The following is a 115,343-nucleotide window of genomic DNA, read 5'->3' on the forward strand; positions in this document are numbered from 1 at the left end:
CGCTCCAGGAGGGGATTCCGCGTTACGGCTGTGTGAACGGATCTGCTGTTTCTGGTACTGGGTGATTGCGGCAGACAGTTTACGTTGGATTATGGCGTCGAGATCCAGAGTCCGGCAGCGCAGCACCAGATCTCGACGATCCAGTACCTGCAGTCGCAATGGAATAGGGTTGTTGCGATGGCCGATGTACAGGATGCCATGCAGCTCAAGGCTGTCTTTCAAGGGAGATTTCGGATCGGCAAGCTCGAAGGCAATACCGCTGACGGAGAGGTTCATGATTCGAACCTGTTCGCCCTCGATCAGCAGTGACAAGGCACCGTTATCCTCGGGGGTAACCCGATAGTTTGAGCGCTTGTTGTCGATCTCGCAGCGGACATATAACTGTTCGTCGGTTTTATTGCTCTTCCAAAACATGAGCTTGTGTAACCAGTTCATTGACGCTCCTGATACCCGGCGATAGAACTTTTATCGACGAGTGCGGCACAATCTGAAGGATTTAACCGCTATACGCTTGGGAAAAATGATCAGTACCGGTTAATCGTCTAAGCGTGAAGGCCGGCCCTCAGACAAGAATTATGCCCTTTTGAGCCAATCTCGGCTCGATTCTAGGCGGCTAACTTGACGGCCATCAAGCGCTGTTATTGCCAAGCCGCTGGTGTCGAATTAACATGTTCGAATATTTGTGATGGAATCACACCTATGCCATTGACCCTTCGCCGACAAGCAGGACGCAGCCCGTTGATCTACGGGCTGGTGGCGCTGTTGTTGCTGTCGCAGCTTGGTGGTCCGCTGGTCGCAGCAGCGATTCAGCATGAAGGTGGTGAAGGCCGTTGGGTTCAGGTCTGTTCCCTGCAGGGGATCCAGCTGATCCAGGTCGGTGAAGACGGTGAGATTCCCAGTTCCGAACAGCGCGCTCAGGGCTCGATGCAGTGTCCTCTGTGTTCGCTCTATCAGCTGTTCAGTTGTGCGGTTCCTTCAAGCGGCGGCTTTGAGTCATTTGATTCGGCACCGATTGGCCCACAGCTAACGCACCTCTCGGGCGATGGCCCCGATCCTTTTTTAAGTCCGCTCCATCCAAGGGCTCCGCCGCTGGCTTGATGCCGCGACGGGCCTGTGGATCGGTCCCCTTTGTCCAAGTTTGATGTTGTTGTGGGCGGATAACCTGGACTTTCAGATCAATTGTTGTGGGTTGATACTGAGCTTTTCCGATCTACCGGCCTGTTCCTAACCGTACTCCTTTTTTGACGACCAACATGATGCTTAGCATTGCCGGGTTGCAACGATTCCGATGAATTGCGCACCGCTGCCGTTTGGTCTATCGAGCCTGGGTTGCCGGGCTTTTCTATTGAGCGACTAAAATACGATGAAAAAAATTCTTGTACTGATGGCCAGCCTGCTGGCTCTGCCGGTCATGGCCGGTGAAGTAAGTAACCCCTATCTGCGCGCCAGTGCCCCCGGTGCTCCAAACAGTGCCGGTTTTATGGTGATCAGCAATCCGACCGATCAAGAGCTGGCGCTGGTAAGGGCTGAAGCTGATCTGGCTAAAAAAGTCGAACTGCACAACCATGTCAATGACAACGGTGTGATGCGGATGCGTCAGGTCGAGAAGATCGTGATTCCGGCCAATGGCCAGGTCGAGCTGAAGCCGGGCGGCTTTCACGTCATGATAATGGGCTTGAACAAGCAGCTGAAGCCGGGTGAGCAGGAGAGCCTGACGCTGCACTTCTCAGACGGTAGCAGCCAGACCCTGAATGTGCCGGTCAAGAAGGTCCAGCCGATGATGCATGCTGGTGGTAACAAGATGCAGCACGATATGGCTGGTGGCATGAAGAAAGAGATGCACAAGCACTAATCGCTCGGTGTGGGTGGGGCAGCGTCAGACGCTGCCGTATTGTTCACCCTGCGCCAACCAGCGACGGATAATCCCGTCGCAATTTTGCGGCAGCAACTCGACTTGGGCGGCTGCCGCTTTGACTCCCTCCAACAGATCTCCGTCCCGATCCAGATCCGCGATTCGAAACTGCATCATTCCGGTCTGCCGGGTTCCCAAGACCTCCCCAGGTCCCCGCAACTCAAGATCCTTCTCCGCAATTCGGAAGCCGTCGTTGGTTTCGCGCATCACCTGCAGACGCTCACGACCTTGCTGCGACAACGGCTTGTGGTACATCAATACGCAGTGGCTGGCGACCGAGCCGCGCCCGACCCGACCACGCAACTGGTGTAGCTGGGCCAGCCCCAGCCGTTCTGGATTTTCGATGATCATCAGGCTGGCATTGGGGACATCGACTCCCACCTCGATCACGGTGGTGGCGACCAACAGATCAAGCTCACGCCCTTTGAACGCGTCCATCACCGCCGCTTTTTCGGTGGCTTTCATGCGGCCGTGGACCAGGCCAATCCGTAACTCCGGCAGGGCTTCGGTCAGCTCCTGGGCGGTAACCTCGGCGGCCTGGCACTCGAGCACCTCGGACTCTTCGATCAGGGTGCAGACCCAATAGGCTTGGCGACCCTCGCGACAGGCGGCGCGGACCCGCTCGACCACCTCGGCACGGCGTTCATCGGCGATCAGTACCGTGTTGACCGGCGTTCGGCCCGGCGGCAGTTCGTCGATCACCGAACAGTCCAGATCGGCGTAGGCGCTCATGGTCAGGGTTCGGGGAATCGGGGTGGCGGTCATGATCAGCTGATGCGGAACCAGCCCGCTGGCCCGGCCTTTCTCCCGCAGCGCCAGCCGTTGGTGGACGCCGAAACGATGTTGCTCGTCCACCACCACGGCACCGAGATTGTGGAACTGAACCTCGTCCTGGAACAGCGCATGGGTGCCGACCACCACCCGGGCCGTACCGTCGGCGATCCGCGCCAGGGCTTCGGTGCGTTTCTTCCCCTTCAATCGGCCGGTGAGCCAGTCGAGCTGGATCCCCAGCGGTTCGAGCCAGTTGCTGAAGTTGAGCATATGCTGCTCGGCCAGGATCTCGGTTGGAGCCATCACCGCGGCCTGATAACCGGCCTCGATCGCTTGCAGCGCTGCCAGCGCGGCAACCACGGTCTTACCGGAGCCGACATCGCCCTGGACCAGTCGCAGCATCGGCAGCGGTTGGCTCAAGTCTGAGGCGACCTCTTGCCAGACCCGGTGTTGGGCGCCGGTAAGCTGAAACGGCAGCTGGGCCAGAAATTGCTGAGTCAGCGTGCCGCCCGGTGGCAGCCCCGGTGCTGCATGTTGCTGCTGTTGGCGACGCAACCGCACCAGGCTGAGCTGGTGGGCCAGCAGCTCCTCAAATGCCAACCGACGTTGGGCCGGATGCCGTGACTCGCTCAGCTGCAGCAGGTCGGTGCCGACCGGTGGGTGGTGCAGGTAGCGTACCGCGCTAGTCAGGTCACTGAGGTCGAACTGCTGGTGGAGGCTTTCGGGTAGCCACTCGGGTAAGCCCCCCTGTTGCTCCATGATCGCCAGGGCCTGTTCGCAGAGGCCGCGGATTCGCGGTTGGGTCAGACCCTCGGTCGCCGGATAGATCGGAGTCAGCTGCTGTTCGGTGGGCTCGAAGGCGTCATCTTCAACGGCTCGATATTCGGGATGATAAAGCTCCAGGCCGCTACTGCCGACCCGGGCTTCGCCGAAGCAACGCAGGGTCATCCCCGGTTTGAGATTGTTCTTCTGGGCCGCGCTGAAGTGGAAGAAGCGCAGCGCCACGCCTCCGCTGGCATCACGCAGCTTACAGCGCAGGCTCCGTCGCCGCCCCAACTGCACATCGCAACTGATCAGTTGGCCCTGGATCACCGCCTCGTCGCCGGGGCGCAACTGGCCGATGGGCACCACCCGGGTGCGATCCTGATAGCGGATCGGCAGGTGGAACAACAGGTCCTGCAGACTCTCCAGGCCGAGCTTTTCGAGCTTCTGCTGCATCGCGGCGCCGACCCCTTTCAGGCGGGAAACCGAGATCTGGTCCAGCGTGCGTACTTGAGTTGAGGCCATGGTTTAGCGCCCAGCCGGGCAGAGCCGGATCGAATCGCACAGCAGATCGATCGCTTTAGGCCGGGGGAAACTGGTACGCCAAGCCAGCGCCAAAGTCCGCTTGGGTACCGGGGGGTTGAACGGTACCACCTTGGCCAGCTTGGGCGGATGGTCCGGGTCGATGGCGGAACGGGGCAGTACGGTGGAACCCAGCCCGGTAGCGACCATATGGCGGATGGTTTCCAGCGAGCCGCCTTCGGTGATCAGGTTGTTTTCCGACCCCAGCCCGGAGCAGGCTTCGAGCACCTGATCACGGAAGCAGTGGCCCTCACCGAGCATCAGCATCGGGATCTGTTCCAGCTCCTCCGGATCGAGCCGCTCCCGTTCACTCCAGGGGTGGTCCTCGGGTAGCAGGGCCACGAAGGTTTCGTCGTAAAGCTCGCGGACCAACACGTCGGGGGCTTCGAACGGCAGCGCGATAACGATCGCATCCAGCTCGCCTGCCAGCAGCTTTTCACGCAGCTTGTGGGTGAAATTCTCTTCCAGATAGAGCGGCAGGTTTGGGGCCTGCTGCCGGATTCGAGGTACCAGATGGGGGAACAGGTAGGGCGCGATGGTATAGATGGCGCCGAGTCGTAACGGGGTGGTCAACGGATCGCGGCCCAGTTGGGCCAGTTCTTCGACCCGTTTGGCTTCGTTGAGCACCTTGCGGGCCTGCTCGATGATCTGTTCGCCGCTGGGCGTCAGTTGTACCCGGTTCTTGTGGCGCTCAAACAGGGCTACACCCAGCTCGGATTCCAGCTTCTTGACTGCAATACTCAGCGTGGGTTGGCTGACAAAGCAGCGCTCGGCGGCACGCCCGAAGTGGCATTCGGTGGCCAGTGCGACGATGTAGCGCAGTTCGGTCAGGGTCATAAGGAATCTCCGCAAGCCGGGACTGGTTCGCCGCGGGAGGGTGACATCCCGGAACGGAGAGTCCAAACTGTCGAACTGATCAAATTCAATTGCTTGGCGCCATACTTATCGTACGAGTCAGCGCAGAGCTTGGGGTAGAACGCAGCGCAATAGGAGTAAGGCATCGTGGCGACAGTGCTACTGGTCGGTTGTGGCAAAATTGGTACCGGGCTCGGACTGCAATTAAGCCGGGCGGGGCACCGTTGTTTTGGGTTGAAACGTCATCTTAATCAACTGCCTGAGGCAATCCAAGGGATCGCTGCCGATGTCACCGACCCGGTCTCTCTCGAAGGGTTGCCGCAGCACCACTATCTGGTGTTCTCGTTGGTTCCCGCTGCTTATAGCGCCGAAGGATACCAACAGGCCTATGTCGAGGGGCTGCGTAACCTGTTACAGGCCTTACGCGAGCAACAGTTGTGTCCCAAGCGTATTTTCTTCGTTTCCAGCGCGGCGGTTTATCACCAGCGTGACGGCAGTTGGGTCGATGAGTCGAGCCCGACCGAGCCGACCGGCTTCAACGGCCAGGCGATGCTTGATGCCGAGCAGCTTCTGGCCGACTCCGAGTTTATCGGCACCAGTGTTCGCTTCAGCGGTATCTACGGTGCCGGCCGTGAGCGGATTCTCAATTGGGTCCGTCAGGGGGTGACGGCGTTGCCCGAGCCTTGCCAGTACGGCAACCGAATCCACCAGCAAGACTGCATCGGCGTGCTGCGTTTTCTGATCGAACAGGATCAGGCAGGACAGTCGCTGGCACCGATCTACCTGGCATCGGACCCCAATCCCGCGCCCTACCATGAGGTGCTGGATTGGTTGCGACAGCGCTTGGCTGTCGAGGTGGCGCCACAACCGGAAGATTTCAGCCAGAAATTGCGAAGCGGCAGCAAACGTTGCAGCTCGAAGCAGTTGCAGGCATTGGGCTACCAGTTCCAGTATCCGGACTATCGGGCTGGGTTTGAAGCCATGATCGCGGCCGCCGACTGAGTGTTGGGTCGCTCAACTTGAGCGGTGAAAGTCGTTCCACAAACTAACTAGCAGGTTAGATCCAGGTCTTACACAGGGAGAAGCACAATGAAGCAGATTGCAGTCATTCTGTCCGGTTCGGGTGTATTCGACGGTTCGGAAATCTATGAGTCGGTTTTGACGTTGTTGAACATCGAGCAGCAAGGCGCCAAGTATCACTGTCTGGCGCCGAATGTGGATCAGATGCATGTGGTCAATCATTTGACCGGTGAGGTGGCTGAAGGTGAGCAGCGTAATGTGTTGGTCGAGGCTGCCCGCTTGGCCCGGGGTGAGATCAAGGCGCTAAGCGATGCCAACCCGGCCGATTACGATGCGCTGATCATCCCGGGGGGCTTCGGCGCGGCTAAAAACCTGTCCAACTTTGCCGTGGCGAGTAGCGACTGCGAGGTCAACCCGGAGGTGGCCAGCTTCACTCAGGCGATCCACTCAGAGGGCAAGCCGGTGGGCCTGATCTGTATCGCCCCTGCCATGGCTCCGAAGCTGTTCGGTGCCGATGTGCTCTGCACTATCGGTAAGGATCCGGATACCGCCTCGGCCATCGAGGCGATGGGAGGTCGACATCAGGCCTGCGAAGTCAGCGAAACAGTGATCGACCGAGACAACAAGGTGATCACCACCCCGGCTTATATGCTGGCAGGGTCAATCTCCGAGGCGGCATCGGGAATCGGTAAGCTGGTTGAGGAAGTCATTTCGATGGCCTAGCCCGTCGTTGTTCGATGTGAAGGGGGGGAGCCGAGGGGCCCCCCATTGACTGTCGAACCAATTTGATAGGGCTTTTAGTCGAATCTGGACTCACGAAGGCCGTTTCTTTTTTGCTATCCTACGGTCGCAATTTTGACGGACAGAGCTGTTGTGAATACCACCAACCTGTTAAAAACCATCGCCGAGGCCCGCCCGGAACTGCGTAAGTCCGAGCAGAAAGTGGCCGACTACGTGCTGGCTCACCCCAAAGAGGTGATCCATATGCGGATCGTGGATCTGGCTTCAGAAGCCCAGGTCAGCGAGCCAACGGTGGTGCGTTTTTGTCGGGCGCTGAACTACGATGGCTTTCAGGACTTTAAGCTGACTTTGGCTCAGGTGCTGGCCACCAGCTCCAACTTTGAGCAGTTCTCGCTCAACAAGAAGGACAGCGTCAGCGATTTCAAATCGAAAATCTTCGATTCCACCATCGGTAACCTGCTCAATATCAAAGAGGAGCTGGATGCCGATACGCTGGAGCAGGCGATCGATTCGCTGGCACTGGCAAAGCGGATCGAGTTCTATGGCTTTGGTGCCTCGGCGGCGGTCTGTACCGATGCGCAGCACAAATTCCACCGACTCAAGGTCAACGCGGTGGCCTATTCGGATCCGCACCTGCAGTCGATCGCGGCGGTCACCTTGTCCGAGGGGGATGTGGTGGTGGCGGTTTCCCAGACCGGCCGCACCAAGGATCTGCTTCACTCGTCCCGGCTGGCATTGGCCCAGGGGGCTCAGGTGATCGCGCTTTGCCCCAGTAATACGCCGTTGTCGGAGCTGGCGACGGTGCCGATCCATATCGATCTGGAAGAGGATAAAGACCTCAGTGCCTTGATGTCCTCACGGGTTGTTCAGTTGGTGGTGATCGACGTGCTGGCCGTCGGCTTGGCGATGAAGCTGGGGCCGGGGGTGATCGATCACCTTAAGACCATCCGTCGTAGCCTGCGTTCGTTGCGCCAGAACGAAAAGCGACCGGCTACTCGGGTCGAAAAGTAACCTTCCTCGGGCCGCACCGGCCCGTCTGCCCCGGCCTTCGAGCGCCTGTTCAGGTCTGGTTTTCTCCTGGTAGAGATCAATTACGCGGCTGAAATGCTGCACAGCAGCTTGTATTTCCACCGAAGCTGTGAGAAAAAATTGCTTGTGGGTTGGGCCCTGTGTCGTTCCTGCAGTCTCTAGCGACGGTTCGATCAAGAGTCCGCTTCCGGGGTTGTCACCGAAAGGTCACATTACAGCCCTAGAATTCTGCCCTGCTTGATTATCTTGATATGGAGTCGCTGCCATGATGAGACATGATCACCAGCTGGAAGAAATTCACAACCGTGTGTTCGACGCTGCGATGGAGGTTGAATCCGAAACGCAGCAGGCAACCAAGAAAGCTGCCAGCCTTCGCAATCTTCGCGCCCGCCGGGCGATAGAATCCCACTTCGAAGAGAAAGAACTTAAACGTAATCTGTGCGAATACGATTTCGACTGATCGTTGGTGCTACTTCGCACCGGGATTTAATCGAATCGTTCCCTAGATGACTGGCCCCGTCTGGGGCCGTCAGCGGAAGGCTATCGTCGATGGCGATTGTGGCTATTGGGGAACCGCGTCATCGAGATAGAGTTTGATGCTGTCGCTCGGCTTGCTGAGTGATTTCAGCGCGGTGTGCCTGAATTCGGCTTTAAACTGCTCTCCCTGACGGATCGCTTGTTTGACATGGGCCACCATCACAATCGGGGCCTTGTCCTTGCCCTGTGATAGCTGGCCACCGACCGTAACCCCCTGCAGCGGTATCTGGCCGTCGTAGCGAAAGCGCAGTTGCCAGCGGTCGGCGGACGGGCGCGTTTCTCCCACTAGTTTCATCTGAGACTGCACGTAGCGGACAAATCGAATCTGTTGCTGCTGTTGGCGTTCACCGGCTTTGGCCTGCTGGTGGTCGACGTAGGCGCCAAGCAGGGTACCAGCCAGGGCCGAGAAGCCTCCTCCCTGACCGACATTGTCGGAACCTTGCTGTTGTTTGCTCCACAGACTGTTGTTCTGCAGCAGTTGGGCGTGGTTCGGGTTGATCCGACCGGGGGTATAGTACGGCTGGACTTTCTCGCCATTGACCCGATTGAAGCGTTCGCGGTCGCTGTTGACCGGGTGGGATTGGAAGAACAAGCCACGACGGTTGCCCTCAGTCTGATATTGGCGCTTCCAGATTCGGCTGGAAGCCAGCGGATCATAGCCGGCAAGTGAACTGTAGAGCACACCGATCCGGTCAGCTTCATACTCGTTCTTCTGGGTGAAGGCGGCACGATAGCCATCGCGCCCGGCGGAGCCTGAGTTGGCCAGCGCGGTGACCTGGGCCAGAGATTGGGCTTCAAACACATGGTTGGCCACGGTGTGGGCGATTTCGTGGGCCATGACTGCTGCGACCTCGTCATCGCTCGTGAGCTGCTCCATCAAGCCCCGGTGAACCACGATGTAGGTGCCGCCGGTGGTGAAGGCGTTAAAGCTGTCACGGTCGATCAGAATCGGTTGCCAGCGTTCATCGCTGAGGTGGCTGATACGGTGGACCCGGTCAAAGATCTGCACCATTCGCCAGTACTGGTCTTTATCGAGCTGCTGGTTGAGTTTGCGTCCGTCCTTCTTCTCCTTGGCGATCAGTTGCTCGACCACGCTGTTGCCCTGTTGGATCTGCTGGGCGCGGGATTGGAGGCTCAGGCTGCGCTGGCCGGTGACCCGGTCTTGTTCCGATACCGATTCCGCGATGTTGTAGAGGCCGCGATCCACCGATTGCAGGGTTTGACAGCCCGATAGCACTAGTGCAGCTATAAATATTAGCAGGGGCTGATAAGTTCGGTTTTCAGTGCTGAACATCGATAAAAATCCCTGATTGTGCATAGATGTGGGTTTATCCATATAACGTAATCTAATTGTACCGCTGCGCCAATTCCGTTAACATTCGCGCGATTCTTCGTATGCTCTGGGAGCAATACCATGAATATTATTGTCTACCCGGGTACCTTTGATCCGATTACCCATGGCCATTCGGATCTGGTGGAGCGGGCCGCCAAGCTGTTCGACAAGGTGATTGTAGCGGTTGCTGCCAGTCCGAAGAAGCAGCCGTTGCTGCCGTTGGAGCAGCGTACCGAACTGGCCAAGGAAGTGCTCGGGCACCTGGATAAAGTCGAGGTGATCGGCTTTAGTGGGCTGTTGACCGAGTTTATGCAGCAGTACGATGCCTGTGCGGTACTGCGTGGACTACGGGCGGTTTCGGACTTTGAATACGAATTTCAGCTGGCCAACATGAACCGGGCGATCTACACCGATTTTGAGACCCTGTTCCTGACCCCGGCTGAAAAATACAGTTTTGTCTCTTCGACCCTGATTCGGGAAGTGGCATGTCTGGGAGGCGATGTCTCCAAGTTTGTCCATCCGCTGGTGGAAGAGGCACTTCGGCAGCGTTTTGCTGTCGACAGATAATAAATAGATAAATTTACGACTCGATAGTAATAGGATTTTAGAGGTAGCCGACATGGCACTGATCATTACCGACGAATGCATCAACTGTGACGTTTGTGAACCGGAGTGCCCCAACGAGGCAATCACTCCGGGGGATGAAATTTACGAGATTGACCCGGCCAAGTGTACCGAGTGTGTCGGTCACTACGACGAGCCTCAGTGTGTTGAGGTCTGTCCGGTAGACTGTATCCCGAAAGACCCGGATCACGAAGAGACCGAAGAGCAGCTGATGGACAAGTACCACCGTCTGCAGGGCTAAGTGATTTGATGGCTTCTGGACCAAACCGGTGTCAGAAGCGAAATAAAAAGGGCAGCGATAGGCTGCCCTTTTTTGTGTCTGCCTGAACGCCCGTTAGAGTTTTAGCTGCAGCTTTGACAGCTCGAACTCCTGCTCCATCCGTTGCCCGATCACGTTGCAGCCCTCACCGGGTTGTGCCAGGTAATGGGCGTACTGCATATGCAGACAGCGCACCTTATCCCACTGGGCGATACCGCCGATACCGTAGCGCTGAAACAGCTCGGAAAAGCCAAGCTCTTCGATCCGCCGCTGCTCATCCTCGCTCAGATATCCCTGGCGCAGCGCTACGTAATCACGGTGGTTCTGCTGATAAGCCTGTCGCAGTTCCGAATCATGCTCCAGTTGCTGTTCGATCTGCTTGACCCAGCCGCCGGTCTCGATCTGGCTGATCGCCTTATAGAGGTCTTTGGAGCAGAGCCAGTAGAGGGTCGGAAACGGTTTGTCATCGACCAGTGAATGCATCCGCAACACCACCGGAATGCCATCGGCGGTCTGGTGACTCACCTCGGCAATCCCGCGGGGTTTACGGCCGAGCTGTTGCTCGATCAGTTGCAGCTGATGATCAGATATCATGAATCAAATTTAAATTTTGATGATTAGTTTTTGGATTTCAATTCGTCGTCGATCAACGACTTCAGCTCTGCCAGCAGGTCGCCGTGGCTATGGGGCAGCGGACGACCGTTGACGAAGAAGGTTGGCGTGCTGGTGATGCCCAGCTCCCGTGCTTCGGCCTGGGAACCGGCGACAATCTGTTGCGGCTCGCCGCTCTTCAGGCAGCTATTGAAGGCATCCATATCCAGTTCCGCTTCCTCGGCCAGCATCTCGATGCTGATATTTTTGAGATAGTTCTGGCGTTCGAAGGCGAGCTCGTGGAATGGCCAGTACTGACCCTGGCGGTCGGCGCAGACCGCCGCTTCGGCGACCTTGCGGGAGATACCGGAGCGGTTGATCGGAAAGTCGCGATAAACCAGCCGGACCTTGTCGCCATACTCTTTCAACAGCTGCTTGGTGACCGGACCGGCGTTCTTACAGTGAGGGCATTGGTAATCGGCGAATTCGACCAGGGTGATCGGGGCGTCCGGATTACCCTTACTCGGGTAGCCTTCCAGTGCGATCGGCAGGCGAAGCTGCGGCAACGCCGCTAATTCGACCTGATAACCCTTGTCCTCGACGATCATCTCCAGCAGTTGGCGCTGTTTTTCCACCAACAGTGCTTGCTTGAGGTAGTTCTTGATCTGCTCGCGAACCTGCTCCAGCGGTCCCGGAATTCGGGCCTTGTTGGCATTGTAGAAGGCTTCGACATCGGCATCGGTGGGAAGCGGCGCGCTCAGCAGTTCCTGCTGTAGCTGGGCAAAGCTCTTGCCTTCAGCCTGGGCTCGCTCCCGCACATAACGATTGACGATGTAACCGTCGATCACTTCGCGGCGTTGATCATTGAATTTCTGCTCCAGCTGGTACAGTTCCGCCTTGATTGCGGCAGGCAGGTTGTCGCCACGGTATTGCTGGCCATCGTAGTGGAAACCGGGTCCGGCAGCTTGCGCCAGGGCAGTGACGCCCAGCAACATGCCTGCGACGAGGCCGTGCCGTTTCAGATGGCGGAACGTTAGGGGGCTTAGGGACAGCTTTTTGAGCATGGTGACTCCTCAGGTCAGGATGCGGCAGCAGCGGCTGGGTGTTGGGGGACGATACCCAAGGGGGCAACCGGCAGCAAGTCGAAATGGATCTCTGTCGGTGTGATTGTCGGAGGAGGATTGGGTTCCCCAAAAGCGGTCACTTTGGTGCGGGCCTGTGCCGGTTCAGCATCAGTTGCAACTGCATGGACCGATCTTGGCTTTGCTACGCTTTGATTATGGATTCTATTGAGCTGCTAAGGGCTCAAGCTGCGGTAGCCGGGCAAGATGGCAATGCGGAGCCCGATCGTTTCAGGTGCACCAGTCTGGGCCTTAGGTTGCTGTGCCTGTGCGGCCTGTTGGTACTGGGCGGTCAGGCCTGGGGGCAGAGCACGGTTCGGGTCGGCCAAGCTCTCGGCGACCCTACCCTGATGATGGGGGCTGGCGGTGAGCCGACCGGGTTGTCTATCGAGGTCTTGGAAGCTGTCGCCCGGCAACAACAATGGCAATTGAACATTCATCGGGCAGCTGAGGCAGAGCTGTTGGAACAACTGGATCGTGGTGAGCTGGATCTGCTGGCCGGTATTACCCGAACTCCTGCGTTGGAAAGCCGCTACGACTTTACTCGACAATCTGTGTATTACAGTTGGGCGCAGCTGTTGACGGCCGCGCAGCTACTGGCCGCGCGTGATGAATTGGCAGGCCGGCGGGTCGCTGCGGTTAAGGCGGACCCGATTTCCCGGCAGTGGCAACGCTACCTGCAGCAGTTGGGGATGCAGCCTCAACTACTACAGGCCGAGAACTATCAGCAGGCCATCTCCTGGGTCGTCGATACCAAAGCCGATGCGGTGCTGCTACCTCGTCGCCTTGTTCAGCCGATGCTGGAGCAGTACCCGCTGCATCTGACCCCGCTGACCTGTTGTACCCGTGAGATCGGTTATCTGGCTCGGCAAGGCGCATCTCCGTCGAAGCTCGACGCCATAGATGCGTACCTGGAACAGCATAGATCAGACCCAGACTCGGACTATCAGCGAGGATTGCAACGGCTGTTGGGACGGGCTCCTAGCGATAATGCTCTGGGTTGGCTACTGCCGATGCTGCTGGTGATACTGCTGTTGGCTGCCGGAGTGACGCTGCGTAGCCAGGATCGTCGTCGCAGGGCACAGCTGCAGCATGATTTCGATGAGATGGAGCAGCGGGTACAGCAGCGAACGCTGGAGCTTTCCAACACCCATACGTCGCTGGAGCAGGAGGTCATGCACCACCGCGCGACCCAGCAACAGTTGCGCCACCTTTCCCGGCATGACCCGTTGACCGGGTTGCCGAACCGACGCTACTTCAGTGAGTTGATGGAGCAGGAGCTGAAGCGGGCTCATCGAACTGGCCGTCCACTGGTGGTGATGTTGCTGGATTTGGACGGTTTCAAGCGGATCAACGCCAGCTTGGGTTACGAGACCGGCGATCAGATCCTGGTGGAGATAGCCGCGCGTCTGGGTCGAACGTTGCGCGAGGTCGATATGCTCGCACGCCAGGGGGGCGATGAGTTCGTGGTGATGCTCAGCGAGATCAGCAGTGCCCAGGATGCCCCGCTGGTAGCGCAGAAGATGATCGACGAGATCGGCCAGCCGTTACCTCAGTTGGTCGAAGTGTTAGGCGTCCATATCGGCATCAGTTATTTCCCCGATCATGGCTATGAAGTGGAACAGCTGCTGTCGAAGGCCGACCGGGCGATGGACTGTGCCAAGCAGAGGGAGAATAGCTGCTACGTTGATTTCGACGACCTCTAGCTGCCGAGATACTAAGAAATTAGTCTTGCTTATATCCGCCTAGCGGGCTCAGAAGTTTGACCATCCGGTGTCCAGTCTTAAGGGCTCTACAAGTTAGAGCCGGTTTCTAACCAAAAGTAACAGCGGCCGTTTTTGGCTTTTCCCCGTCACAATAATCGCTACACTCAATGGCCGCGATAGCACCGCTTTCTGCCGCGTAATCTGTCCACAAGGAATGTCGATGTCTAACTCAAGCCCCACCAATCAGTCCGTAGCCTGGCAGGCCCATGCGCTATTGGCGGTGATTGCCGGTCTGCTGATTTTGTTGTTGAACATGGGGGTTCGTCAGTCGATGGGCCTGCTGTTGCCGGATATGCAGATCAGTTTTGGCTGGCCGATGGCGGAGCTGTCCTTCGCCTTCGCGGTTCAGAACCTCGTCTGGGGCGCGGTATCGCCGCTGGCCGGGGTGGCCGCCGAGCGTTACGGAACCGTACGGGTGCTGTTGGTGGGGACCTTGCTGTATGCGGTGGGGTTGGCGCTGTTGGCACTGAGCGAGAGTGCCTGGCTGTATCAGTTCAGCAATGGCTTTTTGATCGGTGTCGGTGTCGGGGCGACGACCTTTCCTGTGGTTCTGGCGGCGGTGGGGCGCCATGTCGGCGAACCACAGCGCTCATTTGCGTTGGGGATCGTCAGTGCCGGCGGGTCGCTGGGGCAGTTTCTGTTTGCACTGTTGACCCAGTGGGCCAACAGCCGTTTCGGTTGGATCGAAGCCGTCTGGATTCTGGCCGCCTGTGTCTTGCTGATGGCATTGTTCAGCCCCTGGCTGAAAACCGCCGTGCTGCCCCCGAAGCCTCGTTCCGAGACTCGGGAGCGGGTGCATTTCGATCGTCGCTTCGTGTTGCTGGCGATGGGCTTTTTCGTATGTGGATATCACGTCGCCTTCATCTCGGTGCATCTGCCGAATCTGGTGGCGGTTTGCGGCCTGACGCCGGATGTTGCAGCAAACTCGCTGGCATTGATTGGACTGATCAACGTAGCCGGTACGGTCTTTGCCGGTTGGCTTGGTGGGCGCTATCACAAGCCCTATCTGCTGTCATGGATCTATGGATTGCGGGGGGCGATAGTACTGGCCTTTATCTGGCTACCGAAAACCGCCGAAAGCTTCTATTTCTTTTCGGTGGTGATGGGAGTGTTATGGCTGTCGACAGTCCCCTTGACCAGCGGCACCCTGGCACAGTTCTTTGGTACCGCTAGATTGGCCAGTCTGTTTGGTTTGGTGATGTTCAGCCATCAGATCGGCGCCTTCTTCGGCGCCTGGGTGTCGGGCTGGCTGTTTGACCAGACCGGTAACTACGATGCGGTCTGGTTGATCAGCGCAATGCTGGGCTTTCTGGCGGCAGCGGTTCATCTGCCGATAAAGCCCGAACGTCCGGCTCAAGCGGCGTTGGCTTGACGGCCTGGCTGGGCTCGTCGGATGCCGGTTGGCAGAGCACCGACCAGGCCTCGAACTGACTCAGGAAGACCTGGCCGTTGAGCTGTTGCAGGAAATGGGAGCGTTTGAGCTGGTCCATCACCGGCCCCTTAACCTCCGACAGGTGGAAATAGACCCCGCTATCGCAAAGCCGGTCGTTGATCGCTTCCAGGCTTTCCAACGCCGAAGCGTCGATCAGGTTCACCGCCGGGCACATCAGCACCAGGTGTTCGACCTCCGGGTTGTCGGCCACCAGCTCGTAGATCCGATCTTCCAGATAGCGGGCATTGGCGAAGTAGAGGCTCTCGTCGATCCGTAGGGTCAGGATGTGCTGATCGGTCTGCACCTCGTGACGTTCAATATTGCGGAAGTGTTCGGTCCCTGGCACCCGTCCCACCACGGCGCTGTGGGGTTTGCTGGTGCGATACAGGTGCAGCAGGATCGACAGGGTCACCCCGGCGATAATACCCAGCTCGACTCCCTGTAGCAGGGTCAGCGCGATGGTGGCCAGCATCGCGGCGAAGTCGCTGCGAGAGTAGTCCCAGGTCCGCTTCAGTGCGCCCAGGTCGACCAGCGACAGCACCGCGACGATGATGGTAGCCGCCAGTGTCGCCTTGGGCAGGAAGTAGATCAGCGGGGTCAGTAGCAATGCCGCCAAGGCGATGCCGATGGCGGTGAAGGCTCCGGCAGCGGGGGTTTCGGCCCCGGCATCGAAGTTGACTACCGAGCGGGCAAAGCCGCCGGTCACCGGGTAGCCCCCGGACAGCGAGGAGGCGATATTGGCACTGCCGAGGCCGATCAACTCCTGGTTGGGTTCGATCCGTTGGCGCCGTTTGGCCGCCAGGGTCTGGGCCACCGACACCGATTCGACAAAGCCGACCACGCTGATCAACAGGGCCGAGATAAACAGCTGCTGCCACAGGTCCATATCGAAACTGGGAAGGGTCAGGCTGGGTAGGCCCTGGGGCACGGCGCCGACGACGGCAACCTGCTGCTCAACCAGGCCGAACATCCAGACCGCCAGAGTGGTGCCGGCTACCGCCAGGACCGGCCCGGCCTTGGCGCAAAGGTCGGCCAGTCGAGGCGGCAGACCGAACCCGATCAACAGCGGCTTGAGCCCCTGACGAACCCAGAACAGAAAACCGGTGGCCAGCACGCCGATCACCAGGGTGGTCGGGTTGATCTGGTCGAGCCGGGCCAGCAGTGACTGGACGATCTCCAGCAGGTTGTGGCCCGACGCATCGACGCCAAGCAGGTGCTTGAGCTGACTGGCGGCGATAATGATCCCTGAAGCGGTGATAAATCCCGAGATCACCGGGTGGCTGAGAAAGTTGGCCAGCAGGCCGAGCCGGAAGATTCCCATCAACACCAGCATCAGGCCGGATATAAACGCTAACGCTACTGCCGCCACCAGGTACTCCTGGGTGCCCTGCAATGCCAGGTTGCCGACCGCGGCGGCGGTCATCAGTGAGACCACCGCCACCGGCCCGACTGCCAGGGTTCGACTGCTACCGAACAGGGCGTAGGCCACCAGTGGCAGGATGCTGGCGTAGAGACCGACCTCCGGCGGAAGGCCAGCCAACAACGCATAAGCCAGCGACTGCGGGATCAGCATGATGGTCACGATCAGGGCTGCAACCAGATCGGAGGTCAGGGTTTGGCGATTATAGGTGCCGAGCCAATCAACGATCGGCAGGTAGCGTTTTAACTTCACAGCGTCTCCCATTCACCGGTATTGCGTGCGGTACTTCTTTTGGTGGTGCGCGGTCGAATCAAGGTTTGTTGTTCCAATCACAGGCATCGCTGGTGTCCTGAACCGCCGGGTTGTGGGCCAGGATTTCCGGCTTGGCCAACCACTCGCGCCCCTTGAGCATGCCTTCCCAGTACAGCCAGGGCAGCATCTTCTCCTTCAGCAACCAGGACAGTTTACTGGGGCGGGTGCCCTGTACCAGCCAGTTGGGGAAGGTGGGGAGAAGTTTGCCGCCGTAGCCGAATTCGGCCAGTACGATCTTGCCCCGTTCCACGGTCAGCGGGCAGGAGCCGTAGCCGTCGTAGATCGCCCGTGGCGCTTCGCCCTCCAACGCCCGTAAGACGTTTTCGGCCACCACCGGTGCCTGCTTACGCACCGCCGCTGCAGTTTTGGCGTTGGGGGTGTTGCCGCCATCGCCCAATCCGAAAATGTCGCCGAACTGCTTGTGCTGCATGGTTTCCGGGCTCAGATCGAGCCAGCCATCGGCGTCAGCCAGCGGGCTGTCAGCGATAAATTTCGGCGACTTCTGCGGCGGGCAGACGTGGATCATATCGAACGGCTTCTCGATTTCGCTGACCTGGCCTTCGCCGTCGGTCACCTTGAACAGGGCGGTCTTAGCCTGGCCATCAACAGCGGCCAGGTTGTGCATGAAGTTGAGCTCGATGCCGTATTTTTCGATGTACTCCATCAGGGCCGGGACATAGTCGGCCACCCCGAACAGCGCACCGCCGGCATTGCAGAACTGGATATCCAGCTCGCCCAGTCGATTGTTGCGATGCCAATAGTCGCAAGCCAGGTACATCGCCTTCTGTGGTGCGCCGGCGCACTTGATCGGCATCGGTGGCTGGGTAAACAGCGACTTGCCCTTTCGAGTGCTCTGTACCAGATCCCAGGTGTAGGGCGCCAGGTCGAACAGGTAGTTAGAGGTGACGCCGTTGCTGCCCAGTGTCTCTCGCAGCCCCGGAATCGCATCCCAGTCCAGTCGCAGCCCCGGTGACACCACCAGCATGCGATAGCCGATCCGCTCACCATCTTCCAGCACCACCTGCTGTTGCTTGGGTTCGAAAGTGGAGGCGGCAGCGTGATACCACTTCACCTGATCGGGCATCACCTGCTCCATCGGCCGTACGGTGTCCTTGCGCTCGAACACACCGCCGCCGACCAGAGTCCAGCCGGGCTGGTAGAAGTGTTCAGTGCGCGGCTCAATAATGGCGATATTCAGATCCGGTTTGCGCTTCAGCAGGCTGGCTGCGACCGATTGGCCTCCGGCACCACCGCCGACAATCAGAACGTCGTGGCGACGGCCACTGCCCGAGGTGATCGCCTGGGCAGGCAGCCCTTCGTTGGCCAGGGCATTGATCCGCTCACGCTGGGCACTGAGGTCGTAGCCGGCGGCTTCGGTCGCCTTCAGGATCGCTTCCACATCCAGGCGGGGTGCTTCGGCCAGCGCCCACAGAGTACAGCAGCGGGTTCCGGTTCGGCAGAAGGCCAGTACCGGGCCGCGGATAGCGGCCATCATTTCACGGAAGTCGGCGGCATTTTCATCGGTGATCTGCCCGGAGATGACCGGCAGGTAGTACCAAGCCACGCCGTGTCGTTCGCAGGCTTCGCGGATCTCATCGTTGGCGGGCTGATCCTCGCTCTCGTTGTCAGGGCGATTGCTCATGATCGCCTTGAACCCCATCGAGGCGGCAAGGCCGACGTCGGCGGCGGTGATCTGTGAGCAGACACTGATAAAAGGGCTTAACTGATGAACATCCATACCGGGCTCCCTGTTGTCATAAATATTGTTGTTATCGATTGTTATAGGGTTGGGCTGGAGCGCGTGTGAGCGCCCGCTAACGACAGCCGGTTAAAACAGGTTGAGGGGGACTTTCAGGTAGACCTGGCCGTTGTCCTCGGCTGGCGGCATCTGGCCGGCACGCATGTTGACCTGTACCGAAGGAAGGATCAGGCGTGGCATGCCCAGCGTCTTGTCCCGTTCAGAACGCATCTGTTCGAAATCCTGCTGGCTGATGCCGTGGCCGACATGGATGTTGTTCTGGCGCTCTTCGGCTACGGTGGTCTCCCAGGCGTACTGCTCCCGACCGGGGGCCTTGTAGTCGTGGCACATGAATAGACGGGTCTCTCCCGGCAGCGCAAAGATTTTCTGGATCGACTGAAACAGAATACCGGCATCGCCGCCGGGGAAGTCGCAGCGGGCGGTGCCGAAGTCGGGCATGAACAGGGTATCACCGACGAAGGCGCAGTCGCCGATCTGGTAGGTCATGCAGGCTGGGGTATGGCCGGGGGTATGGATCGCCTTGGCGGTCAGGCTGCCGATCTGGAACTGATCACCGTCCTTGAACAGTTGGTCGAACTGGCTGCCGTCACGGGCGAACTCGGTGCCGGCGTTGAAGACTTTGCCGAAGGTGCTTTGCACCGTTTGAATATGTTCACCGATACCGGTTTTTCCTCCGACCTGCTGCTTCAGGTAGGGTGCGGCGGACAGGTGATCGGCATGGACGTGAGTCTCGAGAATCCACTCCAGTTGCAGGTTGTTTTGTTGGATATGAGCCAACATCTGATCGGCCGAGCGGGTGTTGGTTGTTCCTGAGTCGTAATCGAAGTCCAGCACGGAGTCGATGATTGCGCAGCTGTTGGAATCCGGATCCTGCACGATGTAGCTGAAGGTAAAGGTCGGTTCGTCGAAGAAGGGGGTCACGAGCGCGGTCATGGGGCTACCTCGGTCTGCAGTTGATTATATATTTATAGTTATAACGTTAGATTAAATTAGAATAACATAATAATCAGGCGTGCCGTCAACACAGAGGCCTAACGACTTTGGTCGAAAATTGACCAGTTGTGCTAATGAAGCATAGGTGAGGAGGCAGAAATCCGGATAGCCGCCGCCCTGATAGGATTCAGACGCCGGCTTTGGATCTTTGCACGTGCTGGAATCAGCGGTTCAGGACTGTTTTCAGATAGTCAGCGACACGGCCCGCCTGTTGACGATCCAACTGACTGATAACCGGCATCTTTTTATGCTCCGAGCTACCTTCGGTAATCAGCTCGATCAGCTGCTCGCGATCCAGCCTTGTCCCAGCATTGGCGGGAATCCCCTCAAGAAAACTGCCTTTACCACTCTGTCGGTGACAATCGGCGCAGATCTGATTAAACAGCTGCTCGCCACTGAGCGCATCATAGTCATGTTGGTCAGCACAGCCTGCCAGTAGCAGACACAATGACCAAGGCATCAGAGACTTGGGGAAGGACAGGACCATGGGTTTGTTCCAAGCGTGAGTCGTTCGTTGTTACGACCGTTGATGAAGTTTCCTGAGTCTGGCATCAGGGTTGGATGACTGCAATATTTGTGCAATGCACAAATATTAGCCTAGAGTTTCATAGAGTATAAAAGGGAGCCTCCGTTGAGTCGTCGCTATGAGGCAAAGAAGCCTGCAGGGAGGGGGGAAATGGCTGCTTGTGGATTGAATTTGGCGTTGCAGGGCGGAGGGGCTCATGGTGCCTTTACCTGGGGAGTTCTGGACCGGCTACTGCAGCAACCCGATCTGGAGCTTGAGGCGATCAGCGGCACCAGTGCCGGAGCAATGAACGCGGTGATGCTGGCCCAGGGGTGGCTGGAAGGAGGGCCTCAAGGGGCTCGGGATTGCCTGCAGCGATTTTGGCATGCGGTGGCGGCCCAGTCGCCGGCTCGTTGGTTGCCTGATACCGAAGGGATGGAGCCGTCGCTGAATTTGGCGCTGAATCAGTGGTTGCTACGGCTATCGAGCCAGCTCTCGCCCTACGATCTGAATCCGCTTGATATCAACCCGTTAGAGTCATTGCTGAGGGAGGAGGTCGCCTTTGAACGGCTTCGGCGGGAGTGTCCGTTCAAACTGTACCTTGCTGCCACACGGGTTAGTAACGGTAAGCTGAGGTTGTTTCGCGAAGCCGAACTGGATGTCAAACAGGTGTTGGCGTCGGCCTGTCTGCCGACCATCCACCGAGCGATCGAGATCGATGGCGACTACTACTGGGATGGCGGCTTTGCCGGTAATCCCGCCCTCTATCCATTGATCTACGAGAGTCGAAGTCGAGATATTCTGCTGGTTTTATTGACCCCGGCGGAGCGTCCGGATCTACCCACGGATATCGATTCTATCGGGGCACGGGTGGCTGAATTTGGCTTTAACAGTGCGTTCTTGCGTGAGATGCGAGCGATTGCCCAGGCTCGACAGCAGAGTCGGTCCCGTTTCTGGATGCTGGGCGCGCTTGAACGTCGATTACGGCGACTCAGATTCCATCTGATTGAGCCGGACGCGACCATGGCCAAGTTGTCGCGGGCCAGCCGCTACGATACCCGGCTGGCTTTTTTGCTGCGTTTGAAACAATTGGGCCAGCAGCAGGCACAGCAGTGGCTGGAGCAGGGTGGGGCCTGCTCTCAGCGCGATTCAGGAGTTGATCTGGTGGCCCGATTTGGGTGAGCTGGATTTATTTCAGACCCAGCACGTCCTGCATGTCGTATAGACCCGGTTGCTTGCCGTCCAACCAGCAGGCAGCGCGAACGGCGCCTCGGGCAAAGGCCATTCGGCTAGAGGCTTTGTGGGTGATCTCGACCCGCTCGCCGTCAGCCATGTACATCACCGTATGATCGCCGACCACGTCGCCGCCGCGGACGGTGGCAAAACCGATGGTTTCGCGCTTGCGGGCACCGGTCTGGCCTTCACGGCCGTAGACCGCCACCTCTTTCAGATTTCGGTCTAACCCTTCAGCAACGGCTTCACCCAGGCTCAGGGCGGTGCCTGAAGGGGCATCGACCTTGTGGCGGTGGTGGGCTTCGTAGATCTCAACATCGTAGTCGTCCCCGAGAATCTCGGCGGCGGCTTTGGCCAGCTTGAAGCAGAGGTTGACGCCGGTACTAAAGTTTGAAGCGATGCACAGAGAAATATCACTCTGGGCGCTGTGTACGCCGGCTTTCTGGTCTTCGTCGAAGCCGGTGGTTCCGATAACAATCTGCTTGCCGGCGGCACGGCAGGCTTGGACATTGGCAACCGTGGCAACCGGGGCGCTGAAGTCGATCAACACATCAAAATCATCGATAACCTGGTTAATGTCACCACTGATTGCAATACCGAGTTTGCCCAGACCGGCCAGCTCACCGGCATCGGCGCCGATCAACGAACTCTCGGGGCGCTCGATGGCGGCGCTCAAGGTGGCACCTTCAGCCAGCTGTACGGCCTCGATCAGGGTTTTACCCATGCGCCCGGCGGCGCCAGTAATTGCGATGCGTGTCATGTCGGTCTCCGGAACGAACTCGGTGGGGCGCTGGGCTTGGTCAGCGCTGATCGCCGCATACTAGTAGATTCGTTGATCGAAGGCCATCCTCAGTCGGTGCAGAGGCCATTAGCATCAAGACTTCGAGGCTCTTGCGGCAAGAACGGGGTTGTAATTTCGTCGTGGATTCCCCGGTTAGATTCTGGGCTAAAAAGGTTTGGTCAAAATTCGCTGGAGTTCCAGGTGGCTGCTACAGTTTCTTTTGAGTGAGGGTTAGTCTGTCTTACGAATCAACGTACAGTGATTGTTGCCCACTGCTGTCTCTCCGACAGGTATTACGGTTCCTGCTGTCGCGTCGCCCCATGTTTTGATCAGGTTCGATGCGGATTCGTTGCCATGCCTGTTTATCGAACAAATCAACGGTGAAGGATGCACCGTGGGTTAGTTGTCCGGTATCCGAGGTCGGACATCTCCGTGTATAGGGAGTTTCGGTTGGCCAAGTGATCGGCAAGCCGATGGGCATTAGGGACACATAATGGAAAGGAGAGCGGTTCTTTGTCTGCGGATCGCTGAGGGCTACAAAATTCCGCGACAGGCTATCGAGGGTGCCGGTTGGTACCCCTATCCGGCGCTGAGTACCGATGACGCGTTACGGATTATTGAGGCTGAAAATCCAAGAGTCGGGCTGGTTTTCTTCGACCGTTACTACCTCAATGGCGGTAGTAAAGAGTTGGAGTTTCTGCTGCAACAATCGGCGACGATGGAATGGGTCGGATTGATCGAGCCCGAGAACCTGTCGCTGAATAAAACCCGCCAATTGATCGCCCATTATCTGAGCGATTACCACACCCTGCCGATAGACGACGAGCGGCTGATGAATTCACTGGGTCACGCCTATGGCATGGCCCGTATTCGCCATACCCTGGACGAGCGCACCGACCGGTATGACTCGGGCTGTCATATGGTGGCCGTCAGTCCATTGATGCATAAGGTGTTCAACAAGATCGACCGGATCGCCAGCGTTGATGCGTCGGTGATGATCAGCGGTGAGAGCGGTACCGGAAAAGAGCTGGCGGCACGGGCGATCCACGAGAAATCAACTCGAGCTGATGGCCCTTTCGTGGCCTTGAACTGTGGCTCGATTCACGCCTCCCTGATACAGACCGAGCTGTTTGGCCACGAGAAGGGCTCCTTCAGCGGTGCCCATAAGCGCAGCATTGGCCGGATTGAATCGGCCCACGGCGGTACCCTGTTCCTGGATGAGATCGGTGACCTGCCGCTGGAATTGCAGGTCAATTTCCTGCGCTTTCTTCAGGAACGCACCATCAATCGTGTGGGGGGGAATGAGCCGATACCGGTCGATGTTCGTGTCATCACGGCGACCCATCGGGATCTGCAGCAAGCGGTCGAGCAGCAGAGCTTTCGCGATGATCTCTACTACCGTCTGCATGTATTGGCTTTAAGGCTGCCTAGCCTGCGCGACCGGCCCGAGGATATCCAGCCGCTGGCGCGCTATTTCCTGACCAAATTCCAAGGCGAGTCGCGCCAACGTATTCGTGGCTTCAGCCGCTCGGCCATGCGCAGCCTGCAAAGTTATTCCTGGCCCGGCAATGTGCGTGAGCTGATCAATCGGGTCGAGCGGGCCGTGGTGATGTGCGAAGGATCCCTGATCAAGCCGGAGGATCTGGAGTTCAGCCAGGAGCCCGAAAACCGGCCGGTCCAAAGCCTGGCGGACAGTCGTGCCGAGGCGGATCGTGCGGCGATCAGCCAAGCGCTTCGCAGCTGCGGCAACAACATCACCGAAGCGGCGCGTCAGCTTGAGGTTTCCCGTGTCACCCTGTACCGGCTGATGGATAAGTTTGGTATGGACCTGAAAGGTGACCAAAAGAATCCAGATTAATCGGAGTGCAGTACCAAAATAGCAGGCCGCGCATAAGCGACGGTATTTTAGTTCTAAGGAGGGGTATCTATGGTCAGGGTCATCCGAGTGCGTCGTTTTGCACCTGTACTGTTGTCTTTGGCAATTGCTGAGACCACGGTCGCACAGACACTGGAGGAAAAAATTGAGCTACTGGAGCAGGCGCTGGCGCAACAGCAGCAGCGACTTGAGCAGCAGCAGCAACAGTTGCGTGAGCAGCAGGATAGAATCCAGCTGCAGAAGCGCAAGTTGGAAGATCAGCAGCTGGGGCTGGAATTGTTGCGCAGCGATGTGTTGATGCAGAGCCGCGGTGCCGGTCCGGCGCAGCCCGCTCAGCAATCTGGCCAGATTCAGCTGGCAGAAAACCAACAGCAACCTAAACCGGTGGGGCAGGCGCCTAAGCAGTCCCAGCAGCAGCGCCGACCGGTGGTGGCCGAGCTGGCTGAGGTTGGTGGTGTCCTGACTCCCAAGGGCGTGCTGGTGCTGGAGCCATCGCTTCAATATGCCCACTCCGACGTCAACCGCGTCACCTTCCGCGGGATCGAGATACTCAGCTCGTTGGGGATCGGGATTCTGGAAGCGGTCGATGCTGACCGTGATACGCTGACGGCATCACTAACCGGGCGTCTCGGGGTAACTCAACGGTTGGAACTGGAGCTGAAAGTTCCCTTTGTCAGCCGTAGCGATAAAGAGAGTGCACTGATTCCTCAGTTGGATGATGATCCGGTCGATTCAAGCAGTCTCGATGGTAGCGGTATCGGGGATATCGAGGCCGCCTTCCACTATCAGCTCAACAATGGCGAAGATGGCTGGCCTTACTTTATCCTCAATGGGCGATTGAAACTGGCTAACGGTCGGGGACCGTTCGATGTTGATCGTGACGATGAGGGGATCGGTCGGGAATTGGCCACCGGTAGTGGCTTCTACTCGTTTGAACCCAGTATCACGGCTCTTTACCCCTCAGCGCCGGCGGTGTTCTTCGCCAATCTTGGGTATCTGTTCAATATCTCCGATGACGTCGATAAGATAATCGGAGCCGGCTCTGATGCCGGAGCTCAGGAGATCGGTAAGGTCGACCCGGGTGATGCGGTGCGGATGAGCTTCGGGATGGGCTATTCGATCAACGAGCGGGCGGCTTTCACGCTGGGATTTAAAAACGACTGGATTCAGGCTACCAAGACCACCATTAATGGGGTGGAATTGAGCAGTTCGCAGCTGAATATCGGTTCGATCCTGATGGGTTACTCCTACCAGTTAAAGCCCAATGTGGGTATCAACCTGAATCTGGAGTTTGGAATTACCGACGATGCACCTGATATGTTGATGACCTTCCGGATGCCGTTCAGTAATAAGGTTTTCTAGGCGGGTGAAATAAACTCAAGCCTTAGGTCCCTAACTGTGGACCTAAGGCTTTTTAATTGAAACTCAGACCAGTTGAGTGCGCCCTTTACTATACAGTTCATCTCGGAAGCGTTAGCAATATCGTGTGCTGATCATTTTTGAAGCGAAGCTCCTAACGGAACATTCCTCCGGCCAAACGTCCCATCGCAGCACGCATCGCTGCCTGTCTTGCGCTCTTGGTATTAGCCACTTCGATCCTAATATCCAGTTTCTGTTGGACTTTGAGGTTATTGGCGTTGCTGATGACTGCGCTAATCGCCGCCTCACGAGTCAGCTTGTGAACTGCTGCGGTAAAGCCTTTCTGATTATTGATGACCAGCCCGCCAAAGTTGCCCGAGGTTGTCAGACCATCGAGCTTGATATCTACCGGCGCTAAGTCAGCGATTGAGGTAGAACTGTCTGGACTAATCACCACTGCTGTCGATGGTTGTGATTGAACAGTTGTAGTCGCAGGTGCAGTTGCAACAGTCGTGGGTGTGTCAATAGGCGTTGAGGTAGGCGGCGCCGTTGAAGAGGGCGCTGCGACCACTTGCTCCACCGGAACAGCGGGCAGGGCCGAGGGAGTTCCTGTTACAGGTGTCACACTGGCCGCAGGCCCTGAAATCGTGGAGTGGATGGGCGCTGTGTTGCTGATAGTCGAATCCGTGGCCGCTTCGATAGCGGACTGGGCCGATGCAGCAGTAGCGATAGTTTGTTGAACCGTTTCAACACTGGCCGGATTAACCTGGGCCAAGTGGGACAGTGCTTGTGACACGATTTCAGCACCCTGTTTGGTTATGTTAAACACGGTATCGAGCCGGACTTTGTCAATCAGAGTACTGAGGGTGGCACCGAAGCGCATTTCAAGGTGGCCAAATGAAAAACCCCCTCGCATTTGATCCATCGCGCCGAGATCGAGTCGCTCAACTCCGGCGTAAGCGCCGACTTGATCGGAATTGTGGGTGGTGCTTGTCAGTTGTACGGATTCAGTGGCTGCCTCAACGGATGCTGTAGCCATTAGGAGCAGGCCAAGCAGCCCTGTCTTCAACCGGCGGTTGAAACTCTTGGGGGTGAAAAGAATACTGTTCATGATCATTTTCCCAGCTCATTACGGCCCGGCAGATTCATCAGGTAGGTGGACAGGCTGGTTCGATTGACACCACGATCGATCGGCGAGCGGGGACGAATGCGCCAGTCGTTATCATGATTGAAGTTTGATTTTGCGATTTCGGTATAGGAGCGGGCCCCGAGAATGGCCCCGTTCCAGATCGTTTCGAAGTGGCTGCGCGGTACCACGACCGAGCCTACGGCTGGGTCGGCAATCAATACATGGTTATTGTCTAGCCCTTTGACAACGACGAAGTGACGATAGCCTTGGGTATTTAATAAGGTAATACCTGGCATTCCAATTCGTATCAGTTTGTCGAGCGACATTTTGAAACCATCAGAGCGGAAGCCACGGCTGTCGAGGTAGCGCTTCATATCCAGCATCGAGAAGCCATGTTGCTGGATTTTTGCCCGATCGCCGACCTTGATCATGGCCTGGAATACAGTCTCCTCATCGGTCGGCAGGTTGTAGTGGTAGGTCAGCAGAGTTGCAACTGCAGCCGAGCCGCAACTGAAATCGTATTTCTGCTTGATCACCCGATCCCAACGCATCTCATGCAGACTCTTGGCCTTAACATTGATATTGCCAAAGGGGCCTGAGAGATTGATCGTGCCGGCGACAGCGGTCTGGAATACTGGATGTAGCAGTGCGCCGAGCAGCATGAACGTGCAGGTAAAGCGTTTCATTGCCGCCTCCTGAATGACAGTTTTTGTCGCTTACTCGGATAGGTAAATACTGATACCTACCGCCGAGTTCACCGCATTGTTATTGCCTGTAAAAATATTGAACATGCCGACACCCTCAAAATTGTCGAGGGCATGCTGTTCGATCGTAATTGCACCTGACATGATGGTTTCGGCGGTGAACGAGCTATTGCTGACCGTGGCGTCCAGTTCTTGAATGCTCTGAACATTGGTTAGATTGTCGCGGCCGTTTAGGCTCGCTAACTCGCTATCGTCTATGCGGGCGCTATCTTCGAACCCGACACTCTGGTCCAGGTTCTCGGCGTAAACCGGCTGGATTACCACGGCAATCATTAGTAACAACGCGCTACCCAGTCGATTGGGGGTCTGAAAGAGCTGTTTGTCCATGACTCGTACTCCCTCACTTTGTGCATTAAATCTCTGGTGGCGATTTTTCCCTGCTGGAGTCCTTTCTCCGGTGGGAGATTGAACCGACTGTCGGCGAGCCCAAAGGCTCGCCGACGACTGCATCAGCTATTAATTGCCGATATTGACATTGCTGTGGGCTGCCACGTTGGTGGCAGACAACTGGGCGTTGTAGATACCGGTAGACAGGTTGATGTTGGCGATACCGCCGAAGGTGCCGCTACCAACCGTCAAGGTCGCCATGCCGGTCGACAGCACACCGCCGTCGCCGTTACCACCGGCACCACCGGCACCGCCAGCGCCACCAGCACCGCCAGCACCGCCAGCACCACCGTTAGCGTTGACAGCTCCGCCAGAACCGGAGCCGGTTCCTACGCCACCGTTACCTGCGATAGCATCGGCGTTACCGCCATTGCCTGCAGTACCGGTACCGTCACCGCCGTCACCAGCGTCACCGCCAGCGCCACCGGTGCTAGTACCTCCCGCCGCGCTGGAATCGCCGCCGGTTGAGTTACCACCGCCAGCGTTACCGCCAGTGCCTGCGAGGGCATCAGCGTTACCACCGGTACCGCCGTTTCCATCTGCAGCCCCGGAGGTACCATTGCCGCCGTTAGCGTCTCCACCGGTGCCAGCCATAGCATCAGCGTTACCACCGCCACTTGTGCCACCGTCAGCTGTTCCGCTGGTGCTAGTACCACCATCGGCCATGCCGCCAGTAGCAGTACCACCGTCAGCCATGCCGCCGGTTCCACCGGTTGCATCGGCTGCTCCGCTGGTTCCTGTGCCACCGCCAGCGTTGCCGGCTGTACCGGCTAAGCCATCAGCTGTACCAGACGTGCTGGTACCACCATCGGCCATGCCGCCAGTGCCACCAGAGCCATCAGCCATACCACCGGTTCCACCGGTTCCATCGGCCATGCCGCCAGTACCACCAGTACCATCGGCCATGCCGCCGGTACCACCCATACCGTCAGCCATGCCACCGGTTCCACCGGTGCCGTCAGCCATGCCGGCAGTACCACCAGTACCAGCACCACCGGTACCACCAGAACCACCAGCGCCACCGTCAGAATTGCCGGCTAAGCCACCAGTACCGCCACCGGAGAAGGTATCGGCACCAGCGCCACCATTGCCGTTAGTGGTATTGGCATTACCACCTGTGGAGGTGCCACCGGCTCCGCCATTAGCAGCAACACCAGCAGGGCCGCCGTTGCCGTTGCTGTTACCGCCAGTACCACCGTTGCCGTCGGCATAACCACCGGATCCGCCATTACCGTCGGCTAAGCCGCCAGTACCACCGTTACCGTCGGCCATGCCACCAGCACCGCCATTACCGTTACTGTTACCACCGGTACCGCCGTTACCGTCGGCATAACCGCCGGATCCGCCATTAGCATCGGCAGTGCCACTACCGCCACCGTTGCCGTTAGCGTTGCCACCAGTTCCGGCGTTTGCATTGGCATTACCCGTGGTGCCGCCGTTGGTATTGGCGTTGCCACCAGTACCGCCGTTAGCATCGGCTAAGCCACCAGTTCCACCATTGGCATTACTGTTGCCGCTGGTGCCACCGTTGGAGTTGGAGTTGCCTCCCGTACCGCCATTGGCGTCCGCATAGCCACCGGAACCGCCGTTGCCGTTGACATTACCGCTGCTTCCGCCGTTGCCGTTGGCATTACCGCCGTTACCGCCGTTGGCGTTGGCATTACCACCGGTGCCGCCGTTAGCATTGCCTGCATTGGCATTACCGCCATTGGCATTGGCATTACCGCCATCACCGCCGTTACCACCGTTGTTGCCATTACCGCCATCGTTGTTGTTGGCGTTGGAGTCGCCACCGGTACCGCCGTTGGCGTCACCGCCATCACCGAATCCGACTCCGATGCCGCCGATTGAGGCGCCAACTGAAGTGCCACCGTTACCACCGGCTGCACCATTACCGCCCATGGCGCCGTTACCACCAGCTGCACCCATACCACCGTGGATAGTGATGCTGTTACCGGTAACATTGGCGTCCAGGGTTTGATAAGCGATAACTTCGGTGACCGTGTTGAAGGATTCACTCCAGGCGCTGGCGTCACCGCCACCACCGGCTGAACCACCCCAGGCTGGTCCACCGTTACCACCGGTACCACCGGCTGAGCCGTTACCGGCAGTCGAGCTGGCGGTATTGTCGCCGGTGTGGGCGGTATCGCCAGACTGAGTTGATGCGGTGGAGTCGCCGTTGTTGGTACCGGCACCACCGTTGCCGCTCATGGCAGCGCCACCGTCGTTGGCATTACCACCATTCCCGGCGGTGTTGACACCACCAGCCGCACCATCCGAAGAGCCTTGGGCGGAGGCTTGGTCGTTGGAGCGGTTGTCGTTTGAGCCGCCACCAGGGACGGCGGTTTGGGTTACGGTGCCGTTATCGCTGGCATCGGCCGTATGGCCGCCACCGTTACCGCCGTTGGCGTCACCGCTGGATCCACCATAGCCGGCATTGGTATCGCCGCCGGTAGCATCACCGCTGCTGTCGCCACCGTAGGTTTCGTTATAGGCGTCGGCAGCGCCGCTGTTGCTGCTACCTGTTTGATTATTGGCAGCATCGGCACTGGAGCTGTCGCCCCCGTAGCCGCCGTCACCACCATAACCGCCGTAGGAAGTGCCGCCGTTGGCATCACCGCCTTGTCCAGCGGTAGCCGTGGCCGTGGCATTGACTTCATTCCTCTGGTTTTCGCCAAAGTTGAATTTATTGATTGGGTTCGCATAAGCGTTGGAGACAGCTAGCGCGAGCGCTAACACCGACGTCCCTGCGATGATATTAGGTCTCTTCATCATTCTTCTCCCTCGATGAACCTGTCAGATAAGGATTTTTACAACTCCCCCATTGATCGACCGGGTGCCTGAATTCGGGCACACGACAAGCCGATGAAAGCCCGTTCCTCCTTACTGTCGAGTTCCAGCCCCTTATGGGTGGATTCTGATGTCCGGGGGGGGTATGGCGCTGCGTTCAGACGCAAGCGATAACTCACCCATACCAGCAATCAACCCAGAGCAAGTTTCAGTCCATGCTGGTTTATTGGTATTAACTGTTTGAAATGAAATTGGATTTTTTTTGCTGCTTTGGCGTTGAAGTGCGATGGCGGAGTTATTCCTTGCGAAAATTCCGCGAGTTGTAACGGCCTTGAGATGTGGCGGGACTTGTAGGTCTATGGCAAGGCTGTATTTATCTTTATAAATCAGTCTATTGCGTGTTTGTCTTGAGAATTACACTACAAGTGCCCTGAAGCGGGTGATGAAAAAGACTGTTACAGCGTTGAAACAAAAAACCATTTTTATATTGTGGGTATAAAAGGCTAACTAGCTGTTATGGCTTGGCTTTGGAGAGCAGTAGGCCATTTTCTGGAACTGTTACAGCTGTGAAGCACTTGCGGCAGGTTCGCCAGTGAGGAGATCGCAGACCGATTGGTATCGGTCGAAGCAGGTAAAGGGGCCGGAACCGGCCCCTTGCGGAATCTGTCTAGGTCCGATAATCCTGGGTCAGGGTCTCAAGTCGACCGGCGGTTACAGCCACCTCCTGGCTGGCCTCGGTGGTCTGTATCGAGGAGCCGGCGGTCTGCTCGGACATATCCCGAATTGCAACGATATTACGGCTCATCTCTTCGGAGACGCTCGACTGCTCTTCGGCGGCGGTGGCGATCTGGGTGCTCATGTCGCGGATCATCATCACCGACTGACTGATCCGCTCCAGCGCCTCTTCGGCATGCTGGGCTTCCTGCACGCAGCGATCCGCACTCTCTCTGCCCTTACTCATCACCGACACCGCCCGTTCAGCCCCTTGCTGTAGCTTCTCGATCATCTGGTGGATCTCTTCGGTTGAGCTTTGAACCCGTTGCGCCAGCGAACGAACCTCGTCGGCGACCACCGCAAAGCCCCGGCCCTGCTCGCCTGCCCGGGCCGCTTCGATGGCGGCATTCAACGCCAGCAAATTGGTCTGCTCAGCAACCCCACGGATCACATCCAGGATGGTGCCGATATCGTTGCTGTCCTGATGCAGGCCGTTGATCACCTGTTCGACTTCGTTGACCTCGTTGGCCAGGGTCACAATGGTCTGTTGGGTCTGGGCGACGATTTGGCGGCCGCTTTCAGCGTCACGATCAGCCTGGTTGGCGGCATCGGCTGCCTGGGTGGTATTGCCGGCCACATCTTGAACCGTGGCGCTCATCTCGTTCATGGCGGTGGCGATCTGCTCGGTCTCCATCATCTGGGCCTGCATACCGTCATTGGTCTGTACGCTCATACTGCTCAGTTGGGAGGAAGCGGCGGCCAGGCCGTTGGTGGATTCCTGAATCCGGCCGATGACCGTTTTGAGGCGCGCGCGCACCATGTTCAGCGATAACTGCATATCTCCAATACCGCCGACTTTATCGGCCACGATGGGAACCTGCAGGTCGCCGTTCGCCAGCGCCTTGGTGGCTTTCACCATCGCACGGAGTGGTTGAGTAACCTGACGGTTGACCCAAAACAGGCCCAACCCATAGAGCCCCAGAGCGAGCGCAGCAAAACTGTAGAGCGCGAGATTGTGGCCGCTACCGGCAAGCCAGAGGCCGCCCAGCATCAGCACCAACCAGACACTTTGCAGCCACTTGAACTGACTGGAGATACCCATGCGCAGATCGCGCTGTTTCGGCAGTTCGGTGAGTTTCTGGTTGTTGACCTTGGTGTAGAGCGCTTCGGCACCGTTGATCTGGTCTTGGGTAGGTTTGCTGCGGACCGATTGGTAACCGACAACCTGACCGTCCTTGATCACCGGGGTCACAAAGGCGTCGACCCAGTAGTGGTCGCCGTTTTTACAGCGGTTTTTGACCATGCCGCGCCAGGGGCTACCCGCTTTTACCGTGTCCCAAAGGTTCTTGAAGGCAGCGGGCGGCATGTCCGGGTGACGAATGATGTTGTGATTCTTGCCGATCAGCTCCTCCTCGGTATAGCCGCTGATCTCGATAAAGTCTTGATTGATGTAGGTGATGGCGCCCTTGAGATCGGTCATCGAGATGATCGACTGTTCCTGGCGCACCGGAATCTCACGATTGCTAACCGGTAGATTTACTTTCATCGGGAAACACCCTCCTTCCCACTGGATGGTAATGCTTTGGTGTCATTTTCCGCTGGAGTGGAATCGGCGTACCCGGCAGGCATCTCCTAAAGCCCCAACCTGACGGCGGCTTTTGATGATCTGTTAAAGCCGAGGTGTCGCCATCGCTGTCTGGGGTACTTCAAGATCCCCCCCACTCGGAGTTAGCTTGTATTAGCTGTCGCCAAGTTAACCATAGATTTGACAACTTTGGGGCGGGTTGTGGTGGTTAAATCCATGTTTTTTATGGATTTGTTGTACCAAATATCAATTATTGATAGGTCGAAATAAAAAAGGGCGCCCGTAGGCGCCCAAGTCGAGTTCAGTGGTTTGAGGTCGAGAATCAGCTCTTGTGTGCTTATCCCTTGGTAAATTCCGGGTAGGCTTCCATACCGCATTCGGCGATATCAACACCTTCGTACTCTTCCTCTTCGCTGACACGGATACCCATGACGGCTTTCAGAACACTCCAGACGATCAGGCTGAAGGCGAAGACCCAGACAAAGATGGTCAGTGCGCCGATAAGCTGGCCGGAGAAGGTCACACCGCTGTTGGTGAAGGGGACCAGCATTAGACCCAGCAGACCGCAGGTGCCGTGTACCGAGATAGCACCGACCGGGTCGTCGATCTTCAGCTTATCCAGGGTGATGATGGAGAACACCACCAGGGTGCCACCGATCGCACCGAACAGGGTTGCTTGCAGGGCAGTCGGGGTAGAGGGTTCCGCCGTGATAGCTACCAGACCGGCCAGAGCACCGTTGAGCAGCATGGTCAGGTCAGCTTTGCCGAACAGGATGCGGGCGGTGAGCAGGGCAGCGATCGCACCACCGGCAGCGGCGGCATTGGTGTTCAGGAATACCATCGCGACAGAGTGAGCGCTGTTGACGTCACCCAGCTTCAGTACTGAACCGCCGTTGAAACCGAACCAGCCCATCCACAGGATAAAAGTACCCAGGGTTGCCAGCGGCAGGTTGGCACCCGGAATTGCATTGACCGAGCCGTTGGCGCCGTATTTACCCTTACGAGCACCCAGCAGTAGTACGCCAGCCAGAGCGGCAGCGGCGCCAGCCATGTGAACGATGCCGGAACCGGCGAAGTCGGAGAAGCCCAGGTCACCCAGGTTGTACATGCCGAAAACGTCATCGCCGTTCCAGGTCCAGGCACCTTCCATCGGGTAGATCACGCCAGTCATGACCACGGCGAAAGCCAGGAAAGCCCAAAGCTTCATGCGCTCGGCCACGGCACCGGAGACGATCGACATCGCGGTGGCGACAAACACAACCTGGAAGAAGAAGTCGGAGGCGCCGGAGTAGACCGAGTCACCGTCGAAACCGGCTTCCTTGGAGTCGGCCAGTACCTGGTCGACGTCGACCGATTCGATGCCGCTCAGGAAGATCCCGCCGCCGTACATGATGTCGTAACCGACCACCAGGTACATAATGCAGGAGATCGCGAATAGGGCAACGTTCTTGGTCAGGATTTCGGTGGTGTTCTTGGACCGGACCAGGCCGGCCTCAAGCATTGCGAAGCCGGCGGCCATCCACATGACGAGCGCGCCGCACACCAGGAAGTAGAAGGTGTCCATCGCATACTGTAATTCAAAAATCTGGTTTTCCATGATGATTCCTCTTGGTTACCTAGGTCCGAATAGCGCGCTTAAAGGGCGCTGTCGCCGGTTTCGCCGGTACGGATTCGGATAACTTGTTCCAGGTCGCTGACAAAGATCTTGCCGTCGCCGATCTTGCCAGTGTTGGCGGTCTTGGAAACGGTCTCGATCACCTGGTCGACGATCTCATCGCTGACCGCAGCTTCGAGTTTGACCTTGGGAAGGAAGTCGACCACGTACTCCGCGCCCCGGTAGAGCTCGGTATGGCCTTTCTGACGGCCGAAGCCTTTGACTTCGGTAACGGTGATGCCCTGGACACCGATTTCGGACAGTGCTTCACGCACATCGTCCAGTTTGAAGGGCTTGATCACAGCCGAAATAAGTTTCATGGCTAAATCTCCTGAGGGTTAAGTACTTGGGCATCGACCTAAGCGTGTCGGATGCCGTTGCAGGAGGTTCTGCATTAGCTGTGCCAGATTTGCTTATCTGTTAAATAACATGGTTTTAGGACGTTTTTGTGCTGTTAGGGTGTACCGTTTCGGACGCTATGCCCCGGGCTGGAGCACGATAATCAGGCACTGTTTCGGTGCATGCACTGCGGTGGTGCATTGCCGGTGTCGGATCAGGAATTGACCCGCTGGCGGGTTCAGCGACGATGAGTGGTTCGGGGCGGTCGCGGCTTCCGCGACAGGGGTGCTAGAATGCGGCGAACGACATATTGAACCGTTGGAGCCCCCATGATTCCTCCTCAGTTACTGGAAAACCTCAACGAGCAGTTCAGCAAATTGCTGGGCCAGGCGCCGCAACAGACCCAGCATGAGCTGCGCCATAGCATCAATCTGATTCTGCAAAGTGCTTTCTCAAGGCTTGATCTGGTTACCCGGGACGAGTTTGACAGCCAGGCTGAGGTATTAAACCGGACTCGTCAGCTGGTGGATGAGCTGGAGAAGCGTTTGAACGAGCTGGAACGCAGCTGAGTTTGACGCTCTGGAACGGCCTCGTAGCGCGACTTGTTAGCCGCTTCCTGAGTATTTCTTGCGCCAGCTCAGTGCAACACCAGAATTGGGTTTGCACGACTTGCTATGGGCGCGTCTGGTCCTTATAAAGCAGGATCACAATCTATACCCGCGATCGGACTATAGTATTGGTCAAATAATAAAAAACCGATGACGGAGAGGAATTATGTGGAGCATGCAAAAAGGGCTTCGCTTGCTGTTGTTGTCTATTCTGATCGGCCCCCTTGCTGCGGTTGGGAGTCAGGCTACCCCGTTGGAACAACCCACCGGTGATGTGCTGCTGACGGTGACCGGAGCAATCGAGAACACCAATGCGCCGGGCCAAGCCCGATTCGACCGCGCGATGCTTGAAGCCCTGCCGCAACATTCGTTTGATACCATCACTCCCTGGACCGACGGCAAGCACCAATATGAAGGGGTGCTTCTGAAGGAGCTCCTGCAGCAACTGGGGGCTAAGGGCAGCAAGGTCGTTGCCCATGCGCTCAATGATTACCATTCGGTGATCGATCTTGATCCCATTCGTAACTACCCCGTGATGATTGCAATCCGGGCCGACGGCAAACCGATGCGAATTCGCGACAAGGGGCCGTTGTGGATCCTCTACCCAATGTCCGACTACCCGGAACTGAACCACCAGCGTCATCATCCGGCAATGGTGTGGCAATTGAATCGCCTCGAGGTCCAGCCCTGACCTGATTAATTGTCTAGCTTGCCTCCGCATCCCCGATGAAGATTCAGCAACTGCTGCGCTACGGCATTATTTTAGTGGTCGTGACCCTGTTCGCGACCAGTGCGGTACTGAGCTACCAGCGCCATGCCGAAACGGTGACCCAATTAGCGCTGGCGGAAAAAACCGGCGCCTGGGCATCTTCCGAGTTGGATGGGGAGCTGCGGCGTTTTCTGCATGCCCTCGAGATGGCTGGTGCCGGGCGCATCACCCGTGAGCAGTTGATGCTGCGTTTCGATCTGCTGTGGTCGAGAATGGAGGTGCTCAGTATCGGGACTGAGGCCGAAGAGGTCCGTAACCTGCCGGGTGCCGCCGAGCTGTTCAGCTCGCTGTGGCAACAGATGCGCTTCAGCGAGCAGGCGCTGTTGGCGTTGGAACCGGGCAACTGGGACTATGCGCAGCAGGTTGCCCAACCGTTCCGGCGCCTGCAGACCGAAGTCCGGGCTTTTAATGTCCGCAGTTTTCAAGGATCGCCGAATCTGAGCGCCGCCGAGCCGATCGGCTTCGGATTGTCGATGTTCGGGTTGCTGATCAGTGGTGCAATCTTGGTGGTGCTGGTGGTCCGTGAGAGTGCTCGTAACCGGCTACAGGCCCTGCTGGATGAGCTGACCCAACTGCCCAACCGTAAGTACCTCAATCAGCATCTGGCCGAGGTTGAGGGGCGGGCCAAGCTGGGAGGGCATCGGGTTGGGCTGCTGATGCTGGACCTGAATAACTTCAAGGAGATCAACGACAGCCTCGGTCACGCCGCCGGTGATGAGATGTTGATCCAGGTATCCAAGCTGCTGCGTGCCGCGGTCCCGAAAGGTCAGATGGTGGCGCGGATGGGGGGCGATGAGTTCGCCATCGTGCTGGAGCAGGGGGTGGATCAGAAATACTGTGAGACCTTGGCGACCTGTCTTAGCAACGAGATCGGGGTACAGATCGAAGTTGGCGATAATCGCGTGCTGGCGTCGGTCAGTATCGGTGTCAGTGTCTACCCCGATGACGGTGCCACTCTGTCTCAGGTCTTGATCAACGCGGACATGGCCATGTACATGGCCAAGCGGGATCCGGCCCAGGCTTATCGGCTGTTTGAGCTGCAGATGAACCTGGGATTGCAGCGGCGTCGTGAGCTGGCCGAAGACTTACGCCAAGCTATTTTGACTAACCATCTGGATCTGCATTATCAGCCGCTGGTTCGGCTCGATACAGGGCGGATCGAATCGGTGGAGGCGCTGCTGCGCTGGGACCATCCCAAGCACGGCATGGTGTCGCCGCTGGAAGTGGTCGCCGTGGCCGAACAGTACGATCTGGCGTTGGAGCTCAACGAATGGGTTATCGCCACCGCCTGTCAGCAGAGCCTGGTTTGGGAGGCTGCCAAACTGCCGCCGGTTAAGATGGCGGTCAATATCTCACCGGCAATGTACACCAAGCATGACCTGGTCGGTTCGGTGAGCCGTATCATCGACTATTACGGGATCAAGCCCGGGCGGTTGATGATCGAGGTGACCGAAGACACCACCATGCAGGATATTGAAAGCTCACCGGATATCCTGCACGGGTTGCACCGGCTGGGAGTCGAGCTGGCGTTGGACGACTTCGGAACCGGCTACTCGTCGCTGAGTCACCTGAAAAAACTACCGGTGGACCGGCTCAAGATCGATAAGTCGTTCGTGCATGACCTCAATAACGAACCCAAGGATCTGCGCTTTATCCGTACCATCCTCAGCCTGGCCAAAAGCCTGGAGCTGGAGGTGGTCGCCGAGGGGGTCGAGCTGCCGCAGAACCTGACCGATCTGACTCAAGAGGGTTGTACGCTCGGTCAGGGTTACCTGTTCTCGAAGCCGGTGGATGCGGATGCGTTAGAAAAAATCCTGCGTGATCAGCAGCAGGGTATCCGCTTACCGCCTTGGTCGGATGGCTACCTGAACCGCGCCATCTGAGCCGCTTTTGCGTTACTATCAATCGGCAATGAGCGAGATCGGACCGATCTGTTTCATTATCGTCCGCACCAGGATGGCGCGGTATCTTTTTGCCTGACAGCAACAGGGATGGTTTATGTCATTGGCTATCGTCCACAGTCGAGCCCTGCTGGGTATCGATGCCCCACCGGTGACGGTGGAAGTTCATCTCAGTAACGGCCTACCGGGGTTTTCGATCGTGGGGCTGCCCGAAGCGGCGGTGAAGGAATCGAAGGAGCGGGTCCGCAGTGCATTGCTCAACAGCCGTTTTGACTATCCGATGCGCCGAATCACCGTCAATATGGCTCCGGCAGACCTGCCAAAGGAGGGCGGGCGGTATGATCTGGCTATCGCGCTGGGCATTCTCTGCGCCTCCGGCCAACTCGAACAGCAGCAGCTTGATGGACTCGAAGTGATCGGTGAACTGGCGCTGTCGGGAGCGTTGCGGGCGGTGCCAGGGGCGTTGCCCTGTGCGATGCAGGCGCGCCGTGACGGGCGAGCGCTACTGCTGCCCAAAGCCTGTGCCGACGAAGCCGCGCTGCTGCCGGATATCGAGGTGCTGGGGGCAGAGCACCTGCTGCAAGCCTGTGCCCACCTGCTGGGACAGCAGCGCCTTGCGGCAACCCCGAGACCACCATTGAACCTGGCACCGGCCGGTCCCGATCTTGCCGATGTACGAGGACAGTACCAGGCCAAGCGGGCACTGGAGGTCGCTGCCGCCGGCGGACACAGTCTGTTGATGTCGGGGCCGCCGGGGACCGGTAAGACAATGCTGGCCAGTCGACTGCCGGGGTTGCTGCCGCCGTTGACGCCGCAGGAGCAATTGGAGGTGGTTTCGATCCGCTCGGTGGCACGGCAGACGTCAGCATCGCTGGACGCGCAACGTCCTTTCCGTCAACCGCACCATACCGTGTCCGGGGTGGCGCTGGTGGGTGGTGGCAGCACCCCGAGACCGGGGGAGATCTCGTTGGCTAACCACGGGGTACTGTTTCTGGATGAGCTGCCGGAGTTCGATCGGCGGGTGCTGGAGGTGCTGCGTGAGCCGATGGAGTCCGGCCAGATCTGTATCTCCCGTGCCAGTGCTCAGGTCACCTTCCCGGCACAGTTCCAACTTATCGCGGCGATGAATCCCTGCCCCTGCGGCTACCACGGCGATGCGTCGGGGCGCTGTCGCTGCACGCCGGATCAGATCAAACGCTATCAGGGGAGGATATCCGGTCCGCTGCTGGATCGGCTCGACCTGCAGATCGAGGTGACCCCGTTGAGCGAACAGGAACTGGTGGCGGCGTCCAGCACGGCCGAAAATTCCGCCAGTGTACGTCGGCGTGTCGAACAGGCCCGCCAACGACAGCTGCAACGACGGGGCAAGCTGAATCACCGGTTATCGGGGCAGGAGCTGGAGCAGGATTGCGCTCTAGACCAGGACAATCAGCAACTGATGCAGCAGGCGTTAAGCCGTCTGGGACTGTCGGCGCGGGCTTATCATCGGGTATTGCGGGTGGCTCGGACGTTGGCTGACCTTGAAGGAGTCACGGATATCGACCGTACCCATCTGCTACAGTCGTTGAGCTACCGGCGCCAGGATCGGCGGGAGGGCTAGGGCTGAAAGGCAGGCTGACCGGATCAGGCGTTGCTGATGTTGTCCTTTTCGGTCTCGGCCTCGGTTTCGGCGCCAGCCAATTTCTGGCGCTGCTGTTTGAGCTGTTTGAACAGCAGTGGCAAGGCGACCGGTTTGCTGTAGAAGTACCCCTGTACCTGATCGCACTCGTTGCGTTTAAGGAAGTTGATCTGCTCGGCGGTCTCGGCACCTTCGGCGACCACGTCCTTACGCAGGTTGTGGGCTAGGTTGATGATCGCCCTGACGATCTCGGCGTCATCAGGATTATCGGTAACCCCTTGCACGAAGGCTTTGTCTATCTTCAGGGTATTGATCGGCAGCTTCTGCAGATGAGCGAAGGAGGAGTAGCCGGTACCGAAGTCATCCAGCGAGAAGGTGACCCCGAGGGTGCTCAGGTCGGCGATGCACTGGCTGACATGTTGCTCGTTCAGCGCCACCGCGGTTTCGGTCAGCTCGAATTCGACCCGGCCGGCATGGATTCCGCTGCGCGACAGCAGGCGGGCGATGGTCGGAACCAGGGTGTCGTCCTGGAACTGGCGGAATGACAGGTTGATGCCGATCCGATTGAGCTCGCAGCCCTGGGCGTCGAGCAGCTTCATATCCTCGAGCGCCTTGTTGAACACCCAGTAACCCATCGGCACGATCAGGCCGGACTTTTCCGCCATCGGGATAAAGGTGTCCGGGAACAGCAGTCCCTTTTCCGGGTGCTGCCAGCGGATCAGGGCTTCGACGCCGACGATCCGTTGGGTATGGATATCGATACGTGGCTGGTAGTGCAGCACAAACTGTTCTTGGCGTAGCGCGTTGAGCAGCTCGGGTTCCAACGTGATTTGGTTGACCGCATCCTCGAAGTTGCGCTCTTCGTAGAACCGGAAGGTACAGCCTCGCTCCTTCTTGGCCAGGTGCAGCGCCGAGCCGGCATGGCGCACCAAGCTGGCCATATCCTTGGAGCTGTCCGGGTAGATGGCGCAGCCGATACTGATGCCCAGTGCCAGATTGTGGCCCTGTACCCGGTAGGGGCGTTGTTGCAGGTAACAGATTCGATCGATCAGTTTATTCAGCTGGGCTTGCAGATCCTGCTCGCCTGCCAGTAACAGCGCGAACTGATTATCGCCGACTCGGGCCAGCTCCTGACCGCTTTCCAGGCCCGCCTGCAGTCGTGAGGCGACCTTGCTGATGGTCTCATCGCCGATCTCCGGCCCCAGGGCGTTATGGACCCGTTTGAAGCCGTCGATATTGAGCATCATCAAGCCCAGCTTGGTGGCGCTGCGATTAGCGTGTTCGAACGCGTGACCGAGTTGTTCGGTGAAGCTCAGTCTCGAAGGTGCACCGGTCAGGTCGTCGTAGAGGCGCAGGGTCTGGATCTGGTGCTGCTGCTGTTGCAGGCGTGCGATATAGCGGAACGCCCGGCGTAGCACATTGAGGTTGATGTTGGTCAGTTCCAGCACATCGATGGCGCCGTCTTCGATAAAACGCTCTTCGTGGCTGCTCTTGATCGACTGACCAAACACGATCACCGGAATTTTGAGTTGGTGGCGGCGTGCCAGGTGCAGGTAGTTGTGGTTGGGATCGGTGGCAAAACAGTCTGCCAGCAGGATCATCTGGAACTCGGCTCGACGCCCCTGACTCATCGCTTCGCGGACGGAAGTACTCCAGGTTAATCGATAACCTGGTACCGGGGCCTGCAGCAATGGCCATACCACAGCTTGGTAGTCGGGCTCATTCGGCGCGACGATCAGCAAATGCGGCGGCGTACCGTGATCCGGATTAAGCTCGGGCGGCATGACTTCCCAACATGTCCAACTAGTATGATTCCCGTAGTCTGAACGGTAAGATTCGTAATCTAACTAATATCGGCCACGCTGGCCATCGCTTTAGGTTTCCTGTTCGTGACAAATTTGAATCCCCGCCAAAAAGAGGCGGTGTTATACGTGGATGGTCCGCTGCTCGTTCTGGCCGGTGCCGGCAGTGGCAAGACCAGCGTAATTACCCGAAAGATCGCCTATCTGATCGAAACCTGCGGTATCAAGGCGCACCATATTGCCGCGGTGACCTTTACCAATAAGGCCGCCCGTGAGATGAAGGAGCGGGTCGGCAAGCTGGTTAAAGGGCCGGCGTCGCGGGGACTGACGGTGTCGACCTTCCATAACCTGGGGCTCAATATCATCCGCCGCGAACATAAGCTGTTGGGCTTCAAACCGGGCTTTTCGATCTTTGATGCCCAGGATGCCCAGGCGTTGATCCGTGAACTGATGCAAAAAGATCAGCTTGAAGAGACCGACCTGGTCGACTTTATTCAGCACACCATCTCCAACTGGAAGAATGACCTGCTGGGACCGGAACGGGCGCTGCAGCAGGCCCGAAACGGCAACGAAGAGCTGGCGGCACGGGTCTATGCTCACTACAACCGCCACCTGCGGGCCTACAATGCGGTCGACTTCGATGACCTGATCCTGATTCCGACGCTGCTATTCCAGCAACGCCCGGACGTGCTGGAGCGTTGGCAGCGCAAGATCCGCTACCTGCTGGTGGACGAGTACCAGGACACCAATACCAGTCAGTACCTGATGGTGAAGCTGCTGGTGGGCATTCGCGGCGGTCTGACCGTGGTGGGCGACGATGATCAGTCGATCTACGCCTGGCGCGGCGCCAAGCCGGAAAACCTGGGATTGCTGAAGAAGGACTTCCCGTCGTTGAAGGTGGTGATGCTGGAGCAGAACTACCGCTCCACCAGCCGGATTCTGAAGGCCGCCAACCAACTGATCGCCAACAACCCCCACGAGTTCGAGAAGACGCTGTGGAGCGAGATGGGGTTCGGCGATCCGCTCAAGGTGGTGTTCACCCGCAACGAGGAGGCCGAGGCGGACCGGATTGCGGCCGATATCATCGAGCGACGCTTGAACCTGCGCAACCATTATCGCGATTACGCGGTGCTGTACCGGGGTAATCACCAGGCCCGGCTGATCGAGATGAAGCTGCAGACCTACCAGATCCCCTACAAGCTCAGCGGCGGGACCTCGTTTTTCTCCCGCGCCGAGGTCAAGGACATCATGGCCTACCTGAAGGTGCTGATTAATCCCGACGACGACAACGCCTTCCTGCGGATCATCAATCTGCCGCGCCGCGAGATCGGTCCGGGCACGCTGGAGAAGCTGGCGGTTTACGCCAACGAACGGGAAGTCAGCCTGTTCGAGGCCAGCGGTCAGCTGGAGCTGGCCCAGGCGATGCCGGCCCGGGCGCAGACCAAGCTGTACGAATTCAGCACCTGGCTTAAGCAGGTGCACGAGCATTGCCACCGTGGCGATCCGATCGACGCGGTCAAGCAGATGATCCGCGATATCGACTACGAGACCTGGACTTACCAGAACTGTAATTCCGAGATCCAGGGTGAGCGGCGGATGGCCAACGTCTGGTTCCTGGTCGAGTCGCTGCAGCGGACCCTGGAGCGGTTGCAGGAGGATGATCCGGATGCCGAGATCGAGGATGCGGTGGCGCGATTGCTGTTGATCGACATGCTCGAGCAGCAGGAGGAGGACGAGGATGACGATCGGGTTCAGTTGATGACCCTGCACGCCTCCAAAGGGCTGGAGTTCCCCCATGTCTACCTGATGGGGATGGAGGAGGAGCTGCTGCCGCACCGTAATAGCATCGAGGACGACTTCGTCGAGGAGGAGCGTCGACTGGCTTACGTGGGGATCACCCGAGCCCGCAAGACCCTGACCATGACCCTGACCCGTCAGCGGAAGCAGTTCGGTGAGGTGATCGACACGGTGCCGAGCCGTTTCCTCGACGAACTGCCCGAAGAGGATCTGGAGTGGGAAGGCCGAGATCCGGGTTGTGAACAGGCCAACAAAGCCCGGGGGCGGGCGACCCTGAGCAGCTTGAAGAGCCTGTTGAAGTAACTCTGCTCGAGGCTTAGCTTACGTGGCTACTGGATAACGGCTGAGCCAGCCAGGATGAGGGCGGGTGCCACTGGCTGATCCAGCCCGGAACCTGATCAGCGGGCATCGGGCGGGCGATGGCGTAGCCCTGCGCCTGTTGGCAATCCAGGGATAGCAGCAGCTGTCCCTGTTCGGTCGTTTCGACTCCCTCGGCGATCACCTCGCGCTGGAATGCCTTGGCCAGCCCCATGATGCCTTCGACGATGGCCAGGTTGTCCGAGTCGGCACGCAGCTCCTTCACAAAACTCTGATCGATCTTCAAGGTATCTGCGGGCAGCCGTTTCAGGTAGGTCAGCGAGGAGTAGCCGGTACCGAAGTCATCGATCGCGACCTTGACACCCAGGGCGCGGCACTGACGAATCACGCGGGAGGTCTGAGAGATGTCGTTGAGGGTGCTGGTTTCGAGAATCTCCAGCTCCAATCGATGCGCCGGCAGGGTCGGATAAGCCTGCAGCAGGGTCGCCAGTTTCTCCACGAAATCGCTCTGCTGGATCTGCAGGGCGCTGACATTGATGCTGACAACCAGTGACAGTCCTTGAGCATGCCAGTGCGCGCACTGGGCCATCGCCTGCTGAAGTACCCAGTCGCCGACCTCGATGTTCAGCGGGTCGTCTTCGATCAGTGGCAGGAACCTGGCCGGTGACAGCAGTCCCTCCAAGGGGTGTTGCCAGCGAATCAGCGCCTCCATGCCGATCACCTCGCCGCTCTTCATGTTGACCTTGGGCTGGTAGTGGAGGCATAGCTCCTCGGCGGTTAAGGCGACGCGAATCCGCTCGATGGTTTCCAGCTGGCCCCGAATGGCCTGGTCTTGCTCCATGTCGAACAGGTGGTACTGACTCTTGCCGGCGAGTTTGGCCTGGTACATCGCCTGGTCCGCCTGCCGCAGTAACTGGTCGGCATCGATCTCCGCCTGTTGCGGATAGAAGGTGACCCCCATACTGGCGGAGACTGATAGGGCGGCGCCGTTATGATCAACCTCTCGAGCCGCCGCTTCCAATAGTCGATGCAGTACCGGTTCACAGGTCGATCGGTCGGGCAGGTCGATTAATACCGCCACAAACTCGTCGCCGCCGAGCCGTGCCAGGGTATCCTCATCGCGCAAGGCTTCACTCATCCGACCCGACACGACGCTGAGCAGATGGTCGCCCACATGATGGCCGTACTTGTCGTTGACCGCCTTAAAGCCGTCGAGGTCGATATACACCACCGCCAACTTCATCCCCCGGCGCAGACACTGAGTCATGGATTGGTGCAACCGGTCGGCCAGCAGTACCCGGTTCGGTAGACCGGTCAATACGTCGAAGTGGGCGATCTGCTCCAACCGCTGCTGATGCTGTTTCAGCTGGGTGATATCCCTGGCCACGGTCAAGACGGATCTGACCTGGTGGCCCTCATCAAAGTCCGGGGTCAGCTTCATATTGAAGATGGTCGTGCCGGATGGGCCGTCAAGGGAGAACTCCAGCTCCCGGGCACGGGCGCTCTCGAAGGTCTGCTCGATGGCTGACTCCCACTGTTGGCACAGATGTTCCGGAAAGCCCAGCTGATGGTGGGTCTTACCGATAAACTCTTCTGCCTTGAAGGGGGTGACATTACGGACATTCTCGGACACGAACAGGTGGGAGCCGTCGCGTGCGAAGCGCATGATGATATCCGGCAGGGCGTTAATCAGCGAACGCTGCTCCCCTTCGCTGCGCTTGAGCTCTCGCTCGGCCACCTTGCGGGCGGTGATATCGCTGTGGGTTCCAACCAGTCGACGGGGTGAGCACTCGTTGCCGTCACTATCCACCGCGATCTGGGCCCGGGATAGAATATCGACCCAGTGACCCTGTTTGTGGCGCATCCGGAATTCAACCGCGAAGACCGGGCTGTCGCCGTTGATATATTGGGTTGCATGTTGCAGGACCCGGTGTTTCTGGGTGGGATCGACGAGTTCGGCCCAGGTATCCAGGGACGCCTCCAGTTCATCCGGGCCGTAGCCCAGCATCGATTTCCAGCGCGGCGAATAGTGCACCTGGTCGGTTTCCAGATTCCAATCCCAGAGGCCGTCGTTGGCCCCTGCCATGGCCATCTCCAGTCGATCACGGGCCTGCATCACCTCGGCCTGGGATTGCTTGAGATCTTGCGCCATCACGGTGAGCGAGGTCTGAATCTGGCCCCACTCGTCTTCGCGCTCGGGTGGTGTATCTGGGGTATCGTTCTGCTTGATCGCCTTGATCAGGCGCAGCGTCTCGGCCATCGGTTGTCTGATGTTGTGACGGTTGATCCGGTTGATCAGTAATAGAGAAAGCAGCGCAATCGCGACCCCGAGGGCAAGAACCTGGGCATTGGCGGTGCGCAGAATCCGGCTCAGGTCGGCTTTGATCGTCTCGGCCTCGGAGTGGGCGGTCTGATCCAGTTGCTGCAAGTGACCGAGTACCGTTCTCTTGGCCGTCAGCGATGATTCAAGGGCGCCTTCCAAGCCGATAATCGCTTTGCGATAGCGCAACACCGCACTGCGGTAATTGGCCAGCTCCAGATCCAGAAGTCTGCTGGCTTCGGCTATCTCCGAGGAAGCGGCAACCAAAGTCTGGAGCCGCAGTGACATATCATCGACCCGGCCAACGGCACCGAGGGTCGAGCTGTCGTTATATTTGGCAAAGGCGAGTTGTTCGGCAGACTCCCGACCAATCAATAACAGGGTCTCGCGTAGCCCCGCCACCAGGGTCATCTGTTGATCAAGGTGGTTGGTGGACTTGCCTGCCAGGGTCTGGTCGACCAGATTCTGACCAATCGCCTGCTCCAGGGCATCGAGCCGGTACTCGGTGGTGTTGCCCAGGCGGCGAAGCTGCCCCACCCGTTGATTCAGCTGCAGGCACTGCTGGAACAGGTTGCGGGTTTGGCGTTCAAACGTCGCGATGGTCTGATTCAGCGCCGGATTGGGCACCCGCTGCAGGGTCGCTTGCAGCTCTTGGGTTAGTCGCTGTGCTTGGCTGGGCTGGTAGGCTTGCTGGCTGCACTGGCGGCTCAGAGTATCGATCTCGGAAAACAGCAACGAGATCTGCCTTCCGAGCAGGGCGTTATTGATGACGCGTTCCGTACCACCGCCGACAATGCGGGTCGACAGATCTTCCACCCGCATAAACGCCAGGCTGACGATCAGCACAATGACCACAAAGGCGGTAGCATTCAGACCGGCCAGCCAGACCAGCTTCCTGGCAATACTTGCGAACAGCTTGGTCATCAGCGGATCAGGATCAAGGCTGCTCGCGAACCAAGGTGGCGCCACGCAGCACCAGCGGTTTGAGGGGAACGTCGTTGGCCTTCAAGGCGCTGACGTTGACGATCCGCTCGCCCTTGTTGTTGATGGTCACAGGGATCTGCTCCACCGGGGTACCCTGCATCGCCTGCAACAGCATCTCGGCGGCGGTTTCCCCCTGCTCCTGTCCTGTTTTCACTACGGCGGCCCAGGCGCCTTGCTCGACGGTGTAACGGTTGCCACCCAAAATCGGGCCGGGGTAGAGGGTTTTGAGGTAGCTCAGTACCTGTTGATTAGTCATCGACTGTTGATAGGCATCTTTGATCCCCTCCAGGCTGTCAACGAACAGAGCGTCGCAGGATTGGCGGAAGGACTCACCGAACTTGTCCAGCTCAGCGGTGTTGCTGGCCAGGAAAAACTGGCGGGCAGGGACCGGATATTTGGCGCGATCCGCTTCAACCTGCTTTTGCAGCGCTCGACCGGAAGGCACGTCGTTGGTGACCAGGCAGGCTCGATCGATGGATGGGAATAGCTGCTTGGCGAAGGCCAGCGATTCCCGCACGTGTGCTCGTTCGAGGATGCCGGAGATATGCGAGTTGGGGTAGCCGTACTTGCTTGCCGCGGCGTTTACCCCGGCAAACATGATCGGAGTAGAAACTTTGTCCTTCAGCGATGGAACGACCAGCATCGATTGGGCATTGTCATCGACGGTGATCACCCCGTCCGGCTGCAGCGCTTGATACGCGGCAAGCGCCTGTTCGGCCTTAGCTGGACCGCCTGCAGGATCCACCTTGGTATCCATGTAGAAATAACTGATCTCGGAGGAGGGAGCGAGTACAGAATCGATCCCCTGCTTGATCTCCTCGCACCAGGGATTTTGCTCTTCGTAGCTCATCACCACCAGAACCTTAAAAGGTTCCGCAGCGGCTACTTGGCTGAGCAGGAAGAAACCGGCACCAAACAGCGTTGCACGGAAAAAGCGTCCCATATCGTCCCCCTTCACATCAGAGTCAGGTAAATCTTTGCGGCTACAGGATTGTGGCCATGAAACCACGAAAATTCCCCTAAGGATAGAACGCCTAAGTCTTAAAACACCGATTAGATCAGGGAAGAAGTCGATAGTGGGGGTTGGGGATGGATAGCAATCATCGGGGTTGGGTTGATGTGTTGCTATCCAGTTGTTCGGAGAGGAGGGAACTAGTTACTCGATATTCTGGATCTGCTCACGCATCTGCTCGATTAACACCTTCAGCTCCACCGCGCATTGGGTGGTTTCGGCGACGATCGATTTGGAGGACAGGGTGTTGGCTTCGCGGTTGAGCTCCTGCATCAGGAAGTCGAGGCGGCGGCCGATCGCTTCTTTTTGCTTCAGCACCCGACGAACCTCACCGGTGTGGGTGTCGAGGCGATCCAGCTCTTCATCGACATCGGCCTTTTGGGCCAACATCACGATCTCCTGCTCGACCCGGTTAGGATCCAGTTCGACCCGGGCATCTTCGAGTCGGGTCAGGATGTTCTGGCGCTGCTTCTCAAGGATTTCCGGCAGCTTCTCGCGAACCTGGCTGACCACGTTGTCGATGCCGTCCAGGCGCTGATTGATCAGTTGGGCCAGTTCTGCGCCTTCGCGCAGGCGGTTGTCGATCAATTCTTTGATCGCGTCATCAAACTGATTCAGGGCCTGTTTCTGGATCGCTTTCATGTCCAGCTCGTTCTGCTTCAATACGCCGGGCCAGCGCAGTAGTTCGAGCGGGTTGATCGGTGACGGATTGGCCAGCAGGTCGCTGAGCTGCTGGGCGGCATCGCGAACTTGATGGGCGACCTCGGTATTGAGGTTGAGTTGCTGCTCACCCGCTTCAGCCGCTTGGAAGCGCAGGGTGCATTCGACCTTACCGCGCTGCAGGCGCTTGCGCAGGCGTTCGCGCAATGGACCTTCGATTTCGCGGAAGCTTTCCGGCAGGCGCAGGTGGGGCTCCAGGTAGCGATGGTTGACGGAACGGATCTCCCAGATCAGGGTGCCCCATTCCTGTTCGCTCTGGCGGCGCGCAAAAGCGGTCATACTGCGTGTCATAGTGATGGTTCTCGATTAAACTTGGCAATCCATATTTGGTTGCCATTCTAGCAACCCGCCTGCGGCGGGGACTAGCCCGGATCTGGTCGATCCGGGGTCGAAGATTGGTCGCTGTTGTTTTTGACGTCTGTTTAAGGTTTTCCGATGAGTACATCCCTCTCCGATCAACTGAAGAATCTTGGTGTGGACGCGATGCGTCCCAGTGGTCGTGACAATGACCAGCTGCGCGAGGTCCGTATTACCCGCAACTACACCAAACACGCCGAGGGTTCGGTGCTGGTGGAGTTTGGAGATACCAAGGTACTCTGTACTGCGTCTGTCGAGCGTGGTGTGCCGCGTTTTCTGCGTGGTAGTGGTTCGGGCTGGGTAACCGCCGAATACGGCATGCTGCCGCGCTCTACCGGCTCTCGCATGGGGCGTGAAGCCGCGCGCGGCAAGCAGGGCGGCCGTACCGTCGAGATTCAGCGTCTGATCGGTCGTTCGCTGCGGGCGGTGATGGATCTGGATAAGCTGGGCGAGAACACCATCACCATCGACTGCGATGTGATCCAGGCCGATGGCGGAACCCGTACCGCGTCGATTACCGGCGCCTGTGTGGCACTTAAAGACGCGATCGATTTCCTCAAGAAAGACAAGAACGGTGCGATGAAAGGCAACCCGTTCAAGGGCATGCTGGGTGCCGTATCGGTGGGCATCTATAAAGGCCAGCCGGTGCTGGATCTGGATTATGCCGAGGATTCCAAGGCCGAGACCGACATGAACGTGATCATGACCGAGGCCGGCGGTTTCGTTGAAGTGCAAGGCACCGCCGAGGGTGAGACCTTCACCCAGGACGAACTCAATGCGATGCTGGCGCTGGCCTCCAAGGGCATCAAAGAGATCGTCGAGATTCAGAAGGCGGCGCTGCAGAGCTGATCTGCTAGCCTTCCCCTGATACGAAAAAGCCCCGCTAATGCGGGGCTTTTTTATGGCAGAGTCACCACTTACTGGTGGTACTTGGCGCTGAGCTCGTGAACCGCTTCGACAAAGTAGCCTGCGTGGGCCGGGTCGACGAACTGGTGGATGCCATGACCCAGGTTGAACACGTGGCCCGGGTTGTTGCCAAAGCGGGACAGAATGTCTTCGACCTCAGCACGGATTCGATCCTTGCCGGCATAGAGTACGCTGGGATCCATGTTGCCCTGGATCGCTACTTGCGAGCCGACACGGCTGCGGGCGACGTCGATATCGGTGGTCCAGTCCAGGCCAACGGCATCGGTACCGGTATTGGCGATGCTTTCCAGCCACTGGCCGCCATTCTTGGTGAACAGGATCACCGGCACTTTGCGGCCATCGTGATCACGGATCAGGCCATCAACGATCTGCTTCATGTACTGAAGCGAGAACTCGTTGTAGCAGCTGGTGCTGAGTACGCCACCCCAGGTATCGAAGATCTGTACCGCTTGGGCACCGGAGCGGATCTGCTCGTTGAGGTAGGCGGTCACGGTAACGGCCAGCTTGCGCAGCAGTTCGTGCATCACTTCCGGGGTTTCGAACATCATCCGCTTAACGTGGCGGAAGTCTTTCGATGAGCCGCCTTCGACCATGTAGGTGGCCAGCGTCCAAGGACTGCCTGAGAAGCCGATCAGCGGTACCCGGCCGTTGAGTTCACGGCGGATGGTGGAGACCGCGTTCATGACGTAGTCCAGATCGGTGGATACATCCGGGATCGGCAGTGCAGCCACATCCTCTTCGGTGCGGGTGATCTTCTTGAATTTCGGACCTTCGCCGGTTTCGAAGTACAGACCCAGACCCATCGCATCGGGGATGGTTAGAATGTCGGAGAACAGAATGGCCGCATCCAACGGGTAACGCTCCAGCGGTTGAATCGTCACTTCACAAGCGAACTCGGCATTTTTGCACAGGCTCATGAAGTCACCGGCAGTGGAACGAGTGGCACGGTATTCCGGCAGATAACGGCCAGCCTGGCGCATCATCCAGACCGGGGTTACATCAACGGGCTGGCGCAGCAGCGCGCGCAGAAAGCGATCATTCTTCAGTTCTGACATGGGGTTCTCAACTCGGTATTACAGAATGCCGCCTAGTATAAGGCGTTGGGCAAAAAAAAGGCACGGATGACCGTGCCTTTAATCTGATTTATCTCAAACCGCCCCCTCAATGGAGCCGTTTGATCGCAGGATCAGACCTCGAGATAGTCCAGAATGCCATCGGCGGCCTTGCGGCCTTCGTCGATGGCGGTGACTACCAGATCGGAGCCGCGCACCATGTCGCCACCGGCGAATACTTTCGGGTTGCTGGTCTGGAAGGCGAAATCGCCGGATTCCGGAGCCAGCACGCGACCACCGTCATCAAGACGGATATCGAACTGCTCGAACCAAGGTGCCGGGCTGGGACGGAAACCAAACGCCACTAGGACTGCATCGGCCGGGATCACCTCTTCGCTGCCTTCGACCACTTCGGGACGACGACGGCCGTTGGCATCGGGCTCACCCAACGCGGTGGTGACCAGCTTAACGCCGGTGACCTTGCCGTTCTCGCCGACCACTTCGACCGGCTGGCGGTTGAACAGGAACTGCACCCCTTCTTCTTTGGAGTTGACCACCTCTTTGCGCGAACCGGGCATGTTGGCCTCGTCACGGCGGTAGGCACAGTAGACCGCTTTGGCGCCCTGACGGATCGAGGTACGGTTACAGTCCATCGCGGTGTCACCACCACCCAGGACCACAACACGCTTGCCGCGCATGTCGACGAAGCCGTTTTCGTCCTGCTCGTAGCCGAGACAGTTGTTGACGTTGGAGATCAGGAACGGCAGCGCATCGTGGACGCCGTCGAGATCTTCACCGGGGAAACCGCCCTTCATGTAGGTGTAGGTGCCCATGCCGAGGAAGACCGAGTCGTACTCTTCCAGCAGGCTGTCGAACGCGATGTCCTTGCCGATCTCGGTGTTGAGGCGGAACTCGATACCCATGCCTTCGAGGATCTCACGACGGCGGGTGATGACGCTCTTCTCGAGCTTGAACTCGGGAATACCGAAGGTCAGTAGGCCGCCGATCTCCGGGTGACGGTCGTAGACCACCGCGCTGACGCCATTACGGGCCAGCACATCGGCGCAGGCCAGACCGGCCGGTCCGGCACCGATGATGGCGACCTTCTTGTCGGTCGGTACCACCTGGGACATGTCCGGCTTCCAGCCCATCGACAGGGCGGTGTCGGTGATGTACTTCTCCACCGCACCGATGGTGACGGCGCCGAAATCGCCCTGCTGCAGGGTACAGGCGCCTTCACAGAGGCGATCCTGGGGGCAGACTCGGCCGCAGACTTCCGGCAGCGAGTTGGTCTGGTGGGACAGCTCGGCGGCTTCGATGATGTTGCCTTCGGAAACCAGCTTGAGCCAGTTCGGAATGTAGTTGTGAACCGGGCACTTCCACTCACAGTAGGGGTTGCCACAGGCCAGGCAGCGGTGGGCCTGATTCGAAGCCTGCTCGGGTTCAAAGCTGTGATAGATCTCGTTGAACTCTACCTTACGGGTTGCCGCGGCAACCTTCTGCGGTTCTTCGCGCTTGAGCTCAACAAATTGAAAGTCGTTGTGCAGACGTTGACTCATAACACCTCGTCCTCATCTTACGGCCCCTTGCCAGTGCTCGGGGCCGGAATCTCTTGATAACCGGATGCGTCGTCGAATTACTCCGGACGCTGACGCATGTTGTCGAGCAGCTCGCCAAGGCTGGCGGCCTTGGGCTTCACCAGCCAGAACTTGTTGATGTAATCATCGAAGTTCTCCAGCAGTTGCTGGCCCCAGGCGCTCTGGGTCTCATTGACGTAGTCGGCTATCACGTTCTGGAGGTGGTTGCGGTACTCCTCCATGTGGTAATTACTGATGCGGTGAATCTCGACCAGTTCGTGGTTGTACTTGTCCACGAAGGTGCGGTCCATATCCAGCACATAGGCAAAACCACCGGTCATACCGGCACCGAAGTTGACCCCGGTGTTGCCCAGTACGGTGATCTGACCGCCGGTCATGTATTCGCAGCAGTGGTCACCGGCGCCTTCGATAACGGCGTGGGCACCGGAGTTACGTACCCCGAAGCGCTCACCGGCGCAGCCGGCCGCATACAGGCGTCCACCGGTGGCACCGTACAGACAGGTGTTACCGACGATCGAGGTCTTCTGGGTCTCGAACTGACTGCCCTCGGGTGGACGGATGACGATCTTACCGCCGGCCATGCCTTTACCGACATAGTCGTTGGCGTCACCTTCCAGATCCAGTACCAAGCCACCGGCATTCCAGACACCGAAGCTCTGCCCTGCCACACCCTTGAGCTTGACCGTTACCGGCGTGTCTTCCATGCCTAGATTGCCGTGATGCTTGGCGATCTCACCGGAGATCCGGGCACCGACGGAGCGGTCGCAGTTGGTGATGGTGAATTCGAACTCACCGCCCAGCTTGTTGGCGATCGCATCGCGGGTGGCTTCCAGAATCTGCTGGTTCAACTCAGCGGTGTCGTACGGGTTGTTCTGGGACTGCTGACAGGTCTGCGGCTTGCTGCCGTCGACGAAGTCGTTGCGCAGGATCGGAGTCAGATCCAGACGCTGCTGACGCTCGGTCATACCCGGTAGGATCTCCAGCAGGTCGGTACGGCCGACCAGCTCTTCCAGGCTGCGAACGCCCAGCTTGGCCATCCACTCACGGGTCTCTTCGGCGATAAAGCGGAACAGGTTCTTGACCATGTCCACGGTGCCGATGAAGTGCTTGGAGCGCAGGTAATCGTGCTGGGTGGCTACACCGGTGGCGCAGTTGTTCAGGTGACAGATACGCAGGAACTTACAGCCCAGCGCGACCATCGGCAGGGTACCGAAGCCATAGCTCTCGGCGCCCAGGATAGCGGCCTTGACCACGTCCAGACCGGTCTTCAGACCACCGTCGGTCTGGACCCGTACCTTGTCTCGCAGGTTGTTGATCATCAGTGCCTGGTGGGTCTCGGACAGACCGATCTCCCACGGCGAGCCGGCATGACGGATCGAGGTCAGCGGGCTGGCCGCGGTACCGCCGTCGTAGCCGGAGATGGTGATCAGGTCAGCGTAGGCCTTGGCAACACCGGCGGCGATGGTGCCGACGCCTGGGCGTGATACCAGCTTAACCGACACCAGGGCGTCAGGGTTGACCTGCTTGAGGTCGAAGATCAGCTGAGCCAGATCTTCGATCGAGTAGATATCGTGGTGCGGCGGCGGTGAAATCAGGGTTACACCCGGTACCGAGTAGCGCAGCGACGCAATCAGTTTGTTGACCTTGCCGCCAGGCAGCTGACCACCTTCACCGGGCTTGGCGCCCTGGGCAACCTTGATCTGCAGCACTTCGGCGTTGACCAGGTAATGCGGTGTGACACCGAAGCGGCCGGAGGCGATCTGCTTGATCTTGGAGCGACGATTGGTGCCGTAGCGGGCCGGGTCTTCGCCGCCCTCACCGGAGTTGGAGCGACCACCGAGGTCGTTCATCGCCATCGCCAGGGCTTCGTGGGCCTCCGGCGACAGGGCACCGAGGGACATCGCCGCGGTGTCGAAGCGCTTGTACAGCGACTCGACCGGCTCGACCTCGTCCAGCGCAACCGGGGTGACATCCTTGAGCTTGAACAGGTCGCGGATGGTGGCAACCGGGCGTTCATTAACTAGTGCGGCGAATTCGCGATAAGCGCCTTCGTCGTTGTGCTTGACCGCCTGTTGGATATTGCGAACCACGTCCGGGTTGAAGGCGTGGTACTCCTTACCGTGGACGAACTTCAGCAGGCCACCCTGGTCGATCGGCTTGCGCATCTTCCAGGCGTCGGCGGCCAGCAGCTGTTGATCACGCTGGAAGTCGACGAAGTTGGCGCCTTCAATTCGGCTGGTCAGCTCCGGGAAGCAGGTTTCGACCACTTCGGAACTCAGACCAACGGCTTCAAACAGCTTGGCGGCACGGTAGGAGGCGATGGTGGAGATACCCATCTTCGACAGGATCTTCAGCAGGCCCTTGTTGATGCCTTTGCGGTAGTTGGTGTGGCAGCCAATCTCATCCCCGATGATTTCGCCGCGGGCGATCATGTCGTTGATCACCCGGTAAGCCAGGTACGGGTAAACGGCGCTGGCGCCGCAGCCGAGCAGCACGGCAATCTGGTGCGAATCGCGGGCGGTACCGGTATCGACGATCAGGTTACAGCTACAACGCAGGCCTATCTCGCGCAGATGACTGTCGACTGCGCCGGTCGCCATCAGGGCGTGGATCGGCAGCATGCCTTCTTTCAGGTTGCGGTCCGACAGGATCAGCATGGTCTTGCCGTCGCGAACCGCCGCTTCGGCGCTTTCGCACAGCGCTTCGATCGCGGCTTTCAGTCCCATCTGCGGTTCGTAGTTGAGTCCCAGATAGTGGGTTTCGAAGCCTTCGATCTCGTTGTAGAACAGCTTGTGGTACTTCCGTGGCGACAGTACCGGCGAGGCCAGAATGATCCGTTGGGCGTGCTGCTCGGAGTCATCGAACACGTTGCGCTCGGCACCCAGGCAGGTTTCCAGCGACATCACGATCGCTTCGCGCAGCGGGTCGATCGGTGGGTTGGTGACCTGAGCAAACTGCTGCCGGAAGTAGTCGTACAGCGAGCGGGTCTTGTGGGACAGCACCGCCATCGGGGTGTCATCGCCCATCGAGCCAACCGCTTCCTGGGAGGTCTCTGCCAGCGGACGGATGACCTGGTCGCGCTCCTCGAAGCTGACCTGATACATCTTTTGGTGGGTCTTGAGCTGTTCCGGGGTGAACTCCTGGAACTCCAGGTCGTGATCATTCAGCGTCGACTGCAGACGGTAGGAGCTATCGCGCAGCCACTTCTTGTAGGGATGCTCGCTCTTCAGCTTTTGGTCGATGTCGTCGGTGTGCAGCACTTCGCCGGTGCGGGTATCGATCGCCAGCATCTGTCCCGGCCCTACCCGGCCCTTGGCGACTACGTCTTCGGGCTTGTAGTCGTAGGTGCCGATTTCGGACGCGGTACACATGATGCCGTCTTTGGTCAGTACCCAACGTGATGGGCGCAGACCGTTACGGTCGAGCATACAGACGGCGGTGTGGCCGTCGGTCATAACCAGGCCGGCCGGGCCGTCCCAGGGCTCCATGTGCATGGAGTTGTATTCGTAGAAGGCGCGCAGGTCCGGGTCGATCATCTCGACGTTCTGCCAGGCTGGCGGAACGACCAGACGAACGGCTTTATACAGATCCATACCGCCGGTCAGCAGCAGCTCGACCATGTTGTCGAGGCTGGAGGAGTCGGAACCGGTGGTGTTAACGATCGGCATCAGGTCCTGCAGGTTCGGCAGCAGTTCGGTTTCGAACTTGCTGGCCCGGGCGTTAGCCCAGCTGCGGTTGCCTTCAATGGTGTTGATTTCACCGTTGTGGGCCAGAATCCGGAACGGCTGAGCCAGCGGCCAACGTGGTGCAGTATTGGTGGAGAATCGCTGGTGGAACACGCAGATCGCGGTCGCCATCCGTTCATCGGCCAGGTCCTGATAGAAACTGGTCAAATCGGCCGGCATTACCAGGCCTTTATAGGACAGCACGGTGCTGGACAGGCTGCAGACGTAGAAGTCTTCGTCTTCGGCCAGCGCAATTTCGGCCTTACGGCGGGCGACGAACAGGCTGACCGCCAGCTCTTCGGCGCTCTTGCCATCGCCTTTGACGAACACCTGCTCGATCTGGCCCAGGGTTTCCAAGGCGATCGGGCCGCAGGAGGAGGGATCGGTGGGCACAGCGCGCCAGCCGACCAGTTCCAGTCCCTGAGCAGCAAGCTGCTTATTCAGTTCGTTACGCGCGTTCTCGGCTTTTGCCTCGTCGCGGGACAGGAAAATCATGCCGACGCCGTAACGCTCGCCCAGCTCGGTGTTAAATTGCTCCTGCGCGATGGTGCGCATAAAGCTATCGGGCATCTGCAGCAGTAAGCCACAGCCGTCGCCGGTTTTGCCGTCGGCCGCGATTCCTCCGCGGTGGGTCATACAAGTCAGCGATTCGATCGCTTTGAGCAGCAGCTCGTGGCTGCTGTCGCCTTCGACGTGAGCCATCAGGCCGAAGCCGCAGTTGTCCTTGAATTCGCCCGGGCGATACAGTCCTGTCATCATACACAGACCTCAACAGAAAAAGTCTTTACAAACAAACGCCTGGAAGTTCTTTTTGGAATAGGTAACCAGGTGAGGTGTACGTTTATTACGCACAAAAGGAGAGGCATTTTACCCGCGAAACGGGATGAGGACAAATCGGTGGTGCAGGTGCGAAGTGAATTTTCCTTCTAGAGGTCGGCAAAGGCAGAAAATTTACCCTTAATTTTCGCCTTTCCGAATATCATCCTGCACGCCGGCGATACTTCGGGCCCATGGCCTTCTGGCTCGTAGCGCCGGAGGCAGGTCGCCGATTGCGGCCATTGCCGCCGAGCGACTGGAATAGCGGCCGTAAACCACCACGTACCAGGGCTTTTGCTTATAGAAGGTATAGAAACGTTTCAGCTTCTCCTGCTCCGGCATGGAGGCGACAAAGCGACCTACGCTCTTCTCCTGACGGGCGCCCAGCATCTGTAGGGTGTACCCGGACCGGTTCCATTCCAGCAGCTCATTTCCATCACCGAAGTAAACCTTGGTGGGCTCGGCTGCTGTCGGGCTAGTAGTGCCCTGAACTGAAGAATCCGGACTGTCGGTAGTTGTTGAATCTGTAACCGGTGGCAGCTCTAGCACCAGGGTATTTGAGCCGGATTGATCGCCGGCTTCAGCCTGGGGGGATGTCGGAGTCAGCTGTTCGGACTGGTTCGCTGCCGTAGGCTGTTGCTCCGTGCTGGGCTCCGAGGCTTGGGGCTCTGTCTGCGCAACGGGTTTGATCGGGGCGAGCTCGAGCTGTTGGGGAACCGTAGTCTCAGGGGTAGCCATAGGCGGCTCTGGTTGAGGCTGTTCCTGCTGCTGTTCGGCTTCCAGGGCGGCACGGGCCTGGGCTAGACGCTGCTCGAAATCGCTACCATGGGGTGCTGGCGGGGCAGGGTCGGCCGGGGCCTCGTTGATCGGTTTTGGGCTGACCGGAATTTCGACCCGAATCCGCTCGGCATCAGGGTCAAATTGATTGAACTGTTGGAGTTGCGGCCAGAGCAGCCAACCGCCGGCGATGAGAGGCAAGACCAGCAGCATGGTTACCCAGGGCCAGCGCGGGCTGCGCTTCGGTGTCGAGGACTGGGTGCCGATGTTAGTACTGATGTTGGTGTTCTGAGCGGGTTCTGCTGTTGGCACCTGGCCGCTCATGATGGCCTCAATGACTCGAGGGACCCTGCCCGGAAGGCCTAATGACTCTTTCAGCAGTTGTGCTCGGGTGTCATCGTTCAGCCTTGCCGCGACCGCGCTATAGCTGTGTTCGAGCAAGGCATTGAGTTCGATTGACTCAAGTGGCTCCAGTTCAAAGAAGTGGCAGCTGCTCTCTACTACGGCGCTTAGCGAAGGGTTGGCAAGCTGTTCACGAAGTTCGGGGGTTGCGAACAGAACCAGGTGAGGGCGCTGCTCCTCGTCGTCCAATGCCGAAAGCTGGTTGAACAGCAGCTCCAGTGCATCGGCTTGCAGGGCCTCGGCGTCGTCGATGACGATCAGCAGCTGCTTGGACAGTTGCTGCAAAAGCTGGCAATGCTGCAGCAGGGCCTGAAGCTGTTGTTGCGGATCGGTGTCGTGATCCAGGTTCAGCTGCTGATTGATCTGATTCAGCAGGCTTGCGGCATGGGTGGGTTGGCTCAGTTGGATCAGACAGCTGTGTACGGCACTGTCATCAGCCACTTGGTAGAACTGCTGTAGCAGGGTGCTCTTACCGCTACCGCTGACACCCGTCACGATCTGGATGAAATGGCTGTATCGACTCAGGTGCTCAAGCTGCTCGAGCAGTTGTAGCTGGCTAGGTGGCAGGTAGACCTGACCCGTTCCGGTGCGGTTGCTGAGCGTCGGAACCTCTTCACTGAGAAACGGCTCGATGCTGTCTGGGCGATGGGTCGGATCTACCATGTTGACTTGCTCAGTGGCTGGTCAGGCTGCTCAGCGTATTTTGCAACGCTTCGTGGCTGAAGTCAGCCGTCACTAGTGCCTCACCCAGTTGGCGCAGCAGAACCAGTCGAAGTTGGCCATCCAGCACTTTTTTGTCCACCGCCATCAACGACATGAAATCGTCCGGCTGCATTCCTTTGGGGGGCAATAGCGGTAGTTGGGCGCGGCTGAAAATCTGCTTAACCCGTTCAACATCTGCACTACTGAGCCAGCCTAGCCGTTCCGATAGGTCCGCGGCCATAATCGTGCCGGCGGCAACGGCTTCTCCATGAAGCCAGTTTCCGTACCCACTGTGGGATTCGATGGCGTGACCGAAGGTGTGGCCCAGATTGAGCAAAGCCCGCTTGCCGGCTTCTTTCTCGTCTTCAGCCACGACGTTGGCCTTGATCTGACAACAGCGGTAGATCGCTTCGGCCAAGGCCTCGGATTGGCGCTGTTGTAAGGCGTCCAGGTTTTTCTCAAGCCAGCTGAGGAAATCGAGATCCAGAATCAATCCGTACTTGATTACTTCCGCCAGTCCCGCAGCCAGTTCGTTGTCGGGCAGGGTGTTGAGGCTGTTGGTATCGATCAGTACGCAGCGGGGCTGGTGAAAAGCCCCGATCATGTTTTTTCCAAGGGGATGGTTCACACCGGTTTTTCCGCCAACCGATGAATCCACTTGAGACAGTAATGTGGTGGGGATCTGGATAAAATCCACGCCTCGCTGATAGCAGGCTGCGGCGAAGCCGGTCATGTCACCCACCACGCCGCCGCCGAGAGCGACCAGAGTGGTGGTGCGGTTGTGCTTGGCTTGAAGTAGGCCGTCAAAAACCTGATTGAGCGTGTCGAGGTTTTTATAGCGTTCGCCATCGGGCAGGATGACTGTAGCGAGCTGCTTGTCAGCCAGCGATTGCTCGACCTGTTGAAGATAGAGCGGTGCGATGGTCTCGTTGGTGACAATGCAGACCTGAGAGCTTCGGATATGGGAAGTCCAGAGTTCAGGTTGATCGAGCAGGCCGGCGCCAATGTAGATCGGGTAGCTGCGCTCGTCGAGGGCAACATCAAGCCGAAGGGTCATGTTGTGGTCCCGTGTTGTGGTCCAGGGTCGCTTGGGTTAGCGGAGTATTTCGAGCTGTTCCAGCTGGCGAATGATCTCGCGCGCCACGGACTTGGGGCGCCGACCATCGGTCTGGATCAGCAGATCGCAACAATCACGGTAGAGCGGGTCACGAATCTGCATCAGGTCGGACAATACTTTAGCGGGGTCTTCGGTTTGAAGCAAAGGCCGGTTGCGGTCTTTGGCGGTCCGCTCCAGCTGCTGCTGTAGGGAGGCATGAAGGTAGACGACGGTGCCTCGTGATTGCAGATAGCGGCGGTTGTCTGGGCTTAGAATGGCGCCACCGCCGGTAGCCAGCACGATGTTATTGTGTTGGCTCAACTCATCAATGATGTTGGTTTCGCGTTTGCGAAACCCAAGCTCGCCTTCAACATCAAAAATCCACGGAATATCAGCACCGGCTCGAGTTTCAATCTCTTTGTCGGAGTCAATAAATTCCAGTTGAAGCTCTTGAGCCAACAGGCGTCCGATGGTGCTTTTTCCGGCCCCCATCGGCCCAATTAGAAACAGGTTCAAACAACGATCCTAGTAGTTGGTGGCTAAGCCTCAGCGGGTGCTGAGGCTCTCGCTGATGATTTTCGGAGTGATGAAGACCAGGAGCTCGCTCTTCTGATTGCTGTTGTTGGTCCGAGTGAACAGCTTCCCGAGCACTGGCAGGTCTCCCAGAACAGGTACTTTGGAAATACTTTGGGTCTGTTCCTTCTGGAACACGCCTCCGAGCACGACGGTTTCTCCGTTGTTGACCAGTACCTGGGTTTCTAGTTCGTTGGTCACGATGCCTACTTCACCGTTGGGGAGCTCTTCGCCGACCGAGTCTTGATTGATTTTGAGATCAAGAATCAGACGGTTGTCGGGAGTGATTTGTGGAGTGACATCGAGTGCCAGTACAACCTCTTTAAATTCGACGTTGACCTCGCCATCTTCGACGGTCTGGAACGGAATTTCGTCACCCGACTGGATTCGTGCCGGCATGCCGTTGGCTGTAATGACTTTTGGTTGCGAGATGATTTCAGCACTGCCATCGGTCTCAAGTGCAGAGAGTTCCATCTGCAGCAAGGTAGTGTTGGAACCAACGCCGATGGCGAATCTTGAGGCGCCGATGCTGGTAGCACCCAAGTCAACGTTGAGACTAGAAGGAACCGTTAAGCCTGCGCTGCCTCCAGCCTGGGCTGTGTTACCCGGCGCGGTAGCGCCCAGTGCGATCCGGGTTCCGCCGTCTTTAACATGGCCGAATCCCCACTTGACCCCAAGCTCTTTGCTCAGGTCGGCACGGACGGTGACCAATCGAGCCTCGATCATCACTTGGCGAACCGGAATATCTAGTTTCTTCAGGGCCTTGCGGATTTTGGCGATGCTGGTGTCGATGTCGCGCACGATCAGGGTGTTGGTACGCGGATCGGCTTGTACCGCCCCTCGTTCAGACAGCAGCCCCTGTTCGGTTCCAAGCAGTGAGACGATGTCGCTGGCCTTGGCGTAATTGACCTGGATGAACTCGGTCTGAGGTTCTTTCAGTTCGCGAACCTGTTTGTTGGTTTCGATCTCGAAGCGCTCACGTTCGGCGATTTCGGCCGCTGGTGCGATCATCATGACGTTGCCAGTGATTCGCTTGTCCAGGCTCTTGGTTTTTAGCACCAATTCCAGTGCCTGATCCCAGGGCACGTTTTTGAGTCGCAGGGTGATGTTGCCGCTGACGGTGTCGCTGACCACCAGGTTCATATCGGTAACGTCGGCGATAATCTGCAGGACCGAGCGGATGTCGATATCCTGGAAGTTCAGACTCAGCTTTTCACCGGTGTAGGGGAAGCGTTCGCGCTGGCGCTCTTCGGCCTCAGTATCGGTGACCGGTTTGAAATCGACGATCAGCTGGTTATCAGATTGGTAGGCCAGATAATCATACGGCAGTGCTGAAGGTTTGATCAGAATGCTGCTGTTGTTGCCGTCCGCCATCGCGTCGACAAAGGTGACCGGAGTGGAGAAGTCCTGTACATCAACGCGCTCTTCCAGAGCAGCGGGTAATTGTGCACCGATCAGGTTAACGATGACATTGTTACCCTCTTCGATAATATCAACGCCGGCTTTGCTGTCGGTCATGTTGATAAACACACGACCGATATTGCCATCGACCCGGCGAAAATCAATCGAAGAAATCTGGGTTCGAAGTGGGCGGGGAATATTGGTAGTGTCGGCGTTATCCATCGCCATTCCCTGTTTTGGCTGGGCTGCAGCAACGGTATCGCCAGCGCCGGCACCAAACACCACGAACAGGCTGTTCCCCTCTATATAGGTGTCGTACTCCACCGACTCGTACAGGTTAGCGATAACCCGAACCCGGTCTTTAACTTCGGCAAGGTGGAGGGTGTCGACCAAGCCGGTTTTAATCTCGATACTTTTGCTGCTGAGCCCGTTGCTGGCACCGTGTAGATCCAATACCACCCGGGCTGGCTGCTCAATCTTATAGGAGCGGGGCAGCGGTGGTGCCGCGTCGAAATCCAGTCGAAGTTCGAGCTTGTTGCCAGGTAGAGTCACGAAAGCGGAGTCTACGATCTGCACTTCGGCTAGAGTGGTCTGAGACAGTAGCAGGCAAGTTACGAGCCCTAGCCATTTTCGGCTGGTGAACGCCAGTCGCTGTCGGGCCTGCTGCCATGTGGTTGATGAGAGCAAATTCGCCATATCCATTTACGCCTATTTCTACTGTTCTGCTAAAACCAGATTACGGGGTCGCTTCATCCAGCCATCCCGGCCGTTTGGAACGATCTCCATAATATCGATCTGGGTCTCATTGACTGTCAGGATTTCGCCATAATTACGCCCGACATAATTGCCACTTTTGATCCGATGGATTTCGCCGTTGCCATCTTTGATCAGTGCGGTCAGGTCGCCGTTTTCCAGCATATGGATGGTGCCGACCATCACGAGGTTTTCAAGCTTGAAGGCTTCAAGCGGTTCCTTGGGGCGATCAAAGTCAGGTTTCAAATCGTTCTTGGGACCGTCGCTCTGATCCTCTTCGGTAAGCTCGACTCGAACTAGAGGTTGGAACGGTCCTCTTAGGCTGGTTGCCCGATAAAGAAAGCTCTCATAGGGTTTAAATTCCGGCAGAGGGTCGATCTTACCTGCCGGTCGAGACTGGGTTTCGGCAACGTACTGTCGCAAATCGGAAGTGTCGTTGATCTGGCTGCAACCCGATAGCATGACAGCGGCTAAGGCTAGCGGCAGCCAGGTCTGGCTAGGCCGGTAATTAGCTTTCATCGTCATATCGATAGGTCCTGGCAGAAAGACTCATGCTTAGATCGCCGTTGTCGGAGATCGGTTTGATGGAAAAGTCGTGAACGGTCACAATTCGTGGCAGTGCCGCGATGCCGCTGACGAATTCCCCCAGTTGGTGGTAGCTGCCCTTGACCGAAATATTGATCGGTAGCTCGATATAGAACTTGACCTTCTTCTCCGGTGCCAGCGAAATAACATCGAAATTGAGTCCGCTGTTCTGACCAATTTCGGTAATATCTTCCAGCAGACCGGGTACCTCGGTATCGGTCGGCAACTGTTTCAGCAGCTCGGCGAAGGTCTCCTCTACATCCTCCATCTGGCGCTTCAGTGCTTCCAGGTTGGCCACCTGGTACGCCTTGCTCTGATATTGATGTTTCAGCTCTGGCTCTTTGGCGATCTCCTGCTCAAGCTTGGTCTGAAGATCTTTGATATGGAGATGATAACCGGCGGCCCCGAGGGCAATGATTACGACCAGAAACCAGATCGCCTTGATGCCGTAGGGCCAGTTGCCGGCGGTGTTGAAGTCGAGGTTGTTGGCATCGAAACCGCGGAAGGCGTTTCTGAATACATTCTGTACTGACATCAGGAGCCTTCCTCTTCAGGTTTCGGTTTAGTTAGACCCACCCGCATATCGAAGTTTTTATACAGATCTCCGCTTTTGCCGACTTTGCTCAAGTTGGGTTCGGAGAACCAGGAAGAACGGTCCAGATTACGCATCAGCGTAGATACGTCACGGTTGCTGAGTGCTCGACCTTGAACATGCAGCGATTCACCTTTGCGGCTTAGGTTCGAGTAGTAGAGTTCATCCGGCAGTACGCGTACCAATTCATCGAACACCCGAACGATAACGGGACGGTTACCCTGTAGCTCCTGGATCGCTCGAAGGCGCTCTAGTAGCCTTTCACGCTTGGCCCGCAATTCCTTGATCTCTTTGATCTTGGAATCCAGCTTGGCCATCTCTTGGCGGAGGTAGTCGTTGCGTAACTGCTGCTGTTTAGTGTTGTGCTCGATATAGAATCCGGTGCCCCAGACCGCTGCTGCCGCTAGGATAGCGACCAGTACCGAACTGGTCAGAAAACGCTGCTGACGCTCTTTACGACGGTCTTCGCGCCAGGATCTGAGGTTGATCAGGGTGTTAGCCATTAGTCCGCAAAGCTCCTCAGTGCCAGGCCGCAGGCCAATACCAGCGAAGGTGCTTCGGTATCGAACTTTTGGCGGTTGATACGGGAATCGATGGTCATGGCGCTAAATGGGTCGGCGATGGCGGTGTTAATTCCCAATTCCTGAGAAACAACATCGGCAATGCCGGGAATGCCGGAAATTCCCCCCATTAGCAGCAGGGTTTCGATCTCGCCGTGGGTGCCGGACGAATAGTAGAACTGGATCGAACGCGAAATCTGCTGAGACGTGGTCTGCTTGAATGGATCAATATAGCCCAGAGTCAATTCTTCAGGGAGTTCGTTGGCTTTCTTAGCCCGCTCTACCTCATCGCTGGAAAGGTCGGAGACCTGTGACAGGCTGTGGGTGAGATCGTTTCCGCCGAATGCCTGTTCGCGTGAGTAGACAACTTGATTATTCTCGATGACGTAGAGCGTCATACTGCTAGCGCCGATGTCGACCAGTCCGACCGTCTTGTCCAGTAGGTCGTGTGTTTCGGCCAATACCGGGAATACACGCTCTATCGCGTACGTATCGACATCCACGATCTCGCACTTGAGTCCAGCGCCGTTCACCGAGTCCTCCCGGGATTGGACGCTATCCTGGCGGCAGGCGACCAGCAGCACATCGTTCAGATCCGAGCTGCTATCCGATTCGCCCTGAATCTGGAAGTCGATTGCAACTTCGTCGAGCGAATAGGGGATGAATTGGTCGGCTTCCACTTTGATCTGCTCTTCGAGCTCGTCTTCGGTAAAAGAGCGGCTGAATTCGAGCTGTTTGACAATCACCACTGAGGTGGGGACCGATGTGGCAGCCTGCTTGCTTTTGCTGTTGGCCAGCTTGAGCCCTTTCAGTAGGGCCTCGGCGACGACCGGGACCTCCTGAACGTTGTTATCGATCACTGCGCCTTCAGGAAGATGGACGACAGCATAGCAATCAACGTTATAATTGCCGGAATTTCCGGACAGGCCAAGTAGCTTGATGTATGAGGAACCGATATCGACGCCGAGCAACGATTTGGATCCGGATTTAAAAAGGCTAATCACCGATTAATCCTTAAATGCAGTGAACTGGCGACCCGATGGAGGCCGTACTCAACTGTACAAAAATTATCACCAATACGCATACTTTGTTATTAGTGACATTATTCTATATCGCCAATCTACGGATCAGCTTTAGGTTACCATGATCAAAATCAAAACTCTGCTCGGCTTTTTTATAAAAGTAGGGATTTTTTGCACATTTTTAGGTGCTCTGGTTGTAGCCGGCGGTTACTTCTACCTTAAACCACAGTTGCCGGATGTCGAGCAACTTCGTGATATTAAGTTGCAAACGCCGCTGCGAATTTATTCGGCAGATCAGAAGTTGATCGCGGAGTTCGGTGAAAAACGCCGGGTGCCGATTAACTATGAGCAAATACCGGAGCCCTTTGTACAAGCGATACTGGCGGCTGAAGATAGCCGCTATTTTGATCACGGTGGTATCGATTTCAAAGGCTTGGCACGGGCTGCATTTCAGCTGGCCAGTACGGGCCGTATTAAGACCGGTGGTAGTACTATTACCATGCAGGTGGCCAGAAATTATCTGCTGACGCTGGAGCGAACTTTCATCCGAAAGTTTAAAGAGATTATTTTATCGCTACAGATGGAACGGCAGCTCTCAAAAAAAGAAATTCTAGAGCTCTACGTCAATAAAATTTATCTGGGGAATCGAGCTTACGGTATACAAGCGGCAGCCAATGTTTATTACGGACGGGATATTGATCAACTGACCCTGGCTGAACTGGCAATGATAGCGGGGCTACCGAAAGCACCCTCAGCCTATAATCCGCTGGCTAATCCGCCGAGGGCATTAGAGCGCCGCAACTGGATTTTGGCTCGAATGCAACGGCTAGGCTATATCGATTCAAGCCAAATGGCCGAAGCTCAGCAGGCGCCGATCACGGCGGCTTATCATGGCGCTGATATTGAGCTCTATGCGCCCTACATCGCCGAAATGGTCCGCAGCGATCTGCTGTCCCGATACGGTGAATCGATCTATATCGACGGTTTTAATGCCTATACGACGATTCGTAGCGCCGATCAGCGGGCTGCTAACCAGGCGGTTGTCGCCGGGCTGATGGCCTACGAACTGCGCCATGGTTATCGAGGCGCAGAGCAGCAGTGGGATGCTTCGCTGACCGAGCAGCAGTACCTCGATAAGTTACGTCAGATTCCAAGCTACGCTTCGCTGGAGCCGGCCGTGGTGTTGGCGGTATCCGATCCAAAGGCGGAGCTGCAAAACGCCAGCCTGCTGCTGCGAACCGGTGAATTGGTTGAGTTGAACTGGGACGGGATCAGTTGGGCGCGCCCCTTCAAGAGTGTGAATAGTCGAGGCCCTGAACCGACACAGGCCGCTCAGGTGCTGGCTAAAGGGGATCTGGTCAGGTTGCTGCAAACCGATAAGGGTTGGGTCTTGCGTCAGATTCCTCAGGTTCAAAGCGCCTTGGTTTCTCTGTCCACCAAAAATGGTGCGATCCGTGCGCTGGTGGGGGGGTTCAGCTTCCAGCAGAGTAAATTTAACCGGGTCGTACAGGGCACCCGGCAGCCGGGTTCCAACTTCAAACCCTTTGTCTACACCGCTGCGCTGGCCAGTGGCTTTACGCCGGCCTCGATCATCAACGATGCACCGGTAGTGTTTGAAGATAAAAACTTAGAAAGCAGCTGGCGACCAGAAAACTACAGTAAGGAGTTTTTTGGCCCGACTCGTTTTCGTGAAGCACTGTATAAATCCCGTAATCTGGTATCGATCCGAATCTTGAGAACCCTCGGCGTCAAGCCGACGCTGGAGTATATCCAGCGGTTTGGATTCGATGGTTCGCGCTTGCCGAAGAATTTGTCGCTGGCTCTGGGTAGCGCCGATGTCACTCCGTTGGAGCTGGCTACGGGCTATGCCGTGTTTGCCAACGGCGGTTTCAAAGTCGAGCCCTACTGGTTGGAAAGGGTCACAGACCGAAGGGGCGACGAGCTTTATCAGGCTCAGCCGATGACGGTCTGTGAAGGCTGTATCTATGTTCCTGAGCCGGATCAGACCGGAGAAGACGCGTCGCTGACTGAGTTGGATACGCCGCCTCTGGAGCAGGAGCTGCAGGAAGGCGAGACGTTGACCAGTCTGCCGTTGGCGCCCAGGATTATTGATGAGCAAACCGCCTACTTGATCAACAACATCATGCAGGATGTGATCAAGCGTGGTACCGGCAGAAAGGCTGGCAAGCTGGGGCGTAAGGACTTGGCTGGAAAAACCGGTACGACCAACGACCTTAAGGATGCCTGGTTCTCCGGGTTTAACCGGGATCTGGTGGCTTCGGTTTGGGTTGGCTTTGACCAGCCCCAAACACTGGGTCGGCGTGAGTTCGGCAGCACTGCGGCGCTGCCGATCTGGATCGATTATATGGAACAGGCGCTACAGGGCTTGCCCGAAGCACCGTTGATCCCTCCCCAGGGAATTGTCAGCGTCAGGATCGATCCGGAAACCGGTCTGCTGGCTTATCCTGGGCAGAAAAATGCCATCTTTGAAGTGTTCCGAAAGCAGGATGTGCCTACAGCCGCCGCGGTACGTCAGGGAGCCAGTGCAAGCCAGGATAGCTCGGAAGATCTATTTTGATCGGCCGTTGTATGATCCAGTAAGTCAGCTGGGCGGCCAGTTAAGGCCGTTCGGCTGGCGCTAGCAGTCCAGGTCGTACTCGACTTCCAGCGGTGCGTGCTCGCTAAAGCGCGCATCACGGTGGATCAGTGCGTTGCTGATCGTTTTGCGCAGGCCGCTGGTTGTAACCTGATAATCCAGCCGTGCTCCCTCATTAAGCTTCCAGGCACGGTTGTATGGCGGCCACCAGGTAAACTGATGGTCGATATGATTGATCTCACGGAACGCGTCGATATAGCCCAGCTCACCGAAAACCATGTCCATCCACTGACGCTCCTCAGGCAGGAAGCCAGAATTTTGCTGGTTGACGTACCAGTTACTGAGGTCTGAGGTTCTATGGGCGATGTTCCATGTGCCGCAGAAGACGAACTGTCGCCGTTTCCGTAGGGTCTTGCGCAGATGATTCAGGAAGTGCTCCATATAGTGAAACTTCTGCGACTGGGCAGTATCGTCCTTCAATCCAGAGGGGATTGACATTGAGACAATGCTGACACCATCGTAGTCGGCCTGGATAAAGCGGCCGTGGAAGTCGCAAAGCTCGAACCCTAGCCCGGTCATGATCGCTTTGGGGGGCTTCTTGCAATAGATCGCCACCCCGCTGTAATCATCTTCAAAGGCGTCGAAGAAATAGGGGTAATAACCTTCCGGATGATAGAGCCCATCATCCAGTTGGTATTCTTTGCTCTGAATGTCCTGCAGACAGTAGACGTCGGCATCCTCTTCGACCATCCAGTCGAACAGACCTCGCTCGGCGGCCTGTTTGATACCTTGAACATTCAGCGTAATAACGCGCATGGAACTACCTTAAATTGGGGAATTCATTATTTTGGCCGGATTGTAAAGCCAAAGTAGGGGAAACTGAACTTTTTGTTACGTTGAGTTGGTTTAAAGCTAGACGAATCGGTCGTCGAGGCTGTAGTTGGCCAAGGGACGTTGTATGATGGCGGCCGTTTTTTGAACCACGATTTTTCTATGGAGCCTGCGATAGCGATGCAAGATTATCAGCGAGAATTTATCGAATTTGCCATCGAGCGTGGTGTGCTGAAATTTGGCGAATTTACCCTCAAATCCGGCCGTGTCAGTCCCTACTTCTTTAATGCGGGATTGTTTAATACCGGAGAGGCCCTGGCGCGTTTGGGGCGCTATTACGCTGCTGCCATTGAAGCGGCAGGGGTCGAGTACGATGTCATGCTTGGGCCTGCCTATAAGGGGATCCCGTTGGCGGCTACTACCTGTGTGGCGCTGGCAACTGACCACGGCAAGGATGTTCCTTACGTGTTCAACCGTAAGGAGGCAAAGGACCATGGTGAAGGTGGAAACCTGGTAGGAGCGCCGCTGCAGGGACGGGTATTGATTATCGACGATGTGATCACCGCTGGCACGGCGATTCGTGAAGTGATGACCTTGATCGATCAGGCCGGCGCCAAGCCAGCGGCCACAGTGATTGCGCTGGATCGTCAGGAAAAAGGCAAAGGCGAGTTGTCGGCGATTCAAGAAGTTGAACGTGACTTCGGGATGCCGGTGGTCAGTATCATCAGCTTTGCCGATCTGATCGATTACCTGCAGCAGCGTGGCGACCGTGATGCTGAGGTGGAGGCGGTGTTGGCTTATCGTGAGCGCTACGGAATTTAACATTCGAATCCGACTCTACTAACTAGTACGTCCTGAAAGGGTGATTGGGATTGTTAACCCGTTTCGGGATCTGTTGGAGTCGGTATCGTTTGGATCTTGCTGGTTTCGTAATTTTATCCACTCTCTCGACTCTATGTATCAGCATGGACAAAACAGAGTACGGCTTATCGGGTGAGTGTACCCGTGGGCGTACTGAGGTTGGAGGAGATCAGCATGAGAAGGCTCGTCACAATCCTTGCAGCGACATTGATTCTCAGTGCCTGCCAGAGTAATGCTTATTTGACGGGAGATAGTCGCTACACCTTGGATGCAGGTAAGGCCTGGCGCGGTTTGAGCGTGGGCGGAAAGGCGGTGCGTACGGCAGATGTCATCTGCTACGGGCAGCAGTGTTACCGGTTATTACAAACCACCAACCTGTCACGGGAGTTGAGTCACAAGTATCAGCTCGGTGGATTGGTTAATTACCGGACCCTGTCACAGGCGCCGGGAATCGATACCGATGGCGAAAAGCTGGTGCTTCCCGCCGATATCGGCCGGCCGCTGTTTCTTGGGGCTCGGAGCCGAGCTTGGCAAGAGCGCGGTGAGGGAAGCGGGGGGGTTTGGCGCCATTAAAGCGACGTCAGTAAACAGCTCCCCTCCCCTAGGCCAACCGATTCGTTACAGCCGAACCTCAATTCCCTTGTTGCGCATATAGGTCTTGGCTTCGGGGATGCTGTACTCGCCGAAGTGGAAGATGCTGGCGGCCAATACCGCATCGGCTTTGCCTTCGATAACACCGTCGACCAGGTGGTCGAGGTTGCCGACGCCGCCGGAGGCGATAACCGGTACCGCGACTGCTTCGGAAATGGCGCGGGTTACCCCCAGGTCATAGCCGTTTTTCACGCCGTCCTGATCCATGCTGGTGAGCAGGATCTCGCCGGCACCGAGTTCGACCATTTTTTTGGCCCATTCGACCGCATCGATACCGGTCGGTTTACGGCCACCGTGGGTGAAGATCTCCCAGCGGTCGGGCTCATCGGCTGCGCTGACTTTCTTGGCATCGATTGCCACGACAATGCATTGGGAGCCAAAGCGTTCTGCGGCTTCGCGGACGAAATCAGGGTTGAATACCGCCGCTGAATTGATGCTGACCTTATCGGCGCCAGCGTTGAGCATGGTGCGGATATCGTCACAGGTGCGGATGCCGCCGCCCACCGTCAACGGGATAAAGACCTGGCTGGCCATCTGCTCGACGGTGTGGACCATGGTATCGCGGCCTTCATGGGTGGCGGTGATATCCAGAAAGGTGATCTCGTCGGCGCCCTGTTCGTCATAGCGTTTGGCTACCTCGACCGGGTCACCGGCATCGCGGATATCGACGAACTGGACCCCTTTCACGACCCGGCCGTTCTCGACGTCCAGGCAGGGGATAATACGTTTTGCCAGTGCCATGATGGTTCTCCTGATTTTCGATGGGACAGCATCGCTGCCCGGCGAGGGCGGTCGATACCGAGCCGCTGTATTCGTTAGACCGTAGTAGGGGCTATTCGCTCAAAGAGGGGCTCTATGGTTTGCCGTCCCAGTTCAGAAAGTTCTGCAGCAGCTGCAGACCGGCTTTCTGGCTTTTCTCCGGGTGGAACTGGACCGCAAACACGTTATCCCGCGCGACGGCGACATCAAATTCCAATCCGTAGTCACAGCAGCCTGCGACCAGCGAAGGATCTTCGACTTTGACGTAGTAACTGTGCACGAAATAGAACCGGCTGCCGTCTTCGATTCCCGCCCACAGGGGGTGGGCACGTTGCTGACGAACTTCATTCCAGCCCATATGGGGGACTTTGAGGATCTCGCCGTTGTGGTCGCGGTGGTCTTTGCCGAAAAAGGGTGCGTTGCCGGCAAAGTGGCCCAGGCAATCGACGCCGCCGTTCTCTTCGCTGTGACCCATCAGGGCCTGGTAGCCGACACAGATTCCCAGAAATGGCTTGCCGGATTCGATTACTTGGCGAACTTCTTCGTCGACGCCGAGGCGCCGGATTTCGGCCATGCAATCCCGGATCGCCCCCACGCCGGGCAGAATCACCCGGTCGGCGCTGTAGATCTGATCTGGATCGGCGGTGACTCGGACTTCAATACCGGGGGCGACATGCTCCAAGGCCTTGGCGACCGAGTGGAGATTACCCATGCCGTAATCGATAACTGCAACGCTGCTCATGTTCTTTCGTACTCTCAGATACTGTTGGCTACCTTAGAGGCAACCCTTGGTCGATGGGGTGATACCCGCCATCCGCGGATCCGGCTCAAGGGCCATCCGCAGTGCCCGGCCGAAGGCCTTGAATACGGTCTCGGCCTGGTGGTGTGAATTGGCACCCTTGAGGTTGTCGATATGCAGCGTGACCTGAGCGTGATTGACGAATCCGTGGAAGAATTCACCAAACAGCTCGGTATCCAAGGCGCCGATCATGGCCCGGGTGAAGGGGATATCCATCGACAGGCCCGGACGACCGGAAAAGTCGATGACAACCCGAGACAGGGCTTCGTCCAGCGGTACATAGGCATGGCCGTAACGGGTAATGCCCTTCTTGTCGCCGACCGCTTTGGCAAAGGCCTGTCCCAGGGTGATGCCGATATCTTCGACCGTGTGGTGTGCGTCGATATGGAGGTCGCCCTTGGCTTGAATATCCAGGTCGATCAGCCCATGACGGGCAATTTGCTCCATCATATGCTCCAGAAAGGGAACACCGGTATCGGCATTGAAGTTGCCAGTACCGTCCAGATTGATCGAAACGCTGATCTGGGTTTCCAACGTATTGCGGGTAACGCTGGCCTGACGTTCGCCCATGGTCTCCTCCGACTACCAAATTAAGCCGCCCATTATAGCGGTAAAGCAGGCGTCAATGAATGCTTGCCTGAGGATCTTCGGGCGCGTTGGTTCTGCAAATATTCGATTCGATCAAATTCCTGGTTTACCTACGAAAATCAGCAACTAAGATGTACAGCAAAGGATGCAAACTTGTTGATCGGAGTGGGCAATGAAACTGCTACTGAAAATACTGTTAGGAGTCGTGCTGGTTCTGGTACTGGCGGTTGGGGCGATCCTGCTGTTGGTGAACCCGAACGATTTCAAGCCCGAGCTGCAGCAGCTGGCACGTGATAAAGGGCAGGTTGAACTGCAGCTAAGCGGTGATATCGGTTGGTCACTGTTCCCGAATGTGGCGCTGTCATTACCCCAGCTCCAGCTCACCAGCCTTGACGGTGAACCCTTGGCGGCACTGGATCGAGCCAGCATCGAAGTGGCGTTGATGCCGTTGCTCAGCGGTGAGTTGAAAATGAGCGGGATGGAGCTGGAAGGGCTGGACCTGACCATCAAGGCGCCGAGCAGCGAGGCATCGGAAGAGGCTTCCGAGTCCCAGGCCGAATCGGGTGACCCCGGCGCACTGCTGTTCGATATCGGTAAAGTTCGAGTCGTCGATGCCCGGGTGGTTTACGAAGACCCGGTGGCAAAGCGGCAGGTCGAGGTCAGCAACCTTTACATGGAAGCCGATGGCTTGGTCAGCGGCCAGGCGTTTCCGCTGATGCTGGAGTTTGACCTGGCTCTGAGCGAGCAAGGCAAGCCGCAGTTGAAGGCTGCGACCCGGCTGCAGACCGAACTGCTTCTTGATGGCTCAGAATTCAATGCCAAGGCGCTGCAATTGCAAACAACGCTTTCGGGGGTGCTGGTGCCGCAGCCATTGAGCCTGAATCTGGGCGGGGATCTGGCCTTTGATCAGGCTGCTGACCGTGCCGAGCTGCGAGGAGGTAAATTGAGTCTGGCGAACCTGCTGTTGAACCTTGACTTGGTCGCGGCGGGCCTATCGACACAACCCCAGCTCAGCGGTGAGCTGAAGCTCGATCCGTTGGACCTGAAACAGCTGCTAAGCGCGCTCGGTCAACCGGTTCCGGAGACGGCAGATGAGCAGGCGCTGCGCCAGGTCGGATTCAGCGCGACCCTGGCCGGTCCAGCCGGCAGCCTGCAGCTGTCGCCGTTGACGTTGCAGCTGGATCAGACCCGCTTTGACGGCAAGCTAGGCTACGAGCTCGACAGTGGCAAGCAGACGGTCGAGCTCAACGGGGATAGTCTTGATCTGGATCGCTATCTACCACCGGCTGCACAAACGGATCAGCAAGCGTCTCAGCCGAACTCCCAACAGACGGCCAGCAGCGAGCGCTATTCCAAGGAACCGTTATTGCCGCTTGAAACCCTTCAGGCGTTGAAATTGGATGCCAAGCTGGGGTTGGGGCAGCTGAAAGCCTCTGGACTGGAGATCGGGCAGCTCAAACTGTTGCTCAAGGCCGATGCCGGCTTGATCAAGTTGGAGCAGCTGGCCGGGCAGCTCTACCAAGGCAGCTTCGACAATCGGATGACGTTGGATGCCCGTACTGAAAATCCGAAATTTGATATCAGCAAGAAGATCCAGGGGGTCGAATTGGGATCAATGCTTCTGGCCCTGACCGGCCAGGATCGCTTCAGTGGCCGTTTCACGATGAATGGGGGCTACCAGGCTCGGGGAAATTCGGTCTACGACCTGGTTCACAGTCTCGATGGCAACATGGATCTGGGACTTAAAGAGGGGCGTCTTAAGGGGGTGAACCTCGGGGATACCCTCTGCCGTGGGATCCTGCAGGTGCGCGGTCAGCAGGCACCGGCAGAGACCGCTGAAAGCTACACCGAGTTTAGTAATCTCAGTGCGACCGCGAAGATCAACAAGGGCGTGGTGACAAACCAGGACCTGAAAGCCGCGTTGGTTGGGATCAATTTGGCCGGTGACGGCCAGGTTAACCTGCCGGGCGAGAACCTCGATTACGGTCTGTCGCTGACGGTGTTGCAGGATTTTGCCAGTGCCAACTGTCGCATCGATGAGAAGTTGCACAATCTGGCGCTGCCGCTGCGTTGCGAGGGTGGTTTCGATGAGGCACCGACCAAGCTTTGCGGGGTCGACAAGAAGCGAATCGACAAGGTCTTGGCCGACGTCGGTAAGCGAGAAGTGAAGCAGAAGCTGGAGCAGAAACTCGAAGAGAAGCTCAAAGGTAACGAAGCAGTTAAGGGTGTACTGAAAGGGTTATTCAATTGAGGCTTGTGGACCAGGCTGGGAAGTACACCGGCCAATGAATTCAGAACAGTTTCAGCAGGCCGTGTTGACCTGGTTCGATCAATACGGCCGTAAGGATCTGCCCTGGCAGCATCCGATCACCCCTTACCGGGTCTGGCTCAGCGAAGTGATGCTGCAGCAGACCCAGGTCAGCACAGTGATACCGTACTTCGAACGCTTCGTTGCCACCTTCCCGACGGTCCATCAGCTGGCAGAGGCCGAACTGGATCAGGTGCTGCACCTGTGGACCGGGTTGGGCTACTACGCCCGGGCTCGCAATCTGCATAAGGCGGCGCGGCAGTTGGTGGAGCAGCGTGATGGCGAGTTCCCTGACACCCTGGAAGCGATGGAGTCGTTGCCGGGGGTTGGGCGTTCAACGGCGGGAGCGATTCTATCGATCGCTCAAGGCGTACCGACCCCGATTCTGGATGGCAATGTTAAGCGGGTGCTGGCTCGATACCGGGCCATCGAAGGCTGGCCCGGGCGTAGCGCGGTATTGAAGCAGTTGTGGCAGCTATCTGAACACTATACCCCGCAGCACCGCTGTGCCGATTATACCCAGGCGATGATGGATCTGGGGGCGACCCTGTGTCGTCGGGGCAAGCCGGACTGTCAGCGCTGTCCGCTACGCTCGGATTGTATCGCCTTGGCACAAGGTAATCCGCAGGATTACCCGGGCTCAAAGCCGAAAAAAGAGCTGCCCAAGCGGCAGTGCCGGATGCTGTTGCTCCGCGATCCGCGTGGTCGGGTGTTGCTGCGTCAACGCCCTCCAACGGGAATTTGGGGTGGGCTCTGGTCGTTCCCCCAGTTCGATGAGTTGCAACCCTGGGAGCCTTGGTTGCTGGAGCATTGCCAACAGCACGCTGATCCCCAGCCGTTGTCGCCGTTGGTGCACACCTTCTCCCATTTCCAACTCCGGATTGAGCCGCTGCTGATCGAAGGTGTGGAGCTAGATGATCGACGGGTGGCGGAGGCGAGTGAATGCTGGTATGACCTCGAATCACCGCCACAGCTGGGGTTGGCCGCACCGGTGGAGCGCCTGTTGCAGCAATTGCCGCGCTAGCGATTGGACGCGAGATGTTAGGCCGAGGGTGCTGCTTTGGTGTAATCTAGTAGGCTGTCTTTTCAGTTATCAACCCCACTGCCCGGCAGAGGGGTCATCAGCGTTAGGAGCCACAACCGATGAGCCGCACCGTTTTCTGTAAGAAATACCAGCAGGAACTCGAAGGACTGGATCGCCCCCCCTACCCGGGAGCCCGCGGCAAGGAGGTGTTCGATAATGTCTCCAAGAAAGCCTGGCAGGAGTGGCTCGAACACCAGACCCGGCTGATCAACGAGAAACACCTGAACATGATGGATGTCCAGTCCCGTAACTACTTGGCCGAGCAGATGGACAAGTTCTTCAGTGGCGAAGAATTCGACCAGGCGGAAGGCTACGTGCCGACCTCCAAGTAATACTCCGCATGCTTTCGAACGGTTAATCAGGGTTGTCGGCACGTCTGGATCTAGGCTTGAAGAAGTACCGCCTGATGGCGGTCATTGTGCTGCTGGCAACCTTCGCTTTGATTCTGTGGCAGGTGGCGAGTCTGACCCGTCAGGTCGAACTCGACAACCTGCGCCGCAGCCTCGATCAAAATCTATCGCGCTATACCCTAAGCCTCCAGAACGAGCTGGAGAAATACCAGAATCTGCCGGCGCTGTTGGCCACCGATCGTAGCTTCAAGAACGTCCTCTACAATTCCGATAACCGGGTGCTGGTAGGGTCTCTGAATCGCTACCTGAGTGAAGTTCGCACCATTACCGGGGCCTCGGATATCTATCTGATGGCACCCAGTGGTCAGACTCTGGCTTCCAGCAACTGGAATACCCCCGCCTCTTTCGTCGGTAAGAATTTCCACTATCGGCCCTATTTCCAGCAAGCCATGGCTGGTGATGAGGGGCGCTATTTTGCCCTCGGTACCACCTCCCGAAAGCGCGGTTACTACTTCTCCCACCCGATTCGCAGTGCCGACGCGGTGGTCGGCGTGGTGGTGGTGAAGATCGACCTGAACGATATCGAAGAGCAGTGGAACGACGAGCTGACCGACCTGCTGGTCACCGATATCGACGATGTGATCTTTATCAGTACCCGGGAGTCCTGGAAGTTTAAAACCCTGCAGCCGCTGTCCGGCTCCGACCTGCGTCGAATCGTCGACAGTCTGCGGTATGTCGATCAACAGCTGGTGTCGCTGCCGATCACCGAGCGTGAGCCCCTGGCCGAGGGGGTTGAGCTGATCACGCTGCTCGAAGACAACCCGGACGCTGGTGATCGGTCGATCGACCGGCTTAGCGGCTCTCGCTATATGCTGATGCGCTTGGCGATGCCCGAAGCCGAGCTGAATGTGGTGGCGTTGGCCCAGTTGAGCCAGGTATCGTCGCGGGTCTGGAATGCGGTGGTGCTGACCGGTGTGATTCTGACGGTGTTGGTGCTGTTGGGGTTGTTTCTGTTGCTGCGCCAGCGGATTCAGTATGAACGACAGCGGTTCAAAGAGCAGGCCAACCGCACCCTGGAGCTAAACGAAGCGCGGGTCCGGGCGGTCATCGATAATACCCAGGCGGGCCTGATTACTCTGGATGCCCAGGGGCGAATCGAGTCGTTCAACCCCACCGCCGAGGCGCTGTTCGGTTACAGTGCCGGCAAGATAGAGCGGCGATATTTCAGCCACCTAATCGCGCAACCAGACCGGGCGGTCTGCTGGCGAATGATCACCGATCCGCAGGAGCTACCGGAGCAGGCCCAGGTGCCGGTGCTGGAGGTGCAGGCGCGTCGCCAGGACGATGCCCTGTTCCCGATCGAACTGACCATCGTGCCGGTGCGCGATCATGGCGAGCGTAAGTTTATCGTCACCATCCATGACCTGACCGAGCGCAAGGAATATGAAGTGTCCCTGCGCGATGCGCGCGATCTGCTGGAGCAGCGGGTACTGGAGCGGACCCAGGCCCTGCAGGGCGCCAACGACCGGCTGCGCAACGAGATCGAACAGCATCAGCACACCCAGGAAGAGCTGATTCAGACCGCCAAGCTGGCGGTGCTGGGGGAACTGTCCGCCGGGATCAACCACGAGCTGAATCAGCCGATGACGGCGATCCGGGCCTATGCCGACAATGCCCGCCAGTTTCTGGAGCTGCAACGTACCGAGCGGGTGGCTGAGAATCTGCAGGAGATCTCCGGGCTGACCGAGCGGATGTCGAAGATTATCGCGCCATTGAAGGTGTTCTCCCGCAAAAGCTCGGGCCAGGCCGAGCCGGTTTCGTTGCTGTCGGTGCGCAAGGGGGCGATGTCGATCCTGTACGGGCGTCTGCATAGCGAGCAGGTGGAGGTCAATTGGCCGGAGTCGCTAGAGGACCTGCTGGTGATGGGCGATATGGTCAAGCTGGAGCAGGTGGTGGTCAACCTGCTCAGTAATGCAGTCCAGGCGATGCAGGGGCAGGAGCACAAGCAGATCGATATCAGCCTGGAGCTGACCGATACCCATCTTTGTCTTGAGTTCCGTGATCAGGGACCGGGAATTGCACCTGCAGAACTGTCCAAGGTGTTTGAGCCCTTCTTTACCACCAAGGCGGCCGGTGAGGGGCTGGGGTTGGGGTTATCGATCTCGCATCGGATCGTCGAAAATCTGGGGGGGCGGCTCAGTGCATCCAACCACCCCGAAGGAGGGGCCTGTTTCCGGCTTTGTCTGCTGCGGGTGGATCGGGCTCGAATTGACTAAGCTATTGATGAACAAACGGATCACGATTTAACCAGGGATGGATCTATATCAACGTTTAAACGCCCGTTTTTTCTCTATACTGCAGCACGCTTGACGATTATCGAAGTGATAATCGGATGCATTAGGGGTGCAGCCCGGGGTCTTGATACTCGGGGTTCTTGGTTGGTACGCAGGGTTTTCACCCGTAATGGCACCAACGTATTCATGGATTCAGAGTACCGATAGTACGAATCGAGCCCAGTCAAGATTCGGGAGAACTCTTATCGATATGTCTATTACAGATCGGCCGACAACAAGCCGCGCTAAGGAAGCGGTGAGTGTTTTCGCCTGGGTTGACCGGCAGCACCAGCTGCTGGCCGAGACCCACGACCTGCTGTTGTTGCGTCCTGATCAAAAAACTATTTCCCGCTGCCGCTACCTGGCCCACCAGATCCAAAAAGGTTGCCGGCAGCAGCCGGTCGGCCTATTAGCCGCGCTGCAGCTGAATCGAAACGCGCAGTTCCAGCACGTCAAAGAGCTCTACTGCGGCGTTCTGGCCGAGCTGATCGGGGTCAAATGCAACTTGGCACCCGCCAGTCGATTATCGATGATCTGTGCCGCGCTGACGCAGGATATCGGCATGCTGGACCTGCAGGATGACCGCCTCGATCGACAGTCCCTGGCATTGACCGAACAGCAGTTGCGGCAAATTAAAAAACACCCGATCGATGGTATCAAGATCCTGGCCCAGGCCGGCGTCGATGATCGAATTTGGCTGACAATCGTCGAGCGACACCATGAACGCCTCGATGGCAAAGGTTATCCTCACCGGCTGGATGAGGAGCAGATCGATATGGGCACCCGGATCATGACCCTGGTGGATAACTTTGTCGCCATGGCTCGCCCCCGGGGGGATCGACCAGCGATGATGCCGCCGAAAATTCTGCAGCAGATCTTCCTGAAGCGGGGTGATCAGATCGACCCGCGTCTGGCCAAGGTGTTGATCGAGCTGCTGGGACTCAAGCCGCCGGGGTGCTGGGTTCAGTTGGCCAATGGCGAAACCGCGGTGGTGGTACGGCCGGGCAGTCACAACGCCTTTCCGGTGGTGGCATCGGTTGTCGGACCGGATGGCGAGCACTACGAGCAGGCGATCGAGCGCGACAGCAGCGAGCGTCGCTTCACGATCGTTGATTGTGTCGCGGCTCCGTTCCACTTCAATCTACGCCAACTGCTGGAACAGCTCTGGCCTCGGCTGGAGATCTAAGCGCCCTCCGGCTGCTTGGCTTACCCCTCCCGATGCCCGCCGGCATTGGGATGGCGGATCGAATTGGGTATCATCTCAGCACCAAGGTTCCGACAATTAAACCGCAATAGCGGGTTTGCCGGTGTCCCGATTCTGTCCGTTCGACCCGAAAGGATCCCTGCCGATGGCCGCCACCATACCCAGTGTTCTTCTGATCGATGATGAAAAGCATATCCGCTCCGCCAGCGGCCAGACGCTGGAACTGGCCGGCTACGAGGTTCAGGCGCTCGACAGTGCTGAAGCGGCGCTGGCGCTGATCGATGACCACTGGAGCGGGGTGATCGTCACCGACATCAATATGCCCGGTATGGATGGGCTGGAGCTGATGGCCAAGGTGCTGGCGATCGATCCGGACCTGCCGGTGATCCTGATTACCGGCCACGGCGATATCTCGATGGCGGTCAATGCGATCCGTGACGGAGCTTACGACTTTATCGAGAAGCCTTTCCCCGCTGACCTGCTGGTCGATGTGGTTAAACGGGCCGCCGAAAAGCGCGCCCTGACGATCGAAAACCGCACCCTGCGTCAGGAGCTTCAGGCCCAGAGTGCACCGGGGCCGCGAATTATCGGCAAGACCCTACCGGTGCAGCAGATGCGCCAGCTGCTGGCCCAGGTGGCCGATACTCCGGCCGATATTCTGATCATGGGCGAAACCGGTACCGGCAAGGACCTGGTGGCGCGCTATATCCATGAGAACAGTTGCCGCAAGGACCGAAACTTTGTCGCCATCAACTGTGGCGGGGTGCCGGAAAACCTGATGGAGAGCGAGCTGTTCGGCCACGAAAAGGGCGCTTTCACCGATGCCAAGAGCCAGCGGATCGGTAAGCTGGAGCACGCCAACGGCGGTACCCTGTTTCTCGATGAGATCGAGAGCATGCCGATGTCGTTGCAGATAAAACTGTTGCGGGTGCTGGAAGAGCGGGCGATCGAGCGGCTCGGGGCCAACGAGCTGATCCCGTTGGACCTGCGCATAGTGGCAGCCTCCAAGGCCGACCTGAAAGAACTCAGTGCCGGTGGTGAGTTCCGCGAAGACCTCTACTACCGCCTCAATGTGGTACGGGTCGATATTCCGTCGCTGCGCGAGCGTCGTGACGATATTCCCCTGCTGTTTCAGCATTTTGCCCTGATCGCCTCGGCCCAGTATCAGCGAGAGGTTCCGGCCCTGAGTCCGGCCCGGGTTCACAGCCTGATGAGCTATGACTGGCCCGGCAATGTGCGCGAGCTGCGAAATCTGGCCGAGCGTTATGTGCTGCTGGGGGAAGGCTGCACCTTTGAGTTTGACCAACTGATCCCACAGCTGGATGCGGCCACCGAGAGCTTGACCCTGCCGGAGAAGGTCGAGCAGTTCGAGAAGATGCTGATCGAGGAAGCGCTGGCGCGACACGACGGTCGGATCAAAGAGACCATGGAGCAGCTGGGTCTGCCGCGAAAGACCCTGTACGACAAGATGCGCAAGTACCGGCTCGATAAGCAGGATTACAAACCCGAATAATTTTCATCTATCTCACCGTCAAGGGGCATTGTGACTCCTGTCGGTGGGGCGCTGTTACCACCTCCAGACCACCCTCTACCCAATACCCTTAGGCTTTGTCGTGTTGAAAGCAATTCACGCTCAGTTAGGGTTGTTCGCCGCCCAGCCTCAGCGGCTTGATCGGTTAACGAGGCCGCAGACCTAAACTGAAGGGTACCAATAACCCAGTGCCGTAGGCAGATCGGGCAGACGTCGGTCTGCTGTTGTTACGGAGAAGCTCGTCGAGGCGGGCTTGGAGGTAGGGCTATGTGCCAACGAGTCACACTGGCCCTCTGTCTGGTTTTGTTAAGCGCAGTGAGCACCGCCCAGACGCGCACTGTGTTGCCCAATCCCGTCGCGATGCCACCGTCATCCCGTGCAGCAGAGGCCCAGATTCCGATAACAACGGTATCTTCGAATCCGCGTTCTTTCGGTTCGTTGATCGAAGCCGCCGAATTCTATTCCGAACTGCCCCAGCGGGGGTGGCAGCCAGTGGCTGGCGGCCCCCTGCTGCGCCAAGGTGAGTCCGGCCCACGGGTGGAGTCGCTGCGCCAGATGCTCAGGCTCTACGGCGATTACCAGCTACCAAGCGACCGCCGGGTGCTGTTGGCGTATTTCGATCCAGATCTGGAGGCCGCCCTGATTCGGTTTCAGCGCCGCCATGGACTCAAGCCCGACGGTATTCTCGGCCCCGACAGTCTCCAGGCGATGAACGTCGCGCCGACGCAACGGGCCTACCAACTGCTGGTGAATCACGAGCGTCAACTGGCGCTGCGCCGGATTGCGCCGTCACGGTACGTGCAGGTCAACGTGCCCGGCTTTCAACTGCGGGTGTTCGATCGTCAACAGCCGGTGATGGAGATGAAGGCGATTGTCGGTCGACGCAGTCGTCAGACCCCTACGCTGCAGAGCGAGATTCGCTCGCTGGTGCTTAACCCGGCTTGGAACGTTCCCAAAAGCATCGCCTACAAGGATATTCTGCCCAAGTGGCGTGATGATCGGGACTATCTGGATCGCCATAACATGAAGATCGTCTCCGGCTGGGGACAGCAGAAAGTCTGGGTCGATCAGCAACAGGCCGATCCGGAGCAGTTGTATCGCGGCCGCGAGTACCTGCGGCTGTATCAACTGCCGGGTGCCAACAACGCCCTGGGTCAGATCAAATTTGATTTCCCTAATCCTTACGCGGTCTATCTGCATGACACCCCGAGTAAGTCGTTGTTTGCCAGTCATCAACGTGCCTTCAGCTCCGGCTGTGTGCGGCTCGAAGACCCGCAGAGACTGGCTACCTATCTGCTGGGAATGCAGCGTTTGAAAAAACCGTTGCACCAGATGCTGGCCGATAGCGGTACCCGCCGAATCCGCTTGAGTCGTCCGGTGGGGCTGTATCTGACCTATTGGACCGCCTGGTTGGATCCGCAGCAGCGTTTGCAGCTACGCGAGGATATCTATCGCCAGGACCCCGCCAAGCCAAGCCTGGGTGAGGCCGATGAGATCGCGATGTTGAACTGAGCTCGATTCGCAACGCTCGGGAATAAAGCGGTGATTGCCGCGTCGTTGTGGGGATCAACGGTAGCGGCAGAGATTAAATGCAGTAATGCAGAGGAAAACGAGGTCTATTCAAACAACAGAGTCATCGCCCCGCGGTTCATTGGTCTGGCCTAGTAAGTGCCACGCCGGCCGCTGGAGCCTTCCGTAGCCGGTTTTATCAATGTTGGAAGGCGAGGGGCAGATAGGGGGGCTTTCTGTCCGATGAAATACAGCAAGGGGGATAGCAGCCGTGGATCGCAAGACGTTTAATCGCAGAAACTTTCTCAAGCTGGCGGGGGGCGTGGTAGCCACCAGTGCCGCATCGCGAAGCTGGGCCAAAGGGCTCGCCAGCCAGCATCCGGAGCGCAGTCTGCAGTTTTATAACCTGCATACCGGCGAGCATATTCAGACTCCCTATTGGATAGAGGGGGAGTACTTGGACGAAGGCCTAACCCAGATCAACAATGTTCTGCGGGATCACCGCAACGGTGAAATCATGGAGATCGACCTGGGGCTGCTGGAGATGTTGCACGATCTGCAGCTCAAAATGGACTCCAAGCAGCCCTTTCATGTGATCTCCGGTTACCGCTCGCCGCAGACCAATGCGATGTTACGGCAGAACAGCTCCGGCGTGGCCAAGAAGAGTCTGCATATGCAGGGGATGGCGATCGATATACGGCTGCCGGACATCCATCTCCCCGACCTGAAAGTGGGGGCGTTGTCGCTCAAACGAGGCGGTGTGGGCTACTACCCGCGCAGTGATTTCGTCCATCTGGACGTGGGGCGGGTGCGTACCTGGAATGGCTAGAGGGTGTATCTCTCTGCCTACGTGTAAGAAAAATACAGCCATTTCATCGATTTAGACTTTGGTCTAAGGGTTGATGGGTGGGATTCCACCCTTTTACCCCCGTATGGGGGTGGCGGAAATCCACCCAAAAAAACGGTGATTTTTTCTCATCTCTGAGTTGAGCCCCGCTTAATTGAAGGAGGTCTTTTCTAACTCTCTGTTTTATCAGTCTTTCAGTGATGCTGGCACGCTATCTGCTGTGTTGTCACCCAGAGTCGCGCTCGATGACGCAATTTTGAGCACGACCATAAAGACAACAATCTGAATAACGATAAACGAGGAAAAGCATATGCGTCTTCTTTCAGCAGCAGTAGCCACTCTCGCTCTGACCGTCGGTGCCCAGGCCGCCATGGCCGCTCCGGTAGAGATCAAGTTCTCCCACGTGGTCGCCGAGAACACTCCGAAGGGTCAGATGGCTAACAAGTTCCGTGATCTGGTTGAGGAGCGTCTGGCCGGTAAGGTCGAGGTCAAGGTTTTCCCGAGCTCCCAGCTGTTCGGTGACAACAAGGTTCTGGAAGCGATGCTGCTGGGTGATGTCCAGATGGCGGCTCCTTCTCTGTCTAAATTCCAGAAATACACCAAGTCTCTGCAGATCTTCGATCTGCCGTTCCTGTTCAAGGACATGGAAGCGGTAGAGCGTTTCCAGCAGGGTCCTGCTGGTCAGAAGCTGCTGGGCTCGCTGAGCAAGAAGGGCCTGGTAGGCCTGGGCTACCTGCACAATGGTATGAAGCAACTGTCCGCCAACAACCCACTGAAAACGCCGGCTGATGCCAACGGCCGTAAGTTCCGGATCATGACTTCCGACGTCCTGCAGGCGCAGTTCGAAGCAGTTGAAGCAGTACCGCTGAAGAAGCCGTTCTCTGAAGTATTCACCCTGCTGCAGACCAAAGCGATCGACGGTCAGGAAAACACCTGGTCCAACATCTACTCGAAGAAGTTCTTCGAAGTTCAGCCTTATATCACCGAGTCTAACCACGGTGTTCTGGACTACCTGGTGGTAACTTCCGCCGAGTTCTGGATGGGCCTGGATGATGATCTGCGTACCGAGATCAAGAAGGCGCTGGACGAAGCGATCAAGCACGGCAACATGGTTGCTGCTGAGAAAGCTAGCACCGACAAGCAGGCGATTGCCGATTCCGGTCGCTCTGAGATCCTGACCCTGACCGACGCCGAGCGTCAGCAGTGGGTCGAGGCGATGAAGCCGGTTTGGAAGAAGTTTGAAGGCGAGATCGGTGCTGACCTGATCGAAGCCGCCGTTGCTTCCAACAAGTAAGCGTACCACCGAGGATCAACCGCGCTGCGGTTGATCCTTTCCAAGCGAGGCAGCCGCCTCGCTTCGTTCCGACAACCTGTTTTACCGGAGACTCCTGGTGCGGTGATCTAACCGCTGCCATTAGCAAGGGGTGCCCGGTGAGACAGCTTCGGACTGTAGATCCTTCACTGCTGATGTCACAGAGGTTTCAGGGGCATGCTAGGTAAACTAATTAATCGACTGGAAGAAAGCTTTCTTTGCCTTCTGCTGGTTGCGATGACACTGCTGGTGTTCGCTGAGGTGGTCGCCCGCTTCGGTTTCAACGCCGGTATCCACTGGGCCCAGGAGGTGACGCTGTTGCTGTCCGCCTGGTTCGTTCTGTTCGGCGCTTCTTACGGGGTTAAGGTCGGCAGCCATATTGGCGTCGACGTGTTCGTCAAGATGCTGCCCCGCAATGTTCACCGCGGCGTCACCATGCTGGCGCTTGCGCTCTGTCTGTTCTATTGCTGCCTGTTCCTGTACGGCTCCTGGATCTACCTCAGCAAGATGAAGATGATCGGTATCGAGTTGGAAGACCTGCCGGTCGAGAAGTGGATTCCGATGTCGGTGCTGGTGATCGGGTTTGTGCTGCTGATCGTGCGCTTCCTGAACCTGTTCTGGAAGGTGATCACCCATAAGGCCGACGGCTTCCATCTGGCCGATGAGGCCGAAGAGAGTATGCATATCGCCGAAGAGTTGAAAGCGATGAACGAACAGGAGGAGACCAAGTAATGGCCACCGCAACGCTATTTATCATCCTGTTCCTGTGCATGTTCATGGGAATGCCGATCGCCATCGCGCTCGGTCTGTCCAGTGTCAGCACGATTCTGATCTTCTCCAACGACTCGCTGGCGTCGATCGCGCTGAAGCTGTTTGAAGCGACTTCGGAGCACTACACGCTGCTGGCGATTCCGTTCTTTATCCTGTCGTCCGCGTTCCTGTCCACTGGTGGTGTGGCCAAGCGCTTGATCGATTTTGCGATCGACAGCGTCGGCCATATCAAGGGCGGCTTGGCGATGGCCTCGATCATGGCCTGTATGCTGTTCGCGGCGGTATCCGGTTCCTCCCCGGCGACCGTAGCAGCCATCGGTACCATCGTTATTGCCGGTATGGTGCGTGCTGGTTACCCCGAGAGCCTGGCGGCCGGGGTCATCACCACCTCCGGCACCCTGGGTATCCTGATTCCGCCGTCGATCGTGATGCTGGTTTACGCCGCCGCGACCGAAGTGTCGGCCTCACGGATGTTCATGGCCGGTTTCATTCCTGGCCTGATGATGGGCTTCCTGCTGATGGTGGTGATCTACATTGTTGCCCGGATCAAGGGGCTGCCGTCACAGCCGTTCCCCGGCTTTGCCCAGCTGGCCAAGTCCGGCGCCATCGCCATGGGCGGGCTGATGCTGATCGTGATCGTGCTGGGCTCGATCTACGGTGGTATCGCCAGTCCGACCGAAGCGGCTTCGGCAGCGGCCGTGTACGCCTTCCTGGTAGCGGTGGTCGGTTACCGTGATATGGGACCGATCAAAGGGGTGCCCTGGCGTAAAGAGGGTGAAGGAATCGGCGCGGCGACGGGCCGGAATATCGCCCAGATCGCCTACGCGATTCCGAAGAGTATCTTCGACAAAGAGGTCAACAAGGTCGTTCTTGATGCCGCCAAGGTCTCGATGATGCTGCTGTTCATCATCGCCAACGCGATGCTGTTCGCCCACGTGTTGACCACCGAACGGATTCCGCACTCGGTTGCCGAAACCATTCTGGAGTGGGGCCTGCCGGCCTGGGGCTTCCTGATCGTGGTCAACATCCTGCTGCTGATCGCCGGTAACTTCATGGAACCGACCGCGATCCTGCTGATCATGGCGCCGATCCTGTTCCCGATCGCGGTACAGCTGGGCATCGATCCGATCCACCTGGGTATCATCATGGTGGTCAACATGGAGATCGGTATGCTGACGCCGCCGGTGGGGCTTAACCTGTTCGTGACGGCGGGGATAACCGGCAACAACATGCTCTGGGTGATCAAGGCGGTACTGCCGTGGATGCTGCTGTTGCTGTTCTTCCTGCTGCTGATCACCTATATCCCGCAGATTTCGCTGTTCTTACCGGAGTATATCGATCACCTGAAGGGCTATTGATCAATCCATTCTGGAAAGGGTGGGGTGGCGACTGACATGCTCGCCGCCTCCGTTAGCGAGACCCGCATTCATTGAATGCGGGTTTTTTTGTTTCTGATCAATACCTAGAGGCGCTTACACGGATAGAGGGATAGGCTTGGTCTAAGCTGCAAAGATTAGCCTTCACTGATATCTGGAGTTGCCTCTATGTTATTGGATTACTTCGCCCTTTTTCTGGTGTTCTTCGTTGCGGTGTTTGTTTTCTACGCCGTGATCGCGATCCACGATATTCCCTACGAAATCGCTTGCCACCGGAACCATCCCCATCAGGATGCGATCCATATCGCCGGATGGGTCAGCCTGTTTACCCTGCATGTGCTCTGGCCGTTCCTGTGGATCTGGGCGACCCTGTACCGAGCGGATCGGGGCTGGGGCATGGCGGTGGCCGGGAGCGATAACGGACAAGCGGATGAACCCGATGGCGGCGCTGAATCCTCCGTAGCTGAGCCTGCCGATAACGCCCAGTTGGCGCAGCAGCTGTTGCAGCTTCAGGCGCGGATCGAGCAGCTGGAGCAGCAGCTTGAAACCCGCTCTCAACAACCGGCACAGGAGGGCTGAGCATGGACCTGCTACTGATTCTGCTCTATGCCGGTTTCTGCGTGCTGGTGTTCAAAATTTTCCGGATCCCGCTGACCAAGTGGACGGTACCGACGGCGATTCTCGGCGGCATCGTGCTGATCGGCGCGATGCTGTTGCTGATGAACTATAACCACCCCTACGGCAAGTACGCCAAAGAGGCGTTTGTGACCGTTCCGATTATTCCGGCGGTCAGCGGCATCGTCGTATCGGTGGATGCCGAGCCCAATCGCCTGCTCAAACAGGGTGAGCTGCTGTTCAGTATCGATCCGAAACCGTTCGAGCTGGAGGTCGCGCGCTTAGAGGCCGAGCTGGTCGAAGCCGAGCAGCAGGTCGGGCAAACCGAAGCCTCACTAAGGACGGCCGAAGCGCGGGTGGCCAAGGCCAAGGCGGAACGAGATCGAGCCGCCAAGACGTTCCAGCGTTATAGCAAGGGCAACAAGAAGGGTGCCGGACGAGTGTTTTCCGAACAGGAAGTGGAAAATCGGCGGCAGTTTTATTTGGCCGCCGAAGCCTCGCTGGAAGCGGCACAATCGGAGCAGACCCGAGCGCAGCTGGCGTTCGAATCCAATATCGATGGCGTCAATACCCGGGAGGCCCAGCTGCAGGCGCAATTGGAGGCGGCCCGCTATGATCTGTCCCGTACCCAGATCAGGGCTCCCAACGACGGCTACGTGACCCAGGTGACCCTGCGCCCGGGCATGATGGCGTCCAAGTTGCCGCTGCGACCCTCGATGGTATTCGTGCCCAAACAGCGGCGCCAGATCAGCGCCAGTTTCTGGCAGAACTCGATCCTACGGTTGGAGCCGGGCGCTGAGGCGGAGGTGATCCTGGATGCAGCCCCGGGCAAGGTGTTTCGCGGTCGATTGGTTTCGCTGCTGCCGGCGATGAATGAGGGCGAGCTCCAATCCGGAGGCACCCTGATTTCTGCCAATCGGATCGCCACCCATGGACGGGCGATCGGCATCATCGAGCTGGAAGATGACCTGGATAGCTACGGTCTGCCGCTGGGGGTACAGGGCAAGGCCGCCGTCTATACCGACCATTTCCACCATGTGGCGGTGATGCGCAAGGTGCTGCTGCGGATGCTGGGCTGGATCAACTACGCGTTCCCGATCAAATAGACCACGGGCAGGGGGCGCTATCAGACCACGAAGCGCTCCACCAGTCCTTGCAGGCCGGTGCTGATCCGGGTCAGTTGATCGCTTTGCTGGCGCGCCTGATTGGTCTGCTCGGCGGCCGCTTCCGAGTGCTGCTGGATATCACTGACGTTGACCCGCACCGCTTCGGCAGAGCCGGCCTGCTGTTCGGTGGTCTGGGCGATCATCAGGTTCATGTTGTGGATACTGTCGATGGCGCTGACCACCTGCTGTAGCTGGGTGACCGCGTCGCGGGTTTGCTCGACACAGTGCTCGGCGTTCTGCTGCTGACTGCCCATCGCGCTGACGACCTGCTTGGACGAGCTACCAAGCCCTTCGATAATGCCGCGAATCTCTTCAATAGAATCGGAGGTGCGCTGCGCCAACCCACGGACTTCGTCGGCCACTACCGCGAAGCCCCGGCCATGCTCACCGGCTCGGGCCGCTTCGATGGCGGCGTTCAGTGCCAGCAGGTTGGTCTGTTCGGCGATTGAAACGATCACGTTCAGTACCGCTTCGATACTCTGGGTATCCTGCTGTAACTGAGAGATTACCCCGCTGCCACGACTGACCTCTTCCGATAACTGACCGATGGCGGACTCCAGCTGTTGCATCACTTCGGCGCTACGCTTCACCGACTGCTGGCCCTGGTCTGCGGCGCCGGAGGCCTGCTGAGCATGGTCGGCCACCTGCTGGAAGGAGGCTACCAGCTCGGCAATGGCGTTATCGGCTTCACTGGTGCGCTGATTCTGTTGTACCGAGCCTTGGTGGATCCGTAGCGCAACCTGATCGATTCCGTTGCTTGCCTGTTCGACCGCCTGCACCTCTGCACGGATTTCGGACACCAGCTCCTTCATGTAGCCCTGCAGTTGGTTGGCGCTTTGACGCAGCTCGTTCAGCTCCTGGTAGGACTTGTTTTCCGCCATCTGGCGGGAGAAGTCGCCGGAAGCCAGGTGCTTGAGATAGCCGCCGACCTTGCCCATCCCCTTCAGGGTGATCAGTTGAACCCAGGCGGTGGTACCGACGCTGATAAACAACAGCAGCAGCAGGGCTGCCATCATCAGCATCACCTGCTGTTCAATCTGTTGTTTGAGCTGCTCTACCACCTGTTGGCCATCTTTCAGACGCTGCTCCAGCTTCCCAATCAGGCGATCCACCTGCTGACGGGCGGCCAGGCCATCCTGCTGCCATTGCAGGGTCCGGGTGAGTTCATCGGGGTAGCGACGACTAAGGAATGCCAGGTTGTCTTTGTGCTCCTGGCCGATTTCGGTCCGCTCGGTATCCGTTTCCTCCAGCCCCATCATCGCAGCGAACTCATCTTCTTCCTCTTGTTGCCAGACTCCCAGTGGTGGTAGCGATCGAATCTGCTCGGCCAGCTGCTGTAGCTCGGCGCTTTGGGTGATCAAACTGTCCTTCAGGCTGGTATTTGCCCTGGTGCTGAAATAGCTGCTGCGTAGCAACGCCCGGCGGGTCAGCGCCGCCAGATACTGTTGCGCCAATGTTGCTAGATGCTTGGCCTGTTCGAGGCTTTCGGCGGGAGCCTGGGACGCATAATCCTGCAGTAATTCGACCGCATCGATCGACTCCCGCTCGTTTTGAATCAACAGCTCTTGTGGATTGCCGGCAAGTTTTCCGGCGGCTCTCAGTTCGTTATCCAGACCTTGCTTCAAAGCTTCCAGCGCCGGTTCCAGGGTTTGGCGCAGCTTGTCGGGCAGGGAGGTCATCGAGTGACTCAGTTCTTCGTTCAGGAAGGTCTGGGCCCGCTGCAGGTCGGCAGCATTGCCGGTGCTGATGTAGTTGTCGATCAACTGGCGGGTTTGGACCGACACCTGCGAAGCGACCTGATAGTAGTGTTGGTTCAGTTCGAACGGTTGCTGAAGCTGGCGCAATCCCCAATAGACGCTGACAGCCATACCGATGCTGGCGATCAGCATCAAGGTGGTGGTTGAACGACTGAGTGTGGCGATACGCATGATTTGATTTCCTGACCAGGCTTGCAACGGCTGAAATTAGGGCGCTTTTGTGACAGTCAGGTGACAAAGAGCGGGATTTCGCGGTCGCGGTTTCTCGAATAAGCGCGGCTTTGATTTCAGTCAAACCCGCGCCAAGAACAACCGGCTTGTCACGGATTGTTCATAAAGACCGCGTTAAATCGATGCGTTTTGAATCGAACATGGGACAGGGAAAGTCATGCAGTATGTGGAGGTGTTCCGTGACGGCAATGCGTGTAGTGAAATCGATCGAGCATGCCAAACCTGTCAGCGAGGTCGTTATGGACCGTGAGCTCGACCGAATCATCAAACTGAGGCAGTTGACGCCGCTGTTTATGCCGATCGCCAATACCCGTGAGCGCAAGGTGTTGGGCTATGAAGCGTTGATCCGAGGCCCGGAGGGCAGCCCGCTGCACGCTCCGGCCAGCCTATTCAAAGTCGCCCACCGCACCGGACGCCTGCTGGAGCTGGAGCTGTTATGTCGTGAGGCGTCGATCCGGCGCTTCAAGTACCTCAACCTACCGGGCAAGTTGTTCCTGAATGTGACACCGGCCACGCTGCTTGAGAGCGACTTTCAGTGTGGCATGACATTGGATCTGCTCAATAAGGTCGGTTTCGATGCCGAACGGATGGTGATCGAGATTACCGAGCAGTTCCCGATCGAAGACTACACCCTGATGCGCGATGCCACCTGCCACTACCGCGAACTCGGTTTCGAGGTGGCGCTCGATGATCTGGGGGCGGGTTACGCCGGACTGCGCTCCTGGTCGGAGTTGCGGCCGCAATACGTCAAGATCGATCGCCATTTTATCGAGGGTATCGATGGCACGCCGATCAAGCAGGAGTTCGTCCGCACCATCCAAGATGTGGCGCGCTCTATCCAGTGCCAGGTGATCGCCGAGGGGATCGAGCGGGTGGAAGAGCACCGTACCCTGAATGATATCGGCCTGGTGCTGCAGCAGGGCTACTACTTCTCGCGCCCGGTGGCGATGCCCAAACAGCTGGAGGAGAACCTGTTCCGGTTCAGCAACGGCGGGGCCGGCACTGAGGGGGTAGGGATCCCTCAGGATCTGACCCCGATTACCACGGTTCGCCCGGCCATCGATCAGCAAACCCAGTTGTGTGAAGTTGAACGGATCTTCCGCGAGCAGAGTGACATCAAGTCGCTTGCGGTGGTCAGCCAGGGGCGTCCAGTCGGCTTGTTGAGCCGTGAAACCTTCCTGAGTCTGTACCTGAATCCATTCGGTCGCGAGCTGCATGATCGCAAACCGGTCAGTGAGTTTATGGATAGCAACCCGTTGATTCTGGAAGAGTGTACGGTGTTGGCTCAGGTGAACCAGCAGATCAACCAAAGCGATGCGTCGCGGGTGCGGTCGGACTTTATCGTTACCCATCAGGGCCGCTACCTGGGTACCGGTTCGATCTTCGATCTGCTCAAGTTGATCACTGACCTACAGCTGCGCAATGCCCGCCATGCCAACCCGCTGACCCAGTTGCCGGGAAATGTTCCTTTTAATGACGAGGCCGGGCGGCGGATGCAAAAGCATGAGCCCTTCGTGGTCTGCTACCTGGATCTGGACAACTTTAAGGCCTTCAACGACTGCTACGGTTATGAACGTGGGGATCAGGTGATACTGCTGCTGGCCCAGTGCATGAAGTCCTGTATCGATGACAGCCGGGACTTTATCGGCCATATCGGCGGTGATGATTTTCTGATTCTGTTCGGCAGTGATGACTGGCTCGAGCGTTGCCGACGGATTCAGCAACTGTTCACAGACGGAGTGATTAACTTATACGACGCCGATGAACGGGCTTGCGGCGGTATCTATGCGTTGGATCGCAAAGGCGAGCGGGCATTCTTCGATATTGCTACGGTCTCGATCGGCGCCGCGTTACCGGATCTGGAGCTGTGCCGGTCTCATCATGATGTCTCGGTGCTGGCCACCGATGCCAAGCGCATCGCCAAGAAACAGCCGGGGAATAGTTTGTTTATCAACCAGCGCCGCTGGCTAGGCGGCCAGGCCGGGGTAGCCTGAACAGGCGGGCCGAGCTAATCGGCGGCGTAAAAAAACCCGGCCGGGGCCGGGTTTTCATTTCCACACCAAGTGGGGGCTTGGCTGGAAAAAAGAGGCCCTAGCATCGGAAGGGGAGCGAAGTTAGGGCCTAACGCATGTGTATCAGAGAGCCAGAAGCGATGTTGCAACGGTTATGATGTCGTGACTCTCTTGTACTGGGACTCTAAGTATGGTTGATAGTTCAGCAACCGGTGAGGAAATTTCTAAATAATTTTGTTATATCCCTAAAATCAATTGGTTATAAAAAGCATAGGGCAGCCTTGTTCAGTACTTACCTGTAGCCCCAGCCGATCAGTGGGCCTGTTCCCAGTTTTCCCCGACCCCGGCTTCAACCAATAGCGGGACATCCAGCTCAGCGGCTTTGGCCATGCGCTCACTGACCTGTTCGCAGAAGCCTGCAACCTGATCTTCACGCACTTCGAACACCAGTTCATCGTGGACCTGCATGATGATACGGGCATCCGTCTCACCCTGATCGAGCCACCCCTGCACGTCGATCATCGCCTGCTTGATGATATCGGCGGCAGTGCCCTGCATCGGCGCGTTGATGGCGGTGCGTTCGGCGGCCTGGCGTAGCATCGCGTTGCGCGCTTTGATATTCGGCAGATAGAGACGCCGACCGCGTAGAGTTTCAACATAGCCGTTTTCCGCCGCCTGAGCTCGGATCTCGTTCATATAGCGTTCGACCCCCGGATAGGTTTCGAAATAGTGCTCGATATAGCGCGCCGCATCGTTGCGCGCGATTCCCAGCTGCTTGGCCAGTCCGAACGCCGACATGCCGTAGATCAGGCCGAAGTTGATCGCCTTGGCACTGCGGCGCTGATCGCTGCTGACCGCCTCGCGCTCGACCTTGAACACCTCGGCGGCGGTGGCGCGGTGGATATCCTCACCGTGTCGGAACGCCTCCAGCAAGCTCTGATCGCCGGACAGGTGGGCCATGATCCGTAGTTCGATCTGGGAGTAATCGGCGGCCACCAGCTTGTAGCCTTTCGGGGCGACAAAGGCCTGGCGGATTCGACGACCTTCGGCGGTCCGGACCGGAATGTTCTGCAGATTCGGGTCGGTCGACGACAGTCGCCCGGTAGCCGTCACCGCCTGGTGGTAGGAGGTGTGGATCCGACCCGTGTGCGGGTCGATCATCTGCGGCAGTTTGTCGGTGTAGGTCGATTTCAGCTTGCTGAGGCTGCGGTGCTCCAGAATCAACTTGGGCAGCGGATAGTCCAGCGCCAGCTCCACCAATACCTCTTCGGCGGTCGATGGGGCTCCCTTGGGGGTTTTCTTGATCACCGGTAGCTTCAGTTGGTCGAACAGAATCGCCTGTAGCTGTTTCGGTGAGGCCAGATTGAACTCTTCACCGGCAACCTCGAACGCCTCCTGCTCCAGTTCGACCAGGCGGGTGGCGATCTCCTGGCTCTGGTTGGCCAGCAGCGTGGCATCCACCAGCGCGCCGGTTCGCTCGATCTTCGACAGGATCGGGATCAACGGCTTTTCAAGACTGTCGAACAGGGTCGCCAGGGGTTCGATGGCGCTCAGCTGCGGCTCGATCGCCCGGTGCAGCCGCAGGGTGATATCAGCATCCTCAGCGGCGTAAGGGGTGGCCTGTTCAAGTTCGATCTGGTTAAAGGTCAGCTGCTTCTTGCCCTTGCCGGCAATCTCTTCAAACTTGGTGGTTTTCAGCTCCAGGAAACGATCGGCCAGCGAATCCATATCGTGGCGGCCGGCGGTGGAGTTGAGCACGTAGGACTCTAGCATGGTGTCGTAGGCGACCCCGCGCAGCTCAATATCGTAGCGGGCCAGCACGTTCATATCGTATTTCAGATGCTGACCGACTTTGGCCCGATCCGGATCTTCCAGCAGCGGTTTTAGCTGGGCCAGTACCGCGTCACGATCCAGCTGGGTCGGGGCGCCGACATAATCGTGGGCCAGCGGCACATAGGCCGCTTCACCCGGCTCGATCGCAAATGAGAGGCCGACCAGTTCGGCTTCCATATAGTTGAGGCTGGTGGTTTCGGTATCGAAGGCGAACAGCTCGGCCTGCTGCAATCGCTCCAGCCAGGTATCGAAGTCGGCCTGCTCCAGAATGCACTGGTAGTTGACCTCCGTCGGTGCTTCGGGCACCGCTGGGGTTTCATTATCGTCGGCACTGGCGGCGTTGTCGCCGCCTTCCAGCTCGCGAACCCAGCTGCGGAATTCGTACTGTTTGAACAGCGTTAGTAGCTGTTCGCTATTGGGTGCTGGCGCGGCGAAATCATCGATGCCCTGCTCCAGCTCAACATCGGTCTTGATGGTGGCCAGCAGGTAGGACAGCTCTGCTTGTTCGCGGTTGTCCTCGAGCTTTTTCGCCATGCTCTTGCTGCCGCGAAAGCCCAGATCGGCGATCTGATCGAGCCGCTGATACAGATCAGAAATGCCGCCGATCCCCTGCAGCAGGGCCAGGGCGGTTTTCTCACCGACGCCGGGCACGCCCGGAATGTTATCGACCTTATCGCCCATCAACGCCAGGTAATCGATGATCAGCTCCGGGCCGATGCCGAACTTATCCGTCACCCCGTCGCGGTCCATGGCGGTGTCGGTCATGGTGTTGATCAGGGTGACATGGTCGCTGACCAGCTGCGCCATATCCTTGTCGCCGGTGGAGATCACCGTGTCGCGTTTGGCTTGCGTGGCTTGGAGTGCCAGGGTGCCGATCACATCGTCGGCTTCGACCCCTTCGATCGCCAACAGCGGTAATCCCATGGCGGTGACGATCTGATGAATCGGTTCGATCTGGCTGCGCAGGTCGTCCGGCATCGAGGGCCGATTGGCCTTGTAGTCGGGGTAGATGTCGTCGCGGAAGGTCTTGCCCTTGGCGTCGAACACCACCACCACCGGACTGTCGGGATAATCCTTCAACATCCGACGCAGCATGCTGGTCACCACCCGGATGGCGCCGGAGGGCTGGCCGTCGGAGGTCCGCAGATCGGCTTGCTGAGAAGCGAAGAATGCTCGGTAGAGGTAGGAGGAGCCGTCGACCAGCACCAGCGGCGGGTTGTTGGTGCTTGAAGCTGAATCGGTCATGGCAGCATCGGTCATAGGGAAATATCCGCGAAGTTTTTTCAGGCGCTCATGATAAAGAATCCGGCCGCTAACACCAATGCCGTCGACCTCGACTGCTGCGGTGCGAGATTGACGTGATAGGCCCCGCGCCGCACTATTTGAGGTGTTGCTGAGCCGTGGCCCAACGTTCTCAGGTCGCTGGACCAGCAGAGCAGGATTTGGTCAGGTTAAAATGGGGGTGACGGCTGGCACCGCGGCGGGGGAAGCCCTATTATCTCGTGCCGCCGTCGACAGCGACGATGGCGCCGTATTTCGTTCAACCGTTAGTGAATATTTCTGGATCTAGTGCATGGCAGTTTATACCCGTATCAGTCGCGACGACCTCGACGCTTTCCTGGGTGATTTTGAACTTGGGCAACTGATCGATTTTAAAGGCATCGACGGTGGTATCGAGAACACCAACTATTTTGTCGATACCGAGCAGGACGGGGTTACCCGGCACTTTGTGCTGACCCTGTTTGAGGAGCTGCCCTACGACGAGATGCCGTTTTTTGTCGAGCTGACCGGTTACTTGGCCGAGTGCAATGTGGTGGTTCCGGCACCGTTCAAGGACCGTAACGGTATCGCCCTGAAGATGCTGGCACGCCGTCCGGCACTGCTGCTACCGCGATTTGATGGGGGCTCGTTGCAGAGTCTGACGCCGGATCACTGCGGTCAGATCGGTCGAGCCCTGGCCCAAATGCACCTGGCTGGTCAGGATTTTTTTATGGCGCGGCAGGCCCACAGGGGGGTGTTCTGGTGGCGGCGTGAATCCCGTGCGGTGGCGGAGCGTCTGAATGCCGAGGATGCCCAGCTGTTGCAACAGGAGGTGGCGCTGTTCGACGACTTGCGCGAACAGCCGTTGGATCTACCGGTCGGCATCATCCACGGTGATCTGTTTCACGATAACGCGCTGTTCCATGAAGGAAAGCTGAGCGGCATCATCGATCTGTATAACGCCTGTACCGGCTACCTGCTCTACGATCTGGCCATCGTCGCCAACGACTGGTGTGTGACCCGCGAGGGTGCCTTCGAAGCGGCGCGCCTCGATGCGCTGCTGCAGGGTTATGCCGAGGTTCGCCCCTTTGAGGCGCAGGAGCACCAAGCCTGGCCGGTGTTGGTTCGTACCGCGGCGATGCGCTTCTGGCTGTCTCGCTTGATCAGCCAGTTGGGGATGGAGCCGACCCAATACGAGGGTGGTCAGGTGATCAAGGATCCGGATGAGCTGAAACGGATTCTGTTGAACCATATCGCCAACCCCGCCAGCCTACCTGGCTAGAACCGCAACCCCCAACGGATTGATAAGCATGAAAACCATTGGCCTGATCGGCGGTATGAGCTGGGAGAGCACCCAGGGGTACTACCGGATACTCAACGAGCAGGTTAAAGCGCGGCTGGGTGGGTTGCACTCGGCCAAACTCGTGCTGCATAGCGTCGACTTCGACCCGATCGAGAAGCTGCAACACCAAGGAAAATGGGACGCGACCGCCGATATTCTTTGCGATGCGGCTCGTAGCGTCGAAGCCGGTGGGGCTGACTGTGTGCTGATCTGCACCAACACCATGCACAAGGTGGCGCCGCAGGTGGCGGCTGCGGTATCGATACCGCTGCTGCATATCGCCGATGCTACTGCCGCGGCCATCAAAGCCCGGGGGCTGTCCCGGGTCGGCCTGTTGGGTACCGGGTTCACGATGGAGCAGGAGTTCTACAAGGGGCGGTTGTGTGATCAACATGGTCTGGAGGTGTTGATCCCCAATGAGGCGGATCGGGGGCTGGTTCATCGGGTGATCTACGAAGAGCTCTGTCTGGGCCGGATCGTTCCCGAGTCCAAAACCCAGTATCTACGGATCATCGCGCAACTGGCCGAGCAGGGCGCTGAAGCCGTAATTCTGGGTTGCACCGAGATCGGTATGCTGGTGCAACAGAACGATACCGCTCTGCCTCTATTCGATACCAGCGAGCTTCACGCCTGCTCAGCGGTGGATTTTGCGCTGGCCTGAGGGTTGGGCCGATCCGAATTCCATTGAGACTCCAATAACTCCGTCATCGATTCGGCGCTGACCGGACGGCTGAACAGGTAGCCTTGGCCTTGGCTGCAGTATTGCTGGCGTAGGAAATCGCGCTGGGCTTCGGTTTCTATCCCCTCGGCGACCACTTCCAGTCCTAGACTATGGGCCATGGCCAGAATCGCCTGGGTCAGTGCCGCTGAGCCGGTCGAGTCGGGCAGATCATGGATAAAGGCCCGGTCGATCTTCAACACATCGACCGGGAACCGCTGCAGTCGACTCAACGACGAGTAGCCGGTGCCGAAATCGTCGATCGCCAAACCTACACCCAGTGCTTTGAGCTCATGCAGAATTCGCTCGGCTTCGGTCTCGGACTCCAGCAGGTGGGTTTCCGTCAGTTCCAGCTCCAGACTGGCGGCATCGAGACCGGTGCGGTCGAGCTGGCGGCGGATATTGTCGACCAGTTGGGGATCGTTGAACTGTTGACCGGACAGGTTGACCGACAGGGTCAGGCCGTCGAAGCCCTGTTGTTGCCACTGTCTGAGTTGATCGCAGGCTTGGCTGAATACCCAGTCGCCGATCGGCTGGATCATCCCGGTCGCTTCAGCTAGCGGAATAAACTGAAACGGGGCGATCAAGCCCCGTTCGGGATGGTTCCATCGGATCAGGGCTTCGACGCCGATAATGCCGCGCTCACCCAGTAGGTCGAGCTTGGGTTGGTAATAGAGTTCGAACTGGTTACCGGTGACCGCATGGTGCAGTTCCGCTTCCAGGGTGATCTGCTGTTGCACCAACCGGTTCATTTCGGCGGTATAGAACGCGTATCCCAGCTGCTCCTTAAGCTGCACCTGACTGCCGGCAAAACTGGCCTGGTCGATCAACTGGTCGGAGTCCCTGCCGTCGTCTGGATAGACCGAAATCCCCACCCGCATCGGGACCACGAAATTCTGACCATCCAGTTCGATAGGGGCGGCGATGGCGCTGCGTAAGTGTTCGATCAGCTCAACGCTGTCCCGTTCGGGATGGCTACTGTGCTTGACCAGCCCCAGGCAGTTGCCCTGCAGGCGAGCGATTGACTGACGGTTGTTGGTACCGGGATCGCGGAGGCGGTTGCTCAGTTCGATCAGCATCCGATCGATACCGTTCTGCCCCAAGGCGTGCTGAACCTTATCGAATCCATCGAAACGCAGCATGATGACCAGCAGTTTGACGGTGCTGCGCAGCTTGATCTCCGATTGAATCTGATTATTCAGCAGCACCCGTTTCGGCAACCCGGTGGCGTGGTCGTAGTTGGTCAGATAGGCCAGTTGTTCCTGCTGTTCCAGCAGCTTGCGATAGCGATCCAGGCGGGTGATGTTGCGTACCCGAGCCCGCAGTTCGGCGCTGTTGAACGGCTTGGTGATAAAGTCGTCGGCCCCGGCTTCCAGGCCCTGAATTCGGGAATCGGCGTCATCCAACGCGGTGACCATGATTATCGGGATCGCGGCCAGGGCCTTATTGGCCCTTAAACGTCGACAGACTTCGTAGCCGTCGAGGATGGGCATCATGACATCCAGCAGGATCAGGTCCGGACGTAACCGCTCGGCGGCCCGCAGGCCCTGCTCGCCACCGCTGCAGGTTTCCACCCGGTAACCTTCCGGCAGCAGCAGGGCTTCCAAGGTGGCCCGGGGAAAGCTTTCATCGTCGATAATCAGAATCGTACTACTTGGGCTATTCATCGTATTTCTGATCCATTCTTTGCTACTGCGGTTGGTCGTCTGGAAGCGGCTGACCTTGATGACCGTTGATCCAATGATCGATGCGGCTATAGAGAAGCTGCATCTTTACCGGTTTGCTCAAGTAGTCGTCGGCACCGGATGCCAGGCAGCGATCTCGGTCCCCGTCCATCGCCAACGCGGTCAGTATGATAACCGGTATCCGGTTCAGTCTGGGGTGCAATTTCAACCGCCGGGTGGCTTCCAGGCCGTCCAGATTAGGCATCTGCACATCCATCAGAATCAGCTGGGGTTCTGCCTTCGAGGCGATCTCGATCGCTTCCAAGCCGTCTTCAGCCACCAGTACCCGATAGCCGCGATGGCTGAGCAGGTCTCGGATCAGCATCACATTGGCAGGGTTATCCTCGGCCAGCAGGATGGTAATCGAGTGATCGTTTGAGGTGCTGGCTGATGCTTCTCTCAAGGCGCTGACTCCTGTACCGGTAGTGACTGGCCAACCTTCATACCGTTATCCAGTGGCAGTGTGATAGTGAAACAGCTGCCTTGTCCCGGCTCGCTGTCGACCTCAATGTGGCCCTGGTGCAGCTTGACGATTCGGGAGACCAACGCGAGTCCCAGGCCGGTACCGCTGAACTGGCGCGACAGTTCCGAGTCGACCTGCACAAACGGGGCAAACAGCTGCGACTGATCCTCGGGCGCAATGCCGATACCGGTATCGGTCACCTGCAGCCAGATCGAGCGGCTGTCTGACGTGACGCCAATATTGAGGCCGATCTGTCCTTGGCGAGGGGTGAACTTGATCGCGTTGCCGAGCAGATTTACCAATACCTGTTTTAGGTGTCGGGGGTCGCCGATGTAGCGAGGTAGTCCCTCGGCGATCTGAAACTCGATCTGTTGTTGCTGCTGTTTGGCCTGGCCGCGCACCAGACGGGTACTGGTTTCGGCCAGGTTGACGAAGTTGACTTCACCGGGGCGGATCTCTAGCTTGCCGGCGCCGATCTTGGCCAGGTCGAGAATGTCGTTGATCAGTTCGAGCAGATGGTTGCCGCTTTCGTTGACGATATTCAGGTACTCGGACTGCTTGTCGTTGAGCGGACCAAATACCTGCTCCTGCAACACCTCGGACATTCCCAGAATGGCGGTCAACGGGGTACGTAGCTCGTGGCTCATGGCCGCCAGGAACTCGTCCTTGGATTTGGCCGCCCGCTCCAGATCCTGGTTGGTGCGGTTGAGCTGCTCGGTTCGTTCGGCGACTCGCTCTGCCAGCAGGCTGCGCTCCTGTTCGAGTTCAAATTCGGCGCGCTTACGCACGTCGATCTCGGCGCTAAGCTGGGTGTTGCTGCGGGTCAACTGCTCGGTCCGTTCGGCCACCTGTTGTTCCAGGTTGTCACGGTGCTCGATCAGGCTCTGTTGGGCACGTTGGCGCTTGTCCTGCTCCTGCTCAAGGTGGCCGGTCATCTGGTTAAAGGAGTGGGCCAGCTGGCCGGTTTCGTCTTTGGACAGCACCTCGATCCGGTGGCTGTAGTTGCCGCGGATAATCTCACTGGTGCCGCGCAGCAGGTGCTTGATCGGTTCGGTCAGCAACCGTGACAACACGCCAGCGGCCAACGCAGCGACCAGCATCACAATCAAGGCAAACAGCAGGGTCTCGCGGATCTGAGTGTTGACCCGTTGCTCGATCTCGGTCAGCGGCATCATCATCCGCACCAGATAGGTGGGGTTGCCGAAGGTGGAGATCGGGGCGACAAATTCCAGGCAGGTAATGCTGTCGGTATCGATGCGGCGGGTCTGCCCCAGGTTTTTCTTGATCACTTGGCGGTAGAAGGGATCACTCATCGGCAGCGGCTTGGAATCCGTCTGCGTCGATAGCCATATCTTGCCGTCGATATCGGTGATCATGATCTCGTTGATATGGCCCTGCTCAATCAGCTGAGAGGCGCTGGCGATGACGGTGGCGTAATCGGATTCGAGAATGTAGGGGCCGGCCAGTTGGCTGAAGGCCTGAACCAACTGGCTGCCGAGGGAGCGGGCCTGCTGGTGCATCGACTCGATGCTGCTGTTGATCGAGGTATAGGAGAAGACACCGACGACGGCCAGCACCAGCACCAGAAAGGAGCTCAGTAGTTTCAGGCGAATTCCCGGTTGCATCTAGGATCCTTACGATGGAGTTCTTGAAAGCGCCGAGTTCAGTTCAGCCCCATCAGCTGGATAACTTCACGGACATTGTCGTAGTCGCTGTCGCTACCGGCTACAAACCCCTTAGTGGTCAGACCGTCAAACAGGTCTTGGGTGGTGTCCGGCTGGCCCAGTTCGAGCATCGCTTGCCGCAGTTTGTTGAACTGGTCGTCGGGAAGCCCTTTGCGGGCGATCCAGGGGCCGCGGTAGATAGGCTCGGACTTCCACAGGATCTTCATCTGATCGAAATCGATATCGACCTTGTCGATGGCGGTGTAGGAGGTGGCGCCGGCATCGGCCTGTCCTCGATAGACCGCCATCAGCGAGTTGGCGTGGCGGGTGACGAACTTAACCTCGGCAAAGTCATCTTTATCGAGCCCGGTCTTACGCAGCTGCGCCATCGGGAACAGGTAGCCGGAGGTGGATTTTGGGTCGGTGAAGGTGAAACGCTTGCCACCAAGCTGATCCAGCGACTCGATGCCGGAGTCGGCACGGGTCACGATCATGCTGTGGTAGAACTCCTGGCCTTTCTTACTCAGAGTACGGCAGATCAACCGGACGCCATGGTTGTCCTGCACATCGACATAGGAGAACGGGCCGACATAACCGATATCGGCAGTGCCGCTGGCCAGGTGGCTGATCACGTCGTCGTAGGTCTTGCTGCCGATCCAACGGAATTTCAATCCGGTCTGCTGCTGCAGCCGCTTGAACAGTTTGCCGTAGGCTTGTTCGTTGCCCAGGCTGGATCGGTGGGGAATGATGGCAACCCTTAGGGTCGGCATGTCGTCATCGACCTGCTCAGAGCTAAAGGCTTGGGGGGACGGTGGCAGCAACAGGGCCAGTAGTGGCAGCCATAGCATCGCCTTGCGACGAAGAATTCCTAGGTAAACCATGCTGTTATTGTTTTCTGGTTGTAGGGGGTGGTTAGAGTTTAGCCGATTTAACTCGGTGTTTCGCCACCTTAGCGATCTCTGAAGATGACTTCTATGAGATGAAAACCAAACTTGGTTTTGACCGGGCCATGGACCTGGTGCAGCGGCTTCTTGAAGATTACCTGATCCACCGCGCGCACCATCTGGCCGGGGCGAATCTCTCCCAGGTCTCCCCCTCGTTTCTTTGACGGACAGAGCGAATGGCGCTTGGCCAGTTGGCCGAAATCGGCGCCTTTGGCCAGCTTCTGTTTCAATTGTTCGGCTTCGGCTTGGGTCTTGACCAGGATATGGCGGGCCAGGGCGAGTGGCATGGACGACTCCGGGGCTTGTTGATGATGGCGGTTGGTTGGCTACTGCGGTGATTTTACCCTGTTCCGTCGATGCAGGCTGTATAATCGGCGCTTTTGAAACAGGCAACCGGGACCACTCGATGGATGTATCTGCAATTCTTGATCCGCTGAATGAAGCACAACGCGAGGCGGTGGCCGCGCCGCCGGTGAATCTGCTGGTGCTGGCCGGTGCCGGCTCGGGCAAAACCCGGGTGCTGGTGCATCGGATCGCGTGGTTGATGCAGGCCGAGAATGTCTCTCCCCACGGTATCCTGGCGGTGACCTTTACCAATAAAGCGGCCCGCGAGATGCGTGGTCGGGTGGAGGAGATGCTGGGGTTGAGCCCCTACGGCATGTGGATCGGCACCTTCCACGGCCTGGCGCACCGGCTGCTGCGGATGCACTGGCAGGATGCCGGATTGCAGGAGAATTTCCAGATTCTCGACTCGGACGACCAGCTCCGTCTGGTCAAACGGTTGATGAAGGAGATGAATCTGGACGAGAACCGCTGGCAGCCCAAGCAGCTGCAGTGGTACATCAACGCCCAGAAGGACGAAGGCCTGCGAGCGGCTCATATCGAACACTACGGCGACCCGTACCAGAAAGTGCAGGTCGACTTTTACCGCTATTACGAACAGGTCTGTCAGCAAAGTTCGTTGGTGGACTTTGGTGAGATCCTGCTGCGTTCCCACGAGCTCTGGCGCAACAAGCCGGAGATCCTGGCCCACTATCAACAGCGTTTTGCCCATATCCTGGTGGACGAATTTCAGGATACCAACTCGATTCAGTACGCCTGGCTGCAGATGCTGGCCGGACAGAACGGCAAGCTGATGGTGGTGGGGGACGATGACCAGTCGATCTATGGCTGGCGCGGTGCCAAGATCGAGAACATCCAGCAGTTCAGCCAGGACCATCCGGATACCCTGGTGGTCCGTCTGGAACAGAATTATCGCTCTACCGGTACCATCCTGCGGGCCGCCAACGCGTTGATCGCCAATAACCAGGGGCGCCTGGGCAAGGAACTCTGGACTTCCGGGATCGACGGCGAACCGATCTCGCTGTACGCCGGTTTCAACGAGCAGGATGAGGCGCGCTTTATCGTCGATACCGTCGAGGACTGGGTCAGCGAGGGTAACGAGCGGGCCAGCAGTGCGATTCTGTATCGCTCCAACGCCCAATCGCGGGTGCTGGAAGAGGCGCTGATCCGGGCCGGGGTGCCCTATCGAATCTACGGCGGGCAGCGCTTTTACGAGCGTCTCGAGATCAAGAATGCACTGGCCTATCTGCGCCTGGTCAGCAACCGGCTCGACGACACCGCGATTGAGCGGATCATCAATGTGCCGACCCGGGCGATCGGGCCCAAGACCGTTGAAGTGCTGCGCCAGCGGGCCCGCGATGAGGGGATCAGTCTGTGGCAGGCAGCCCATGAAGTGATCGAGCTGAAACTGCTGCCGGCCCGAGCCAGCAACGCGCTACGGGCTTTTGTCGAGCTGATCGACCGACTCGACGACGAGACCGAAGGGGTGACGCTGCACGAGCAGACCGAACACCTGATCCGCCACAGCGGCCTGATTGACCATCATCTGAAGGAGAAGGGCGAGAAAGCCCAGTCACGGATTGAAAACTTGCAGGAACTGGTCAGCGCCGCCAAGCAGTTTGCCCAGCAGTGGCAACGGGCCGAAGACCAGGGTGAGGAGCAGGAGTTGCCGGTGTTGGCAGCGTTCCTGGACCAGGCTGCGCTGGATGCCGGCGATGCCCAGGCCGACGAGTTCGAGGACAGTGTCCAGTTGATGACGCTGCACTCAGCCAAGGGACTGGAGTTCCCGCTGGTGTTCCTGGCCGGGGTCGAAGAGGGGTTGTTCCCCCACAAGATGTCGATGGAGGAGCCGGGGCGGCTAGAGGAGGAGCGCCGACTTTGCTACGTGGGTGTCACCCGGGCGATGAGCAAGCTCTACCTGACCTACGCCGAATCACGCCGGCTCCATGGTCAGGATACCTATAACCGCCCGTCGCGATTTGTGCAGGAGATTCCTGCCGAGTTGATGCAGGAAGTCCGGCTCAAGACTCAGTTTACCCGTCCGGTCAGCTTCGGGGCGCAGAAATCCCAACCGTCGATGTTCGGCGGCAGCGACGTGCCTGATACCGGTCTGGCGCTAGGGCAGCGGGTGATGCATCCGATCTTCGGCGAGGGAGTGGTGCTCAATTACGAAGGGCAGGGCGCCAACGCTCGAGTTCAGGTCAATTTCGACAGCGAAGGCACCAAGTGGCTGGTGGTCAGCTACGCCAAGCTGGAGCCGCTTTGAGTTGGCACTCTGGAACCGATAACAAAAAGGGCGTCAATGGACGCCCTTTTTTACGAAGAAGCCAGGGTTAGCGACCGGTCTTGATACTGGTCCAGAGGCGGGTCTTCAAACGCTCGATCTTCAACGGGGTGATCTCGGAGATAAACAGGTTGTTCATTGTCTCCTCGTTCGGAAACACGGTTTCATCGTTGCGCAGCTCTTCATCCAGCAGCGGCATTGAGTCCGGGTTCGGGTTGGCGTACCAGACGTAGTTGGTGATGTCGGCAATCACCTGGGGACGCATCACGTAGTCGATAAACAGGTGGGCGTTATCCTTGTTCTTGGCATCGGCAGGGATCGCCATCATGTCGAACCAGATGTTGGTTCCCTCTTTGGGAATGCTGTAGAGCACCTCCTGTCCGGTCTCGGCCTCTTCGGCGCGGGCCGCGGCCTGGATCACGTCACCGGACCAGCCCATCGCAACGCAGGTCTCGCCGTTGGCCAGATCTGCGATATAGGACGAGGAGTGGTATTGCTTAATGTACGGAGCAACCGACTTCAGCAGCTTGGCCAGCTCGCTGTTGCTCTTGTAGTCGGCCGGATTCTTGCTGTTGGGGTCCTTGCCCAGGTATTGCAGCGCAATCGGCAGTACTTCGTCGGCCGAATCCAGCAGCGTGACGCCGCAGCTCTGCAGCTTTTTCAGGTTTTCCGGATCGAAGATCAACGACCAGCTATTGACCGGCGCATCGGTGCCCAGTACTTCGGCGACCTTGGCCGGGTTGTAGCCCAGGCCGGTGGTGCCCCACATATAGGGCAGTGCATGCTTATTGCCCGGATCGACGGTTTCCAACTGCGCCATCAGGATCGGATCCAGGTGCTTACGATTCGGCAGCTTGGCCGAATCCAGCGGATCGAACACGCCAGCCTTGATCTGGCGTCCAAGGAAATTGGAGGAAGGTACCACCAAGTCAAAACCGGAGTTGCCCGCCAGCAAGCGGGCTTCCAGGGTTTCGTTGGAGTCGAACACGTCATAGGTCACCTTGATGCCGGTTTCCTGCTCAAACTTTTCGATGGTGTCCTCGGCGATGTAATCGGACCAGTTGAAGATCTTCAACTCGCCGCCGGCTAGGGCACTGTTGGCGGCAAACAGGGTGCTCAGAGTCAGCACGGGGGCAGCTTGCTTCAGCAGTTTCTTCATTACGTCTCTCCAGATTCTTGTTTTGTTACGAAAGATCGTTGGGTTGTCGGGTTATACGCTCAGCAGCAGATGCTCTCGCTCCCAGGAGCTGATCACCCGGTTGAAGGCTTCAAATTCGGCCAGCTTCACGCCGGTATAGGCGCGCACGAAATGCTCCCCCATCACCTGCTTGAGTTCGGGGCACTCGTTGAGCAGACGAAGGGATTCCTCCAGGGTTCGCGGTAGCTGGACCTCGCCGTAGCTGTTGCCCTCGACCGGTTCGCTGGGCTGGATCTTATGCTTAAGCCCCAGGTAGCCACAAGCCAGGGACGCCGCGATGGCCAGGTAGGGGTTGGCGTCGGCACCGGGGAAGCGGTTCTCAACCCGGGTTGCTTCGGCTGGGCTGAGCGGTACTCGCAGGCCGGTGGTGCGGTTGTCGATCCCCCACTCCAGATTGACCGGCGCAGCAATCTCCGGGGTAAAGCGGCGATAGGCGTTGACGTTGGGGGCGAAGAACGCCATTGCGGCGGCGCTGTAGCGCTGTAGGCCGCCGATAAAGTGCAACAGTCTATCGGAGTGGCTGCCGTCTTCGTTGGCGAAGATGTTCTTGCCTCTCTGATGGTCGATCAGGCTCTGGTGGATATGCATCGAACTACCCGGTTCCTCCTCCATCGGCTTGGACATGAAGGTGGCGTAGATATCGTGTTGCAGCGCCGTTTCACGGGTGGTGCGTTTGAACACAAACACCTGGTCGGCCAGCGACAGCGGGTCGCCATGATGGAAATTGATCTCCATCTGGGCTTTGCCGGACTCGTGGATCAGGGTGTCGACATCCAGCTCCTGGCGTTCGCATAGGTCGTAAAGGGTATCGATGATCGGTTCGAACTCGTTGACCGCATCGATGCTGTAAGACTGGCGGGCACTTTCGGTTCGGCCCGAACGTCCGACCGGCGGCTTGAGCTCGTTGTCCGGGTCGAGGTTCTTCTGGATCAGGTAGAACTCCACTTCCGGCGCAATTACCGGGGTCAGTCCTTCATCCTGATAGAGCTTCAGCACACGTTTGAGCACATTGCGGCTCGACAGTTCGTGGGGCTGGTCGGTTTCCATGTTGTGGCAGTCGAAGATGATCTGCGCGGTGGGCTCCTTGGCCCAAGGCACCAACCGCAACGTTGTCTCGTCCGGTTGCAGCGACATATCCCGATCGGCCGGATGAACCAGCTCGTCGTGCTCTTCGGCCCAGTCACCGGTGACGGTCTGCACCAGGATACTCTCGGGCAGGCGAGGCTCGGGATCGCCGATAAATTTGCGAGTGGGAAGGAATTTACCGCGGGCATTGCCGGTCATGTCCGGCACCAGGCATTCGATCTCTGTTATCCGGTGTTGCTGCAGAAATCGTTTGATCAGCTCCATGGGGCACCTGTGAATTGTTGTTTTGGTTGGACTGTCGTATCCGGTTCTATCGATTTGTCTGGAGGTCGGTTGTGACGATCAGACGCAACTATAAAACCGAGTAATGATTCGGCTTTCAGGTTAGGGCATGATTTTCAACAAATCAACAAAAAATCAAAATTGCCACCATTTCACGGGCTTGTTGGTTGTAAAAAACCGAGCTATCATTCGATTTAAATTGATTTTGAGGCAGGGTTTATCAATGTCTTTGACCGGTTACGAAACGTCTTACTACACCGCCAGCGCTAATCCAGCGACCGCTTATCCAATGCTGAATGAAGCGGTGGATGCCGATATTTGTGTGATCGGAGCCGGTTTTACCGGACTGTCGGCGGCGCTGCATCTGGCTGAGCGTGGATACAAAGTGGTGGTGCTGGAGGCGCAGCGGGTCGGCTGGGGCGCCTCCGGTCGCAATGGTGGCCAGGTTGGCGTGGGTCAGCGTCAGGGGCAGCAGGAGCTGGAGAAAATGCTGGGTAACGAACATGCCCGCGCGCTCTGGGACTTGGCCGAGGAGTCGGTGGCGCTGGTGAAGCAGTTAATCGAAGATCATCAGATCCAATGTGACCTGAAACCCGGCATCCTGCATACCGCCCACAAGCCGGGCTACGTCGCCGAGATGCGTGAAGAGGTGGAGCATCTGCAACGGCATTACAACTACGACGCGGTGGAGTTTGTCGAACAGGATGAGCTTCGCCAGATGCTCGACACCGATTACTACTATGGCGGCCAGCGGTTTCACAATGCCGCCCATCTGCATCCGTTGAACTATGCGCTCGGCTTGGCCGACGCGGCAACCAAGGCCGGCGCGACGATCTACGAGCATAGCGCGGTGCTGGAGACTGACGAGGATGGATCGACTCTGTTAAAGACCGCTAAAGGTTCGGTGCGCGCCAAGCAGGTAGTGCTGGCCTGTAACGGCTATCTGGAAAAGCTGGAGCCGCGGGTGGCGGGTAAGATCATGCCGATCAACAACTTTATCATCGCCACCGAACCGCTGGACGAGAGCCTGGCGCGCAAGCTGATCCGTGATGATGTGGCCGTGGCCGACTCCAAGTTTGTGATCAATTACTACCGATTGTCGGCCGATAATCGGCTGCTGTTTGGTGGTGGTGAGAACTACCGACGCAGCTTCCCCTCGGATATCAAAGGCTTTGTTCGTCGCTATATGCTCGATGTCTATCCGCAGCTGGAGGACGTGAACATCGATTACGACTGGGGAGGAACCCTGGCGGTGACGATGAATCGGATGCCGCATTTCGGTCGGGTTGGTGATAATACCTACGTGGCTCAAGGCTACTCGGGACACGGCGTGGCGATGGCGACGCTGGGCGGGAAATTGCTGGCCGAGGCGCTCAGCGGAACCCTGGAGCGTTTCGATCAGTTTGCCAAGGTGCCGACGCCGACCTTTCCCGGTGGTACACTGCTGCGCTGGCCGGGAATGGTTGCGGGCATGCTCTACTACTCGATCCGGGACCGACTGTAAGCCAATTTATCGTTCTAGCAGGGGGCCTCTTGGCACAGGACAACACAACTTCCATCGGGGATGAGCTGCCGACCACCAGTCGGGTCAGTCCACGAAGACGTCCGAGCCAGAAACGCTCCAAGGCCCGCAGCCAGCAAATTCTGGATGCCACCGCCGAGTTGCTCGATGAGGTTGGGGTCGATGATCTGACCACCAACCTGATCGCCAAGCAAGTGGGTATTTCGGTCGGTTCGCTGTACCACTATTTTCCCAACAAGCATGCGATTCTCTACGCATTGGGCGAGCGCTGGCTCGAGCAGACCCGGCTGTTGCTGGAGCAGATCGACCAGTGGCCGTTGGCGACTTTGAGTTTGCGTGAATTTGTCGACAAGGTGGTGGATCAGAACCTGAAAGTCTACAAGAAGCAGCAGGGGGTTTTGCCGCTGGTGCAGGCGATGTTCGCTATTCCCGAGCTGCGACCCCTGGACCAGTACCACGACGACATGGTGATCGCGGCGATGGCTAAGGTGTTCAAACAACTGGGCGCCCACAAGCATGTGCACGAACGGGAGCGGATCGCCCGGGCCTATCTGGAACTGACCCATGCTCTGCTGTTGGTGGTGGTCAGTCAGCAGGGGCAGCGGGCCAAGCGAACGCTGGATGACCTGAAATGGATGGTGGAGGCGCTGTTGCAACGCCACCTGACCGATATCGACTAGCTGCTGTTGGTGTTAGAACAGCAGCACATGCAGCAGGGTGCGTAGCAGAATCGCGCACAGTGCCCCCAGCACCGCCGGTAGCACCACCGCCGCGACCCGTCGTCCCGCCGACATCATCACCGCGACTCCGGCTAGATCCATCGGGTGGATCAGGAAGCCCGCCAGTCGATTCAGCTCGGTGGCACTGATCAGCTCTTGATTGATGAAATCGACCGTGACCCCCATCATCGCCATGCCGCCGGCAATGTACTTGGCCAGCACTGGCAACAGCGTCTGTTGCGGTAGGTCGAGGCTGGCGAACAGTGGCGCAAGCAGCCCTTCCAGCTGCTCGATCACGCCCAGCGCCCGCAGGCTATAAACCACCACCAACGCCAGTACCAGCATCGGCAGCGCGGCGATGGAGATATCGAACGCATCCTTACCGGCCCGTTGGATCACCGCGAACAGGCTGGAGCCGTCCTCGTGATCGCAGTCGAGCTTCTGGTCAACTTCCTGGGTCGAGAGGTTGCGGCCAAATAGATGGTAAGTCAGCGCCGCGGCGATAATGCCGCAACCGAGCGAGATCAGGATCGTACCCCAGACATCGAGGCCGACCGTGGCCATCGGAAACACCACGTTAGCCTGGGCCAGGGTCAGTACCAGCGCCAGGGTGGCGGCGATATGGCGGCTGGAGATGCCGCCTCGGTCCATCATGGCCAAGGTTGCCACCGGGGCCGCGAAGCTGACGAACAGTACCTGAATCATCGCAAAGATTCCCAGCCCGGGAATGCCAAAGGGTTTTAGCAGCGGCGAGCAGAGCCGTACCACGTGATCGAGCACGCCACGGGATTCGAGCAGCCGCATCAGCGTCAGCATCACGATCATCACCGGCAACAGCACAAACAGCGCCAGTTCGATACCGGCACGACCGGCGTCTAGGATCAGCTGGGCGATCTCATTCATCGATCAGGCTAATCGCTTCAGGGGTTGCGAAACAGTGGCTGGGCCAGCAGTGGCCACTGATCGTCCCAGCCCTGGGTCGGCGGATGCTTGAATTCGCTGCGCACAAACTGGCGGATCCGACCCTCGATACAGGCCATCAGCAGGTTGGCACTGACGATGGCGCTGGCCTGGGTGCGCAGGCCTTCTTTCATCTCCGCTTCACGCAGGATCTGCCGCAGCTGGGTCTCGAGACGGTCGAACACCTGGCTGACCTGTTGGCGCAGCCGGTCGGTTTCGCCGGCCAAGGCTTCACCGGTCATGATTCGGGCCATGCCGGGGTTGCGCTCGACGAAGGCCAGTACCAGGGTCAGGATCTGCTCGCACTGTTTTAGGCTGTTGCCGTCACTCTGAACGATCATCTTTACCCGTGAGAACAGGGTCTCTTCGATAAAGCTGATCAGGCCCTCGAACATTTTCGCCTTGCTGGGAAAGTGCCGGTAGAGCGCGGCTTCGGAAACACCGACCTCGCGGGCCAGCGCCGCAGTAGTGATGCGGGCGCCGGGGTTGTTCTCCAGCATCAGCGCCAGGGACTGCAGGATCTGCTCACGACGGGACAGCTTGTCGTTGGTCTGGGTCATCGGGCTTCCTTAGTCTTCCTGGTTGCTGTCGCTGTCATCACTCAGCGCGTTGGTGATCAGGGTACCGACGCCAGCATCGTCACTGAAAATCTCCAGCAGCGTGGCGTGAGGCACTCGACCATCGATGATGTGGGCACTGGTGACGCCCTCTTTAACCGCCGACAGGGCGCAACCGATCTTCGGCAGCATGCCGCCGTAGATGGTGCCGTCTTCAATCAGGCTGTCGACTTGGTCGGTCGACAGACCGGTCAGCACATTGCCCTCTTTATCCAGCAGGCCTTCGATGTTGGTCAGCAGGATCAGCTTCTCGGCTTTCAAAACCTCGGCAACCTTGCCGGCCACCAGGTCGGCGTTGATGTTGTACGAGCTGCCGGAGTGGCGGCCGACGCCGATCGGTGCGATGACCGGGATAAAGTTGCTGTTGACCAGGGTGTCGAGCAGCTCGGTGTCGATCTGCGAGACTTCACCCACGTGGCCGATGTCGATGATCTCAGGCGCGGTCATCTCCGGGGTCTTGTGCTTGACCTTGAGCTTCTTGGCTTTGATCAGCTTGCCGTCCTTGCCGGTCAGGCCCACCGCGCGACCGCCGTTGTTATTGATCAGGCCGACAATGTCTTTGTTGACCAGACCGCCCAGCACCATCTCGACCACGTCCATGGTGGCGCTGTCGGTGACCCGCATACCGTTGACGAAGTGGGATTCGATATTCAGCTTTTTCAACAGATCACCGATCTGCGGGCCGCCGCCGTGGACCACGATCGGATTGATGCCGACGGTCTTCATCAGCACGATGTCACGGGCGAAGCTGTTTTTCAGCTCCTCGTCGATCATCGCGTTGCCGCCGTATTTGATCACCAGGGTCTTGCCGGCAAAGCGCTGGATATAGGGCAACGCTTCGGTCAGTACGTTGGCCACATTCATGGCCGAATCACGGTTCAGGGTCATGGTTGTTTCCTAATTATTTACCTAGCGGACAAATAGGTTCCCTTCCTATTTGTCCATCGTCTTAACTCGCCGTGTTAACAGGCCGGGATCGTCAGGCCGGCATCGACCGCGTGCAGGTTCTGCTGGAACTGGTCGCGGATCCGCGCCAGCGCTTCGGCGGTTTCGGCTTCGAAGCGCAGCACCAGTACCGGGGTGGTGTTGGAGGCGCGCACCAGCCCCCAGCCATCCGGGTAATTGACCCGGATGCCGTCGATGGTGTGCGGCTCGCCACCGGGGTAGTCAGCCTGTTGTAGCTGTTCGATGATGCTGAACTTGTTCTCGTCGGTGACCTCGATATTGATCTCCGGGGTGCTGTGATCCTCCGGGAAGGCCTGAAAGATCTCGTCGCAGGTGCGGCTTTCATTGGACAGGATCTCCAGCAGTCGGGCGGCGCCGTAGAGACCGTCATCGAAACCGTACCAGCGCTCCTGGAAGAAGATATGGCCGCTCATCTCACCGGCCAGGTGGGCGCCGGTCTCTTTCATGCGTGCCTTGATCAGCGAGTGGCCGGTCTTCCACATCTGCGGCTTGCCGCCGCCTTCCTCGAGCACCTTGTGCAGCAAACGCGAGCATTTGACGTCGTAGATGATCTCGGCGCCGGGGTTGCGGCTGATCACGTCCAGGCCGAACAGCATCATCAGCCGATCCGGATAGACGATATGGCCTTTGTTGGTCACTACGCCGACCCGGTCACCGTCGCCGTCAAACGCCAGGCCGACATCGGCGCCCTGGGCTTCGACCTCGGCGATCAGGTCCTTCAGGTTGGCGGGCTTGCCCGGGTCCGGATGGTGGTTCGGGAAGTTGCCGTCGATGTCGCAGTACAGCTCGGTCAGCTCGCAACCCAGCGCCTTCAGTAGGCGCGGTGCCAGCTCGCCGGCCACACCGTTACCGCAATCGACTACCACCTTCAGCGGGCGGCTGAGTTTGACGTCGCTGACGATCCGCTCGATGTAGTCGTTGGAAACGCTGATCTTGTTGATCGCGCCCTGGCCATCGACGTAGTCCTGGGTTTTGATCCGGGTCAGCAGGGCCTGGATATCGTCACCGGACAGGGTCTTGCCCTGGATGACGATCTTGAAGCCGTTGTAATCGGATGGATTGTGGCTACCGGTGACCATCACGCCGGAACGGCTCTCGAGAATGTTGGTGCCGTAGTAGGTTACCGGGGTTGGAACCATGCCGATGTCGAGCACGTCGCGACCGCTGGCGCGCAGGCCTTCGATCAGCGCGGCGCTCATCTCGGGACTGGAGAGGCGGCCGTCGGCACCGACGACGACGCGTTGCTCGTTTTGGGCGGCGGCTTCGGCACCGATGGCGCGGCCGATGTGGTAGACCACGGCAGGGGTGAGGGTGTCACCGACCACGCCGCGAATATCGTAGGCCCGGAAGATGGATTCGGGCAGATCCTGAGGGACAGGGTAATCCATGTAAATGCTTTCCTTTAGCAGTGGATGAGCACCGGTTGTCGAAATGGTGCCTCGATCCATCAAAACTGATCAGTGGCGGCCGGAATGACCAAAGCCGCCTTCGCCACGATCGGAGTCGCTGAACTCGTCGACGATCTCGAAATCGGCCTGGACCACCGGGACCAGCACCATCTGGGCGATCCGCTCGCCCGGCTCGATTCGGAAACTCTGATTGCCGCGATTCCAGCAGGACACCATCAGCTGGCCCTGGTAGTCGGAGTCGATCAGCCCGACCAGGTTGCCGAGTACGACCCCGTGCTTGTGGCCCAGGCCAGAGCGCGGCAGCAGCATGGCGCACAGAGCGGGATCTTCGATATGGATCGCCAGTCCGGTTGGGATCAGCTGGGTTTGACCGGGCTCAAGCTCGACCGCCTCGTCGATCAACGCGCGCAGATCCATGCCGGCAGAACCGGGGGTGGCGTAAGCGGGAAGCGGGAATTCGGTGCCGATGCGGTCGTCGAGAATTTTTACCTGTAATTGTTTCATCTAACTGTCTCTGGATCGTCGTCACTGGATGGTGAGCCGGGCTCAAGATCCAGTGAGGTTAATCGTTGTTTATGAAGCTTCGTCTGAAGCGTCAGATTAATTATTGGGTTTGAGTCGCTGGGCGATCAGCTCGACCAGGGTTCGGGCCAGTTTGTGCTTGCTGGTCTGGTCGATCCGTTGCTGGTCGTCGGCACTGACCACCGTGACGGCGTTCTCATCGCTGTTAAAGCCGATCCCCGGTTGCGCCACGTCATTGGCGATCACCAGATCGAGCTTTTTGCGTTCCAGCTTGC

Annotated in this window: 93 protein-coding genes (2 of these 93 running past the window's edge); 41 read left to right on the forward strand and 52 right to left on the reverse strand. The window is 58.0% G+C overall.

Annotated features, from left to right (window positions below):
- Nucleotides 1-435, reverse strand: partial view of a PilZ domain-containing protein gene (locus DV711_RS15845; protein ID WP_114696686.1) — the 5' portion only. Its footprint begins 6 nt before the window's first position; 435 of the gene's 441 nt are visible here — the first part of the coding sequence; it begins with the start codon at nt 433-435; its stop codon lies off the left edge, out of view.
- A gap of 264 nt (nt 436-699) precedes the next feature.
- On the opposite strand from DV711_RS15845, the gene DV711_RS15850 reads away from it, so the two are divergent.
- Nucleotides 700-1,098, forward strand: coding sequence for a DUF2946 family protein (locus tag DV711_RS15850; RefSeq protein WP_114696687.1), 399 nt, complete (start codon nt 700-702; stop codon nt 1,096-1,098).
- Nucleotides 1,099-1,363: 265 nt separating this feature from the next.
- Nucleotides 1,364-1,852, forward strand: a complete 489-nt coding sequence (locus DV711_RS15855; RefSeq protein WP_114696688.1) for a copper chaperone PCu(A)C — start codon at nt 1,364-1,366, stop codon at nt 1,850-1,852.
- Between the two features lie 24 nt (nt 1,853-1,876).
- Here DV711_RS15855 and recG read toward each other — a convergent pair whose 3' ends face one another.
- Both recG and DV711_RS15865 read right to left on the reverse strand, forming a co-directional pair.
- Nucleotides 1,877-3,970, reverse strand: a complete 2,094-nt coding sequence (recG, locus tag DV711_RS15860; protein WP_114696689.1) for an ATP-dependent DNA helicase RecG — start codon at nt 3,968-3,970, stop codon at nt 1,877-1,879.
- A 3-nt stretch (nt 3,971-3,973) separates the two neighbouring features.
- Nucleotides 3,974-4,864 carry a LysR substrate-binding domain-containing protein gene (locus tag DV711_RS15865; protein WP_114696690.1) on the reverse strand — a complete coding sequence of 297 codons (891 nt, stop codon included), beginning with the start codon at nt 4,862-4,864 and terminating at the stop codon, nt 3,974-3,976.
- Between the two features lie 165 nt (nt 4,865-5,029).
- Between DV711_RS15865 and DV711_RS15870 the strand changes: the two genes are divergently transcribed.
- The 4 genes from DV711_RS15870 to DV711_RS15885 all read left to right on the forward strand — a co-directional run bounded on the left by DV711_RS15870 (nt 5,030) and on the right by DV711_RS15885 (nt 8,132).
- A complete protein-coding gene (locus DV711_RS15870; protein ID WP_243633847.1) occupies nt 5,030-5,884 on the forward strand; it encodes an SDR family oxidoreductase in 855 nt (284 codons plus the stop codon).
- Between the two features lie 87 nt (nt 5,885-5,971).
- Nucleotides 5,972-6,625: an isoprenoid biosynthesis glyoxalase ElbB gene (gene elbB, locus DV711_RS15875; RefSeq protein ID WP_114696692.1), complete on the forward strand. Its 654-nt coding sequence runs from the start codon at nt 5,972-5,974 to the stop codon at nt 6,623-6,625.
- 150 nt (nt 6,626-6,775) lie between these two features.
- On the forward strand, nt 6,776-7,654 hold the full coding sequence (locus tag DV711_RS15880) for an SIS domain-containing protein (RefSeq protein WP_114696693.1): 879 nt from the start codon (nt 6,776-6,778) through the stop codon (nt 7,652-7,654).
- Between the two features lie 283 nt (nt 7,655-7,937).
- Nucleotides 7,938-8,132 (forward strand): PA3496 family putative envelope integrity protein, encoded by a 195-nt coding sequence (locus tag DV711_RS15885; protein ID WP_114696694.1) that lies wholly within the window; start codon nt 7,938-7,940, stop codon nt 8,130-8,132.
- 102 nt (nt 8,133-8,234) lie between these two features.
- Here the strand turns inward: DV711_RS15885 and DV711_RS15890 are convergent, their stop codons facing one another.
- A complete protein-coding gene (locus tag DV711_RS15890; RefSeq protein ID WP_165840137.1) occupies nt 8,235-9,446 on the reverse strand; it encodes a M48 family metallopeptidase in 1,212 nt (403 codons plus the stop codon).
- Between the two features lie 177 nt (nt 9,447-9,623).
- On the opposite strand from DV711_RS15890, the gene coaD reads away from it, so the two are divergent.
- Together coaD and DV711_RS15900 are read left to right on the forward strand one after the other, a co-directional pair.
- Nucleotides 9,624-10,109, forward strand: coding sequence for a pantetheine-phosphate adenylyltransferase (gene coaD / locus DV711_RS15895; RefSeq protein ID WP_114696696.1), 486 nt, complete (start codon nt 9,624-9,626; stop codon nt 10,107-10,109).
- A 52-nt stretch (nt 10,110-10,161) separates the two neighbouring features.
- The gene (locus DV711_RS15900) at nt 10,162-10,407 is read left to right on the forward strand and encodes a YfhL family 4Fe-4S dicluster ferredoxin (RefSeq protein WP_114696697.1); all 246 of its coding nucleotides are present in this window, start codon (nt 10,162-10,164) and stop codon (nt 10,405-10,407) included.
- Between the two features lie 93 nt (nt 10,408-10,500).
- Here the strand turns inward: DV711_RS15900 and DV711_RS15905 are convergent, their stop codons facing one another.
- On the reverse strand, nt 10,501-11,019 hold the full coding sequence (locus DV711_RS15905) for a DUF501 domain-containing protein (protein ID WP_114696698.1): 519 nt from the start codon (nt 11,017-11,019) through the stop codon (nt 10,501-10,503).
- A gap of 23 nt (nt 11,020-11,042) precedes the next feature.
- Nucleotides 11,043-12,080 (reverse strand): DsbA family protein, encoded by a 1,038-nt coding sequence (locus tag DV711_RS15910; protein ID WP_114696699.1) that lies wholly within the window; start codon nt 12,078-12,080, stop codon nt 11,043-11,045.
- Between the two features lie 215 nt (nt 12,081-12,295).
- Between DV711_RS15910 and DV711_RS15915 the strand changes: the two genes are divergently transcribed.
- Both DV711_RS15915 and DV711_RS15920 read left to right on the forward strand, forming a co-directional pair.
- Nucleotides 12,296-13,843 (forward strand): GGDEF domain-containing protein, encoded by a 1,548-nt coding sequence (locus DV711_RS15915; RefSeq protein WP_165840138.1) that lies wholly within the window; start codon nt 12,296-12,298, stop codon nt 13,841-13,843.
- Between the two features lie 220 nt (nt 13,844-14,063).
- Nucleotides 14,064-15,275, forward strand: a complete 1,212-nt coding sequence (locus DV711_RS15920; protein ID WP_114696701.1) for an MFS transporter — start codon at nt 14,064-14,066, stop codon at nt 15,273-15,275.
- Here the strand turns inward: DV711_RS15920 and DV711_RS15925 are convergent.
- The 4 genes from DV711_RS15925 to DV711_RS15940 all read right to left on the reverse strand — a co-directional run bounded on the left by DV711_RS15925 (nt 15,193) and on the right by DV711_RS15940 (nt 20,306).
- Nucleotides 15,193-17,007, reverse strand: coding sequence for a SulP family inorganic anion transporter (locus tag DV711_RS15925; protein ID WP_243633848.1), 1,815 nt, complete (start codon nt 17,005-17,007; stop codon nt 15,193-15,195). The two genes, DV711_RS15920 and DV711_RS15925, sit on opposite strands and share 83 nt — an antisense overlap.
- A gap of 58 nt (nt 17,008-17,065) precedes the next feature.
- Entirely contained in the window at nt 17,066-18,805 is a 1,740-nt protein-coding gene (locus tag DV711_RS15930; RefSeq protein WP_114696703.1) for a bifunctional protein tyrosine phosphatase family protein/NAD(P)/FAD-dependent oxidoreductase, read from the reverse strand.
- A gap of 90 nt (nt 18,806-18,895) precedes the next feature.
- Complete coding sequence (locus tag DV711_RS15935) at nt 18,896-19,759, reverse strand: MBL fold metallo-hydrolase (protein ID WP_114696704.1); 864 nt, start codon at nt 19,757-19,759, stop codon at nt 18,896-18,898.
- A gap of 223 nt (nt 19,760-19,982) precedes the next feature.
- Nucleotides 19,983-20,306, reverse strand: coding sequence for a c-type cytochrome (locus tag DV711_RS15940; RefSeq protein WP_114696705.1), 324 nt, complete (start codon nt 20,304-20,306; stop codon nt 19,983-19,985).
- 189 nt (nt 20,307-20,495) lie between these two features.
- Here DV711_RS15940 and DV711_RS15945 point away from each other — a divergent pair, with 189 nt between their 5' ends.
- A complete protein-coding gene (locus DV711_RS15945; RefSeq protein WP_114696706.1) occupies nt 20,496-21,506 on the forward strand; it encodes a patatin-like phospholipase family protein in 1,011 nt (336 codons plus the stop codon).
- Nucleotides 21,507-21,513: 7 nt separating this feature from the next.
- Here DV711_RS15945 and dapB read toward each other — a convergent pair whose 3' ends face one another.
- Nucleotides 21,514-22,317, reverse strand: coding sequence for a 4-hydroxy-tetrahydrodipicolinate reductase (gene dapB / locus DV711_RS15950; RefSeq protein WP_114696707.1), 804 nt, complete (start codon nt 22,315-22,317; stop codon nt 21,514-21,516).
- 514 nt (nt 22,318-22,831) lie between these two features.
- Between dapB and DV711_RS15955 the strand changes: the two genes are divergently transcribed.
- Entirely contained in the window at nt 22,832-24,196 is a 1,365-nt protein-coding gene (locus tag DV711_RS15955; protein WP_114696708.1) for a sigma-54 dependent transcriptional regulator, read from the forward strand.
- Between the two features lie 69 nt (nt 24,197-24,265).
- Entirely contained in the window at nt 24,266-25,576 is a 1,311-nt protein-coding gene (locus DV711_RS15960; RefSeq protein ID WP_243633849.1) for a transporter, read from the forward strand.
- Nucleotides 25,577-25,727: 151 nt separating this feature from the next.
- On the opposite strand, the gene DV711_RS15965 is transcribed toward DV711_RS15960, so the two are convergent.
- The 7 genes from DV711_RS15965 to glnK form a co-directional block, all read right to left on the reverse strand.
- Nucleotides 25,728-26,684 (reverse strand): hypothetical protein, encoded by a 957-nt coding sequence (locus DV711_RS15965; protein ID WP_133297474.1) that lies wholly within the window; start codon nt 26,682-26,684, stop codon nt 25,728-25,730.
- A 2-nt stretch (nt 26,685-26,686) separates the two neighbouring features.
- On the reverse strand, nt 26,687-27,388 hold the full coding sequence (locus tag DV711_RS15970; RefSeq protein ID WP_114696710.1) for a C39 family peptidase: 702 nt from the start codon (nt 27,386-27,388) through the stop codon (nt 26,687-26,689).
- A 30-nt stretch (nt 27,389-27,418) separates the two neighbouring features.
- Entirely contained in the window at nt 27,419-27,793 is a 375-nt protein-coding gene (locus tag DV711_RS15975) for a hypothetical protein (RefSeq protein WP_114696711.1), read from the reverse strand.
- A 129-nt stretch (nt 27,794-27,922) separates the two neighbouring features.
- Nucleotides 27,923-30,625, reverse strand: coding sequence for a beta strand repeat-containing protein (locus tag DV711_RS19515; protein WP_165840139.1), 2,703 nt, complete (start codon nt 30,623-30,625; stop codon nt 27,923-27,925).
- A 685-nt stretch (nt 30,626-31,310) separates the two neighbouring features.
- Nucleotides 31,311-32,903, reverse strand: coding sequence for a methyl-accepting chemotaxis protein (locus DV711_RS15985; protein WP_114696712.1), 1,593 nt, complete (start codon nt 32,901-32,903; stop codon nt 31,311-31,313).
- Nucleotides 32,904-33,279: 376 nt separating this feature from the next.
- Nucleotides 33,280-34,539, reverse strand: a complete 1,260-nt coding sequence (locus DV711_RS15990; RefSeq protein WP_114696713.1) for an ammonium transporter — start codon at nt 34,537-34,539, stop codon at nt 33,280-33,282.
- A 38-nt stretch (nt 34,540-34,577) separates the two neighbouring features.
- Nucleotides 34,578-34,916, reverse strand: coding sequence for a P-II family nitrogen regulator (gene glnK / locus DV711_RS15995; protein WP_114696714.1), 339 nt, complete (start codon nt 34,914-34,916; stop codon nt 34,578-34,580).
- A gap of 348 nt (nt 34,917-35,264) precedes the next feature.
- Between glnK and DV711_RS16000 the strand changes: the two genes are divergently transcribed.
- The 4 genes from DV711_RS16000 (at nt 35,265) to DV711_RS16015 (ending at nt 39,813) form a co-directional block, all read left to right on the forward strand.
- Nucleotides 35,265-35,504: an accessory factor UbiK family protein gene (locus tag DV711_RS16000; RefSeq protein ID WP_114696715.1), complete on the forward strand. Its 240-nt coding sequence runs from the start codon at nt 35,265-35,267 to the stop codon at nt 35,502-35,504.
- Between the two features lie 214 nt (nt 35,505-35,718).
- Nucleotides 35,719-36,234: a putative pterin-binding protein gene (locus tag DV711_RS16005; RefSeq protein ID WP_114696716.1), complete on the forward strand. Its 516-nt coding sequence runs from the start codon at nt 35,719-35,721 to the stop codon at nt 36,232-36,234.
- A 35-nt stretch (nt 36,235-36,269) separates the two neighbouring features.
- Nucleotides 36,270-38,195, forward strand: a complete 1,926-nt coding sequence (locus tag DV711_RS16010) for a putative bifunctional diguanylate cyclase/phosphodiesterase (RefSeq protein ID WP_114696717.1) — start codon at nt 36,270-36,272, stop codon at nt 38,193-38,195.
- 115 nt (nt 38,196-38,310) lie between these two features.
- On the forward strand, nt 38,311-39,813 hold the full coding sequence (locus DV711_RS16015) for a YifB family Mg chelatase-like AAA ATPase (protein ID WP_114696718.1): 1,503 nt from the start codon (nt 38,311-38,313) through the stop codon (nt 39,811-39,813).
- Nucleotides 39,814-39,836: 23 nt separating this feature from the next.
- Here the strand turns inward: DV711_RS16015 and DV711_RS16020 are convergent, their stop codons facing one another.
- On the reverse strand, nt 39,837-41,615 hold the full coding sequence (locus DV711_RS16020; RefSeq protein WP_114696719.1) for a putative bifunctional diguanylate cyclase/phosphodiesterase: 1,779 nt from the start codon (nt 41,613-41,615) through the stop codon (nt 39,837-39,839).
- A 105-nt stretch (nt 41,616-41,720) separates the two neighbouring features.
- Between DV711_RS16020 and rep the strand changes: the two genes are divergently transcribed.
- The gene (gene rep, locus DV711_RS16025) at nt 41,721-43,733 is read left to right on the forward strand and encodes a DNA helicase Rep (RefSeq protein ID WP_114696720.1); all 2,013 of its coding nucleotides are present in this window, start codon (nt 41,721-41,723) and stop codon (nt 43,731-43,733) included.
- Between the two features lie 13 nt (nt 43,734-43,746).
- On the opposite strand, the gene DV711_RS16030 is transcribed toward rep, so the two are convergent.
- The 3 genes from DV711_RS16030 to DV711_RS16040 all read right to left on the reverse strand — a co-directional run bounded on the left by DV711_RS16030 (nt 43,747) and on the right by DV711_RS16040 (nt 49,063).
- Complete coding sequence (locus DV711_RS16030) at nt 43,747-46,992, reverse strand: GGDEF and EAL domain-containing protein (RefSeq protein WP_114696721.1); 3,246 nt, start codon at nt 46,990-46,992, stop codon at nt 43,747-43,749.
- A gap of 13 nt (nt 46,993-47,005) precedes the next feature.
- Nucleotides 47,006-47,995 carry an ABC transporter substrate-binding protein gene (locus tag DV711_RS16035; protein WP_114696722.1) on the reverse strand — a complete coding sequence of 330 codons (990 nt, stop codon included), beginning with the start codon at nt 47,993-47,995 and terminating at the stop codon, nt 47,006-47,008.
- Nucleotides 47,996-48,208: 213 nt separating this feature from the next.
- Entirely contained in the window at nt 48,209-49,063 is an 855-nt protein-coding gene (locus DV711_RS16040; RefSeq protein ID WP_243633850.1) for a YicC/YloC family endoribonuclease, read from the reverse strand.
- Between the two features lie 204 nt (nt 49,064-49,267).
- On the opposite strand from DV711_RS16040, the gene rph reads away from it, so the two are divergent.
- Nucleotides 49,268-49,990 carry a ribonuclease PH gene (rph, locus tag DV711_RS16045; RefSeq protein ID WP_114696724.1) on the forward strand — a complete coding sequence of 241 codons (723 nt, stop codon included), beginning with the start codon at nt 49,268-49,270 and terminating at the stop codon, nt 49,988-49,990.
- A 68-nt stretch (nt 49,991-50,058) separates the two neighbouring features.
- On the opposite strand, the gene hemE is transcribed toward rph, so the two are convergent.
- The 11 genes from hemE to pilM all read right to left on the reverse strand — a co-directional run bounded on the left by hemE (nt 50,059) and on the right by pilM (nt 65,671).
- Nucleotides 50,059-51,123, reverse strand: a complete 1,065-nt coding sequence (hemE, locus tag DV711_RS16050) for a uroporphyrinogen decarboxylase (RefSeq protein WP_114696725.1) — start codon at nt 51,121-51,123, stop codon at nt 50,059-50,061.
- A 131-nt stretch (nt 51,124-51,254) separates the two neighbouring features.
- Complete coding sequence (locus tag DV711_RS16055) at nt 51,255-52,679, reverse strand: FAD-dependent oxidoreductase (RefSeq protein WP_114696726.1); 1,425 nt, start codon at nt 52,677-52,679, stop codon at nt 51,255-51,257.
- A 77-nt stretch (nt 52,680-52,756) separates the two neighbouring features.
- The gene (gltB, locus tag DV711_RS16060; RefSeq protein ID WP_114696727.1) at nt 52,757-57,202 is read right to left on the reverse strand and encodes a glutamate synthase large subunit; all 4,446 of its coding nucleotides are present in this window, start codon (nt 57,200-57,202) and stop codon (nt 52,757-52,759) included.
- Nucleotides 57,203-57,400: 198 nt separating this feature from the next.
- Entirely contained in the window at nt 57,401-59,101 is a 1,701-nt protein-coding gene (locus tag DV711_RS16065) for an AAA family ATPase (protein WP_114696728.1), read from the reverse strand.
- 10 nt (nt 59,102-59,111) lie between these two features.
- A complete protein-coding gene (gene aroB / locus DV711_RS16070) occupies nt 59,112-60,197 on the reverse strand; it encodes a 3-dehydroquinate synthase (protein ID WP_114696729.1) in 1,086 nt (361 codons plus the stop codon).
- Nucleotides 60,198-60,233: 36 nt separating this feature from the next.
- Nucleotides 60,234-60,752, reverse strand: a complete 519-nt coding sequence (aroK, locus tag DV711_RS16075; protein WP_279386522.1) for a shikimate kinase AroK — start codon at nt 60,750-60,752, stop codon at nt 60,234-60,236.
- Nucleotides 60,753-60,782: 30 nt separating this feature from the next.
- Nucleotides 60,783-62,906 (reverse strand): type IV pilus secretin PilQ, encoded by a 2,124-nt coding sequence (locus DV711_RS16080; protein WP_114696809.1) that lies wholly within the window; start codon nt 62,904-62,906, stop codon nt 60,783-60,785.
- Between the two features lie 18 nt (nt 62,907-62,924).
- Nucleotides 62,925-63,488, reverse strand: coding sequence for a pilus assembly protein PilP (locus tag DV711_RS16085; protein WP_243633851.1), 564 nt, complete (start codon nt 63,486-63,488; stop codon nt 62,925-62,927).
- The gene (locus tag DV711_RS16090) at nt 63,472-64,083 is read right to left on the reverse strand and encodes a type IV pilus inner membrane component PilO (protein ID WP_114696731.1); all 612 of its coding nucleotides are present in this window, start codon (nt 64,081-64,083) and stop codon (nt 63,472-63,474) included. The genes DV711_RS16085 and DV711_RS16090 overlap by 17 nt, the downstream gene beginning before the upstream one ends.
- A complete protein-coding gene (locus DV711_RS16095; protein WP_114696732.1) occupies nt 64,083-64,643 on the reverse strand; it encodes a PilN domain-containing protein in 561 nt (186 codons plus the stop codon). The genes DV711_RS16090 and DV711_RS16095 overlap by 1 nt, the downstream gene beginning before the upstream one ends.
- Nucleotides 64,643-65,671 carry a type IV pilus assembly protein PilM gene (gene pilM, locus DV711_RS16100; protein ID WP_243633852.1) on the reverse strand — a complete coding sequence of 343 codons (1,029 nt, stop codon included), beginning with the start codon at nt 65,669-65,671 and terminating at the stop codon, nt 64,643-64,645. Before pilM ends, DV711_RS16095 begins: the two co-directional genes overlap by 1 nt.
- A gap of 352 nt (nt 65,672-66,023) precedes the next feature.
- On the opposite strand from pilM, the gene DV711_RS16105 reads away from it, so the two are divergent.
- Entirely contained in the window at nt 66,024-68,300 is a 2,277-nt protein-coding gene (locus DV711_RS16105; protein WP_243633853.1) for a penicillin-binding protein 1A, read from the forward strand.
- A gap of 60 nt (nt 68,301-68,360) precedes the next feature.
- Here the strand turns inward: DV711_RS16105 and DV711_RS16110 are convergent, their stop codons facing one another.
- Nucleotides 68,361-69,134: an exodeoxyribonuclease III gene (locus DV711_RS16110; protein ID WP_114696735.1), complete on the reverse strand. Its 774-nt coding sequence runs from the start codon at nt 69,132-69,134 to the stop codon at nt 68,361-68,363.
- A 195-nt stretch (nt 69,135-69,329) separates the two neighbouring features.
- On the opposite strand from DV711_RS16110, the gene pyrE reads away from it, so the two are divergent.
- Together pyrE and DV711_RS16120 are read left to right on the forward strand one after the other, a co-directional pair.
- Entirely contained in the window at nt 69,330-69,971 is a 642-nt protein-coding gene (pyrE, locus tag DV711_RS16115; protein WP_114696736.1) for an orotate phosphoribosyltransferase, read from the forward strand.
- Nucleotides 69,972-70,184: 213 nt separating this feature from the next.
- The gene (locus DV711_RS16120) at nt 70,185-70,583 is read left to right on the forward strand and encodes a hypothetical protein (protein ID WP_133297475.1); all 399 of its coding nucleotides are present in this window, start codon (nt 70,185-70,187) and stop codon (nt 70,581-70,583) included.
- Between the two features lie 45 nt (nt 70,584-70,628).
- On the opposite strand, the gene hisF is transcribed toward DV711_RS16120, so the two are convergent.
- The 3 genes from hisF to hisB form a co-directional block, all read right to left on the reverse strand.
- Entirely contained in the window at nt 70,629-71,402 is a 774-nt protein-coding gene (gene hisF / locus DV711_RS16125) for an imidazole glycerol phosphate synthase subunit HisF (RefSeq protein WP_114696738.1), read from the reverse strand.
- 112 nt (nt 71,403-71,514) lie between these two features.
- Complete coding sequence (hisH, locus tag DV711_RS16130) at nt 71,515-72,162, reverse strand: imidazole glycerol phosphate synthase subunit HisH (protein WP_114696739.1); 648 nt, start codon at nt 72,160-72,162, stop codon at nt 71,515-71,517.
- A gap of 33 nt (nt 72,163-72,195) precedes the next feature.
- On the reverse strand, nt 72,196-72,789 hold the full coding sequence (gene hisB, locus DV711_RS16135; protein ID WP_114696740.1) for an imidazoleglycerol-phosphate dehydratase HisB: 594 nt from the start codon (nt 72,787-72,789) through the stop codon (nt 72,196-72,198).
- A gap of 190 nt (nt 72,790-72,979) precedes the next feature.
- Here hisB and DV711_RS16140 point away from each other — a divergent pair, with 190 nt between their 5' ends.
- The 13 genes from DV711_RS16140 to DV711_RS16200 all read left to right on the forward strand — a co-directional run bounded on the left by DV711_RS16140 (nt 72,980) and on the right by DV711_RS16200 (nt 89,153).
- The gene (locus DV711_RS16140; RefSeq protein WP_114696741.1) at nt 72,980-75,058 is read left to right on the forward strand and encodes an AsmA family protein; all 2,079 of its coding nucleotides are present in this window, start codon (nt 72,980-72,982) and stop codon (nt 75,056-75,058) included.
- A 34-nt stretch (nt 75,059-75,092) separates the two neighbouring features.
- A complete protein-coding gene (gene mutY, locus DV711_RS16145) occupies nt 75,093-76,139 on the forward strand; it encodes an A/G-specific adenine glycosylase (protein WP_114696742.1) in 1,047 nt (348 codons plus the stop codon).
- A 119-nt stretch (nt 76,140-76,258) separates the two neighbouring features.
- Nucleotides 76,259-76,531 (forward strand): oxidative damage protection protein, encoded by a 273-nt coding sequence (locus DV711_RS16150; protein WP_114696743.1) that lies wholly within the window; start codon nt 76,259-76,261, stop codon nt 76,529-76,531.
- Nucleotides 76,532-76,563: 32 nt separating this feature from the next.
- Nucleotides 76,564-78,825, forward strand: coding sequence for an ATP-binding protein (locus DV711_RS16155; protein WP_243633854.1), 2,262 nt, complete (start codon nt 76,564-76,566; stop codon nt 78,823-78,825).
- Nucleotides 78,826-79,093: 268 nt separating this feature from the next.
- Nucleotides 79,094-80,068, forward strand: a complete 975-nt coding sequence (locus DV711_RS16160) for an HD-GYP domain-containing protein (protein WP_165840140.1) — start codon at nt 79,094-79,096, stop codon at nt 80,066-80,068.
- 163 nt (nt 80,069-80,231) lie between these two features.
- A complete protein-coding gene (locus DV711_RS16165; RefSeq protein ID WP_114696745.1) occupies nt 80,232-81,599 on the forward strand; it encodes a sigma-54-dependent transcriptional regulator in 1,368 nt (455 codons plus the stop codon).
- Between the two features lie 285 nt (nt 81,600-81,884).
- A complete protein-coding gene (locus DV711_RS16170) occupies nt 81,885-83,129 on the forward strand; it encodes a L,D-transpeptidase family protein (protein WP_114696746.1) in 1,245 nt (414 codons plus the stop codon).
- A 268-nt stretch (nt 83,130-83,397) separates the two neighbouring features.
- A complete protein-coding gene (mepK, locus tag DV711_RS16175) occupies nt 83,398-83,955 on the forward strand; it encodes a peptidoglycan L,D-endopeptidase MepK (protein ID WP_243633855.1) in 558 nt (185 codons plus the stop codon).
- A gap of 328 nt (nt 83,956-84,283) precedes the next feature.
- Nucleotides 84,284-85,267 (forward strand): TRAP transporter substrate-binding protein, encoded by a 984-nt coding sequence (locus DV711_RS16180; RefSeq protein ID WP_114696748.1) that lies wholly within the window; start codon nt 84,284-84,286, stop codon nt 85,265-85,267.
- 195 nt (nt 85,268-85,462) lie between these two features.
- Nucleotides 85,463-86,017: a TRAP transporter small permease gene (locus tag DV711_RS16185; protein WP_114696749.1), complete on the forward strand. Its 555-nt coding sequence runs from the start codon at nt 85,463-85,465 to the stop codon at nt 86,015-86,017.
- Complete coding sequence (locus DV711_RS16190; RefSeq protein ID WP_114696750.1) at nt 86,017-87,414, forward strand: TRAP transporter large permease; 1,398 nt, start codon at nt 86,017-86,019, stop codon at nt 87,412-87,414. The genes DV711_RS16185 and DV711_RS16190 overlap by 1 nt, the downstream gene beginning before the upstream one ends.
- A 186-nt stretch (nt 87,415-87,600) precedes the next feature.
- A complete protein-coding gene (locus DV711_RS19740; protein WP_114696751.1) occupies nt 87,601-88,011 on the forward strand; it encodes a DUF3302 domain-containing protein in 411 nt (136 codons plus the stop codon).
- 2 nt (nt 88,012-88,013) lie between these two features.
- Nucleotides 88,014-89,153: an HlyD family secretion protein gene (locus DV711_RS16200; protein ID WP_114696752.1), complete on the forward strand. Its 1,140-nt coding sequence runs from the start codon at nt 88,014-88,016 to the stop codon at nt 89,151-89,153.
- Nucleotides 89,154-89,173: 20 nt separating this feature from the next.
- Here the strand turns inward: DV711_RS16200 and DV711_RS16205 are convergent, their stop codons facing one another.
- Nucleotides 89,174-91,141, reverse strand: a complete 1,968-nt coding sequence (locus DV711_RS16205; RefSeq protein WP_114696753.1) for a methyl-accepting chemotaxis protein — start codon at nt 91,139-91,141, stop codon at nt 89,174-89,176.
- Nucleotides 91,142-91,389: 248 nt separating this feature from the next.
- Here DV711_RS16205 and DV711_RS16210 point away from each other — a divergent pair, with 248 nt between their 5' ends.
- On the forward strand, nt 91,390-93,195 hold the full coding sequence (locus DV711_RS16210) for a bifunctional diguanylate cyclase/phosphodiesterase (RefSeq protein WP_243633867.1): 1,806 nt from the start codon (nt 91,390-91,392) through the stop codon (nt 93,193-93,195).
- 330 nt (nt 93,196-93,525) lie between these two features.
- On the opposite strand, the gene polA is transcribed toward DV711_RS16210, so the two are convergent.
- Nucleotides 93,526-96,306, reverse strand: coding sequence for a DNA polymerase I (polA, locus tag DV711_RS16215; protein WP_243633856.1), 2,781 nt, complete (start codon nt 96,304-96,306; stop codon nt 93,526-93,528).
- 313 nt (nt 96,307-96,619) lie between these two features.
- On the opposite strand from polA, the gene DV711_RS16220 reads away from it, so the two are divergent.
- Together DV711_RS16220 and DV711_RS16225 are read left to right on the forward strand one after the other, a co-directional pair.
- The gene (locus DV711_RS16220; protein WP_114696755.1) at nt 96,620-97,588 is read left to right on the forward strand and encodes a homoserine kinase; all 969 of its coding nucleotides are present in this window, start codon (nt 96,620-96,622) and stop codon (nt 97,586-97,588) included.
- A 28-nt stretch (nt 97,589-97,616) separates the two neighbouring features.
- Nucleotides 97,617-98,309, forward strand: a complete 693-nt coding sequence (locus tag DV711_RS16225) for an aspartate/glutamate racemase family protein (protein WP_114696756.1) — start codon at nt 97,617-97,619, stop codon at nt 98,307-98,309.
- Here DV711_RS16225 and DV711_RS16230 read toward each other — a convergent pair.
- From DV711_RS16230 to DV711_RS16250, 5 genes are all read right to left on the reverse strand, one after another.
- A complete protein-coding gene (locus DV711_RS16230) occupies nt 98,273-100,033 on the reverse strand; it encodes an EAL domain-containing response regulator (protein ID WP_114696757.1) in 1,761 nt (586 codons plus the stop codon). The two genes, DV711_RS16225 and DV711_RS16230, sit on opposite strands and share 37 nt — an antisense overlap.
- 22 nt (nt 100,034-100,055) lie before the next feature.
- Entirely contained in the window at nt 100,056-100,493 is a 438-nt protein-coding gene (locus DV711_RS16235; RefSeq protein ID WP_114696758.1) for a response regulator, read from the reverse strand.
- On the reverse strand, nt 100,490-102,178 hold the full coding sequence (locus DV711_RS16240; protein WP_114696759.1) for a sensor histidine kinase: 1,689 nt from the start codon (nt 102,176-102,178) through the stop codon (nt 100,490-100,492). Before DV711_RS16240 ends, DV711_RS16235 begins: the two co-directional genes overlap by 4 nt.
- A gap of 38 nt (nt 102,179-102,216) precedes the next feature.
- Nucleotides 102,217-103,098 (reverse strand): phosphate/phosphite/phosphonate ABC transporter substrate-binding protein, encoded by an 882-nt coding sequence (locus DV711_RS16245; RefSeq protein WP_114696760.1) that lies wholly within the window; start codon nt 103,096-103,098, stop codon nt 102,217-102,219.
- A 68-nt stretch (nt 103,099-103,166) separates the two neighbouring features.
- On the reverse strand, nt 103,167-103,448 hold the full coding sequence (locus tag DV711_RS16250; protein ID WP_114696761.1) for a peptidylprolyl isomerase: 282 nt from the start codon (nt 103,446-103,448) through the stop codon (nt 103,167-103,169).
- Between the two features lie 119 nt (nt 103,449-103,567).
- On the opposite strand from DV711_RS16250, the gene uvrD reads away from it, so the two are divergent.
- Nucleotides 103,568-105,769, forward strand: coding sequence for a DNA helicase II (uvrD, locus tag DV711_RS16255; protein WP_114696762.1), 2,202 nt, complete (start codon nt 103,568-103,570; stop codon nt 105,767-105,769).
- Between the two features lie 67 nt (nt 105,770-105,836).
- On the opposite strand, the gene DV711_RS16260 is transcribed toward uvrD, so the two are convergent.
- On the reverse strand, nt 105,837-106,946 hold the full coding sequence (locus tag DV711_RS16260) for a polyamine ABC transporter substrate-binding protein (protein WP_114696763.1): 1,110 nt from the start codon (nt 106,944-106,946) through the stop codon (nt 105,837-105,839).
- Nucleotides 106,947-106,997: 51 nt separating this feature from the next.
- Nucleotides 106,998-108,335: a glutamine synthetase family protein gene (locus DV711_RS16265; protein WP_114696764.1), complete on the reverse strand. Its 1,338-nt coding sequence runs from the start codon at nt 108,333-108,335 to the stop codon at nt 106,998-107,000.
- A 241-nt stretch (nt 108,336-108,576) separates the two neighbouring features.
- Between DV711_RS16265 and DV711_RS16270 the strand changes: the two genes are divergently transcribed.
- Nucleotides 108,577-109,857, forward strand: a complete 1,281-nt coding sequence (locus tag DV711_RS16270) for an NAD(P)/FAD-dependent oxidoreductase (RefSeq protein WP_114696765.1) — start codon at nt 108,577-108,579, stop codon at nt 109,855-109,857.
- 29 nt (nt 109,858-109,886) lie between these two features.
- Entirely contained in the window at nt 109,887-110,555 is a 669-nt protein-coding gene (locus tag DV711_RS16275; RefSeq protein ID WP_114696766.1) for a TetR/AcrR family transcriptional regulator, read from the forward strand.
- A gap of 12 nt (nt 110,556-110,567) precedes the next feature.
- Here the strand turns inward: DV711_RS16275 and DV711_RS16280 are convergent, their stop codons facing one another.
- From DV711_RS16280 to coaBC, 6 genes are all read right to left on the reverse strand, one after another.
- Nucleotides 110,568-111,497 (reverse strand): nucleoside recognition domain-containing protein, encoded by a 930-nt coding sequence (locus DV711_RS16280; protein ID WP_114696767.1) that lies wholly within the window; start codon nt 111,495-111,497, stop codon nt 110,568-110,570.
- A 17-nt stretch (nt 111,498-111,514) separates the two neighbouring features.
- A complete protein-coding gene (gene slmA, locus DV711_RS16285) occupies nt 111,515-112,114 on the reverse strand; it encodes a nucleoid occlusion factor SlmA (protein ID WP_114696768.1) in 600 nt (199 codons plus the stop codon).
- A gap of 9 nt (nt 112,115-112,123) precedes the next feature.
- A complete protein-coding gene (argB, locus tag DV711_RS16290; protein WP_114696769.1) occupies nt 112,124-113,059 on the reverse strand; it encodes an acetylglutamate kinase in 936 nt (311 codons plus the stop codon).
- Nucleotides 113,060-113,133: 74 nt separating this feature from the next.
- A complete protein-coding gene (locus tag DV711_RS16295) occupies nt 113,134-114,525 on the reverse strand; it encodes a phosphomannomutase/phosphoglucomutase (RefSeq protein WP_114696770.1) in 1,392 nt (463 codons plus the stop codon).
- A 69-nt stretch (nt 114,526-114,594) separates the two neighbouring features.
- Nucleotides 114,595-115,050: a dUTP diphosphatase gene (gene dut / locus DV711_RS16300; RefSeq protein WP_114696771.1), complete on the reverse strand. Its 456-nt coding sequence runs from the start codon at nt 115,048-115,050 to the stop codon at nt 114,595-114,597.
- A gap of 96 nt (nt 115,051-115,146) precedes the next feature.
- A protein-coding gene (coaBC, locus tag DV711_RS16305; RefSeq protein ID WP_114696772.1) for a bifunctional phosphopantothenoylcysteine decarboxylase/phosphopantothenate--cysteine ligase CoaBC crosses the window boundary here: on the reverse strand, nt 115,147-115,343 show its 3' end. The gene runs 1,018 nt beyond the window's last position; 197 of the gene's 1,215 nt are visible here — the last part of the coding sequence; the start codon falls outside the window, past its right edge — the gene reads right to left on this strand; its stop codon occupies nt 115,147-115,149.

Source organism: Motiliproteus coralliicola, assembly GCF_003345655.1.
Lineage (GTDB): Bacteria > Pseudomonadota > Gammaproteobacteria > Pseudomonadales > Balneatricaceae > Motiliproteus > Motiliproteus coralliicola.

Coding starts and splice junctions, on each gene's coding strand:
- DV711_RS15850 (WP_114696687.1), top strand. CDS start 700: ATGCCATTGACCCTTCGCCGACAAGCAGGACGCAGCCCGTTGATCTAC.
- DV711_RS15855 (WP_114696688.1), top strand. CDS start 1,364: ATGAAAAAAATTCTTGTACTGATGGCCAGCCTGCTGGCTCTGCCGGTC.
- recG (WP_114696689.1), bottom strand. CDS start 3,970: ATGGCCTCAACTCAAGTACGCACGCTGGACCAGATCTCGGTTTCCCGC.
- DV711_RS15865 (WP_114696690.1), bottom strand. CDS start 4,864: ATGACCCTGACCGAACTGCGCTACATCGTCGCACTGGCCACCGAATGC.
- elbB (WP_114696692.1), top strand. CDS start 5,972: ATGAAGCAGATTGCAGTCATTCTGTCCGGTTCGGGTGTATTCGACGGT.
- DV711_RS15885 (WP_114696694.1), top strand. CDS start 7,938: ATGATGAGACATGATCACCAGCTGGAAGAAATTCACAACCGTGTGTTC.
- coaD (WP_114696696.1), top strand. CDS start 9,624: ATGAATATTATTGTCTACCCGGGTACCTTTGATCCGATTACCCATGGC.
- DV711_RS15900 (WP_114696697.1), top strand. CDS start 10,162: ATGGCACTGATCATTACCGACGAATGCATCAACTGTGACGTTTGTGAA.
- DV711_RS15905 (WP_114696698.1), bottom strand. CDS start 11,019: ATGATATCTGATCATCAGCTGCAACTGATCGAGCAACAGCTCGGCCGT.
- DV711_RS15910 (WP_114696699.1), bottom strand. CDS start 12,080: ATGCTCAAAAAGCTGTCCCTAAGCCCCCTAACGTTCCGCCATCTGAAA.
- DV711_RS15915 (WP_165840138.1), top strand. CDS start 12,296: ATGGATTCTATTGAGCTGCTAAGGGCTCAAGCTGCGGTAGCCGGGCAA.
- DV711_RS15920 (WP_114696701.1), top strand. CDS start 14,064: ATGTCTAACTCAAGCCCCACCAATCAGTCCGTAGCCTGGCAGGCCCAT.
- DV711_RS15930 (WP_114696703.1), bottom strand. CDS start 18,805: ATGGATGTTCATCAGTTAAGCCCTTTTATCAGTGTCTGCTCACAGATC.
- DV711_RS15935 (WP_114696704.1), bottom strand. CDS start 19,759: ATGACCGCGCTCGTGACCCCCTTCTTCGACGAACCGACCTTTACCTTC.
- DV711_RS15940 (WP_114696705.1), bottom strand. CDS start 20,306: ATGGTCCTGTCCTTCCCCAAGTCTCTGATGCCTTGGTCATTGTGTCTG.
- DV711_RS15945 (WP_114696706.1), top strand. CDS start 20,496: ATGGCTGCTTGTGGATTGAATTTGGCGTTGCAGGGCGGAGGGGCTCAT.
- dapB (WP_114696707.1), bottom strand. CDS start 22,317: ATGACACGCATCGCAATTACTGGCGCCGCCGGGCGCATGGGTAAAACC.
- DV711_RS15955 (WP_114696708.1), top strand. CDS start 22,832: ATGGAAAGGAGAGCGGTTCTTTGTCTGCGGATCGCTGAGGGCTACAAA.
- DV711_RS15960 (WP_243633849.1), top strand. CDS start 24,266: ATGGTCAGGGTCATCCGAGTGCGTCGTTTTGCACCTGTACTGTTGTCT.
- DV711_RS15965 (WP_133297474.1), bottom strand. CDS start 26,684: ATGAACAGTATTCTTTTCACCCCCAAGAGTTTCAACCGCCGGTTGAAG.
- DV711_RS15970 (WP_114696710.1), bottom strand. CDS start 27,388: ATGAAACGCTTTACCTGCACGTTCATGCTGCTCGGCGCACTGCTACAT.
- DV711_RS15975 (WP_114696711.1), bottom strand. CDS start 27,793: ATGGACAAACAGCTCTTTCAGACCCCCAATCGACTGGGTAGCGCGTTG.
- DV711_RS19515 (WP_165840139.1), bottom strand. CDS start 30,625: ATGAAGAGACCTAATATCATCGCAGGGACGTCGGTGTTAGCGCTCGCG.
- DV711_RS15985 (WP_114696712.1), bottom strand. CDS start 32,903: ATGAAAGTAAATCTACCGGTTAGCAATCGTGAGATTCCGGTGCGCCAG.
- DV711_RS15990 (WP_114696713.1), bottom strand. CDS start 34,539: ATGGAAAACCAGATTTTTGAATTACAGTATGCGATGGACACCTTCTAC.
- glnK (WP_114696714.1), bottom strand. CDS start 34,916: ATGAAACTTATTTCGGCTGTGATCAAGCCCTTCAAACTGGACGATGTG.
- DV711_RS16000 (WP_114696715.1), top strand. CDS start 35,265: ATGATTCCTCCTCAGTTACTGGAAAACCTCAACGAGCAGTTCAGCAAA.
- DV711_RS16005 (WP_114696716.1), top strand. CDS start 35,719: ATGCAAAAAGGGCTTCGCTTGCTGTTGTTGTCTATTCTGATCGGCCCC.
- DV711_RS16010 (WP_114696717.1), top strand. CDS start 36,270: ATGAAGATTCAGCAACTGCTGCGCTACGGCATTATTTTAGTGGTCGTG.
- DV711_RS16015 (WP_114696718.1), top strand. CDS start 38,311: ATGTCATTGGCTATCGTCCACAGTCGAGCCCTGCTGGGTATCGATGCC.
- DV711_RS16020 (WP_114696719.1), bottom strand. CDS start 41,615: ATGCCGCCCGAGCTTAATCCGGATCACGGTACGCCGCCGCATTTGCTG.
- DV711_RS16030 (WP_114696721.1), bottom strand. CDS start 46,992: ATGACCAAGCTGTTCGCAAGTATTGCCAGGAAGCTGGTCTGGCTGGCC.
- DV711_RS16035 (WP_114696722.1), bottom strand. CDS start 47,995: ATGGGACGCTTTTTCCGTGCAACGCTGTTTGGTGCCGGTTTCTTCCTG.
- DV711_RS16040 (WP_243633850.1), bottom strand. CDS start 49,063: ATGACCGCTTTTGCGCGCCGCCAGAGCGAACAGGAATGGGGCACCCTG.
- rph (WP_114696724.1), top strand. CDS start 49,268: ATGCGTCCCAGTGGTCGTGACAATGACCAGCTGCGCGAGGTCCGTATT.
- hemE (WP_114696725.1), bottom strand. CDS start 51,123: ATGTCAGAACTGAAGAATGATCGCTTTCTGCGCGCGCTGCTGCGCCAG.
- DV711_RS16055 (WP_114696726.1), bottom strand. CDS start 52,679: ATGAGTCAACGTCTGCACAACGACTTTCAATTTGTTGAGCTCAAGCGC.
- gltB (WP_114696727.1), bottom strand. CDS start 57,202: ATGATGACAGGACTGTATCGCCCGGGCGAATTCAAGGACAACTGCGGC.
- DV711_RS16065 (WP_114696728.1), bottom strand. CDS start 59,101: ATGGTAGATCCGACCCATCGCCCAGACAGCATCGAGCCGTTTCTCAGT.
- aroB (WP_114696729.1), bottom strand. CDS start 60,197: ATGACCCTTCGGCTTGATGTTGCCCTCGACGAGCGCAGCTACCCGATC.
- DV711_RS16080 (WP_114696809.1), bottom strand. CDS start 62,906: ATGGCGAATTTGCTCTCATCAACCACATGGCAGCAGGCCCGACAGCGA.
- DV711_RS16085 (WP_243633851.1), bottom strand. CDS start 63,488: ATGACGATGAAAGCTAATTACCGGCCTAGCCAGACCTGGCTGCCGCTA.
- DV711_RS16090 (WP_114696731.1), bottom strand. CDS start 64,083: ATGTCAGTACAGAATGTATTCAGAAACGCCTTCCGCGGTTTCGATGCC.
- DV711_RS16095 (WP_114696732.1), bottom strand. CDS start 64,643: ATGGCTAACACCCTGATCAACCTCAGATCCTGGCGCGAAGACCGTCGT.
- DV711_RS16110 (WP_114696735.1), bottom strand. CDS start 69,134: ATGCGCGTTATTACGCTGAATGTTCAAGGTATCAAACAGGCCGCCGAG.
- pyrE (WP_114696736.1), top strand. CDS start 69,330: ATGCAAGATTATCAGCGAGAATTTATCGAATTTGCCATCGAGCGTGGT.
- DV711_RS16120 (WP_133297475.1), top strand. CDS start 70,185: ATGAGAAGGCTCGTCACAATCCTTGCAGCGACATTGATTCTCAGTGCC.
- hisF (WP_114696738.1), bottom strand. CDS start 71,402: ATGGCACTGGCAAAACGTATTATCCCCTGCCTGGACGTCGAGAACGGC.
- hisH (WP_114696739.1), bottom strand. CDS start 72,162: ATGAGCAGCGTTGCAGTTATCGATTACGGCATGGGTAATCTCCACTCG.
- hisB (WP_114696740.1), bottom strand. CDS start 72,789: ATGGGCGAACGTCAGGCCAGCGTTACCCGCAATACGTTGGAAACCCAG.
- DV711_RS16140 (WP_114696741.1), top strand. CDS start 72,980: ATGAAACTGCTACTGAAAATACTGTTAGGAGTCGTGCTGGTTCTGGTA.
- mutY (WP_114696742.1), top strand. CDS start 75,093: ATGAATTCAGAACAGTTTCAGCAGGCCGTGTTGACCTGGTTCGATCAA.
- DV711_RS16150 (WP_114696743.1), top strand. CDS start 76,259: ATGAGCCGCACCGTTTTCTGTAAGAAATACCAGCAGGAACTCGAAGGA.
- DV711_RS16160 (WP_165840140.1), top strand. CDS start 79,094: ATGTCTATTACAGATCGGCCGACAACAAGCCGCGCTAAGGAAGCGGTG.
- DV711_RS16165 (WP_114696745.1), top strand. CDS start 80,232: ATGGCCGCCACCATACCCAGTGTTCTTCTGATCGATGATGAAAAGCAT.
- DV711_RS16170 (WP_114696746.1), top strand. CDS start 81,885: ATGTGCCAACGAGTCACACTGGCCCTCTGTCTGGTTTTGTTAAGCGCA.
- DV711_RS16180 (WP_114696748.1), top strand. CDS start 84,284: ATGCGTCTTCTTTCAGCAGCAGTAGCCACTCTCGCTCTGACCGTCGGT.
- DV711_RS16185 (WP_114696749.1), top strand. CDS start 85,463: ATGCTAGGTAAACTAATTAATCGACTGGAAGAAAGCTTTCTTTGCCTT.
- DV711_RS16190 (WP_114696750.1), top strand. CDS start 86,017: ATGGCCACCGCAACGCTATTTATCATCCTGTTCCTGTGCATGTTCATG.
- DV711_RS19740 (WP_114696751.1), top strand. CDS start 87,601: ATGTTATTGGATTACTTCGCCCTTTTTCTGGTGTTCTTCGTTGCGGTG.
- DV711_RS16200 (WP_114696752.1), top strand. CDS start 88,014: ATGGACCTGCTACTGATTCTGCTCTATGCCGGTTTCTGCGTGCTGGTG.
- DV711_RS16205 (WP_114696753.1), bottom strand. CDS start 91,141: ATGCGTATCGCCACACTCAGTCGTTCAACCACCACCTTGATGCTGATC.
- DV711_RS16210 (WP_243633867.1), top strand. CDS start 91,390: ATGCGTGTAGTGAAATCGATCGAGCATGCCAAACCTGTCAGCGAGGTC.
- polA (WP_243633856.1), bottom strand. CDS start 96,306: ATGACCGATGCTGCCATGACCGATTCAGCTTCAAGCACCAACAACCCG.
- DV711_RS16220 (WP_114696755.1), top strand. CDS start 96,620: ATGGCAGTTTATACCCGTATCAGTCGCGACGACCTCGACGCTTTCCTG.
- DV711_RS16225 (WP_114696756.1), top strand. CDS start 97,617: ATGAAAACCATTGGCCTGATCGGCGGTATGAGCTGGGAGAGCACCCAG.
- DV711_RS16230 (WP_114696757.1), bottom strand. CDS start 100,033: ATGAATAGCCCAAGTAGTACGATTCTGATTATCGACGATGAAAGCTTT.
- DV711_RS16240 (WP_114696759.1), bottom strand. CDS start 102,178: ATGCAACCGGGAATTCGCCTGAAACTACTGAGCTCCTTTCTGGTGCTG.
- DV711_RS16245 (WP_114696760.1), bottom strand. CDS start 103,098: ATGGTTTACCTAGGAATTCTTCGTCGCAAGGCGATGCTATGGCTGCCA.
- DV711_RS16250 (WP_114696761.1), bottom strand. CDS start 103,448: ATGCCACTCGCCCTGGCCCGCCATATCCTGGTCAAGACCCAAGCCGAA.
- uvrD (WP_114696762.1), top strand. CDS start 103,568: ATGGATGTATCTGCAATTCTTGATCCGCTGAATGAAGCACAACGCGAG.
- DV711_RS16260 (WP_114696763.1), bottom strand. CDS start 106,946: ATGAAGAAACTGCTGAAGCAAGCTGCCCCCGTGCTGACTCTGAGCACC.
- DV711_RS16265 (WP_114696764.1), bottom strand. CDS start 108,335: ATGGAGCTGATCAAACGATTTCTGCAGCAACACCGGATAACAGAGATC.
- DV711_RS16270 (WP_114696765.1), top strand. CDS start 108,577: ATGTCTTTGACCGGTTACGAAACGTCTTACTACACCGCCAGCGCTAAT.
- DV711_RS16280 (WP_114696767.1), bottom strand. CDS start 111,497: ATGAATGAGATCGCCCAGCTGATCCTAGACGCCGGTCGTGCCGGTATC.
- slmA (WP_114696768.1), bottom strand. CDS start 112,114: ATGACCCAGACCAACGACAAGCTGTCCCGTCGTGAGCAGATCCTGCAG.
- argB (WP_114696769.1), bottom strand. CDS start 113,059: ATGACCCTGAACCGTGATTCGGCCATGAATGTGGCCAACGTACTGACC.
- DV711_RS16295 (WP_114696770.1), bottom strand. CDS start 114,525: ATGGATTACCCTGTCCCTCAGGATCTGCCCGAATCCATCTTCCGGGCC.
- dut (WP_114696771.1), bottom strand. CDS start 115,050: ATGAAACAATTACAGGTAAAAATTCTCGACGACCGCATCGGCACCGAA.